Below are 115,343 nucleotides of genomic sequence, written 5' to 3'. Positions count from 1 at the left end.
GTGGGCCGGTCCGAGGAGCTCGGGCGCGTTCGTGGGCTCTTGGCCGGGCGGGGACCGGTGACCCTGACCGGACCGGGCGGTGTGGGCAAGACCCGCCTGGCCCTGGAGGTGGCCCGAGGGCGGGTGGGGGAGCACCGCGACGGCGTGTGGATGGTGGAGCTGGCCGGGTCGCGAGGGACGACGGAACATGATGTCGAGGTCGTGGCGGAGGCGGTGGCCACCGCCGTCGGCGTACGTCCGGGACGGGGAGGCGACCCCGCGCGGACTCTCGCGGCCACCGTCGCGGACAAGGACATGCTGTTGGTCCTGGACAACTGCGAGCACGTGGTCGAGGGCGCGGCGGCGGTGGCGGGAGCCCTCACGCGAGAGGCGCCCGGAGTGCGTGTTCTGGCCACCGGACGCGAGCCGTTGGGACTGCGCGGCGAGACCCTGGTGGCCGTCGCCCCGTTGAAGGCCCCGCCCGTCGAACTCGCGGACGAAGACCCCGACGCCTTGGACCCCTACCCCTCCGTTCGACTCCTCACGGAACGGATCGCGGACTCGACGCCCGGTTTCGTGATGGACTCCACGACCGCCCCGGCCGTGGCGGCGGTGTGCCGGCGGCTCGACGGCCTGCCCCTGGCCCTGGAACTGGCCGCCACACGGGTGCGCGCGTTGGGCGTCCGAGAGGTCGCCGCGCGACTGGACGACCGGTTCGCCCTGCTGACCGGCGGCCACCGGGACGCGCCCTCACGTCAGCGCACCTTGCGCGCGGTCATCGACTGGTCGTGGGAGACGCTGCCGGAGGGCGAACGCGCCGTGCTGAGGCGCCTGGCGGTCTTCGCCGGCGGGTGCGGTCTGGAAGGCGCGGAGGAGGTGTGCTCCGGAGGCGGGGTGGGGCGCGCCGAGGTGGCCGACGCCCTGGGACGTCTGGTGGACCGGTCGTTGGTCACGGTGGTCGACACGGGGACCGGACTCCGCTACCGGCTGCTGGAGTCGGTGGCCGCCTATGGCCTGGAACGGCTCGCCGGCGCCGGAGAGGTGGAGGCGCTGCGCGACGCCCACCTTCGTCACCTCACGGCCCTGGCGGAGCGGATCGAACCGCTTCTTCGCGGCCACGGACAGCGAGGCGCGCTGAGCCGTCTGGACGCCGAGACGGCGAACCTGCGTGCCGCGCTGGACCACGCCGTGGCGGGCGGTGACGCCGGCATGGCGCTGCGGCTCGTGAACGCGCTGGCCTGGTACTGGCACCTGCGAGCCCGGTACACGGAGGGCCGTAGATCGCTGGAGGCCGCCCTCGAATCGGGAGGGGACCCGCGCCTGAGGGCCCGGGCGCAGGGGTGGAGGGTCGGTCTGGCCATCGTGGAGGGACAGGCCACCGGCCGGGGAGCCGAGGCCGCGGAGATCGCCGCCGCCTTCGACGGAACGGACGACCCTCTGGGACGCGCCCGTGCCGAGTGGTACCTGGCGCTCAACATCACCGGTGACGGCGACACCGGGGAGAAACGACGGATGGTGGACCGGGCCCTGGAGGTCTCCCGCTCGCGGAACGACGAGTGGGGTATCGCCGCGGCCTTGGCGGTCCGTGCCCTGTACACGCTGGTCCGCGGTGATCTCGCCGCGGCCGCTCACGACGGCGAGGAGGCCCTGCGTCGGTTCCGGGACCTGGGCGACGCCTGGGGGGAGCTCCAGGCCGGGGACAGTGTCGCGATGCTCGCCGAGATCGGTGGGGACCACGAACGGGCCGGGCGGCTGCACGAGGAGGGGCTGCGCATCGCCGAGGAGTTCGGGCTACAGATCGAGGTGGCCTGGCGGACGGCCCAACTCGGACGGATCGCGCTGTTGACCGGCGACCACGGGCGCGCGGACGAGATGCACGAGCGGGCCCGCCGGCTCGCCGCCCGGCAGGGCTACTCCTGGGTGGAGATGTTCGCCGAGATCGGGTTGGCGCTGGCCGAACGTCGGAGAGGAGAGCTCGACAGCGCCGTCGACCGGCTGGAGTCCTGGCACCATCGACTGTCCGGTGACGATCCGACGACCGCGTTCATCCGGGCCGAACTGGGGTTCATCGCCGAACTGCGCGGGGACGGAGAACGTGCCCACGAAACGCACACCCGCGGGTACGAGGCGGCGCGCGGTGACACCAGGGCCGAGGCCCTCGCCCTGGAAGGGCTGGCCGGCGCGCACGCCCTCCTGGGGCGGGCCACGACGGCGGCCGTGCTGTTGGGAGCGGCGGCGGCCAAGCGCGCCTCGGTCGGAGCACCTCTGCCGGACGCGGAACGGGGCGATGTCGACCGGATCACGGAGAGGGCCAGGTCCGCCCTCGGAGCGGGGGGCTTCGCCGTCGCCTTCGAAGAGGGGCGGTCCGCCGACGCGGAGACGGTCGACGGGTTGGCGACGGCCTCGATGGACGAGGCGTGAGGGCCTCCGTCGAGGCCCTCACGTCGTTCGGGGCGGAGCCTACTCGTCGTCGCCCGTGATCCAGTCGCCGTTGGCGTCGACCACGTAGCCGTTCACCTCGCTGCCGGCGACGGAGACGTCGCCGTTCCTCATCACGGTGAGGTCGACCGTGGCGAAGGTCCTGTTCCCGTCCTCGGTCCGGGCGGGAAAGCGGAAGGGGATCAGGGAGTCCTCGTCGAAGTCGTCCATCGAGTACGACGACCCGAGAGAGAGCCGAGGGGAGACGTTCTCCCGATCGGCTTCCGCCACCTTCTCGTCGTAGAACTCCCGATACCCCGCTCTCACCTCCTGCACGGCCTCTTCGATCGTGGCCGGAGCATCTCTGGGATCTTGCATGTGCTCCGAGTACGCGTACCAGAGACGATCGATCAGCTCTTCCTCGAAATCCGGGTATTCCTCCACCTGCTCGAGGAGGTGTTCTTCGAGCTCGTCGGCCGATCCCACCGGAATGTACAAATCCCGGTTGGCCAGATCGATGATCTCCGAGTCGACGTCCTCCTCCGCGTCCTCCTCGGTGTATCGGGGCGCCGTGAGCGTTTCGAACGCGTCGTCGCCATAGGACACCTCATATTCGGACCGGGTGAAATCGTATACACCGTCCGGGCCGGAGGAACATCCGGTCAGGGCGAGCCCTGCCGCGGAGATCAGGCTTATGGGGGTGAGAATTCTTTTACCGGTCTTCATGCGGGGGCGCGCTCGGGGGAGCTTCCTTTCCGTGCTGAAGCGGGGGTATGCCTCTACAGGTGGCACGGCACGTGTGATTCACCCTGTCGACATGGGGGTGTCCGGTTCCACTGATTCATGAGGGGGAAGGCGGACGGCTCATCATTCGCATTCGACGCCGAAGGCACGGGGAACTCCGTACGGTGACGGCCGATAGTGGTCACCGATTCCGTGGGATGGGCCGGTGAGGGGGCGGAGGTTATTCCCGCATCGGATTTACGAGGAATCCCGCCGGCACCGGGGATGTTCGGTCGGATATGACGACACATGTTCTGTTCGAAGGAGAGCCGGGTGTCATCGTCGACGACGGTGACGTGATCATCGAGGGGGTCGAACTCGCCGACCTGGTGAAGAGGGCGGCGAACGCCGCGCGCGACGCCGACCGCGTCGAGCTCTGCGGTGGTGTCGGAGTCGACGACGCCGCGCGGGTCATCGAGGTGATCGGTGGCGGGGTCGAGGTGAGGGTGAACCGGTACGGATTCGAATCGCTCGAACAGGTGGCCGCCTACAAGGCCTCCTTCGAGACCGGGGAGGCCGGGGGCGCGCTGTTCCTGTACGGGGCGACGGTCTCCACCCCCTTGGCCCGGCACGAGGGGGTCGTGGTCGCCGGGGTCGCCGACCGGGAGGCACTGATCGAACGGGTCCGGGAGGCCCGAGGACACGGTGTGGGGATCGTGGAGCTCTACGGGGGCCTCGGCGCCTCGGCGGCCGCCGACGTTCGCGACGCCGTGGACGGCGCCCTGCCGGTCGGCTTCATCGACTGACCCGCCCGCCCCGAAGCGGTTTCTAGGGGCGGTCCGCTCATCGCGGTCCGCCCCTCTCATCGCAGGGGCCCTCCGTACCGTCAGGCCGCGGGCCCGTACCTCCGGCCGGTGGTCTTCGAAGGGGACACGGACTCGGCGGACTCCATCTCGTCCGCGGGTCCGTCCGGGTCGCGGCGCGGCCACAGTAGGAGGGCTCCGACGGCTCCGGCGGCGGCCAGGACGGCGAGGACGGTCCAGGCGGGGGCGAGCCCGGCCGCGGTTCCGAGCCGGCCGGCGACGGGGTAGGTGACCAGCCAGGCCAGGTGCGACAGCGAGAACTGGGCGGCGAAGACCTCGGGTATCCGGTTCGGCGGGACGGACGCCCGCAGGACCTTGCCGGTCGGGGTGACGACCAGGGCCGTTCCGACGCCGATCACGCCCCAGACGATCGCGGTGCCGGACCACCCGGCCGCGGGCACGGCGACGAGGAGCAGAGCACCGAGTGTTCCGGCCACGAGGACCCCGGCGCCGGTCACCATGACGGTGCGTTCGGCGATCCGGTCGAGGAGACGGGGCAGGACGAGGGCGGCCAGCAGCGTTCCGAGACCGGAGACGGCCAACATCCAGGCGACGTCCGACTGGGAACCGCCGAGCCGGTCACGGACGTGGTTGACGGTGTTGACGACGACGATCGAACCGGCCGCCGCGACCACCATGTTGAGCGCCATGACGCCGCGCAGTCTCGGGGTTCGGACGAAGGTCCCGATCCCCGCGACCAGTTTCTCCCGGACCCCGCTGTGGGCGCTGGGGCGGGCGTTCGGGATACGGGTCGCCAGGACCAGCAGAGCGGAGACGGCGAACCCGACGGAGGTGCCGACGAACAGCAGGTCGAAGCTCATGAACAGCAGGGCGACCGCGGCCAGGACCGGGCTGAGCAGACTCTCCATGGTGTAGGCGACCTGAGAGGCGGACAGGGCCCGCGTGTAGGCGGCCTTGTCGGCGACGATGTCGGGGATGACCGCCTGGAACGTCGGGGTGAACGCCGCCGACGAGGCCTGTAGTAGGGCGATCAGAACGTAGACGTGCCAGATCTCGGTGACGAACGGCAACGCCAGGACCACCCCGGCGCGCAGGAGATCGAGGAGGACCAGGAACCCTCTTCTGGGGAGCCGGTCGGCGTACGCGGCCGCGAAGGGCGCGATGACCACGTACATGACCATCTTGATGGTCAGGGCGGTGCCGAGGACGGCGCCGGCGCGCGGGCCGGCGAGCTCGTAGGCGAGCAGTCCGAGGGCGACCGTCGTCAGCCCGGTGCCGAACAGGGAGATCACCTGGGCGCCGAACAGATAGCGGTAGTCACGGATGGTGAACAGACGCATGACGTTTCCTTCCAGGCCGACGTGGAGGGGCGCGGTCTCGCGGGCGGGGCCGCGCCCCTCGACAGGGGGCCGGAGTACGGCTACACACCGTCGGTGGTGGCCGGGGAGAGGCCGGCGAGCAGGTTGAAGGCGCCGGTGAGGACGTTCAGGGAGACGACGCCGACGACGTCGGCGATCTCCCGGTCGCTGTAGCCGTGCTCCCTCAGCTCGACGATCCGTTCGTCGGTGATGGAGGACGGTTCGCGGTGGACCTGGAGGGCGAGGGCGATGATCGCGGCGATCGCGGGGTCGGCCGAGGTGCCGACCCGGGCGCGCTCGATCTCTTCCTCGTCCAGCCCCAGGGAGCGGGCGGCGTCGATGTGGGCGTCGAGGCAGAGGGCGCAGCCCTGGTGGGTCTGGACGGCGATCGAGATCCGTTCGGAGATCCGGCGGTCGAGCCGGGCCCGTCGTATGGCACGGCCGAGCTGGAGATAGCCGCCGAGAACGGCCGGCGAGTGCGCCATGGTGGAGACCATGTCTCCGACGCGGCCATGACGGGAGACCAGGTCGGCCAGGAGGTCGCGTGAGGCGCCGACCGCCGTCTCGGGTGTGAGTCGGTTCAGGCGGGTCATGATCGTGGCCCTTCGGATGTCGGGACGTCGGATCAGTGGCGCGCGTGGGCGTCGTGGTGCCCCTCGTGGGAGTGCGCGGCGTCCGGTCCGGGAGCGGTCGCGGTGGTCCGGACCGTGAACTCGGCGGTGCGGACCACCCCGTCGTGCAGGAAGTCCAGGTAGAGGCGGTAGACGCCGTCGGACGGGGCGACCGCCATGAAGGTGATCTCCGGGCCCGGCGCGGTGACGCCGTCGCCCGGGGTGCCTTCGGGGTGGACGTGGAGGTGGCCCAGGTCGCCGACGCGCAGCGCCACCAGGTGTCCATAGGCGGCGAGGTAGGGCTGGAGGTCGGTGACGGGTTCGCCGTCGCGGGCGACGGTGAGCGTCAGCTCGCGGGCCTGCCCGGCGACGAGTTCGCCGTCGAGGGTGACGGTGTGGTCGTCGATCCGGGCGATCCGGTCGATCGCGGGGAGCGGGCGGGGCTCGTAGTGTCCGGCGACGGCGACGTCGATCCCCAGGGTCATGGTCCCGTCGTGACCGGCGGGGTGGACGTCGGCGAAGAATCTCCAGTCGCCGGGTTCCAGGGCGACCTCGACGCTCCAGGTGCCCTTCTCGTCCATCACCGGGTGCACGTGCTGGAACCCGGAGGTGTCGCGTCGGACGGCGATGAGGTGCAGTTCCTTCTCGTGCTCGGGGACGTACTCGGTCACCGGTCGCCCGTCGGGGCCGATCACCCGGAAGGTGACCGTCCGGGTTCCGGCGCCGAGGATCGTGGAGTCGAACTCGAGGGTGTGGCCGTTCTCCGAGACGGAGAGGCCGCCGGGGGCGGCGTGGGTCGAGTGGTCGCCGTGACCGGCGTGGTTCGTGTGGGCGGTCATGTCGTGGCCGGTGTGGTTCCGCATGGTGACTCCCGATGCTCTGGTCCTGTCGGTGCCGTCCCGTTCTCGGGGCGATGTCCATGAACATATACCCCCGGGGGGTATATTTGCAAGAGGTGATCCCCACGATCGGGGATCCGGGGTGGCGGTGGCGGGAATGGTCGGAAACGCGCGGGTCGGCGCGGGGGGAGGGTCGCCCTGCGGTGGGGTGGCGCTCGGGGTGCGGGTGTCTCGGCGGGGTTTCCGTCGGATAGGGGTGGGGGGTACCCGTTCCGGTGGATCCGCCGGTCAACCGGGCAAGGCGAGGAGCGGGTTCACTCCTCCTCGTCGAAGCGGGATCGCGCCCGTTCGATGTCCGCCATGTTCTCGTGGGCCCAGTCGAGGAGCGCGTCGATCGGCTCCCGGAGCGTCTTCCCGAGCGGGGTGATGTCGTACTCGACCGCCACCGGCCGTGTGCTCGTCACGGTGCGCTCGACGATCCCGTTGCGCTCCAGGCGGCGCAGGGTCGCGGTCAGGGACTTCTGGGTCACCGCCGGGATCGCGCGGCGCAGCTCGTTGAAGCGCGAGGGGCGTTCGCAGAGCTCGTTCAGTACCTGGAGCGACCATTTGTCGAGGACCTGGTCGAGCAGCTCGCGATGGGGCCTGGCGATCTCGACGTGTTCGGGAGGGGTGGAGGAGGTTTCGCGCACGGTACCTGGTCTCGTTGAAGTGTCCTTCGGATAGCAGGTATCAATCGTATACCTGGACATCGAAGCGAGAAGGAGAAGCACATGGCCGTGGCACTGTTCACCCCCGAGGGCATGATGGGGGAGACGCCCTACCACCACGTCGCCGTCGCGACCGGGACCCGTCACGTGCACGTGGCCGGTCAGGTCGCGCGCGAGGGAGAACGCGAGGACTTCGCCGGGCAGGTCGCCTCGGCCCTGCGGGAGACCGCGACCGGACTGGCGGGCGCGGGCGCCGGCTTCTCCGACGTCGTGCGCCTCACGTTCTACGTCACGAACCGGAACGACGAGAGGGTCGAGGAGCTCATGGCGGGCATCGAACGCGTCGCCGAGGAGATCGGGCTGCCCCGCCCGCTGCCGCCCGCCTCGCTCATCGGGGTCGAGGGCCTGTACCGTCCCGAGATCCTCGTCGAAGTGGAGGCCACCGCCGTCCTGGAGTGACCCGTCGCCCTCCCCTCCGGGCCCGGAACGGCCGGAGGGGGTGGGCCGGGCGAGCACGCTCAGACGTCCGAGGTGACCCGGGGCTCCGGAGCGCGTTCGAGCCGGAGCAGCCCCAGGACGATGAGCGTCTGGGCGGCGATGTAGGTGCTCATCACCAGGAGGTCGCGCTGGGGCAGGTCCAGGCCGGGGGCGAAGGCGTTCAGGGCGATCAGCGAGTCCGAGATCAGGAAGAGGGCCCCGCCGGCGGCCACCCACGGTCCCAGCCCGGTGGACAGGATTGCCATCACGCCCAGGAGCAGTCCGTAGAGCAGCACGGGGACGAGCAGGGGGCCGGTGTTCGGCGCGCAGATCCAGACGAGCGCCGCCACGTAACCCACGTAGGGGACGAGGAGGAGACGCCGTCGGTACAGGACGCTCTCGGTCCGGTACCTCCAGAAGGCCACCACGTACACGACCTGTGCGATGAGGAAGAAACCCACCATCAACAGGAACGCGGTGTCGCCGGAGGCGAGGCCCGGGGCGGTGTCCCCGAGCCAGGAGAAGACCAGGGCGACCACCGTGAGTCCGAGCAGGCGGCCGAGCGGGCGACCGGCGGCGGCGACCAGGACGAGGGCCAGGGCGGGCATGAGGGCGACCTGGGTGGGACGTGACCAGCTCTCGGGGCCGAACACCTGGATCCACAGGTGGACGAGGCAGATGAGGGCGAACAGCGCGAGCAGTGCCCGGGGAAGGGGCCGATCAGGGATCATCCGGACATCATAGACAGTGGTTCCCCGTTCTGGCCTGGGCGTTCGTCCGATCGGACGTGCCATGGAGGCGTGGGGTCGCCCGGGTTCTCCGTATCCCGCCCGGTCGGGTCGAGGGAGGTCGGTGTTCCGGAAGGGCCCTTGGTGACATCCGGACGGTGGTTTTCCGGCCGGTGGGGACAGATCTGGCTCTCCAGAAGGTGACTAATCCCTTTACGGTCTGGTCGGAAATGCACTGAAGCGCACATCACTAGAGCAGGTTCGGTGGTGTATTGCCATGCTCTGACCTTTTTGTGTGCTTCCTTCGGTGGTGCAATGTGGCCTTGGTGGTGAAACACCGACTCGCCCTGGCCACTCCCAACCCTCACAATGCCTCACTATAGGGATGGGGTAGACAAGGCATGGCGGAAGCGTCGGTGACGGCGCGATGATGTACGGGCGCCGGCGAAAGCGCCGGCGCGTCACTATGTGCAGGAGGCGGGGATGGTCAAGACGTCGCGGCGCGACACCGCGGTGCGTGACCGGGCCGACGACGACCACGATCTCGACGCTCCGCGTCCCCGCAGGCCCAAGGCGGGCGCGGGCGGGCGCTGGTGGGTCGGCGTGGGGCGCGTCCTCCTCTGGGCGTTCATCATCGTCGTCATCTTCAACGGCATCTGGTTCCCCATCCGCAACGGTTTCTCCCTCCCCTCCTCCTCGTCCGCCGACACCGAGACGACCGAGGCCCCCGCGTTCCCCGAAGCCCCCGCGGCCGCGTTCGCGCTGCGTTTCGCCGACACCTACCTCGACACCTCCGACCTCGAGGCCCGGCAGTCGGCGCTGGTCTCCTTCGTGCCCGAGGGCGAGGTCGGCTCCCTCAACGTGCCGGCCGACGGTCTCACCGGGGAGAACCTCACCGTCGTCGCCGTCGACGTCCTCGACGACCACAACGCCCTCGTCGTGGTCCGAGCCGACGTCAACGGCGAACCCATGAGCCTCCAGGTGCCCGTCTACAGCGATGGCGACGCCCTGGTGCTCTCCGGTCCTCCCGCGCTGCTCGCCGCCCCGGCGCAGGCGAGCCTGCCGGAGGGCGTCTCCTACGACACCGACTCCCAGGCCGCCGAACAGTTGAGGGACACCCTCTCGGGCTTCTTCGAGGTCTACGCGGAGGAGGCCGGACACCTGGACCGCTACGTGGAACCGGGGGTCTCGATCACCCCACTTCCGGCGAACACCCTGGAATTTCACGAACTGTCCGATATCGCGGTGCCATCCCAGTCCTCGACCGGGGATGATGACGTACGACAGGTGGCCGCCACCGTGCTCTGGTCCCTCCCCTCCGGCGACGCGGCCGGAGACGGCGGGAACGCGGGACAGATGGTGCAGCAGAACTACCTGGTCACGGTCGTCGACTCGGGCAGTGAGTGGTACGTGCGTGACATCCAGGGAGCCCCGCACTCGTTCGGCGGGTGACGAGGCCTGTAGGCAAGGAGACGAGAAGAACCATGCGCACACCAGAAACGACACCGGAGGGAGGCGCCTGACATGCTCCCCCTGTTGTCCTCGACCGCCGACGCCATGACGGCCATCGGCGGCACGGACCTCCTCCACCTGGCGGCCGACGCCACCCCGGGAACGACGGAGAACGCCCCCGACACCGGTGGACTCGCGGACTTCCTGCGAGGCTTCTTCGGGCCGCTCTTCCTCGTCATCGTGTCCATCGTCGCGATCTTCTTCCTGTTCACCAGGGAGATCACACGGTTCGCGCAGTTCCTGATCCTGGCGATCTTCATCGGGATCGTCTTCTACGTCCCCGGCATCATCGAGGTCATCGCGGTGGCGCTCGCCCGAGCGATGGGCGTACCGACGGAATAGGCGAGGGAGGCCGGAGACCGTGGATCTGCCCACGTACACCAACATCTGGCGTATCGAGAAGAGGCTCTACAAGCTCTACGATTTCCGGCTGCCCATGCCGCTCCCGGTCGGCACCTTCGGTGTCGCGCTGGGGGTCTTCGCGCTCTGGGTGGTGCTGCTGAGCATCGTCAACGCCCCCTTCGAGTTCGGCAACGGCTGGCACCTGGTGCTGTGGGTCGTGCCACCGGGGGTGATCACCGTGCTGGCGACCCGGCCGGTGATCGAGGGCAAGCGCCTCACGGAGCTGCTCATCTCGCAGGCGCGTTTCCTCACCGAAGCGCGCGTGTACACCAGGCTCGCCCCGGAGTACGAGCCCTCGGAGGTGCGTGTGGCGGTGCGTGTGTGGCACCGCGACCCCGCCGCCGGGCCGCTTCCCCTGCCCCGGGGCGCACGCCGACAGCAGGAGGTCGCCGAGACGGAGGAGGTCGAGGTCTCCGAAGAGGCCTCCACCGAATCCACCGCCCCGAGCGAGCCCGCACGCGATCCGCGCGCCGCCGGAGAGGCCGCGCCGCCGCTGCTCGGTGTGGCCGCCCCCGAGTCCACCGCGAGGGAGGTCGAGCCGCTCCCCGACCCCGGAGACCGTCTCCCCGAACCGGAGAAGACGGTCGAGGCCCCCGACACGCGGGTTCCGGTCACCGCCGGAGCGCCCGCCAAGGAGGACACTGAGGGTACGCGGGGGACCACGGAGGGCCTCGGGGGCGCCCACGTCGCGATGGCGGCCGTAGAGGCCCCCGAGAGCGACGACGGTGCCCGTCCCGGGGTCGGTCGTCGCGTACTCAACTACTTCGGCTTCGCCCTGAACACCGGTGGCGGTGGAGACGGCGAGGCCCGGGAGAAACCCGAGGACGACACTCGGGACCGTGCCGGTGGGGAGGGCTCGAACATCGAGGGAGATGTCTTCGACGAGCCTGTCCACGCCACCGAGGAGGACGAACGGCGCGACCGCGACGAGTGGCTCGCCCGACTGCGCGCCTCCTCCGGTGAGACACCGATCGGTCTGTCCTCCAAGAGCGCCTACACCGAGTCCGACACCGGCGCCATGAGCACCGATGAACTCGCCTCGGCGGTCCGATCGGCCGCCGAGCGTTCCGAGGATCGGCGTCGCGCCGAAGAGATCATGGCCGCGCCCGAGCCGACCGAGAGCCGTTCGGAGTCGACCGCCGCCCGTCGTCTGCGCGGACGAGCCCAGGGCATCCGGGTCGCCAAGGACCTGGCCGACCGCCGGGAGCGCGAGACCGGTCCGGTCGACGTCACCGACGACACACGGGTGGCCGACACGGTCGAACGGGAACCGGTCCGCGAACGGGTCCGTCCCGCCGAACCCCCGATACGCGCGCGGGGTACGGCCCTGCCCGCCACCGAGGACACCGACCCCGTGGACGGGACCGCCGGGCCGAAGGGGCGGCCGCACGCCGCCCCCTGGTCCCTCGACCCGGACGGCGCCGATCGGGAGGGCGCGTCGAGCGACCCCTCTTCCGAAGCGGGCGGCTACCCCGACCTGTCCGACTACGCCGCGCGCTACGCCGAGGCCACGGGCAGGCCCTCAGCGGCCCGCGACGTCTCCCCGGCTCCATGGCTTCCACCGGCGTCCACCACCCCGGAGCGGGAGGAGCCTACCCCCGCGGAAACCGAACGGATCGGCCGGACCGAGGCCGGACCGCAGGCCTCGCACGCCACCGACGGCCTCGGCGAGGCCCGGACCGAGACCGCCGACAGGAGCGGAACGGGACGGGAACCGGAGGGTGAGGAGCGGACCGGACACGACTCCGAGTGGGACGAGCACATGTCCGTGCTCGATCGCCACCTGATCCAGGCCGACACCCCGGCGCCGCCCCGCCCCAAGTTCGCCGACGTCGTTCCCGCGCACGAGCGGGAGAACGAACCGACCGACGACGCGGAGTGGTTCGACGACGGCAAGCGCCGTCACCCCGACCAGCCGAAGGTCGGAGACCGCGACAACCCCGTCATCCCGGCGGAGGAACTGCGGGAGGAGAGCGGCGAGCGGGAGGCGTCCGCCGACGAGCCTCGGACGGAGGACCCCGAGGAGGAGACCAAGCCCGCGACCCAGCTGGATCACGGTACGGGTGAGCTGGTCAGCTTCGTGGAGGTGCGACGGGAGCCCGAGCCGAAACCCGAGCCCGCCCGGGAACCGGAGACGAGAGAGCGGGGGACCGAAGGGGAGAACGGTCGACCGGAGAGGACGGACGCCCCCGTCCCCGCCCCGAAGCCCGAACCGGCCCCTGAGGCCGTCGCCACCGAGGCGCCCGAACCCGCCCCGGAGCCGGAGACGGTCCTGGAGAAGGACCCCGAACCCCGGACGGACGTGGAACCGCGGACCGCCCCCTCCACCGGGACACCGACGAAGGGGGGCGAGGAGACGGCCAAGCCCGCGACCCAGCTGGATCACGGTACGGGTGAGCTGGTCAGCTTCGTGGAGGTGCGACGGGAGCCCGAACCCCGGGTCCGGGCCGGCGCGACCGGGGCCGTGGACGCAGCCGACTCCACGGAGCGCAGCGCCGCGGTCGAGGGAACGAACCGGGAGCGCGTCGAACGACCCGCCCCCGAGAGGCCTCGGAAGGTCGAAGGTCTCCGTTCGAAGGAGAACGCGGCCGCCGCCCTCCGCCCGACCGAGGACGAACTGGCCGAGGCCGAGGAGGCCGCCCTGCGCGCCCGCCGTCGGGCCGACGGAGCCGCCGAGACGGCCATCGCCTCCGAACCGGGGATCACGAAGGAGACCGTCGAGGAGGACGGCCGGCGCACGGAGCCCTACCCCTCGGACACCCCGGAGGACCGGGAGTCCTTCGGCCCGCACGACCCCCACGACGGGGTCTTCCACAAGGTCGCCCAGAACGCCCGCAGGATCGGCCGACTCTTCGGACAGACCGTGCCCGGAGAGGAGCCCGAGCCGCCCGCGCCCCGCACCGCACAGGAGACGAGGGAGGAGCGCGAGGAGACGGCCGATCGGGAGGAGTCCCCCTCCCAGGAGCTGGAGCTCGACCACGGCACCGGAGAACACGATGGCCTGGGGGACACCCCCGGAGGCGGCACCGCGCGCCGGGTCGACCCCGAACCGGCCGAACCCGTCGCCGAGGCCGCGGGCGACTCCGGGGCCACCCGGGGATGGCGCCGGTTGGCGAGGGTCGTCACCGGCGGCGCGGCGCCGATGCGCTCGGACCTGCCCGAGGGCGACATCGAACGGCTCCGCGCACCCCTCGACCGACCCCGGGCCCTGGTGGTCCTCGGATGCACCGGTGGCGCCGGACAGTCGGTGACCGCGCTGATGCTCGGCCACACCCTCGCGGCGCACCGCGACGACAGGGTGGTCGCGGTCGACGTTAACCCGGGCCCCAACGGACTGTCCCGACGGGTCGGGGCCCAGGCGCCGGAGACGCTCACGGCCCTGCTGGCCAACGCCGACGGGATCGACGAGTACGAGCGGATGCGTTCCTACGCGGGGCGCGCCGTGACCGGGCTGGAGGTCGTCCAGACCCTCGACGATCCCTACGTCCAGACCCTGGACGACCGCGACTACGGTCAGCTCGCCGAACTGCTCGGCGGTTTCTACGGTCTGACGTTGCTGGACCCGGCCGCCACCGGTGTGGCGCGGGCCCTGCCGGTCGCGGACGGCCTGGTGCTGGTCGCGCCGGCCAGCGCCGACGCCGAGCGCGCCGTGTCCATGACCTTCGAGTGGTTGGACGGCAACGGATACTCCGCGCTCCGCGCCAACTCGGTGCTCGTGGTCAACGGGGTGAGCAAGCGCAGCCTGCGGGACGTCGACGCCGCCGAGCGGGTGGCCCGAGGCCGCTGCCGCGCGATCGTGCGCATTCCGTGGGACGACCACCTGGGCTCCTCGTACACGAAGATCGACGTGGGCGCGTTGCGCCCCGCGACCAAGAGGGCCCACGGGGCCCTGGGCGGGGTCCTGGTCAACTCGTTGATCTCGACGCCCCGGCACTGAGGTCGGTACACGGCCCGAGGGCCCGCCCCGGATCGGGGCGGGCCCTCGGTGGTTCTCGGTCGCGGGGCGTGTGGAGCTCTCACACGCCCCGAGGCGTTCGTCTCCGGCCCGTTCGAGGCGTCGAACCCGTGGTGTCCGTGCCGGGGTCGGTCGGCCGCTTCGGTACGCGCGGGACGTCTCTCCCACGTTCGCGCGTCCGGGGCCCTACGAGTGCCTGTGGCCGGATGCTAACGACCGGCCGGAGTGGTGTCGGAGGACGCGAGGAAACCCGGGCGAGCCGAGCTCGCGCTGAAGGGTTTGTCGCAGGCGTTCTCCACGCTGTTGTACACGATGAACACGTTGGATCGCGGGAAGGGCGTGATGTTGCCTCCGGATCCGTGCATGCAGTTGGAGTCGAAGACGGTCACGTCGCCGGCCGAACCGGTGAGGACGTCGATGCCGTGCCGTTCGGCCAGCAGGGCCAGCGACGCCTGGTCCGGGGTGCCCACGTGCTGGCTCTTGAGCGAGGACCGGTAGTGGTCCTCCGGAGTCTCGCCGACGCACGAGACGAACGTCTTGTGCGAGCCCGGCATGATCATCAGAGCGCCGTTGTGGGTGTAGTTGTCGGTCAGGGCCACCGAGAAGCTGACCGCGCGCATACGCGGCATGCCGTCCTCGGCGTGCCAGGTCTCGAAGTCGGAGTGCCAGTAGAACGAGCCTCCGCCGAAACCGGGCTTGTAGTTCACCCGGCTCTGGTGCACGTACACGTCGGATCCGAGGATCTGACGGGCACGGTCGACCAGTCGGGGATCGTTGACGAGGTCGGAGAAGACCTCGCTGATCTTGTGCACCTCGAAGACGGAACGGACCTCGTCGGAGGTGGGTTCCACGACGATCCGCTCGTCCTTGCGGAGCGCGCGGTCGTCACTGAGGCGTTTGAGTTCGGCCCGGTACCGCTCGACCTCCTGAGCGTCGACCATCGACGCGACCTGTGTGTAGCCGCGGCGACCATAGTCGCTCAGTTCCTCGGCGGTGAAGGGGCCCGTCGCGTCACCGCTCCAGACCGTGGGGTCCTGACGGTAGAGCAGCGCGGGCTCCGGGGCCTTACGGGTCGGGTACTCGTCCGCGGTCGGAAGATCCATTTGCAGAGTCATGCCGTTCCCCTCGGTGAGGGTCGCTCCTCTCGAATCGGGTTCTCTCCTACGACAGGTGAACCTAACAAATCCGACGGGAGGGCATATTCGAGGCTCGAACGTCCGTTTGTTTACCGGAAGGTCCTCGGGGTATTACTGACATACTATATGGGCGGAAAACGTAAATCCAAGGACCGTTGTTCTCGGGTTTGCGTGAGGTTGGTGAGGCCGTCCCAGGGCTTACCTGCGTCGAATCGCCCAGGGTGACGAATCCGCTGACCCGGGGTCATCGTCCCAGGTCGTCCGGTTGTCACCGTCGACCCTCTCCCCGAGATGCCCGAGCCCCCGGTTTCCATGTGACCTGTTTCACACGAATCTGGTGTGCTGCATGGTTCAAACCGACGAGCTCCCGTTTTGCGCTCCAGTCCCACCCGCTCCGTGTATTTCACGCGGAATTCTCCTGACGGGGTCTGGTGTCGAGGGCTCGATTACCGCACAGTAGGTGCGTCCACTTTTCCTCGACCCGCTCAAGAGGAGAGATAACGTGTCCACCCTCCCCCGTGCGCTCTCGCGCGGCATCGCCGCGGTCTCGGCCGCCGCGATGGCCGTGGTCATCGGATGGTCCGCCCCCGCCGCCGCCGACCACACCCTGCCCCCGAACATCCCCTCGGAGTCCGAGGCCAGGACCCAGCTGGACTCCCTCACCGTCGCCCCCAAGGGCCCCCAGGACGGTTACGACCGAAGCCTCTTCCCCCACTGGAACGTGGTGGAGAGCCCCTGCACCGCCCGACAGGTGGTGCTCCAGCGTGACGGCCACGACGTGGTCACCGACTCCAGGTGCCAGCCCACCTCCGGAAGCTGGTGGAGCGCCTTCGATGACGAGTGGGTCGAGGACGTTCCCGGCGATATCAGCGTCGACCACCTGGTCCCGTTGAGCGAGGCCTGGAAGACCGGGGCCGCCGACTGGTCCACCTCCGAGCGCGCCGACTTCGCCAACGACGTGGAGTCCTCCCAGCTGTGGCTGGCCACCCCGTCCAGCAACGGCGCCAAGGGGGACAAGGACCCCTCGGAATGGATGCCGACCAACACCTCCGTCCACTGTGACTACGTGAAGTCCTGGATCGACGTGAAGCACCGCTACGACCTCACCATCACCTCCACGGAGAAGTCCTCCCTGAACGGCACCCTCGACACCGCCTGCTGATGAGGGATGGGACGGGTGGGCGCGCGTCCGGATGTCGCGTGCCCACCCGGACCCACCGTGATCGGGTTTCCGGCGTGCCGTAACCCCGTTTGCTTCTGCGCCTCGGGCCGCATGCTCCACTATGGACTGGCACGCTCAGCCGCGACGCGACCAGAAGGGCAAGGCGACACGAGATGACCGGCACCAGGGGGACCCGTGGGGCGACCCGCCTCGCGGTCCGCTACTTCGACGACCGTGTGCTCTTCAGCGACACCGAGGCCTGGGCCTACTTCCGACTGCCCACCGTCTCCTACGAGTTCACCACGCCCGAGGAACGGCAGGCGCTCGCCACCAACATCACGATCGCCCTCGCCGCCATCCGGATGAACGACGCCGAGGTGCACCTGAGGGTCGCCCACCGCACCTATCCGGCCGCCCAGTGGGCCACCGAACTGGACGCCACCGCCGACTCCGGACCCGGCTGGTACGACTACCTCGACGAGATGTACCGGCACGTATGGGCCAAGGACTTCTGGACCAAGGAGGTCTACCTCGGGGTGCGGCTGGGCATGCGCAACGCCGGTGGCGGCCTCGGCCTGTTCTCCCAGATCTTCGGCGCCTACCAGCGCACCGAACAGGTCCTCGGCATCAACGACGACGCGGTCGACGACAAGGAGCTCGCCCGCTGGACCGACCAGTCCGAACGTCTGGGCCGGGCCCTGGCCGCCAGCTCCCTGCACGCCCGCCACGCCACCTCCGACGAGATCGCCTGGCTCGTCCGACACTCCGTCACCGGCACCTCCGAGGAGATCCGCCCCTCGGCCGCCGGCCGCCGCACCTGGGGGCGGGGAGAGATCGAGGCGCTCGTCGACGGGGTGGTCCACAACGGGCGTTCCATGCTCAGACTCGAACAACCCTCCGGCTCCACCCACGTCTCCTTCCTCTCCTTCGCCCGATTCCCCGACCTGATGCCCTTCCCCGACGGGGAACCGTGGCTGCACCACGCCGACGCGCTGCCCTTCCCGGTCGAGCTCTCCCTGCGCATGAAGCTCATCCCGCCCGCGAAGGCCTCCAAGGACGTGGGGCGCAAACTCGCGCACGCGCGGGACATGGACGCCCACATCCGCGAGGCCGGAGTGGAGGCGCCCATCGCCCTCGCCGAGCAGATCGACGCCGCCCGCATGCTGGAACACGGCATCACCAAGGAACGCCTGCCGTTCGTCTACGGCTGGCACCGGCTCATGGTCTCCGCGCCCACCGAACGCCTCCTCGTCCAGCAGGTCGAGGCGGTCATGGAGCACTACCGCGACATCGGCATCGACGTCATCAACTCGACCGGCGACCAGCTCTCCCTGTTCAACGAGTCGCTGCCCGGCGACAAGATCCGGCTCAACGCCTACGCGCAACGTCAGCCGCTGCGCACCATCGCGGGCGGCATGCCCACCGCCACCGTCGAGGTCGGCGACCGCACCGACCGGCAGGGCGGTGGCTGGGTGGGCCCCTACGTCGGTGAGACCGTCGGACGGGCGCGCTCCATCGTCCATTTCGACCCCATGGTGGCCGCCGCCCGCAACCGCCCCACCGCCATCGCCATCACCGGTGAGCCCGGCGGCGGCAAGACGACCCTGGCGCTGCTGATGATCTATCAGCTCGCCCTGCGCGGGGTCACCGTCGCCGCCATCGACCCCAAGGGCGACGCCGAGTCCCTCGTCGAACTGCTCAAGCACCGGGGTCGCAAGGCGCGTGTGATGTCGCTGGGCTCGGCCCAGCCCGGACTACTGGACCCCTTCGCGTTCGGCGACGACCTGGCGGCCAAGAAGACCATGGCCACCGAGACCCTGCGTCTGCTCCTGCCCCGCATGAGCGAGGAGCGCGAGTCCGCGATGATCCAGGCCGTGGCCACCGTCGCCAACCAACCCCGGCCCTCCCTGGCCAAGGTCGTCGACCATCTCACCGCCTCCGACGACGCCGCCTCGCGCAACCTCGGCGCGGTGCTCGGATCGATGGCGGAGATGCGTCTGGCCTCCCTGTGCTTCGACCCCCAGGGCGAGGCGCGTATCGACACCGAGGGGTGGACCACCGTCTTCACCCTCGGCGGGCTCACCCTGCCCGACTCCGGGGTCGACCGCGACGACTACTCCTACGAACAGCGCCTGTCCGTGGCCCTGCTCTACCTGGTCTCCCAGTTCGCCCGTCGCCTCATGAACGGCCTGGACCGCCGCCTGCCCAAGGCGATCTTCCTCGACGAGGCCTGGGCGGTCACCTCCACCCCCGAGGGGGCCAAGCTCGTCCCCGAGGTCTCCCGCATGGGCCGTTCTCGCAACACCGCGCTCATCCTCGTCTCCCAGAACGCGGGCGACATGCTCAACGAGCAGGTCACCAACTGTCTGTCCTCGGTGTTCGCCTTCCGCTCCAGCGAGGCGCACGAGGTGGGCAGCGTGATGGACCTGCTCGGCGTGGAGCCGAACGAGGACCATATGGCGGTCCTGCGCAACCTCGGCAACGGCGAATGTCTCTTCCGGGACCTGGACGGTCGCACGGGCAGGATCGGCGTCGACCTGGTCTCCGAATCGCTGCTGCGCTGGCTGGACACCAACCCCACCCGGGAACGGCCCGCCGAGATGGTGTCCACTAACGGCCGTGGGGAGTAGCGCGCGCCGCTGATGGGGATCTAGAGGGGTATCGACCTTCGTGTCCCGAACGCGCCTCGGCGTTCGGGACACCGTCCGACAGACCCCCACCACTCACAAGGGACCCCCATGAGTGAGGACGTCATCCGGCCGCGTACCGTCGTCGACCCCGCCCTGCCCGAGGACGTCCGTGAGGACCTGCTCCGGGCGGCGGCGATCGCACCGCACCGCTTCCACCGCGGGACCACCGCCGAGGACGACGATCCCGCCCGAACGGTGAAGGTCCACGACCGGCTTCGACGTCTGCGCGAGGCGTGGGACCGCATGTCCTGGCTGGTGGGCATCCTGACCACCGTCCTGGTCGTGGCCGGAGGCCGCCCGGGGATCGTGCTCCTCCTGGCCGCCTACGCCCTCACCCCGATCCTTCACCCCGACCTGACGCGCGGGGCCCGATGGATCTGTGGCCTGGCCGGCCTCGGGGCCCTGGCGATCACACCCCTGTGGCTGTTCGGGTCGGTGGACCCGGAGATCCTGGTCGCGGCCCCCGCGGCGCTCCTCGCGCTCCTGGTCGGGACGGTCTCCGTGGACGCCCTCGTCGGCGAGAAGGAGGGACAGCGCACGAGCGACCTTCGAGGCCGAATCCTGTTCCCCGAGGACATCGACCCGGTCGACCACGACGCGCTGGTCGAGGTCCAGCGGACCCTCGACCGTGTGGCCGACGCCCGGGCGGAGTTCGGCGGAGAGGACCCCCTGGACACCGCCCGCGGCCTGGTGGTCCTGCGCGACGAGGAATGGCGGATCGCCACCCTCCTCGCCCGTCGGAGAGAGTTGCGCCGCGACCACCTTCTGCGATGGCAGAGGGCCACCTCGGACCGGGTCAGAGAGGCGTTGCGCCCTCAACGCGAGCATCTGGACGCCATCGAGGGCCATATCCGGTCACGGGTCGCGCGGATCGTCGCCTATGGACGGCTGGTGGAGGAGGCGGTCGCCGCCCATCTGGAGCGGGAACAGTGCGAGGAGGCCGTCGGGGCGCTCACCGAATACGCGGAGTTGCGGGCGGAGGCGTCGCTGCTCCGCGCCGAACCGCCGGAGGTCGTCGAGCTGGCGGACACGGCCGAAGCGGCCCGACGGATCCGCGACGAGAGCGTGGCCCGGGTCCACGCCGCCGCCACGGGGCTCGACCGGGTCGAGCCCGCCGCGGTGTGACCTTCCACCCGGGCGCGGGCGACGTCGACGGGCTTCCGGGGACGGGGCCGGAGGGTGCGGGCGGGCGGTCGAGGGTCCGGTCCTAGCGCGGCCCCCGCGAGACGAACAGGAGCCCGCAGGCGGCCAGGGCGTGCGCCGTCAAGAGCGCGTGCGCCACCAGGGGACCGGCGCCCTCCCCGGTGAACACGCCCCATCCCAGAGCCGCGCCGCTCAGGAGCAGGGCGAGCAGCCCCACCGGGAACGCGGCCCGGTGGCGAACGGCCGGCCCGATCGCGGCACCGGCCGACGACAGTCCGGCCGAGGCCGCGAGCACGGCACCGGTCCATCCGGTTCCGGCACCGAGCGAGGGACCCAGGACGGCGAGGACCGAGAACGCCACGGCGTTGATCCCCCACATCACCGTGACGGCGAGCGAGGAGGCCGATCTCTCCCCCTTCGACCGACCCTCGGAAGGGGAGACGCTGTAACCGACACCGTCGAGGAACCCCCGGGCGGCCTCCGTCGGCATACTCACGACCTTCGACGCGGGCCCTTCGACAGGAGCACGACCGGGAGAGGCCCCCGGAGGGGAGAGCCGCGGTACGGGGGTCCCCGGCGGGGGAGTGGGACGACGGGGTGCGGGGCCGGCGGCTCCGGAAGGCCGACCGCTTCCACCGGGAACGGGCGTACCTCGGCCGGGTGTCACAGCCCCGGCGGGCGGAGGGGCGGGACGTGGCGGGGACGTCGGTCTCCCGCCCGCGGGGACCCCGCCCGGGGGAGTGCCGGAGACGGGACGGCGCGGCGCGGGGACCCCCTCCACCGGGACGCCTCGAGGCGGCGTGCCAGGAAGCGGGACGTGCCGTGTCGGAACCCCGCCCGCCGGGGGACGCGGTACCGGAACCCCGCGTGGCCCCGTGCCCCGGGCCGTCACGCCACCGTAGGGCGCACCACCCGGCGGCGCGCCCCTACGGATCGGCACGTTCTCCAGGGTCTCCGGACGTACGCGATCCAACAACTCCAGAGCGGCCGACGGGGTGGGTCTGGCCGCCGCGTCCCGGGTCAACAGAGCCTCGATCAGCGCCCGCAGGGCCGCGCTCCGAGGGGAGCCCGCCGCCTCGTTCCGGGACAGACGAGGCGGTACCGGCGACGTCAACACCGCGCTGATCATGCCCGTGATGCTGTCCCGTTTGAACGGGGAGCGCCCCTCCAACAGCGAGTACAGCGTCACGCCCAGGCTCCACAGGTCCGAGGCCGGCAGGGCCCGTTCCCCCTCGAACCGCTCCGGGGCCATGTACTCGGGCGAACCGATGTACACCCCGGTCCGCGTGAGCGCGGCGCTCCCGTCGACGTTGGCGATGCCGAAGTCGGTCAGCACCGTCCGCTCGTCCTCGGTGAGCATGATGTTGGCGGGTTTGACGTCACGGTGCGTCACGCCCGCCGCGTGGGCGGCGTGCAGACCGCCCAACAACGCCCGCGCCGCCTTCTCGACCCGTTCCACCCGCATCGTCCCGTGGGCGTCGATGTGCTGTTGCGAAGAGGAACCGCTGAGCAGCTCCATCACGATCCACGGGCTCGACTCGTGCTCGAGCACGTCGTGGACGGTGACCACCGCGGTATGGCTGATCCGGGCGGTCGCCCGGGCCTCGCGCATGGTGCGGGCGTGCGCCTCGATCCGGTCCTCCTCGCTCATGCCGTCGGGGAGCAGGACCTCCTTGACCGCGACGTCCCGTTGGAGGGCGGGGTCCCAGGCACGCCACACCGTGCCCATTCCGCCTACGCCCAGCCGTTCACGAAGCTCGTAGCGGCCGACCGTCGTGTGTTCGGGCGGGGGCATCCGAACGGCCTCCCTTCTGGCGGTGCGGGCCGGCGCGCGGGACTGCCTTCGCGGGAGTGAACGCGCACCACCACGCGCGGGAGAGGGGACCGCCGTTTCGTGGATCGGTCGGAACCGGAACACCACTGTAAACCGGGGGAGGTCGCCCTGCCTCGGGGCTTTACCGCAGGTGACCGATAGTGGTCAGACCTCCGTACCGGTGTTTCGGGCGCTCGGAGACGGCGTTCACGAGCTCGTGGAACGCCGGTGCCCTCAGGGTGCCGAAGAGATCGCCGAGCGGGTCGGAACCGTCCGGGGTCACCGCGCCGTACGTGCCTGGAGGGCGAGCTCGCGCACCGCCTCGGTGTCCCCCGGGTCGAGGAGACGCAGGTGCCCGACCAGCTCCAGCAGCTCCCCTCCGGTCACGTCGAAACGGGCCGTCCCCTGAAGAAGGCCGTGCCGGCCGTCGATACCCGGATACAGGGCCACGACGCGGTCGGTCCCGGGGAGTTCGACGAACAGGGAGTCGCCTTCCGGAACGAAGCCGGGGAGAACGTCGAAGGCGGCCCGGGCCTCCCGCTCGGAGAGCCCCGGAGCCTCGATCGATCGCTCCTCGACGAACCCCTCCTCGACCGTCTCGAAGGGCATGGTGTGGACCTCCACGACCTCCCGATCGTCGTTCATGTAGGCGATCCGGAGCTCCTCCCGGTCGTCGTGGGAACGCACATGCCACGGCCTCCAGCCGGGGCCGTCCAGGACGACGAGTGGCCGGGTGTGATCACCGATCCCGGCCGCGTCCTCGGCCACTCGGTCGAGGGTGCTCCGCTCGGCGATCCCGGCGGTGACGGCCCCGGTGATCAGGAAGGTCGCCGCCAGCGCCGCCGCGGTGCGAAGGATCACCCGGCGGTCGGTACGCCGTACGTCCTCGTCGGGGACGGACCCGGCGTCGAAGGGGAGCCAGTCACGGGAACGTCGACGGCGCTCGCACAGGAACAGGACCGCGCACAGCACGGCCAGGTGCAGGTAGGCGCCGATGATCCACGGGACACCCTCCGCCTCCGGGCCGATGGCGCCGAGGAACGCCCCCGCTCCGGTATCGGAGAGGAACATCGACAAGGGGAGTTGGATCGCGGGCAGCGCCATCGCCAGGTACAGCAGGCAGACGAGGGCCCGGGGCCGTGGCAGGCCCACCCGTCGCAGGAACCGGTGGAGCGGGAAGGCGAGACCCACCAGGCCGACGCCGGCCAGAACGGTGAAGACCGCGGTCGAGGCGTGGGAGTCGACCTGGAAGACGAACACCCCGACGAAGAGGGAGACGAGGAACAGGGGGATCGCGCCGACCACGACGATCGGTGGGAGAAGGAACGCCAGGATCGCCGTCGCCGCGAACGGCGAGGTATCGAGGAACGAGAGGGAGCGGCTCTTCGCGGCGGGGCCGGGGGATCGGGGAGACGAAGGGGACATGCTCGCGGACACCTCCGAGGGAGAGACGGGGGATCGGTGCTCTCCGTCCGATGACGGCACGGGAGGCTCCGGTTCTCTCGGGTCGTGGTGATCGGGGGGATCAGCCGGAACGCGTGGGCAGCGCGTCCAGGAGGATCCGGGCGCTCTCCCGGGCGTGGAGGGCGGACTCGGGCGTGTCGTGGATCGCCGCCAGCATCGTCGCCCCGGCGACCAGGTTGTGCAGTTGACGGGCCAGCGAACCCGGGTCGGGGGCCGTCGTCTCCGCCGCCAGCGTGTACAGGTGGTCTCTAACGGCGGTCATGTGGTCGCGTACGGCCCGGGCGACCGGCTCGGAGTCACGGCCCAGCTCCCCGAAGGCGTTGCTGAAGGGGCAACCGCGGAACTCGGGCAGGGAGTACCAACCGTGCAGCCAGTCGAAGACCGCCAGGACACGTTCCTCGGGGACGGCGTACCGGTCGGTGTGGGCGCGTAAGGCCTCGCGGGCCCGGACGTCCCGTCTGCGCAGGTAGGCCTCGACCAGTTCGGCCTTGGACGGGAAGACCCTGTAGAGCCGTTTGAGCGGAACCCGGGCGGCGTCCCGAATGCGGTCCATGCCCACCGCCTGGATCCCATGGTCGTAGAACAGGGAGTCGGCGGCGTCCAGCACCTGCGCGCGGTCGTCCGTGACGGTGTCCATATCCGGCATCTTCTCGCCCATCCAGGAGAATGTCCGTTCTTCATCGTAGTCCTCGGTGACCGGGCGGCCGGGTGGCCGGGTTCGCGGTCCGCCCTTCGACTGTCCGAGAGGTACAGAGGGAGCCGGAGTGGACGGCGGGGACCGTGGCGGGTCTTCCGTACCCCACTTGAAAAGCTCCGTGCCCGCGGCATAGTCTCGCGGTGTGAGAACGGGCGTTCTCATGTGTACTCAGGGGCGGTCGACCGGTTCGGAGGGGGAACGCGAACGGACGCGCGTCGTCCGGTTCCTCCAGGACGGCCGGGCCGGGTGGCCGTCCCGGGGCGCATGGAGACGTCGGCGGACCTCGGGACGAGGGCGCGAGGAACCGCACGGGGGCCTTCGCGCCCTCGCCTTCGTATGGGCGGCCCCGATCGTGTTCCCCTCGCCTCGCATCCCTCCCCATCGGCCTCCCGGGCCTTCTCCCGACACCACACGCGACGACGGGCTCCCGACCCCACCGCCGGGTTCGAGCGTCCGGATATCGTGGTGCGTCGAGTCGGCCGGTGGGAAAGGTGGCGTATGTCCGTGGCGGTGGATCCGGAGTCGAACGACCTGATCGAGGTGTTCAAGGCCCTCGGCAATCCGGCGCGTCTGCGGATCATGCGATGGCTGAAGGACCCGGAGGAGCACTTCGGCGAGTACGAGCCGATCGCGGATCGTCTGTCGGTGGGCGTGTGCGTCACGCACATCCAGGAGAAGTCGGGGCTCGCCCAGTCGACCGTCTCCAGCTACATGAGCACCTTGGAGCGCGCCGGTCTCGTGCATCCCACCCGGGTGGGCAAGTGGACGCACTACCGGCGTGACGACGAACGGCTGGCCCAGGTGGCGCGGGCGATCGGAACCGATATCTGATTGACGAATCGAAATATGTCGATATGATTCGAGCATGTCGACCTTCGGCGGCGTCCCCACGGCCCTCATCGTCCACGCCCACCCCGAGCCGCACTCCTTCGGTACCGCTCAGATGACCACCGCGGCGCGAACTTTGCACGGCGCGGGATACCACGTCGACGTGCTCGACCTCTACGCCGAAGGATGGGCGCCGGTCCTCCGGCGTGAACAGTTCACGTCCACCGAGGACCGTTTCAAACCGCAGGCCGAACAGGTGCGCGCGGTCCGGGAGGGCACCCTCGACCGCGAGGTCGAAGCCCACCTCCAACGCCTGCTCGCCGCCGACCTGCTCGTCCTGTCGTTCCCGATGTGGTGGTTCTCGATGCCCGCCGTCCTCAAAGGCTGGGTGGACCGGGTCTTCGTGATGGGCGGGGTGTTCGGCGGCGAACACGGGTTCTTCGAAGACGCCGCCCTCACCGGAAGACGCGCGATGCTGCTGTTCACGACCGAAGGCTCCGCCGAGGCCTTCGAGCCGGGCGGCGCCTTCGGTCCGATGGACGACTTCCTGTTCCACATCCATAGGGGCATGCTCGAGTTCGTCGGCTACGAGGTCCTCGACCCCGTGGTCACCCACAAGCCGGTCCGGATGACCGACGAGGAGCGCGGCGTCGCGCTGAAGAGGGTCGAAAGGGCGATCGCCGATGTCGCCGGGGCCGCTACGGCCCCGATCCGCCCCTGACCCGATGGGGTGCCTCCCCGGGGCGTTCTGCGCGGGGACGTGAACGGAGCGCCCCTCGGGGGTGCGAGGGTCGCCTTCGCCTACGGGGCGGCGTGTTTCGGGCCGGCGGCAATCAGGGCTGCGGCCGTCTCGGAAGCCGTGAAAGGAACCGGGTTCCAGTCCGATTGATGGCCTTGTGTCCACTTTTCACTACGAAAGGTGGTGTGACGCCCCTCATAGTCCCCGTCTGGTCAGCAAATTGTGGCCTCGCGGTTTTTGGGAGTTCCGGATGTCCTTTCAAGGTCTCTACCTGGGGAAACATCATGAAAGGTCGCATTCGTACCTGTGCGTCTGTCCCCCGTGAGGGTACGAATCGGAAATCTCATCGAGTTGAACCCATCCACGAGCCCGGTGATGGAGCACCATAGAGGATGGGGTAAAGACATGCGGGGGCCTTGTGGCCGTGCGGTCGTGCGCCTGGAGGCGTGCCGGCGTGTGCGGCGTGAGGCCTCGTGGTCTGCCATCACCCCGGACGAACACACGACGCAGGAGCTCAGCAGATGACGCATCAGCACGTCCACCGGCGGGGATGGCGACGCCTCCTGATGACGTTCCTGATGCTGAGCGGCTTCATCCTGCTACCGCTGAGCGGGGCCACCGCCAACCCCCTGTGCCCGGGGCAGCCGGCGCCCCTCCCCGAATCCGCGGGAAGCGGCTCCGACGGGCTCCTGGTGCCGCCACAGTCCCAGTCCGCCATCGAGGGCTCGCCCGACGGACTTCCCCCCGACGCCAGCATGTACGGCCAGTACGGCACGGCGGGCACCCAGTGGCACATGATCACCGAATCCTGCGTGGACGGGATGGCCAACGGCGCCCAGGCGACGATCGCCAACTCCGCCTGGGACCTGTCCAAGACCATCAACCAGTCCACCATCACCGTCTACCAGGCCGCCACCTCCGACGGGCTGCTCGCCAGCTTCACCGAGACGGTCGAGAACGTCGTCGTCGCCCTCCGAGAGGGCGTCTGGCGGCCGCTGATCCCCACCATCGTCATCCTGGGCGCCATCTGGCTCGGCTGGTACGGGCTCATCCGCAAGCGGATGACGCTCACCATCGAATCCAGCGTGTGGATGGTCGCGGCCACCGCGCTGGGCATGTGGATCCTCATCAACCCCGCCCAGGTCATGGGGCTGGGAAGCACCCTCGTGAACTCGGGGACCCAGCTGGTGACCAGCGCGGTCGGACAGGTCCCCTACGGAGGAGGGTCGGGGGTCTGCCCGGCCGGGGCCGAACCACCCGAACGCGCGGACTGGGAGTCGGAGGCCGACTTCCAGGTGCGCCGCAACGCGGACATGATGTGGTCGAGCCTGGTCTGCCAACCATGGGTCGCGGGACAGTTCGGTAATGGGGAGCTCGCGGAGAATGCTGCGATGCACCATGCGGAAGATCTGATCGCTGCTCAGGGAATCAGCAGAATAGAGCAGCAGCAGATCGCCGATGGTGAGCTCGATGCGGGAACTCTTATTTCGGACAAGCAGGAAGAATACGAGGAGATCGCCTCAAGTGTGGAGACCTCGTATCCGAGTGTCTACCCTCTTTTCTCGGGAGAGGACTCGGGAAGTCGGATCGGGGTGGCGACGCTTGCTCTCTTCGCGTCCATCTTCGCGGGCGGTCTGATCCTGGCGGGTTCGGTCGCCCTCATCGTCTTGAAGATCGGCTTCATGCTGCTCTTCATGCTCTCCCCGATCTTCCTGCTCATCGGGATCCACCCGGGCTATGGGCGTATGGTCCTGCTGCGTTGGGTGGAGCTGATGGTGGGCTTCCTGCTCAAACAGATCTTCGTGGTGCTGCTGATCGCCCTGCTGGTCATGAGCTACGGCATCGTCATGTCGACACCCATCGGGTGGGGACTGCAGATGATCCTGCTGGCCCTGTTCACCCTGGCGCTCTTCATCTACCGCAAGACCTTCGCCTACCTCTTCTCCTCGGTCAACGCGAACAGCTTCACTTCGCGCATCGTCAGTGACGCCGCCCAGAGCCAGGCCCTGGGCAAGAGTGCGGCGGTCCTCCCGCCGGTCGCCTACCTCAAGGCGCAGAACTGGGGCCGTCGTCGCGGCGGAATGATCGCCGGAGCGGCCGCCGGTGTGCCGGCGAACGGAGCCACCCCGGCCGGAGGGGCGACCACGCCCGAGGAGTCCCAGGGCGAGGTCAATGAACCGGTCCGGGCACGAGGTACCGGCGGGCCCGGAGGCTACGGCCGGGTTCGCGACAACGAGACGGCGCCCCCGCTCAACGTCAACCGTCGCGGAGCCACGACGACCTCCACCGCCTCCGGAGGGCGCCCCAACGGGACCGCCCGCACCACGGATCAGGCGCCCAGCCTCTCGGGCGGCGGCGCCGGGGGCGGTTCGAACGGCGCCATCCCGCCCCGCCCGGCCGGAGGTTACACGGGTACCGGGGACAGCGGCTGGGCCTCGGTGTTCGGGACCACAGGGCGGAGCACGGGTTCCGCCCGGAACGAGAGCGGAGGCTCCTCCGGTGGCGTCCTCGGCGGTGCCGCCGGTAACTCTCGCGCGGCCGGCGCCGATCGCCCCGAGCCCAGTACCGGGCGCGGTATCTTCGGCGGCCGTGAGAACACCCCGCCTCGCGGCAACATCGGTGGTCAGGGTTCTCGGTGGGGCTCTCCCAGAGAGAGGCGAGAGCGCCCCGCCCCGCAGCGCCAGACCCGCCCGACGGCCCCTCCGCCGGGCGGTCGTGGGGACCGTGAGGGCGGCTGGCTGAGCGGTTCGGACAAGCGCCGGGACAACGCCCCCATCACCCCGTTCTGGGGCGAGGGTGGAAACTCGACCCGAGACCGTAAGCGCGACGTCCCGTTCTGGTTGAACGACGACTGAGTGACCGAGTAGACGACGAGGCGACCGAGACCGTCATGCCCAACCCTCTCCCCGAACGCACACAACGAATGGTCGTGATCGGACTGATCGCGGCCCTGGCCGGGTTCGGGATCTACGTCAGCCTCGGCGGCTTCGGTGGAGACGAGGACGACGCCGCGGCCCCTCCCCGGGAGACGGCCCCCCTCGAGGAGACGACCGGGGCACCCTCCGGCCCTCGGGGCCTGGCAACGGTCCCTCCCGAGCCGATCACCACCACCGAGGCCGAGGACATGGACGTCCTCTCCTGGTTCCCGTTCGGCGAAGCGGAGTTCCAGGCCGCAGGAGCGACCGCGCAGGCCTTCGCCGAGGCCTACGGGACCATCGACTACTCCCGACCTCCAGAGGACTACTACTCCTCGATGGAGGAGCTGGCCACGAAGGAGTACGCCGAGGTCCTGTCCGAGTCCGAGAGGGCGGGGGCCTTCTGGGAGGAGATGAGCGGCAAGGAGGCGGTCGCCCGGGGCCTGGCCGAGGTCGAGGAGGTCCGGACCTTCGGGGCCGGGTCGATCACCTTCGTGGTCACGGCCCAGTCCATCACCGAGACCGGAGACGCCGAGTTCGACGAGGACCTGGGCGAGTTCGCCGTCACCGTGATCAAGGACGGCGGTTCCTGGGCGGTCTTCGACTTCCAGCCCGCCGACGTCGGACAGTTCGGGGAGGAGTGACACCTTGATCTGGCAGCGGACACCCCCCGCCGCGGAGACGAGCGGTTCCTGGACCGGCCGGATCGGCTGCCTGCTGGCCGTGGCCATGGCGTTCGTCGTTCTCGTGGCGCTGATCTTCATCCCGGTCATCGGAGACCAGGCCGGTCGACTCGGCGCTCTGATGTCGAGCGGGGTGGTCTGTTCCCCCAACGCCGACGCCGAACAGCCGGGGACGAGCGAGTACGCCATGGACTCCATTCCGGAGAACTACCTGGAGCTCTACCGGGAGGCGGGGGAGGACCGAGGGATCCCCTGGAACATCCTGGCGGGGATCGGCCAGGTCGAATCGCACCACGGGCGTTGGGACGGACCCGGTATCACCGAGGGCCACAACGACTGGGGCGCGGCGGGACCGATGCAGTTCGGCTCGTTGGACGGATCGGCCGCGGGGAACAGCTGGGGCGGTGAGCCGATCCAGGACGTGGAGGACCGTCCCGACCAGGGATACGGCGTGGACGGCAACGGGGACGGGATCGTCAACGTGTACGATCCCGCGGACGCCATTCCGGCGGCGGCCGACTATCTGATCTCCCATGGGATCGAGGACGACGTTCGTCAGGCGATCTTCGGATACAACCACGCCTGGTGGTACGTGGACGATGTCCTGGAATGGGCCGAACGGTACTCGGACGGCGATTTCGACACCACGGACTCCATCAGAACGGCGGTCGTCTGCCAATTGGACGGTGAGGGCGCGCCCATCGGCCGTGCCCCCGACGAATTGACGCAGGCCGTGGTCGACTGGGCCCTCGACCAGCGCGGAAAGCCGTATATCTGGGGCGGGACCGGTCCGGACGGTTATGACTGTTCTGGACTGACCATGAAGGCCTACGAGAGCATCGGGGTGACGGTTCCCCGGGTCTCCCAGGATCAATGGTCCTTCGGGCCGGAGATTCCGATGGGCGAGGAACAACCGGGCGACCTGGTCTTCTTCGACGTGACCCGCGCCGGAGAGCCTCCGGGGCCGGGCCATATGGGGATGGTCGTCGGAGATGGATTGATGGTCGAGGCCTGGTGTACCAACTGCGGACCCATCGCGGTGCGCGAGTACGATGACCCGAACCGGGCGGCCATCGTCGGTTTCACCCGACCGCTCGAACATCCCGAAGTGAAGGCCCAGCTGGAAGCGCAGGCGTGACCGTGTCGGAGACGACGACCAGAGAAGAGACGAAGCGCGAGAAGCCTGCGAAGAGAGGGCTGCACGGCTGGAAGGCCGCATTGGCGGTCTGCGGTTGCGGAACCCTCGCGGCCTTCGGGGTCTTCGGTGTGATCGTGGGACTTCTCAGCACTCTGGTCTCGACGGTTTCCTCAGGTGTTCAAGGGAGTTCTTCCACGCCCCCTCCAATCGCTATGACCGGTGCCCCTCAGGAGTCGATCGAACCAGGAGACCTGGACCTTTGTTCACGCAATCTGCCCGCAGCGGCCCAGGTGTCTCTCCTTCCTGCGGAGGGTGGGGAAGATAACTACGAAGATCGAGTCGTCGATGGAGAAAGGCGGGTGAGTGATAGCTGTGTGTGGGAGTTGAGATCTGAATATGACGCAACCGAGTCCTGGAGTCTCGACTACTCCTATGATGCGGTGATCTCTTCCGAAGGTTCGGATCGGATCGACATTGCGAGTTCGGATTATGATCGTGCTGTCGAGTCGCTTGATTCTGAATTTTTTGGAGTTGAGGGTCAAGGGGATTCTAGATTTGCCGACCGATCCTATTTTGTTCATGGAGAGATCTCTCCTGGTGTCACCGGGTATGTTCTATTGCTACAGACCAGGAGTGCTGTGTATAAGATCAAAATAGAAGGGGCTGGGGAAATCCCGGAGCTCCCAATGGAAAAGGAAGCCGAAAAGCTGGTCAGAGTTTCTGAAATTGAATTCGGTATCTGGATACCCGGCGCGGATGAATGAAGGGAGGAACTTGACGGCCTTCGGTCAGGCGACGCCTGCCATGAAGTGGTGCCTGCACAGGGTCGTGTACGACTCGTTGCCCCCGATGTGCACCTGCTCGCCCTCGTACACCATCACCCCGTCCACCACGCGTGCGTTGTGGGTGGCGCGGTTGCCGCACCAGCAGCGGGCGTAGACCGGTAGGACCTCTATCCTGTCGGCGAGTTCCACCAGGCGCTTGGAGCCGGGGAACAGCTGCCCTTGGAAGTCGGTCAGGATCCCGTAGCAGTAGACGTCGATGCCCATGCCGTCGACGACGCCCGCCAACTGGCCCACCTGTTTGTACGAGAGGAACTGGGCCTCGTCGCAGATGACGTAGGGGGCCTTGCGTTCGGCCACGTCGTCGTACAGGTCGAGCGCGTCGCCGACCTCGACCGCGGGGGACTTGAGCCCCAGGCGGGAGGAGATGATCCCCGAGCCCGCGCGGTCCTGTTTCGTGTACAGCACGCCTTCGCCGCCGCGGGAGTGGTGTTCCTGTAGGGCCATCGTGCTCTTGCCCGAGTTCATCGATCCGGTGAAGTACTTCAGCTCCGCCATGTCTCTTCCTCGGTCGCGGGCGCTGGTCAGGGGGCCACTCGGGAAGCCGCCGAGGCCAGCAGTGAACATATCAGCGGCGAGGGCCTCGTACCGCATCGGCTCCGGTACGCCTTCGGTGAAGGGGTGAGGCCAGGGCCTCGTCTTCCTCAGGCGTCGCGGAGGTCGAGGTTCGGACTTGGTGAGGGCGGTGAATGGTGCCGGGCCGAAATCCCGTGCTCGATGGAGGCCGCTCGGGGTTCGGGGCGCTGTTCACCCTCTTGTGGTCATCGGGTGTCCGGGCGGGCGTACCTTCGTCTGGTGGCGTCACCAGCCGGCATGATGGGTTCTCCCCGTCCGCTGGAGGAGAGGCGCGCCCCGAAGGGGGAGAGGCGCTTCTGTGTGATAACAGGCGCTTCGATATATTTGTACGCTCCTTGTCCTTATTCAAGGTGCCTATGTCGAGGGGAATGTGACGTTGAGGCGTGATCAGATCACTCAAATAGTGGAGAGCCGCTGGTTCTCCAATGTCATGTTCATGGTGATTCTGGTCAATGCCGTGATATTGGGCTGGTCCACCTACGGGGGTTCCGCCCTTCCGTATCTCCTCGGGATCGAGCGGATCACGATCGGTCTGTTCGTGATCGAGATGGCGCTCAAGCTCTACGCCTGGCGAGGCAGGTTCTGGAAGGACTACTGGAACTGGTTCGACTTCATCGTGGTCGTGATCTCGCTGGTCCCGGCCACGGGACCGTTCTCCGTGTTGCGGATCCTGCGCGTCCTGCGGATCTTCCGGGTGGTCACCGCGGTGCCGCAGATGCGGCAGATCATAGGCGCGCTGTTCAAGGCCGTGCCCGGTATGGGCACGGTGATCGGCCTGCTGCTGATCTTCATCTACGCCTCGGCGATCCTCGGACACCAGCTGTTCAGCGAGACGGTTCCGGAGTACTTCGGCAACCTCGGGACCACGCTGTACACGATGTTCCAGCTCATGACGACGGAGGACTGGCCGGACGTCTCGGACGCGGTCCTGGAGCAGCACCCCTACGCGTGGATCTTCTTCGTCCTCTACATCGTGCTCACCGCGTTCGTCCTGCTGAACCTGGTGATCGGTGTGATCGTCACGTCGATGGAGCAGGAGTTCAACGCCGGGCGCTGGGAGGAGGACCAGGAGCTGGAGTTGATCCAGCACAAGGAGGTCCTGAAGCGGATCGCTGAGCTCGGCTCCCAGGTGGAGCGGCTCGAAGGGCTGCTGAGGCAGGAACGGGCGGGAGGCTCCGAGGAACTGGCGACCACGTCCGTCCCGGGCGGCTCCGGTCCGGATGAGTCGAACGGTCCCGATCGTCCGGACGCCCCGGCGGAGACGTAGGCCTCGGAAGGCGGAGGAGTAGGCCCGCCGAAGGCGAGTAGAAAGACTCCGGCGGGCCGTCCCCACCCTCGGTAAGGATTATGTAGGAGCGGTGGCTTCGCTCGCGAGGGATTCGGAGATCATTTCGAGGTTTTTCTTCGCTCCGCTTGCGCGTACGGGGGCGAATGAGACAATTCATCATTCCCTTGTCGGGGATGCGTCCCGTATTCGGGTGATATCGGATCGAAGAGAAAGAGACTACGAGGCACCTTCGGTGCTCTGGGGCCTCTTTCAATCTCTCGGGAGGACGAATACACCTCGACCATGCACGGCACGTACCCCTCCCTTGCTCGGCGAGGTGGTTCGTCGCCTTCACGGTGGTGCCCTTGGAGACCCCGAACTCCTGGCGGAGCTGGTTGCGGGAAGGGATGGCTCTTCCTGGTGGGTAGATCGCAGCATCCATACGTGCGACGAGGATCGCGGCCAGTTGTACCCACACGGGGTCCATAGCCTCGTTGTCGATCTCGGTGTCTCGCCTCCCCCCAGCCGTGCGGCGCGGGCCGTCCACGAACTGAGGCGGGTGGACGGGCTCTTCTCCGAACTCGACCGCCGGATGAGGGCCGGAGCGCCTCCGCCTCGAGCCTGGCGGGTGTTCGGATGTGACCGGGGTGTGCCTCCGGTGTTCCGCAGGGGGATCGCGTACGACTACGCGACCGATTGCTATGAGTCCATGAGTGAAGCGCTCCGCAGGGGGCCTGGCGCGGCACAGGACTGGAAGCCCCTGGCCGAGGTCGAACGGTGCCGGCGCCGTCTGAACGATGCCCTCACCGAACGCTCACCCTTGCCCGAACCCTGGCTCCGCGAATGAGGGAGGCGCCACCGAACAGACGCTGCCGGAAGACGGAGAAGAGGCCGTTCTCGTAGGAGGAACGGAGGCCCCGATCGTCTCCCTGGGCTGTCGTGGACCTCGAGGGCGTGTTCGGTGCCGGAGGCGTCCAGAGCCTCGGCGAGCCTTTCGAGGGCCTTCTCGGTCATGTCGCTCTCGGAGGTACCGGGATGGACGGTGCCGCGGATACTCGGGAACGGTCGCGGGCCGCCTCTCACACGCGTGTGGTGCGGTCGACGGGTGTTCCACCCTCGGAAATTCGTTTCCCCGGGCAGGGGAGCGTCCGTTAACGTGCCCCACGTGAGTCTTCCCGAAGCGTCCAAGCCGGGGCTGTCGGCACACCGCCGGTAGCCCGAGACACCCCTGGATCCCGGCCGAGCGACCGTGGCGAACGAGGCCCGTTCCGTTCGGCGTCTCCCTGGAGCCTCGGCCCCGAGTGGCGAGGCCTTCCTCGGCGATCCCCCGTGTCCGAAGTGCCGGTCGTGTGAGCGCACACCCCGTGACCTTCACGAACTTCGGATGGATGCTCATGCCCGCTCTGCTCTACCTTCTCGCCGTCGCGGTCTTCGCGCAGGGGACCTCGGAATTCGTCCTGGCCGGACTCCTTCTCGGGATCTCCGCGGACTTCGATGTCTCCTCGGCCCGCGCCGGCCTGTTGACCTCGGCCTTCGCGATCGGGATGGTCATCGGCGCGCCGTTGATGGCCGCGCTCGGTCGTGGACTTCCCCCACGCCGGACCCTCGCCGGTTTCCTGGCGCTGTTCGTCCTCGCCCACGTGGTGGGCGCGCTCACCCGCGACTTCGACGTCCTGTTCGCGACCCGTGTCCTGGCGGCCCTGGCCAACGCGGGGTTCCTCGCGGTGACCCTCTCCACCGTGGCCGACCTGGTCCCCGCGGAACGCCGGGCCCGAGCGCTCTCGGTGATCCTGGGCGGGACCACGCTGGCCCTTGTCGCGGGGGTTCCGGTCGGTTCCCTCATCGGTTCCCTGCTCGGTTGGCGGGCCTCCCTCTGGGCCATCGCCGCCGTCTCCCTGATCGCCCTGTGCGGGGTGGCCGTCGCCGCTCCGAAGGGTTCCTCGAGTGCGGAGAGGAAGCCGGTCCCGCTCGGTCGTGAACTACGTGTCCTCGCGCGCCGCCCGCTCCAGGTGAACCTCGCTCTCGGAGTGCTCGTCAACGGAGCCACCTTCTGCGTCTTCACCTATCTCCTGGTGATCGCCTCCGGGCCGGCGGGTGTCGCCGAGAACGTCCTGCCCGCCGTGCCGGCGGTGTTCGGTGCGGGCGCCTTCGTCGGGGTGACGGCTGCGGGCCGTCTGGGGGACGGCTCCTGGTACCGGCTGATCGTGTGGACCGGCCCTCTCCTCGTGCTCGGTTGGGCGCTGATGGCGCTGACACTCGACATGGCGCCGCTGTTCTGGGCGCTGCTCTTCGTTCAAGGGGCGCTGTCCTTCGCCCTGGGCAGCACGTTGATCTCGCGGATCATGGTCACCGCGTACGAGGCGCCGACCATGGGAGGCTCCTTCGCCACGGTGGCCCTCAACCTCGGCGCGGTCCTCGGCCCGATCGTCGGCGGGTTCTCCATCGAAGCACTGGGGGAGAGGGGGCCGCTGTTCGCCGGGGTGCTCTCGGCCACGGCGGCCGTCCTGCTCTGGTGGTGCGCGGCGGCGTCGAGGCGCGGAGCGGGGGCGGGGAGCACGGTCTCTCGTTGAGGGGGGAGCGGAGGGCGGTGCTTTGGCTGTGGGGCGGGCCGGTTAGGGTTCGGCCATGAACGTCGACAGCCATCTCGCCGCCCTGTTCTCCTTGGAAGGCCGGGTCGCCGTGGTGACCGGTGGGAGCTCCGGGATCGGTCGCGCCATCGCCGAGTCCCTCGCCCGGGCGGGGGCGGGCGTGGTGCTCGTGGCGCGCGGCGAGGCGGGGCTGGTCGCAGCGGTCGAGGAGATGACGGCCGAGGGGCTGCGGGCGGCCTGGGTGAGCGCCGATCTGGGCGATCGGGACGGGGTGCGCGCCGCGGCCGAACGGGCGGTGGAGGCCTTCGGTGAACCGGACATCCTCGTCAACAGCGCGGGGATCAACCTGCGGCCGCCGATGGGTGAACTGGGCGAGGACGTCTGGGACGCCACGATGTCGGTGAACCTGGAGGCGCCCTACCTGTTGGGGCGGCGGTTCGGGCCGGGGATGGCCGAGCGGGGGTTCGGTCGGATCGTCCACGTGAGTTCTCAGCAGGCTCACCGGGCGTTCGTGAACAGTGGTGCCTATGGGGTCTCCAAGGGGGCGTTGGAGGCGTTGGCCCGTTCCCAGGCCGAGGCCTGGTCGCCGTACGGGGTCACCTGCAACACGCTGGTGCCCGGCTTCGTGATGACCCCGCTCAACGAGAGGCTCTCCTCCGACCCTGCCAAGGTGCGGGAGTTGGCGGAACGGACCATGGTGGGCCGCAACGGTCTGGCGGAGGACTTCGCCGGGGCCGCGGTGTTCCTGGCGAGCGGGGCCTCCGGCTACGTCACCGGGCAGACGCTCTTCGTCGATGGAGGGTTCTCCGTGCACTGAGGTCGACACGGGTCGGGGAGGGGCGCCAGACCGGTGCGCTCTAGGCTCGTGGCCATGAGATTCACCGGACTCAGCGCCTTTCCGCTCACCCCGTTGGCCGATGACCGGATCGACGAGGACGCCTTCACCGCCGGGGTCCGACGGCTCGCGGCCGCCGGCGTCGACTCGATCACCGCGCTCGGATCGACCGGTTCCTACGCCTACCTGGATCGGGAGGAACGGGCCCGGGCCGCCCGCCTGGCGGTGGAGAACGCCGGGGACGTGCCGGTGGTCGTCGGCGTGGGCGCGCTGCGCACCTCCCATGTGCTCGCGCACGTCGAGGACGCCCAGCGGGCCGGGGCGTCGGGCCTGTTGGTGGCGCCGTTGACCTATCAGGCGTTGACCGACGACGACGTGTACGGGCTCTTCGACGACGTCACGAGGAACAGTTCGGTCCCGGTGATCGTCTACGACAACCCGCGCACCACGCACTTCACCTTCACCACCGAGTTGTACGCGCGGATCGCCGGGTTGCCGGGGATCGCGTCGATCAAGATCCCGGGGGTCCCCACCGGGCCGGCGGAGGCCCGCGCGCACGTCGAGGGGGTCCGGGCCGTGCTCCCCGAGCACGTGACGATCGGTGTCTCGGGCGACGCCTTCGCCGCGGAGGGGCTGATCGCCGGATGCGAGGCCTGGTACTCGGTCGTCGGCGGCACCCTGCCCGAGGTGGCGCTGCGCGTCACCCGTGCCGTGCGCGACGGTGACCCGGAGGCGGCGCGGGCGGAGTCCGAGCGGCTCGCGCCGCTCTGGGGGCTGTTCGCGGAACTGGGCGGAAGCCAACGTGTCATCGCGGCCGTGGCCGAACATCTGGGGTTCGCGCGTCGTTCGAGTCTGCCGAGACCGATCCTGGGGCTCGACGACGCCCAGCGCTCCAGGGTGGCCCGTGTGGTCGACGACCTCGGCCTGGCGGAGGGCCTCTGACGGGGGTCACTTCCGGAAACGGCCGAGGAAGTGGGGGCCGGTGGGCTCGTCGTTGGGGTCGAGCTCGTGGCCGCCTCCGTTGCCTCCGGTCTCGTCTTCGTTCCGGGCGCCGCTGTCGGGGGTGTCCGGGCCCCCGTTCGGGGTCGCCTCGGCCAGGACGCCGATCTCCCGACGCAGCCGGTCCAGCCTGCGGAACGTGGCCAGGGTGTCGGGGTGGCCCGGACCCAGCACCCGACGCCGGTCGCGCGCGACCTCGGCCAGATCGCGTGCGGCGCCCTCGGTGTCCCCGGCGAGGGCGCGACGGCAGGCCAGTTCGTGCCGGCAGGCCAGGGTCGTCGGGTGGTCGACGCCCATCACCTCGGCCCGGACCTCCACGAGACGGTCGAACTCGGTGACCGCGCCTCGTGGGTCTCCGGCCTCTCCTCGCCAGTGCGCGAGGTTGTGCAGGGTGGTGAGCGTGTTCGGGTGGTCCGGGCCCAGGTGGCGTCGCTGGTCGGTGAGCAGGGCCCTGGCCTCCTCGACGGCCGTGGTCGGGTCGCCGGACTCGGCCCGGCACACCGCCAGGTTGCCCCGGGCGCTCAGGGTCTCCGGTCGGTCCGGTCCCAGTCGCCGGTCCAGGTCGATCAGGAGGTCCCGGTAGAGGGGGATCGCCCCGCCCGGGTCTCCGGCCCAGGCCCGCAGGTAGGCGAGGGCGTGCCGGAGTCGCAGGGTCGCGACCCCGTCGGGGCCGGACGCGATCGTGTGGTGCCGGCGGGCCTTCTCCAGGCCTCGACGGATCCGTTCGGGGTCCTCGACACGTTCGGGGAGGTCGCGGGAGAGCGATTCGAGGAACACGTCGCGGTAGGGGAGCGCCCGTTCCTCCCGATCCACCCGTGGGAGGCCGGCGGAACGGAAGAGCAGGGGATGGGGGTCTCCCTCCCATAGCCACGCGCGCCGTTCGGGGCACGCGAGCAGGGCCCGGACGCTCGATCTCACCCGCTGGTCCGACACCGATCCGGGGGCGCCGTCCGAGGACACCGACACCAGGGCGTCGGCGACGGCGCGGGTGCCCTCTCGGTCGGGGCGGGTGAGCGGGTGTTCACGGGCCGCGCGGCGGGAGAGGTGGTGGGTGCCGATCACCAGAGGGGTGCCCCGGTCGATCAGGTGGAGGCGTTCCAGCGAGGCCAGCGCCAAGCGGATCTCTTGCTCGGCCGGTCGACGCGGGGGTGAGACGCGACGCCCCAGGTGTTCGCGGAACGGTCGGGAGACGAGGACCTGTTCGGGTGTGGCGGAGGGGCTCAGCAGACAGAGCAGCCCCAGGAGTGGACGGGCGATCCCGGACGGTCGATGGGCGTCGGCCCGTTCGAGGGCCAACTCCCAGGGGCCCGTGCTTCCGGGGTGTTCCCTCAGCAGTTCCAGGTAGTCGGCGCAGGTGGTGCCCCGGTCGGCCATGTACGCCACGGCCTGGCTCAGGGCGAGGGGCAGGCGGTCGAGTCCGGTCGCGAGGGCGGCGGCCTCGTCGGCGGTGTGCGCGATCCCCGATTCGGTCAGGGCCGTGCGGAGGAACCCGGCGGCCTCGGCCTCGCTGTACACGTCCACCTCCACCGGGCGTCGTCCTCGGGCGGGCAGGAGCCGGGCCGGTAGACGGGTGGTGACGATCGTCCGCCCCTCCTCCCGGCCGGAGGGCGGCCACAGGTCCTCGACCCGGGCGGGGTCGGTCAGGTCGTCCCACACCACCAGCCACCGTCGTCCCGAACCGGAGGAGGGGTCGCGCAGCCGGTCGAGGAAGCGGCCGGCCGCCAGTTCGGGATCCTCGGGGCAGTGGGAGAGGAGCCGTCGGGCGGCGTGGGCGTAGGCGAAGACCACGCCCTCCCGATCGGAGGCGTCGGCCCAGACCAGCAGGTTCCCGCCCCGTTCGCCGAGGAGGGAACGGGCGTGGTGGGCGGCCAGCCGGGTCTTGCCGACGCCGGACGGGCCGGTCAGCACCTGATGGTCGGTGGGGTGACCGAACCCGGAGAGGGCCTCGTCGAGGACGGGGCCGATCTCCCTCTCCTGGAAGTGGGTGGAGCGACGTGGGAGAGGGACGGCGCCGGCCCTGATCGGCCAGTTCGTCGGGTTTCGGTCGGTGGGGAGAACACCGGTGTCATCGTTGTCGTGGGGGCTGGCGTTCAACGGCCACACCCTTCCCGGGGTCCGAGGGAGCCGCGTCCCGTGCAGGCGACGCCTATGAGTCGTATGCCCCGACACCTGGTCGGGAACCCCCACCATGAAGGGGGTTTCGGACGATCCACTTCCCCTTGGGGCGGGGAATCAATCACACGGATCTCGCTGTCCCAGGTCATCGGCGTGTACCGACGGTGAGGGAGGCACGACACAGAGTCCGATTCGTGATGTGAGGGGAGGGGACTATGTGGTGAACGGGGCCAGAGAGCCCTGAGGTGCCTATGGGGGTCGGACGAGGGGCGCTGTCCGCACCCGGCCAGGACGGGGCGCCGATCGAGTGCGACGAGCACGGAACCCCGGAGATCCATCGTCACCCTCGATCCCGTCGGGCCCCGAGGAGGGCTTCGATCGATAGGGTGATCCGTGCGATACGGCGCCCTGCTCCGACCCCCTCGGGAGAGGTATGAACGACGACACCCCCGAACCCCGTCAGGTGCGCAGCACCATCGGCGGTGACGTCGGCGGGACCGCGATCCAGGCCGGTGCCGTCGGCCGCGATGTCAACGTCACCAACGTTCTGCAGGGGGACCATCGACCCCTCCAGGTCGAGCGGCCGCCCCACGACTTCGTGAACCGGCATGACCAGCTGGAGTGGATCAGGTCGACCTTGAGCTCCGATTCCTCGCCACGGGTGGTCCTCTGTGAGGGGCCGCGCGGTATCGGCAAGACCACCTTCATCCGCAAGATCGCCGAGATCCACCAGGACTACTTCAGCGGTGGCCAACTCGGCTTCGAGTACCGCCGTGGCCTCTATGAGGACCCCGACACCGCGATCACCGGATTCCTGAGGGCGCTGGGGATGGAGGAGAAGGCGATCCCGTCCTCCCCTGCCGAGAGGGCCAAGGAGTACCGGAGCCTCACCCGACGTCGCCCGTGCCTGTTGGTGGTGGTCGAGGGTGCGTGGGAACCGGCCCAGGTACGGGCGCTGGTGCCCGAGGGGAACGGGAGCCTGGTCCTGGTCGACGGCGACGTCCCCGACCTCGACGAACTCCTGGGGGACCCGAGGGGAGCCCACCCGCGCAGCCTGGTGCCGCTGGACGCGGAGCATGCGCGAGCCCTCCTGGAGAGTCGAGCCGACCGATCGCTGGAGTCCGAGGACCCCGAGGCGATCGAACGGCTGTTGGAGGTGTGCGCCGGTCTCCCTCTGGCCATCGCCCTCGTCGGTGGCCGGTTGTTCCGTATGGGGCCCGGTTCGGCCGCGGCCCTGGCCGAGGACATGAAACGTGCCCCGTCGGCCCCCGACAGCGCCGAGGAGCTGCGTCGGAGCCTCGGAGTGATCTTCGAGACCTCCTACGGAGCCCTATCGCCGGAGGCGGCGGCCGTGTACCGCACCCTGGGCGACTGGCCGGGTCCACATCTGGACCGGGCGCTGATGCCGCTCCTCGGAGACGAGGGCCGGTGGAAGGAGATCCTCGCCGCCAATCTCGTGGAGATGGACACGCACACGCTGCGTTTTCGGCACGAGCTCATCCGAGGCCACGCCCGTGACCGGGCCGAGGAGGACGGTGCCGGCCCTCGTCGTGCCCGTCTGACCGCCATGCTCGACGCCTACCTGGTCCGGCTCGGGTTCGCGGAGCTCGCGGCCCGGGGCGAGCGGCTCAGAACCCTCGATCTGGGGTCGATCCTGACCGGCGCCGAGGATCCCTTCGACGGTGACACCGGATCGGCCAAGGCCTGGCTCCTGCGTGAACGCCCGACACTGCTCTCGGTGGTACTGGGCAGTGCCGAGCAGGGGCTGCACGTCCACGCCCACCGGTTCGCCGAACTCGCGCCGGCCCTCTACCTGGACCACCGTTTCGTACACGACTGGGCGACCACCGCCGTGGTCGGCGCCGACTCGGCCCGGATGGTGGGGGACACCGCGGCCGAGGCCAGGCTCCTCTCTCTCGGATCGCGCCCTCTGACCGATCTCGGGAGACACGCGGAGGCCGGGGCGCGGCTCGATCGCGCGGCCGAACTCGTCGAGGGGATGGACGACCTCATGCTTCGGGCCTCGGTGTGGGAGTTCCGGGGCCGCTACCTGGCGGAGACCGACCCCGAGGCGGCCATCGCCGCCTATGACCGGTGTATCGAGGCCAACCGGGCCTCCGATCTGCCCGGCTCGGAGCGGGGTGAGGCCCTCGGTCTGCTCTTCCGAGGCCAGGCCGGGGTTCGGGCCGGTCGGGCGGAGGAGGCGATCACGGACATCGAGTCCGCCCTGGCACGGTTCGAGGCGCTCTCGGAGTCCGATGGTCGGATGAGCGCCCGGGGTCGGGTGTGGCTCGGGGAGGCCCATGCCGCGGCCGGACGGCATCGAGAGGCGATCACCGCGTTGAACCTGGCCATCGAGGGCCTCGGGGCCGGGGATCAGCACTACTACCGGGCCGAGGCGTACGTTCTGCTCGCCGATCTCTACGAGGAGATCGGGGCCCCGGGCGAGGCACGCGCCCGGTTGGTCGAGGCCGAGCGGCTCTACCGGGGACTGGAGAGCCCCAGGGCCGTCTCCGTGGCCGAGCGGATCGCCCGATCGGGACCGCCTTCGGGCTGATCTCGTTCGGGGGGCGCCTCCCGGACTACGAGTCGGTTCGGGTGAGCGGCTCCACCGAGCAGGCCCGACGGTGCGGACCCACCCGTACCTTGTGGTGGCCGATCGGCTCACGTCCCGCGCGTAGCAGGGTGTAGGGGACGGCGGCGCTCAGAGTCGGGGCCACATCGGAGTCGAAGCGGACCAGGAGACGGTCGCCGCCGCGGAACAGGACCTCGGTCCCCTCGCCCGTGCCCTGGGCCACGGCGTAGGCGCCCGGATACCGCTCCAGGGCCCGCTCGGGCCAGTGCGCCGGACCGACGTGTTCACCGGGTACACGGCACACGACGGAGGCCGAGTGGACCAGGGCGTGCCGGGGCTCCGTCTCGTAGACGGACAGGTGCCGGACGGCCCCCGCGGGCGGGGAGGGCGTTCGGCGGGTGGCGCTGGGAAAACGTTCCAGGGACAGTTCGGCCCCGTCGAGCAGACCGTGCACGTCGAAGGCGAGGGCGGTGGCCGAGGCCTCGTCGGGAACGGGAGGGGGCAGGGCGCGCCGAGTGCCGTCGTCACCTCTGGAACGGTGAGGTTCCATATCCAGCAGTCGGTACAGGAGCGCCGTGAGTCGCCACCCCCCTTCCCCCGGGTGGGCGAACGCCAGCTCGGTGGCGGCGCTGTTGCGGCCTGGAAGATGCCCCTCGACCACCCGCTCCACCTGTTCTCTCAGGTCGCCCGTCTCCAATCGGGGCGCGGTTTCGAACAGCGCCGACGCGGCCGTTCCCGGAACCGATTCGGAGCCTCGGGCGGCCACCAGGACGGGATGGTCCAACGCGGCTCCATAGAGCGTGACGCTGCCGTGGTCGCCGATCACGCAGTCGGCCGCGACCAGGGCCGCCCCCCAACCACGGTCGGGCGGCATGAGCAGCAGCCCCGCGTCCAGGGCGTCGGCGAGCATGTGCCGGACCTGCCAGGGGCTGTGCGCGAACCAGATGTTCGGATGCAGGATCGCCGCGACCCGATAGTCGTCGTGGGGGAGGGAGCCGACGAGGGCGCCGGGCAGCTCGGGGCGGCTTCCGATGAGCCCCTCCGGCCCCCATGTGGAGGTGAGCACCACCAGCCTCTGGTCCGGTTCCACCTTCAGGTCGGCCCGGTACCGGTCCCGTAGCCGCAGGTCGTCGATGAGGCGGTCGCGAGCCGGGTCCCCGACCACGTGGGCCCGGTCGACGAGGGGGATCCGGGCGGCCCGGAGCTGTTCGAGCTGGGCCGGGTGCGAGAGCACGAGGTGGAGGTTCCCGGCCTCGTGGAACTCCGGTCGTGGCACCCCGGACAGGCGCACTCGACTCGTGCGATGGTCCGGGACGTACTTCTGGAAGCCGATGCCGTGCGGCAGGACCACGATCGGGCACGCGAAGTCCGCCATGTCCGCGTTCTCGGTGGCGGTGAGCACCAGGTGGGGGTGGACCTCCAGACGTCGCTCCCACGGGATCAGGGCCGTCTCCAGGCCCTCCAGGAGTTCCTCGGCGCCGGCGTTGAAGGCCGAGGTGCCGTCGAAGGAGAACACCACCAGCACCCTGAGGTCCCCGCGGAAGACCGCCAGCGCCTCCAGGACCCGGGCCGCCGAGGTGAAGGTCCGGGCCAGGGCCAGGACGACCGGGCCCTTCCAGGTCCGCCAACGCTCGGCGTCGGGTCCCGTGTTGGCGCGCTCGTAGCGAGCGGCGCTACCGGGGGTGTCATAGGTCATGCCTCGTGTCCGGGGACCTCTCGCGTTCGGATCCGTGACGCCTCAGGGTAGTGGCCGCGGGCGGGCCCGCGGGACGACGGGAGCACGAGGGCGAGGGTACGGCGTGCGGTCCCCGGCGCCCCTTTCGCGGGGACGAACGGGATCCGCCGCCGACCGGAACGGAACCGGGCGGCGGCGGAGCGAGCGTGGTGGAGGGGCCTCAGCCGAGCTTGCGGACGTAGGGACGGCGGGCGAGGTCGAACTGGGACCACTTGGGGTCCAGTCGGGTGCGCAGCTGCACCTTGCCCTCCGGCCAGTCCATCAGTGCGGTCTCGAACTCGGGCAGCACTCCGGAGTCCGGGTCCAGGTAGTAGACGTACATCCGCTGCCCGCCCCCGGACTGGCGCATGAACATGGCGCCGTTGTCGCCGAGGATCTCGTTCAGCCGCGCCTCCAGGCCGGCGAGCGCCTCGACGGACCCCTCCTCGGGCAGACGGTCGGAGTCCGCGTTCGTGTAGGGGACCAGCACCTGGACGAACAGCGACAGGGCGGGCAGGTCACGGCGGGTCACCGGGTGCCGGAGCATGATCTCCACCGCGCCCTGGAGCGGGATCCGTCCGTGCAGCGTCACCCAACCGTCGGTGCCGCCGAGCAGGTCGCGCATCTGTTTGGCGACGGAGGGCATGGAGGTGGGCGGAAGCGGGTCCAAGGGGCGCTCGTCCAGCGGGGACACCTTCCCCACCCATCGGACCATCTCGTCCTCGCCCAGCGCCAACAGGGTGACGTGTTCGGCCACGGCCCGGCGGGTCTCCTCGGACAGGAACATGTTGTCCGGGTGGTACACGCCCACGTCGATCCGGCCGCCGGCCTGGTCGACCCGCATGGAGACCGAGGCGTGCGAGAGGTCGAGCTCGTGGTCGTCCCAGCGAACGGTGGAGGTCAGCCGGTCGTGATCGGCCGGGCGGACCGGGCGGAACCGCCACCGGTCGTCGTCGGGGGCGGAACGGGACCAGCGTTCGGACTGGACCCGGGCCTCCTCCGAGGTTCCCGGGCGCAGGGTCATCGCGTAGGAGGGGGCGTCGGTGATCCTGGACGGGTCGTCCAGGGCGGCGAGCTGCTCCAGGAGTTCGGCCGGGTCGATGTCGGGGGACATGTCCAGCTCGTCCAGTCCTCCCTGGGGTTCCGGGGCCCGCCCGATCTCCCAGTCCAGGTCGGGGTGGATCGCCCTGACCAGGGCGGTGACCCGTTCGGCCACCTCGGTGGGCGCGGGGGTGTCCGAGTCCACGGCCTCGGCCAGCGCGGTGCGCACCGACGGCCAGGCGTCCCAGAAGGCGGTCACGGCGGCGGTGGTGGCCGTGACGGCGGAATCGGTGGAGTCGTTGGAGCGGCGACGACGGAACAGAGCCATGTGTCGATTTTCGCAGAACCGGACGAGTACCCTCGCCGCGCGCGCGACGGCGAGTCCTCGAACACGTCCCTCGCACCACCGATCCGTGTCCGGTCCGTCTCCGGGCGCATACCCTGGACTGCACTATGACTTTGCGTGTACTGGCCGCCATGTCCGGCGGGGTCGACTCCGCGGTAGCCGCGGCCCGCGTGGCCGAGGCGGGGTACGACGTCACCGGCGTCCACCTGGCCCTTTCCAAGAACCCACAGTCCTACCGGACCGGCGCCCGAGGCTGCTGTACGGTCGAGGACTCCCACGACGCCCGCCGCGCCGCGGACGTCATCGGCATCCCGTTCTACGTGTGGGACATGTCGGAGGAGTTCGACCGCGAGGTGGTCCAGGACTTCGTCTCCGAGTACGAGGCGGGCAACACCCCCAACCCGTGCCTGCGCTGTAACGAGAAGATCAAGTTCGAGGCGGTGCTGGATCGGGCCGTCGCCCTGGGCTTCGACGCCGTGGCGACCGGACACCACGTCCGCAAGATCGACGGTCGCCTGGTGCGCAGCGTCGACGAGGGCAAGGACCAGTCGTACGTGCTGGGCGTCCTCGACGCCGAGCAGTTGAAGCACGCGATGTTCCCGCTGGGCGACTGCACCAAGGACGAGGTGCGGGCCGAGGCGGAGCGCCGCGGGCTCTCGGTCGCCGACAAGCCGGACAGCCACGACATCTGCTTCATCGCCGACGGCGACACCGCCGGCTTCCTCAACCGTCGGCTGGGGGAGCGTCCCGGTCCGATCCAGGACGAGGACGGCAACGTGGTGGGCACCCACAAGGGATCGCACGCCTTCACCATCGGTCAGCGCAAGGGCCTGGGCCTGGGCGGCGCTCCCGACCCGCGCTACGTGCTCTCCATCGAGCCGGTGAACAACACGGTGACGGTAGGTCCGCGCGCCTCGCTCCGTGTGGACGGGATCGTGGGTCGTCGCCCGGTCTGGAGCGGTGGCGCCCCGTTGACCGAGCCGACCGAGTGTCACGTCCAGTTGAGGGCGCACGGCGAGGTGTACCCGGCCACGGTCTTCCAGCGGGAGACGGAGGAGGGCCCGGAGCTGGTGGTCCGGCTGGCCGAGCCAGCCAAGGGCGTGGCCACAGGGCAGGCCGTGGTGGTCTACGACGGTGACGCGGTCCTAGGGTCGGCGACCATCTCCGCCACCTCTCGAACCGAGGACACGGAGACGCAGGTCCAGTAGCAAAAGGGGCAATGTAGGACAGATAACCCGGGTTTCGGGCTCTCGCCCCTTGCCGAAGTTAGGTAAGGCAATGCAAAGTTGAGAGCGTCGAGCGTGAAGGGGTCGGGTCCATGCCGCAGTTCTCTTTCCTGGAGGGGCAGCCCTTCTGGGTGGTCTACGCGACCCTGCTCGTCGTGATCCTGCTTCGGGCCCCCGCCACCTACTGGATCGGCCGCGGTCTCGGAGCGGGGGTCTCACGCAGTCGGCTCGGCCGGCGGCTCGGCCCCAGACTCGACGCCGCCAAGAGACGGATCGACCGCTACGGCGCGCCCGTGGTCACGCTCGGCTTCTTCACCGTCGGGATGCAGACGGCCATCAACCTCGCCGCGGGCGCGGTGCGCATGCGCTTCCCCATCTACTTCACCGCCGTCTTCATCGGCGGACTGGCCTGGGCCGGCCTGTGGGGCACGGTCATCTCCGGGCTGGTCGGCACCTGGCTGGTGCTCTTCCTGAACTCTCCCTGGACCGCGCTCGGCGTGATCGTCCTCGCCGCGCTGCTGGTCACCGCGCTGGTCCTGCGCTCCCGACTGCGCCGAGGGAAGGACGACGGGGCCCCGTCCGAGGAGAACGAGGACGCCGGCGACCGGATCGAGGCCGCCTGACGGTTACCGTGGGGCCATGCGCATCAGTGTGGACGCGGTCCTGTTCGACATCGACGGCACCCTCGTGGACTCCACCCCCGTGGTGGAACGGACCTGGCGGCTGTGGGCCGAGAGCTACGGAGTGGACCCCGAGGCGATCCTGGAGGTCTCCCACGGGCGCCGTTCCGAGGACACCATCGCCCTGTTCCTGCCCGCCGAGGAGGTCGAGGCGGCCGCGGACGCGTTGGAGGAGCTCGAACTCGGCGACGTGGCCGGAGTGACGGCGCTGCCCGCCACCGTCGACCTCCTCGGCGCGTTGCCCGCCGAACGTTGGGCCGCCGTCACCTCCGGCACCCGACTGCTCATGCGAGAGCGCCTCTCCCACGCGGGCCTGCCCATCCCCGAGGTCCTGGTGGCCGCCGAGGACGTGAGCGTCGGCAAACCGGACCCCCAGGGCTACCTGAAGGCGGCGGAACGGTTGGGCCACGCCCCCGAACGCTGCCTGGTGGTCGAGGACGCGCCCGCCGGTATCCGGGCCGGGGCGGCCTCCGGGGCCACCGTGCTGGCCGTGGCCACCTCCCACGACCGGGCCGAACTCGAGGGCCTGGGCGCCGTCGCCGTCATCGACGACCTCACCTCCTGCGTCCTGGAGAGCACCTCCGACGGGCCGGTGTTCGGCCTCCGCTGAGCGGCCCGGTTGCTCTAACCTTGGGCAACGTGAGTCAACAGCACCCCTATCCCTGGCCCGCGGCGTCCTCCACCGGTGTCGGGTCCTGGCCCGGCGAGGACCCCGACGAGGCCGTGCGCACCGTCCTCGGTGAACTCCCCGACCTGCCGCACCTGCCCGAGCTGCCCGGACGAGGCGCCGGCGCGGACATGATCGGACGTACCGGCGGGCTTCTGGTCGACCTTCCGATCGAGGTCCAGCCCACCGGCTGGCGTGTGGTCGACTCTCCCGGACGCGACCTCGCCCGGGCCGGGAGCTTCCTCTCCTACGACCTGGACGCCCTCACCGAACACGCGCACGCCTACGAGGGGCCGCTCAAGCTCCAGGTGGCCGGGCCGTGGACCATGGCCGCCTCGGTGGAACTGCGCAACGGCCAACGTCTGGTCTCCGACCCCGGCGCCGAGCGCGACCTGGCCGAATCGCACCTGGAGGGGGTCCTCTCCCACATCGCCGACGTGCGCGGGCGCGTTCCGGGGGCCAGACCGATCGTGCAGGTCGACGAACCCTCCCTCCCGGCCGTCCTCATCGGCTCCCTCCCCACCGCCAGCGGCTACGGGGTCCTGCCCGCGGTGGACCGGGTCCGGGTCGAGACGGTGCTGCGGACCCTGTTCTCCGCGATCGTCGAGGCTGGGGCGGTCCCGGTCGCGCACTGCTGCGCCCCCTCGGTCCCGATCGACCTGATCCGCCGCAGTGGGGCCCATGCTCTGGGGCTCGACGCCCATCTGCTGGACCGGTCCCACGACGAGGCGATCGGCACCGCGGTGGAGGCCGGGACCGGTCTCATGCTCGGCGTCGTCCCGTCCGTCGACGGCGCCGGAATGTCGGACCCGGCGACTAACGTCGACCCCGTACGCGAACTCTGGAATCGGCTCGGGGTCGCCCCCGACCTGCTGTCCCGTGCGGTGGTCACCACGCCGACCTGTGGCCTGGCGGGTGCCTCGCCGCGCTACGCCCGAACGGCGCTCAAGGCCGTCCGGGACGGGGCCCGGGTCCTCCGGGACGAGCCTCGGAAATAGTCCCCCTTCGTCTCCCCCTCACTCCCCCCGACCCGGCCCCCACGAGGACGATCAAGAAAGGCTTCTGTGAGCGCGCCCGACAACATCGAGGTCCCCGACGAGGTCCGTGCCCGCCACGCCGAGCTGTGTCGTGACCTGGACGATCACAGCTACCGGTACTACCTGGGCGCCCCGATCATCTCCGACGCCGAGTACGACCGACTCATGCTCGAACTGCGGGAGATCGAGGAACGTCATCCGATCCTCGTGACCCAGGATTCGCCCACCCAGAAGGTCGGGGCGCCCATCAGCGTCGACTTCGCCGAGGTCGAGCACCTCGTGCGGATGGAGAGCCTGGGCAACGCCTTCGACTTCGACGAATTGAACGCGTGGGCCGACCGCGCCTCGGCGGAGGTCCCGGTCGACGGTTACCTGTGCGAGCTCAAGATCGACGGGCTCGCCGTGGACCTGGTCTACGAGCGGGGGCGTCTGATCCGTGCCGCCACGCGTGGCGATGGCCGGGTCGGCGAGGACATCACCCTCAACGTCCGCACGATCGGGGTCATCCCCGAGCGGCTCGACGAGAGCGTGCGCCCGGCCCCCGAACTGCTGGAGGTGCGCGGCGAGGTCTTCCTGCCGGTCGAGGACTTCGAGGAGCTCAACCGGAGGATCGCCGCCGACGGCAGTCACGCGCCGTTCGCCAACCCGCGCAACGCCGCCGCCGGCTCACTGCGGCAGAAGGACCCGAGGGTCACCGCGACCCGTCCGCTGTCGATGATCGTGCACGGGGTCGGCGCCTACACGCCGGCCGCCGAGGACGCCGGCGCCACGGTCTTCACCAGTCAGTCGCAGGCCTACCGGCTGCTGGGGGAGTGGGGGCTGCCGCTGAGCGACCGCTACAAGGTGGTCGCCACCATGGACGAGGTCCGCGACTACGTCTCCCACTACCAGGAGCACCGGCACGATCCCGCCTACGAGATCGACGGCATCGTGATCAAGGTGGACGACATCGCCCTTCAACGGCGCCTGGGCTCCACCAGCCGGGCGCCCCGCTGGGCGATCGCCTACAAGTACCCGCCGGAGGAGGTCACCACCCGGCTGATCGACATCAAGGTGGGTGTGGGGCGGACCGGCCGTGTCACCCCCTACGGGGTGATGGAACCGGTCGTGGTCGCCGGCTCCGAGGTCGAGTTCGCCACCCTGCACAACGCCCAGGAGGTGGCCCGCAAGGGCGTGCTGATCGGCGACGTCGTCGTACTGCGCAAGGCCGGCGACGTCATCCCCGAGATCGTCGGTCCGGTGGTCGAGCGGCGCGACGGGAACGAACGCGAGTTCGTCATGCCCGAGACCTGCCCCGAGTGCGGCACCCCGCTCGGGCAGCAGAAGGAGGGCGACGTCGACCTGCGCTGTCCCAACGCCCGTTCCTGCCCCGGTCAGCTGCGCGAACGCGTCGCCTTCATCGCCGGACGCAAGGCCCTCGACATCGAGGCGCTCGGCTACGTGGCCGCCACCGCGCTCACCCAGCCCCTCGAACCGTCCGAGCCCGCGCTGAGGGACGAGGGCGACCTGTTCGACCTCACCGTCGAACAGCTCCTGCCGATCCGCACCCACGTCCTGGACCCGGACACCACCGAGCCCAAGACCGACCCCAAGACCGGTGAGCCCAAGGTCGTCTCCTTCTTCGCCAACATGAAGGGCGAGCCGAAGAAGACGGTCGAGAAGCTGTTCGAGCAGTTGGAGGAGGCCAAGAGCAAACCGCTGTGGCGGGTGCTGGTCTCCCTGTCCATTCGGCACGTGGGCCCGCGTGCCGCCGAGGACCTGGCGCGGCACTTCCGTTCCATGGACGCCATCCGAGAGGCCACCGAGGAGGAGCTGGCGGCGGTCGACGGGATCGGCCCCACCATCGCCCGTTCGGTCCGTGAGTGGTTCGAGGTGGACTGGCACGCCGAGATCGTCCGCAAGTGGGCGGCGGCCGGGGTGCGCATGGAGGACGAGGGGCACGAACCGGGATCGCGCCTGCTGGAAGGGGTGACGGTGGTGGTCACCGGCTCCCTCGAGGGGTTCACCCGTGACGGGGCCAAGGAGGCCGTCGCCGAGGAGGGCGGCCGGGCGACCGCGTCGGTCTCCAAGAAGACCGCGTTCGTGGTCGTGGGCGACGCCCCGGGATCCAAGTACGACAAGGCCGTGAAGCTGGGTGTTCCGGTCCTGGACGAGGCCGGTTTCCGGGTCCTGCTGGAACAGGGGCCCGAGGCCGCGGAGAAACTGCGGATCAACCCGCCCGAGGAGACCGAGGCGGAGTAGGCCGAGCGACGACACGCCGGAGCGGGCGGGGAAAGGCCCCGCCCGCTTCCGTCTGAGCGTCCCGGCTAACAAAATGATTAACTGATAGTTCATGTAGTGCGACGTTTGGTGACGAAACCCCGTAAGCTGGGCGTCAACACCCGGGTTACGGACATGGATGTATCCCGGATTACGGTCATCAGTCACGAGGACGCGGATGAAGGATCCCATCGGTACCCGGGACATCGGTCCCCGTGTCGGAACCCCGCTCTGGCTCTACATGGCGGGCACCACCTTCGCCGGGGCGCTCCTCTTCGGTGCCTCCACCTTCGAACTCGGGCTCGATCAGCTCTTCCTCCTGGGGCAGGAGCCGCTGATCTGGGTTCTGCTGTGCATGATCGTCCTCGGGGAGCTCACCCCCATCGCCATGCCCGGTCAGGCCCCCGGCAACGGGGTTCCCACCTCCCTGCCCTTCACCTTCGCGCTCGTCATCTTCTACGGGCTGCCCGTCGCCGCCCTCCTCCAATGCGTCGCCACCACCGTCTCGGGGGTGGTCCGACGGCACGCGCCCCATCGCACCGCCTTCAACGCCGCGCAGTACGTCCTGACCCTCGGCGTGGCCGACGCCGTCCTGCGCCTGGTCCTGCCCGAGATCGTCATCGTCCCCGCGGTCCCCGCCGGCGCCGAGCTCATCGCCATCGCCCTGGCCGGCGCCGCGTCCTTCGTGGTCAACCGCACCCTCGTGCTGTGCGCCGTGGCCATGCACGAGCGGGTCCCGCTCCGCCAGGTCATGTTCAAGGGACTGCGTCAGCAGATCTACGTGAACGCCGTCCTGATCAGCCTGTCGCCGCTCATCGTCATCGCGATGACCCACTCGGTGCTGTACGTTCCGCTGTTCGCCTTCCCCCTCGGAGCGCTCTACGCCTGTGTCCTGCTCCTGGTCAAACGCGACCACCAGGCCAACCACGACGAACTCACCGGCCTGGCCAACCGCAAACTCCTCACCGTCCGCGCCCACCGGGAGATCCTCCGGGCCCGCCAACAGGGCTCCCGGGTCGGTCTCCTCCTCCTCGACCTGGACCGGTTCAAGGAGGTCAACGACACCCTCGGCCACCCCACCGGAGACCGGCTCCTGGTGACCCTCGCCCGCCGACTCACCCACAGCGTGCGCCCCAACGACCTCGTGGCCCGCCTCGGCGGCGACGAGTTCGCGATCCTGCTGCCCCAGGTGCGCGACAACGACTCCGCCCGCGAGGTGGCCCTGCGTCTGCGCGGTGCCCTGGCCGAACCCGTCCGCCTCGACGGCATGGACTTCGACCTCCAGGTCAGCACCGGAATCGCCCTCTATCCCGACGACGCCCCCGACTTCCCGCTCCTGATGCAGCGCGCCGACGTCGCCATGTACGTCGCCAAGTCCGGTCGCACCGGGGTGGAGAGCTACGATCCCGGCAAGGACCGGAACTCCACGGCCCGGCTGAGCATGTACAGCGAACTGCGCCGCGGGCTGGCCGACGGGGCCCTGGAGATGCGCTACCAGCCCAAGGTCGCCCTCGCGGACGGACGCCCCATCGGGCTGGAGGCCCTGTCCAGGTGGCGGCATCCCGTCCGCGGCCTGCTCACCCCCGACGAGTTCATGCCGGTGATCGAGCACTCCAACCTCTTCCGGGCCTTCACCGTCCAGGTCCTGGACATCACCCTGGCCCGTCTCTCCCTCTGGCGGGAGGAGGGGCTCACCCTGCCGGTCTCGGTCAACCTGGGGGTGCGCGAACTCCTCGACCCGGACCTGCCCGACACGGTCGCCGCCGCCCTGCGCGAGCACGGGGTGCCCGCCGACCGGCTCGTCCTGGAGATCAGCGAACGGACCCTCATCGCTGACGCCGAGACCGACGCAGCGGCGGAGGCGGCCGCGCGGCTGCGGGCCCTGGGGGTGGGACTGACCCTGGACGACTTCGGCACCGGCCATTTCACCCTGGCCCAACTGGCGGGGCTGCCCTTGGACGAGGTGAAGATCCACGACTCCCTGACCGCGCGCCTGTCCGACGAGGCCTCCGGTGGACGCACCGTCGTACGGGCGGCGATCGCGCTCGTCCGCGAGCTGGGCATGCGCGCCACCGCCGAGGGGGTGCGGAACGCGGAGATGGCCCGTGCCGCCGCCGAGAGCGGCTGTCACGCCGCCCAGGGGCATCACTTCTCCGAACCCCTCGCTCCTCGGGACGTGCCGCCGTGGCTGGCCGCCCACGGCACCGGCGCCCCCGCTCACCCCCGCGCCTGACCGTTTCCGGCCACCGGCCGAGGGGCGATCATGGCGGTCCGGAGAGGTGGAGAAGGCAAGGGTCCCTTGTGTCCTGTGGGTTTCCGGTGGTGGAGGCCGGGACGTATCGAGGGTCGACGGCTCTGGACGGCCACTACGACGGACTGCGAGGGGCGACCGCTGCGGCTCAGGTGGAGACGGGGCGATTCTCGGGCATGCGGAAGTAGATCATGGGGTTGTCGGTGCCGGTGTGCACGGGCTCGTCGAGCCCCGGGTCCCGGCGAAGTTCCAAGAGCGCCCTATCGGGTGCGGGGGCCTTGGCCCGCGAGACGGTGAACGGTTCCGTTCCCACGCGGCCAGGACAGCACGGCGGCCCCCTCGGTGAAGGGCAGCGTCCGTTTGCCGAACGCGTAACGTGTCGGCGTGTTCTCACCCTGGCCCCGAAGGGGGCGGTCGATCGTCGCTCCGAGAGTGATTCTCGGAAATCGCGTCGGCGGGCTCTTCCGGATCTCGTGGCGGGGAAGGGGAAGAGCCCCTCCTCAAGGCGGATGAATACTTCTTTCGGATGTGGAGAAGCGCGCCGAATAAGGTCGTGATATTCGGTTCTCAGGGATGAGGTGCTCGATCGAGAGTTGATTTATGTTCGATCTGGGGCAAGGGCGTGAGAACGCGCCATTCTCTCGAGAACGGGGGCGGCGATGGGCGGCACCGGGCCCGACGCCACGATCTCGTCCGACTCGGAGCGCGTGCTCGCCGGAGCGCTCACCTGACTCGCGGATCACGTCGACGCATCTCTCCTTCGGTGCGGACCCGCATCACTGCCTGGGGCATCGGCCGGCCCGGTCCGAGTTGAGGATCGGCCTCAAAACGCTGTTCGAGGAGTTCCCGGGCCTGAGGCCGGTCGTTCCACCGGAGCGGGTGCGTATGCGTACGACGTCGGCGGTCTACGGGGTCCACGCTCTCCCGTCACCTGGGGAGGGTGAGAAAGGTGAGATCGGGGGTTTTCGGTGAGGTTGAGAAGGGTGGGTTACGTGGTTCTCGCCAGCCCAAGTCTGTTTCATATCATTCGCCCCTTTTTGTTGGTGATCTGATCGGCTCTCGGGGTGAATGATGGGGTGGGTTCTCTGTTTTTCCGTTCCTCTGGTGGGCATGGATGATTTCGATGGAATCAAGGTGGTCCATGGTCGACGGGAATGAATTCCCGCCTGTGGCATGATCCCGGGGAGCCCACCCTGGACTGCGAGGTGTCCGACCGCACGCCGAACGGCTCGCCCCCGACGTCGTCGTGGTCGCCCTGACACGGTGCTCGACCCCGCGGTGATCGGAACCCTCGTGGGCGAGTTCGTCCGTTACGGAGTGGTCCCCCGTGCGGGGGCGGGCGGTCCCGGAACGGGGTGGGACGCGGGCTTCACCGCCCGCGAGCGCGACGTCGTCGAACACGTCACGACCGGCGTCGGCAACGCCGAGATCGCCGGCACGCTCGGGCTTTCGGAGACGACCGTGAAGTCGCACGTGTCCAGCGCCCTCACCGGACTCCGCCTGCGCGACCGGGTCCAGCCGGTGGTCCGGGCCTACCGGAACGGAGCCGTGAGTCCTCCTCCCCCGGGAGAGGGACGGGGGCCGACGTCCTGTCCTGAACCGTCGGGTCGGGGAACGGGACCGCGTCATGGCCGGGGCGCCATAGGATTGTGCTGATCACCCGTCCGCCGAAGAAACGGTTCTCATCTGATGACCGCCATCACCCGTGATGAGGTCGCGCACCTCGCCCGGTTGTCGCGGCTGGCACTCGACGAGAGCGAGCTCGACACGCTCGCCGCCCAGCTCGGTGACATCCTCACCGCCGTGGCCAAGGTGCAGGAGGTCGCCCAGGGCGACATCCCGCCGAGCTCGCACGCCCTGCCGCTGACCAACGTCTACCGCCCCGACGAGGCCAAGCCCGGCCTCACCCCCGAACAAGCCCTGGCCGGCGCCCCCGCGGTGGAGGACCAGCGCTTCCGGGTGCCGCGGATCCTGGGGGAGGAAGAGTAGATGAGCGACGTCATCGGTCTCAGCGCCGCCGAACTCGGCGCGGCCATCAAGGCGGGCGAGGTCTCCTCGGAAGAGGCGACCACCGCCTACCTCGACCGTATCGAGTCGGTCGACGGAGACATCAACGCGTTCCTGCACGTGCGCAGGGAGACCGCCCTGGCCCAGGCCCGCGAGGTCGACGCCCGACGTTCCTCCGGCGCCGAGCTCGGCCCCCTCGCCGGTGTGCCGGTCGCGCACAAGGACGTGTTCACCACCAAGGACATGCCGACCACCGCCGCCTCCAAGATCCTGGAGGGCTGGCGACCGCCCTATGACGCCACCGTCACCGCACGGCTGCGCGAGGCCGGTCTGGTCATCCTCGGCAAGACCAACATGGACGAGTTCGCGATGGGCTCCTCCACGGAGAACTCCGCCTACCAGATCACCCGCAACCCGTGGGACACCGCCCGCATCCCCGGTGGTTCCTCCGGCGGTTCCTCCGCGGCCGTGGCCGCCTTCGAGGCACCGCTGGCCACCGGTACCGACACGGGCGGCTCCATCCGTCAGCCCGCCGCCGTGTGCGGCCTGGTCGGCGGAAAGCCCACCTACGGCGGCTCCTCCCGCTACGGGATGATCGCCTTCGCCTCCTCCCTGGACACCCCCGGCCCGTTCGCGCGCAACGTGCTCGACGCCGCCCTGCTCCACGAGGCCTTCTCCGGCCACGACCCGCGTGACTCCACCTCCATCGACGCCCCCGTGCCGCCGGTGGTCGACGCCGCGCGTATGGGCGACGTCGAGGGGCTGCGCGTCGGCGTCGTCAAGGAGTTGGACAGCGACGGCTTCCAGCCCGGTGTCCGGCAGCGCTTCCGCGAGACGGTGGAGCTGCTGGAGTCCCTGGGCGCCAAGGTCGTCGAGGTGTCCTGCCCCAGCTTCGACGCCGCCCTGTCGGCCTACTACCTCATCGCGCCCAGCGAGTGCTCCTCCAACCTGGCCCGCTTCGACGCCATGCGGTACGGCCTGCGGGTGGGCGACGACGGCACGCGCAGCGCCGAAGAGGTCATGTCCCTGACCCGCGCCCAGGGCTTCGGCCCCGAGGTCAAGCGTCGGATCATGCTCGGCACCTACGCGCTGTCCAGCGGCTACTACGACGCCTACTACGGCAGCGCCCAGCAGGTTCGTACGCTGATCAAGCGCGACTTCGACGCCGCCTTCGAGAACGTGGACGTGCTGGTCTCGCCGACCACGCCGACCACCGCCTTCCCGATCGGTGAGCGCTCCGAGGACCCGATGGCCATGTACCTGGCCGACCTGTGCACGATCCCGTCCAACCTGGCCGGGAACGCCTCGCTGTCGGTGCCGTGCGGCCTGGCCCCGGAGGACGACCTGCCGGTCGGCTTCCAGATCATGGCGCCGCCGCTGGCCGACGACCGCACCTACCGGGTGGCGGCCGCCGTCGAGCGCGCCCTGACCGAACGGGACGGTTCGCTCATCGCCCGCAGCCCCTACGCCGTCTCCTAGAGACCGCGTACGAACGACGCCCCGCCCCGGAACCTCCGGGGCGGGGCGTTCGTCGTTCCGGCGCTCAGAGGCGGTCGAGGAACCCCGTGATCCGCTCGTGCGGCCCCTCGGGGATCGAGATCCCCCAACGGTCCGCGGCCTCCCGTGCGAGTTCGCGACTCCACGTCCAACTCTCGCGCACCGTTCGCCGCACCTCTTCGGGGTCGGTGGTACCGGTGGTCCGGCCGTACCGTTCGACGACGTCGCCGGGCAGGTCGGCCTCCAACGCACGGCTGGGGGTGAGCCAGTGGTCGGTGGAGCCGTGCAGGAGGCGGGCCAGTTTGAGCTGGTGCGGGGCGACCATGACGGCCAGGCCGGCGTGGGCCCGGGCGTACTCGCCCCGGGCCAGGACCTGGCCGGTCATGAGCGTCCAGTTCGCGAGCTCCCCGATGAGCCGTTCCGCGGTGGGCGCGGGGTCCGGAACGACCGGTTCGACCAGTGGACGCACGGCCTCGGTGAGCCGACCGGTACGGTCCAAGAGCACGGCGGTCTCGGGGGAGGGGAGGTGGATCATGCCCTTCCACGAGGCGATCTCGGGGATGGCGGAACCGGCCGCCTCGATGTGGAACTCGCCGCGCATGAGGTCGTCGAAGATCACGGCCAGGATGCCGAACAGGTTGGTGTAGGCCAGTTCGAGCGGGGCCAGTCGGGAGACGAACTCCGTGCCGTCGAAGGATGCGGCGTGTTCGTCGGCGACGTACAGGTAGGCCTCGATGTCGGAGTGCGCGTCCGCCTCCCCCTGGGTCCATGAACCGTAGAGGAGGACGCCCTCCAGTCGGGGTTCGGCCTCGGCGATCTCACGGAGGCGGGCGATACGCCGGTCCAGGGCGATGGCGGGTCGGGGCATGGAGGCGGCTCCGGGGTCGCGATTCGTGGACGAGGGGTCCGCGCCGAGCGGACCGGCCTCAGGTTCCCAGAACCGGTGGGCTCCCGCACGCCTTTTCCCTTGAGCGGACGAACGGCGGCGTACCCGGGAACGAGAAGGGGCCCGCCCCGCCGTGGAACACCACGGTGGGACGGGCCCCGTACTTCTTCCGGAGCCGGTCCTAGACCTCGGTGGCCTTGCGCTTGCGGCTCAGGTAGAGGGCGCCTCCGCCGGCGGCGAGGGCCGCGACGCCCGCTGCGACGAGGCCGGCGAGCGCGCCACCGGTCACGGGGAGGGTGGGCTTGTCGTCCTCGGCGGGCGGGGTGGGCTTGTCGTCACCCGGCTTGGTGGGCTCCTCGCTCGGCGACGGGGTCGGAGCGGGGGTCTCGGTGGGCTCCTCGCTCGGCGACGGGGTCGGGGTCGGGGACGGGGTCTCCTCGCCCTCGCCGTCGTCACCACCGGTCGAGGCCTCCCAGGAGGCCGAGGCGGAGGCGGAGACCGTGACCTCGTCGCTCTTGGCGGTGATCAGGGTCTGGGTGGGGTTGTCCGCGTCCTCGCCCTTGAACAGACGGCCCTGACGGACGGTGGAACCGGTCTCCAGGGAGAAGGAGGCCTCGCCGGCCTCGGCGCCCTCGGGGACGGAGAAGCCGACCGTGTCGCCACCGCTGACGGTGGTGACGGCCTCGCCGGTCTCGACGTCGACCAGTTCGACGCCCTCGGGGGCGGTCAGGTCGATCGGGATCTCGGTGGCCTCGGTGGAGATCTCGAACTCGCCGACGGTCTCACCGGCGCTGCCGGTGGCGCTGCTCGGGTCGATGCTCAGAGCGGCGGCCGGCTCCTGGGGCAGGTCCTCGGCGGCCTCGATGAGGTGGTCGTAGATGGCCTGGACGTTGCCGGGGCCGCGGGTCAGGTTCGCGCCGTTGCTGAAGTGCCAGATGGCGGCCTGGGTGGCGGCCAGGGCCTCGGCCTCGGTCACCCGGGCGGAGTTGGCGTCGGAGGCGTCGGCCAGCTCCTGGGCGCTCTTCTCCGGGTAGCCGTTCTGGAGGAGCCAGTGGATCTTGCCCGGCTCGGCGAACTCGCCCTGACCGTCGTAGTTGTTCCAGGAGCCTTCCCGGTACCAGGCCTGGCTCCGGATGCTCGTCTTGATGTCGATGCAGTAGGCGATGAGCTCGTCGCCACCCTCCAGACGGAGGGTGAACAGGCTGGTGCTGATGGACTGGCCGTCCATCTGCACGGAGGAGCCGGACTGGTGGTTGCTCACGTACTGGGCGCGCACGGAGCCTTCGTAGATCTCGTCGGCCATGGCGGCCGGGGCGGCCATCCCGAACGCCAGCAGAGCGGCGGCGGAGGTGGCCAGGCCCGCGCGGGCGAAGGCGCGGGGGGAGGGGGAGAGCTTCACGTTGTGTCCTGTCGTGAGGTGCTGTGCCACGTGCCCCCGAGGGGCGTTACGACAGCGGGGAGGGAGGCGGGCCCGAGGGGCGGCCGAACAAGGGGATCGGCGCTCGTTGAAGGGCCCGAGGGCACAGCGGATCGTTTGTTCCTGTCCGATATTAGCGATCTGTCGGTCCGCTTCCAAGCCGGCGGGGGCCGATCGCCCTTGACCTGTGGGTTCCATGACGAAGGGCCCGCCCCGCGGTCGATCGCGGGGCGGGCCCTGGGCCGGAACGGGGGTCAGGGAGTGTTCTCTGGATGCTTTCGCCTGGCATCGGCGGAGCCGATCCGTGGCGAGCGGCAGCCGGGCGATCTCTCGCCAGACGACGAGCGAAGGTCAGCCCGGGTTTGGCTGTCCGAGCGACGTCGGCGCCGCGAGAGGAAGCCCGGCCACGCGAGCGCGGAATGATCCAGAGAACACGACCTAGACGTCCGTGCCCTCACCGGTCGGAGCCTTGCGCTTGCGGCTCAGGTAGAGGGCGCCTCCGCCGGCGGCGAGGGCCGCGACGCCCGCTGCGACGAGGCCGGCGAGCGCGCCACCGGTCACGGGGAGGGTGGGCTTGTCGTCCTCGGCGGGCGGGGTGGGCTTGTCGTCACCCGGCGTCGTCGGCTCCTCGGACGGCGAGGGGCTCGGGCTGGGACTGGGGCTCGGAGAGGGGGACGGACTGGGGGAGGGGGTCTCCTCGCCGTCCTCATCGTCCGGCTTGACCTCCCAGGACGCCGAGGCCGACGCGGAGACCGGAACGTCCCCGCCCTCGGCGGTGATCAGCGTCTGGGTGGGCGTGTTCTCGTCCTTGCCCTTGAACAGGCGACCCTGCTCGACGTAGGAGGTGCCCTCCAGGGAGAAGGAGGCCTCGCCGGCCTCGGCGTCCTCGGGGACGGAGAAGCCGACCGTGTCGCCGTCGTCGACCGAGGTGACGACCTCGCCCGTCTCGACGTCGACCAGTTCGACGCCCTCGGGTGCGGTCAGGTTCAGCTCGACCTCGGTGGCGGTCGTCTTCACGAGGAACTCGCCGACGATCTCGCCCGCCGTGCCCTCGGCGGAGCCCGGCTCGATGCTCAGAGCGGGGCCCGGCTCCTGGGGCTGGTCCTCGGCCGCTTCGACCAGGTACTCGTAGACCGCCTCGACGGCCGCGTCGTTACCCGAGCCGAGGTCCATGTCGTTGCTGAAGCGCCAGATGGCGGCCTGGGTGCCGGCCAGGGCGTCGGCGGTGCTCAGACCTTCGACGCCGGCCTTCTCACCGAGCTCCTCGGCCCCGACGGTGGGGTAGGAGTTCTGGAGGATCCAGTGCACCTTGCCGGCCTCGGCGAAGGAGCCGAGACCGGGGTAGTTCGCCCAGTCGTCCTCGACGTACTCGGCGCCGGAGACGATGTTGGTGCGAAAGTCGATGCAGTAGGTGGTGAGCAGGGTGCCGTCGGTCAGCTCCAGGTTGAAGAGGCTGGCCGGGGCCGATCCGCCGGCCATGCGGACGGTGGGGCCGTTCTCGGCGTCACCGACGTACCGGCCCTCGACGGAGCCCTCGTAGGTCTCGACCTCGTCGGCTGCGGCCGGGCCGGCCAGGCCGAAGGCGAGCAGGGCCGCGGCGGAGGCCGCCAGACCCACGCGTCCGGCGCTGCGGGGGAGGGAGAAGTTGCTCAAGTTGTGTCCCGGTGTCTTCTAGGGGTGACCGGATGGATATCCGCCCTTCCCATCTGAAAGCTGTGGGGAGCGGAAGCGGACGACGTCGACGCGAGCCCTGGTGATGAAGGCGTGGAAAAGGGTGTCGTCGAAAAGGCGACATGGGAGGACACCACGATCGGGGACAGGGGGTTGTGGGTTCCACGGGAGGGACGTGCCCTTCACCGAGGGTCTCGAGACGCGGGAGCGGGCCGCGTGCGCCATGGATGGTCGACCGCCCGCCCGATACTAGCGAGCCGCCCCAACGCTTCCAACCGGATTCGCGAAAATGTGATGTGTTCCGGTTCCGAATAAAACAGAACACGGGAAATCCGCATTATGGGTGAGTGTTATGGAACGCCGTTCCCCGTTTCGCCGTCGTTCCGATGGCTCAGTCGCGCCGTTTCCGGCCGAGGACCAGAATGAGCAGCCCGGACACCACCAGAGCGCCGGCGATCACCAGGAGGCCGGACAGCCAGGTTCCGGTGATCGCGAGGCCGCTCTTCTCCTGGTTTCGGTCATCACCGTCCGTGGCGGTCGGTGACGCCTCGGGCGGCTCGGTGGCCGTGTCCTCTTCGGGCGGAGGGATCTCCGACTCGTCCACCACGGGCGGCGCGGCCTCCTCCTCGTCCTCCACCTCGCTCTCGGGGGGCTCCTCGCCGTTCCAGGTGAGGGTGGCGCTGGTGGCGCTGGTCGCCACGCCCGGCTCGGCGGTGATGAGGGGCTGGGTGCGGACACCCTCGCGTCCGGTGAACAGTCGCCCCTCCTCCAAGGGGACGTCGCTGCCGCGCAGGTGCAGGGTGGCCACTCCGGCGGGAACCGACGGGTCCACCGCCAGATAGAGATCCTCGCCGTCCTCGACGGTGGAGATCTCGCGCCCGTCGGCGTCCACCAACCAGGAGGCCGGGGCGCCGCGCAGCGACGCCTGGACCGAACCGCCTCCGGCCACGGAGACCGTCAACGGGCCCAGCGGCTCTTCGGGGGCGACCGCCTCCAGTTGGTTCGGGGTGACCTCCAGGGAGCGGGCGGTCGCCCCGGTCTCCGCCGACCGACTGCCCTCGACCAGGTGGTCGTAGAGGCGCAGGACGGTCTGGGAGTTGCTCTCCTCGTCGAGCTCCGTGCCGTCCAGGACGTTCCAGAGGGCCGCCTGCGTCGCCGCTATCGCGTCCGGCCCCTCCACGAAGGGCAGACCGGAGGCCAGGGCCAGGGAGGGGAGGGGCTCGTTCGGGTAGGAGTTGCGCACGATCCAGTTCGCGCGGTCGGCCGGGTTCGGGGCGGCGGACGTCCCGGTCCAGTGGGGGGTGTCGGTCCACTCGGACTCGACGTAGGCGGTGCGGGGACGCACCTCCTCGTCCAAGAGCATCGGATAGGCGCGCACGGAGTCCTCGTCGGCGACGCGCAGGCTGAACAGCGCCGTCTCCGCCTCCCGGCCGTCCTCGAGCACGACCGGCGAACCCATGACCGGATCACGGTCCACGCGGGAGAAGTCCTCGGCGAGGGCCGGAGCGGTGGTGAGGGCACCGATCAGAGCGGATGCGGAAAGCAGCGCGGCGCACCGACGCAGGATGTCGGACATGCTCAGGCGCTCCTGTACGAAGGCGGTCGAGGTGTCGAGGCCTCGACCGGCGAAATCGTGTTCCTGGACCATCCAGACTAATGGTCCGGCACCCTGGGTGACGGTAGATCTCCTCTACAGCGGCTCAATCGTGCACTGGCCGTGACATCCGTAGGGCCTTCCGTGCTCGGGTGCGGGGACAGTCGACCTCCGAGCGTCGGTAGGCTGACCTGGAAGGTATGTCCTCTACGGAAACGGGTTTGCGGCGATGGCCCACGCGGTAACTCCTAGCCCTGCCACAGACGATGGCGGCACCACCCCGGTGGCCTTTGAGCAGGCGCTGACCAGGTACGAGCCCGTACTCGGTCTGGAGACCCACATCGAACTGGGTACCGCCTCCAAGATGTTCTGCTCCTGCCCCACCGCGTTCGGCGCCGAGCCCAATACGCAGGTGTGTCCGGTCTGTCTCGCCTTCCCCGGCTCTCTGCCGGTGGTGAACGAGAAGGCCGTGGAGAGCGCGATCCGTCTGGGGTTGGCGCTCAACTGCTCCATCGCCCCCTGGGGCCGTTTCGCCCGGAAGAACTACTTCTACCCGGACATGCCGAAGAACTACCAGATCTCGCAGTACGACGAGCCGATCTGTGTGGACGGTCACCTCGACGTCACCGTCGACACCCCGGACGGCCCGCGCGAGTTCCGGATCGAGATCGAGCGCGTGCACATGGAGGAGGACACCGGCAAGTCCTCCCACGTGGGCGGTTCGACCGGCCGGATCCACGGCGCCAGCCACTCCAACGTGGACTACAACCGCGCCGGGATCCCCCTGCTGGAGATCGTGACCAAGCCGATCACCGGGACCGGTGGGCTCGCCCCGCTGGTCGCCCGCGCCTACGCCGCCGAGCTGCGCGACCTCGCGCGCTCCCTGGGCATCTCCGACGTGCGCATGGAGGAGGGCTCCATGCGCTGCGACGTGAACGTGTCCATCAACGAGATCGGCGCCGCCGAGTGGGGCACCCGGAGCGAGACCAAGAACGTCAACTCGCTGCGTTCGGTCGAGCGGGCCGTGCTCTCGGAGATCGAGCGCCAGGCCGGTGTCCTCGACGCGGGCGGTCGCGTCGTCCAGGAGACCCGTCACTTCCAGGAGCACCTCGGTCGCAGCACCTCGGGCCGCTCCAAGGAGGAGGCGCAGGACTACCGTTACTTCCCGGACCCCGACCTGGTCCCGGTCGCGCCCTCCGCCGAGTGGGTGGAGGAGCTGCGCGCCACCCTGCCCGAGCTGCCCGCCGCCAAGCGCGCCCGGGTCAAGTCCGAGTGGAACCTGAGCGACACCGAGCTGCGCGACCTGATCAACGCCGACGCGATCGATCTGGTCGAGGCGACCGTGGTCGCCGGAGCGCCCTCCGCCGAGGCCCGCAAGCTGTGGCTGAACGAGCTGTCCCGGCGCGCCACCGAGCAGGAGACGGAGCTGGGCGCCCTGCCCATCACCCCGGCCCAGGTGGCCCGGATCATCGCCCTGGTGGCCGAGGGGACGCTCACCAATAAGCTGGCACGCCAGGTCGTCGAGGGTGTTCTGGCGGGCGAGGGGGAGCCCGACGCCGTCGTGGAGTCCCGCGGCCTCAAGGTCGTCAGCGACGACGGTGCCCTCGGCGCCGCCGTCGACGAGGCCATCGCCGCCAACCCCGACGTCGCGGAGAAGGTGCGCGGCGGCAAGGTGGCCGCGGCCGGAGCCCTGGTGGGCGCGGTCATGAAGGCCACGCGGGGGCAGGCCGACGCGGGCCGCGCACGTGAGCTGATCCTGGCCAAACTGACGGGGTGAGACCCCGGACGGGGTCGATCCGCCGTTCACACGGATCGTCCCAGAGAGTGGTTCGGCGCCGTGGAGAGCGGTACGTCGTCCTCGGACACGCCCGAGAGGTCGTTCGGGGACACACCCGGAGGGGGCTCCACGGCGCCGTTCCCATATCCGGACACGGCGCGGCGAAACCCGAAAAGGAGATGACCGAGCGTAGTCGCTCCGTCGTCATCTCTCAGCCGGGCCTCAATCGCCGTGTGACCTTGGTTGCGTAGGGTGTCCACGCACGGGAGGTGCGTGCGGTCCCCGGGGCTCTCCCCTCCATCGCTCGCCCCCGTCCCGCCGCATGCCGGGCGCCAGCCCACGGCGTGAGCGAACGCCGCGCCCCGAGTCGAGTGATCACGAGGTGGGTGCTCCATGTCCGAGGAGAGAGCGGAGCGTCGGCCACGGGCCGGCCGCGCCGCGCCGCGCTCACGGGGAGGTCGGTGATGGGCCTCCAGGCACGTCGCCTGTCGTTGTTCGGGCTGGGCGCGCTCTTCCTCCTCTATCTCCTGGGAACGCTGATCCCGGCGGGGGAGTCCACCCTGGCCGCCGAGCTGGGGCAGTGGCCGAACGCGTTGGTGGCCGGAGTCGCCGGCGGCTCTCTGCTGTACGCCTCCAAACGATGGGCCAGGACCGGCGCGGACCGGGAGGCCCATGTGGACGGGGCGGACGGTCCGGCCGCGCTGCGCTTTCTCGGACTGGCCGCGCTGGCCTGGTGCGCGGGTGCTCTTACTCACGCCATCACCCGGACCTTCAGCGCCGGGTCGGTCTTCTCGATCACTCTGGGTGATCTCTTCGCCTTGGCGGCCCTGCCACTCTTCGTGATCGGTTTCACCCGATTCGCCCCATGGCCGGGTGGTCTGCGTACGGCCATGCGCCACATCACCGACAGCTACGTGTGCGCGGCGGCGGTCTTCTCCGTCGTATGGGTCCTGCTGTTCTCGCCCCTGTACAAGGAACTGGGCGAGGGCGCCGGACTGCTCGGCTTCGCCCTGGTGTACCCGGTGGCCGACATCGTGGTGCTGTGCCTGCTCATCCCGCTCGTGTTCATGTCGCCGCACAGCACGCGGCGCGCGGTGCTGGTGGCGATCGGGGCGCTCGTGGTCATCGCCTCCTCCGACCTCATCGGCGCGGTCACCCGACTGACCGGACCGCCCGTGGCGGGCGGCGTCGAACAGCCGGTGCGCTTCCTGGGCTTCGCCCTGCTGGGCGCCCTGCCGTGGCTGGTGGAGCACCGACCGGGCGCCGAACCGCGCCGGATCACCGGGCGGGGGCTCTACCGTTTCGCCCCCGAGATCGCCGCCCTGGGAGCGGTCCTGCTGGCCACGATCGTGCTCACGGTGGGAGGCCTGAGCCTGCCGGGTGTGGCACCGGCGCTGCCGCTGGCGGCGGGCACCGCCGTGCTGGTGCTGGTGGTGCGCGTGCTGGGGATGTTGGAGGAGAACTCCACTCTCACCCGCATGGTCCGTAACCGCGAGGGGCACTTCAACGAGCTGGCCCGCAACAGCGGCGACGTCATCCTGGTCCTGGACCGCGACGGCGGCGTGTTCTACGTCAGTCCGGGGACGGCCGAGGCCTTCGGCTATCGGCTGGACGACGTCCTGGCGGCCCCGGTCACCACACTCATCCATCCCGAGGACCTCTCCCGGATCAAGGCCGTCACCGACCTGTTCGAGGAGCGGTCGAACCAGGGGGTGCACCTGCGCCTGCGCGTGCGGGCCGCCGACGGCACCTGGCGGCACACCGAGTCCACGGTCTCCCTCTACGAACAGCCGGGCGAGCCCGACCGTCTCCTGGTGACCACCCGGGACATCAGCGCCCAGGTGGCGCTCCAGGACCAGGTCGAGCACCTGACCTTCCACGACGGGGTCACCGGTCTGCCCAACCGTGCCTACCTGGAGGAGCGGGCCAGCGACGTGCTGGCGCACCGGGCGATCAACGACGAGAACACCGGCGACATCGCGCTGATCTTCCTGGACCTGGACGGGTTCACCGCCGTCAACGACTCGGCCGGACACGTGCGCGGCGACCACATGCTCGGGCAGGCCGCGCGCCGCCTGCGCGGAGAGCTGGAGTCCAACGCCACCCTGGCCCGCTGGGGCGGCGACGAGTTCGCGGTCCTGGTCGAGGACGTGCCGGAGGCCCAGCGGGTGGTCGATCTGGCCGAGCGCCTGGGGCGTGTGATCGCCTCCGAGCCCTTCCAGGTGGCCGACCGCGACATGGTGCTGACCGCGAGCATCGGGGTGGCCTTCGCCGAGCCGACCACGGACAGCGGAGAGCTGCTGCGCAACGCCGACGTGGCGATGACCAGGGCCAAGGAGCGCGGGACCGGGCACGTGGAGGTCTACGCCGCGCACATGCACGAGATGGTCGTGGCGCGGTTGGAGTTGCAGATCCGGTTGCGCCGGGCGCTCGCGGACGGCGAGTTCTTCCTGGAGTATCAGCCGATCGTGGATCTGGGCACCTCCCAGGTGACGGCTGTGGAGGCCCTGGTCCGCTGGAACCGCGACGGAGAGGTCGTGGGCCCGGACGCCTTCATCGGGGCGGCCGAGGAATCGGGTCTGATCGTGCCGCTGGGGGAGTGGATCCTGCGGGAGGCCTGCGAGAAGGTCGCCGTGTGGCGGGTCTCGGACTGGGACATCGGCCTCTCGGTGAACCTGTCCGTCAAGCAGGTGCTCTCACCCCGCTTCGTCCGGACCGTCGAAGGGGTGCTCGCGGAGACGGGGCTGTCCGCGGAGGTCCTGACCCTGGAGGTGGACGAGGAGGTCCTCTTGGAGGACGAGGGGGACGCGGTCGCCCGCCTGGGCGAGCTGCGGGAACTGGGCGTGCGCCTGGCCATCGACGACTACGGCATGGGGTACGCCTCCCTGGCCCATCTGCGCGAGTTGAGCGTGGACTCGATCAAGATCGACCCGTCCTTCATCGCCGACCTGGGGCGCGACGACACGGTCACGCTGCTCACGCACACGATCATCCAGCTCGGCCGGGATCTGGGGGTCCAGGTGGTGGCCGAGGGCATCGAACGCCCGGAACAGTTGGAGCAGCTTCGGGCGATGGGTTGCGACCACGGCCAGGGCTTCCTGGTGGCCCGCCCGATGCCGGCCGAGGGCGTGGACTCCCTCGCCGGGGGAGAGGCCGGCCCGGACCTGTGAGGGGGCGGCGTCTCTTCGGGCGGTCCGCTCCCGTTTCGGGATGAAGGGGGCGTTGGCCCCCGAAGTTCCTTTATCTGGGCAGTTCGGGAACATCATGTTAAGTGCGCCTAACGAAGGCGCCCTCGAACCCCTGTCGCGTGTTCTCCATTACATGAGACGCCCACCTGATCCTTGTTCATGCAGGTCAGATGGGGTCTGTCGAGTGCGACTCGGATTGAATGCTGATATTTGTGTCTCACTATTTGAGATAATCTGTAGTTCTGGTTGACGTGCGACCGGCACTTCGGCCAATGTTGTGAACGTGCAGAGCAACTCCCTGATTCTCGTACTTGGTCGGCGCGCAGCCCACTGAGCTACTTCTGCTGCGCGCCACCCTCGACCGCCACCCGGCGGTGGGGGTTTTTTTATTGCCGCACCAGGTCGAGAAACCGGAACCACCACCACCAGAGCCCCTGTGCCGCTCTGGGCCTCGCTGAAGGATCTTGAGATGACCGAGCAGATGACCGGCGCCCAATCGCTGATCAGGTCGCTGGAGCACGTCGGCGTTGACACCGTCTTCGGGATTCCCGGCGGCAGCATCCTCCCCGCGTACGACCCCCTCTACGACTCGGCGACGGTGCGCCACATCCTCATGCGCCACGAGCAGGGCGCGGGCCACGCGGCCGAAGGCTACGCCTACGCCACCGGGCGCCCCGGGGTGTGCATGGCCACCAGCGGGCCCGGCGCCACCAACCTCGTCACCCCGCTGGCCGACGCCCACATGGACTCGGTCCCCATGGTCGCCATCACCGGCCAGGTCGCCGCTCCCAAGATCGGCACCGACGCCTTCCAGGAAGCCGACATCTGCGGCATCACGATGCCGATCACCAAGCACAACTTCCTGGTCAAGGACGTTCGTGAGATCCCCCGGACCATCGCCGAGGCCTTCCACATCGCCTCCAGCGGGCGCCCCGGGCCGGTCCTGGTCGACATCTCCAAGGACGCTCTCCAGAACTCCACCGACTTCGTCTGGCCCGAGCGGCTCGAACTGCCCGGATACCGTCCGGTCACCAAGCCCCACGGCAAGCAGGTCCGTGAGGCGGCCCGCATGATCGCCGAGGCCAAGCGCCCGGTCCTCTACGTCGGCGGCGGCGTCCTGCGCGCCCGGGCCTCGGCCGAACTGCGCGTCCTCGCCGAGATCACCGGCGTCCCCGTCGTCACCACCCTGATGGCCCGCGGAGTCTTCCCCGACTCGCACCCGCAGTTCGTGGGCATGCCCGGCATGCACGGCGACGTCTCCGCGGTCGGCGCGCTCCAGCGGGCCGACCTGATCGTCGCCCTCGGCGCCCGCTTCGACGACCGCGTCACCGGCCGCCTCGACAGCTTCGCCCGCGACGCCAAGATCGTCCACGCCGACATCGACCCGGCCGAGATCTCCAAGAACCGTCACGCCGACGTGCCGATCGTCGGCGACTGCCGCGAGGTCCTCGCCGACCTGGTCGTGGCCGTGCGCGCCGACCAGGAGAAGGGCCGTCAGGGCGACTACGAGGCCTGGTGGGACCGGCTGAACAGGCTCCGCACCACCTACCCCAAGGGTTACGACGTCCCCGACGACGGCACCCTGTCCCCGCAGGGCGTCATCCGGCGGCTGGGCGAGATCGTCGGCCCCGAGGCCACCTACGTCGCGGGCGTCGGCCAGCACCAGATGTGGGCCGCCCAGTTCATCGACTACGAACGCCCCGGCTCGTTCGTCAACTCCGGCGGACTCGGCACCATGGGCTTCTCCGTCCCCGCCGCCCTCGGCGCCAAGGTCGGCGACCCCGACCGGGCCGTGTGGTCGGTCGACGGCGACGGCTGCTTCCAGATGACCAACCAGGAGTTGGCCACCTGCGCCGTCGAGGGCATCCCCATCAAGGTCGCGGTCGTCAACAACGGCAACCTGGGCATGGTCCGCCAGTGGCAGACCCTGTACTACGAGGGCCGCTACTCCAACACCGACCTCCAGACCGCCCCCCTGGACGAGCGGATCCGCATCCCGGACTTCGTCCGTCTCGCCGAGGCCTACGGGTGTGTCGGTCTGCGCTGCGAACGCCCCGAGGACATCGACGCCACCATCGAGAAGGCGATGTCGATCAACGACGTCCCCGTGGTCGTCGACTTCAGCGTCAACCACGACGCCATGGTCTGGCCGATGGTCGGCCCCGGCGTCAGCAACGACAACATCCAGTACGCGCGCGACATGGCGCCCGACTGGGAACACCAGGACTAGGAGAAGGCCGAACCACCATGAGCAGTCACACGCTTTCCGTTCTGGTGGAGGACACCCCCGGTATCCTCGCCCGGGCCTCCGCTCTCTTCTCCCGTCGTGGCTTCAACATCGACTCGCTCAGTGTCAGCAGCACCGAGTACACCGGACTGTCCCGGATGACGATCGTGGTCAACTGCGACCTCCACCCTTTGGAGCAGGTGACCAAACAGCTCAACAAGCTGGTCAACGTCGTCAAGATCGTGGAGATGGACACCACCGCGTCGGTGCAGCGCGAGCTGCTCCTGATCAAGGTCAAGGCCGACGCGTCCAGCCGCACACATGTGCTTCAGACGGCCGAGCTCTTCCGCGCGCACGTCGTGGACGTCAGCCCGGACGTCGTCGTCATCGAGGCCACCGGCGACCCCGAGAAGCTCGATGCCCTGGTCAAGAACCTGGAACCCTTCGGGATCCGAGAACTGGTCAAGTCAGGGCTGGTCGCCCTGGGCCGGGGACCGCGTTCGATCACCGACCGTTCACTGCGATCGGTCGAACGCAGCGCCTGAGGTGAGAGGCTGTTCGCGACACCATCGGGCAGCCCCACCCCCGAGCCCCCAAGAACGTAGAAACAAGGAGTAACCCCAAGTGGCAGCACAGATGTACTACGACGACGCCGCGGACCTCGCGCTCATCCAGGGCAAGAAGGTCGCCGTGATCGGTTACGGCAGCCAGGGCCACGCGCACGCGCTGTCGCTGCGGGACTCGGGTGTGGACGTCCGGATCGGTCTGGCCGAGGGCTCCAAGAGCCGCGGCAAGGCCGAGGAGGAGGGCCTGCGGGTCCTCACCCCCGCGGAGGCCACCCGCGAGGCCGACGTCATCATGATCCTGGTCCCGGACCACATCCAGCGCGACCTCTACACCAACGAGATCGCCCCCAACCTGGAGCCCGGGAACGCCCTGTTCTTCGCGCACGGCTTCAGCATCCGCTTCGGCCTCATCCAGGCCCCCGAGGGCGTCGACGTCGCCATGGTCGCCCCCAAGGGCCCCGGTCACCTGGTCCGTCGTCAGTACGAGGCCGGTCGCGGCGTCCCCTGCCTGGTCGCCGTCGAGAAGGACGCCAGCGGACAGGCCTGGGACCTGGCCCTGTCCTGGGCCAAGGGCATCGGCGGCACCAAGGCCGGCGTCATCAAGACCACCTTCACCGAGGAGACCGAGACCGACCTCTTCGGTGAGCAGGCCGTTCTGTGCGGCGGCACCGAGGAGCTGGTCAAGGCCGGTTTCGCGACCCTCGTCGAGGCGGGCTACCAGCCGGAGATCGCCTACTTCGAGTGCCTGCACGAGCTCAAGCTGATCGTCGACCTCATGTACGAGGGCGGCATCTCCAAGATGAACTGGTCCATCTCGGACAACGCCGAGTACGGCGGCTACACCCGCGGTCCGCGCCTGATCACCGAGCAGACCCGCGAGGAGATGCGCAAGATCCTCGGTGAGATCCAGGACGGCAGCTACGCCAAGGAGCTCATGGCCGAGTTCGACGCCGGTCAGCCCACCTTCGGCAAGCGCCGCGAGGCCGAGCAGAACGAGCAGATCGAGAAGGTGGGCGCCGAACTGCGTCCGCTGATGAGCTGGCTCAAGGCCTAGCCCGCCTGTCGGGACGACGGCCGTCGGGGAGGGGCGTGCGCCCCTCCCCGACGGCGTATGGCCGGGGAGGGTGAGACATCTTTCCCTGCGGGGCGCCCCATCCGCCCGACGGGCTTCCCTACCCCGGCGATAGACTTTGGAAAGGCCGTCACACCCGATCCGGGCAGCGCCTCCACCTGCGCGATCGGGTCGTATCCACCCGAAAAGGAACCGTTGTGACCAAACCCGTCGTACTCGTCGCGGAAAAGCTCTCGCCCGCAGGAATCGCGCTCCTCGAAGACGACTTCGAAGTGCGCCACGTTGACGGAGCGGACCGGTCCCAACTGCTTCCGGCCATCGCCGACGTCGACGCCCTGATCGTGCGCAGCGCCACCCAGGTGGACGCCGAGGCCCTCGAGGCCGCCGGCCACCTCCAGGTCGTGGCCCGCGCCGGTGTGGGCCTGGACAACGTCGACGTCGACGCCGCCACCAAGGCGGGCGTGCTCGTGGTCAACGCCCCCACCTCCAACATCATCAGCGCCGCCGAGCAGGCCATCAACCTGCTGCTCGCCAGCGCGCGCAACACCGCCCCCGCCCACAACGCCCTCGTCCACGGTGAGTGGAAGCGTTCGAAGTACACGGGTGTGGAGCTGTACGAGAAGGTCGTCGGCGTGGTCGGCCTCGGCCGGATCGGCGCCCTGGTCGCCCAACGGCTGCTGGCGTTCGGTACCAAGGTCATCGCCTACGACCCGTTCGTGCAGCCCGCCCGCGCCGCGCAGATCGGTGTGGAGATGACCACGCTGGACGACCTGCTCGAGCGCAGCGACTTCATCACCATCCACCTGCCCAAGAACAAGGACACGCTCGGCCTGATCGGCGACGAGGCGCTGTCCAAGGTCAAGCCCTCCGTGCGGATCATCAACGCCGCGCGCGGCGGCATCCTCGACGAGGACGCCCTCTACCGTGCCCTCAAGGAGGAGCGCGTGGCCGGCGCGGGCATCGACGTGTTCGCCAAGGAGCCCAACACCGACAGCCCGCTGTTCGAGTTCGAGAACGTGGTCGTCGCCCCCCACCTGGGCGCCAGCACCACCGAGGCCCAGGAGAAGGCGGGCACGCAGGTCGCCCGTTCGGTCAAGCTCGCCCTGTCCGGCGAGTTCGTGCCGGACGCGGTGAACGTCCAGGGCACCGGTGTGGCCGAGGAGATCAAGCCGGGTCTGCCGCTCACCGAGAAGCTCGGTCGGGTCTTCACCTCCCTGGCCGGCGCGCTCGCCGCCCGTATCGACGTCGAGGTGCGCGGTGAGATCGCCGCCCACGACGTCAAGGTCCTGGAGCTCGCGGCCCTCAAGGGCGTGTTCACCGACGTCGTCGAGGACCCGGTGACCTTCGTGAACGCTCCGCTTCTGGCCAAGGAACGCGGCGTCGAGGTGAACCTCGTCACCAGCGACGACAGCAGCGACTGGCGCAACCTGATCTCGGTGCGCGGCGTGCTGGCCGACGGCACCCGGGTGTCGGTGTCGGGCACGCTCACCGGCCCCCGCCAGGTCGAGAAGCTGGTGGAGATCAACAACTACACGATGGAGATCGGCCTCGACGAGCACATGGTGTTCCTCTCCTACGAGGACCGCCCCGGCATCGTCGGCAAGGTCGGCGCCCTGCTCGGCGACGCCGAGGTCAACATCGCCGGTATGCAGGTCATCCGGGACAAGGAGGGCGGCAAGGCGCTGATCGCGCTGACCGTCGACTCCGCCGTTCCGGACGAGATCCTCACGTCGATCTCCGGTGAGATCGACGCCGAGATCGCCCGTCAGATCGACCTGGAGGACTGAGTCCTCCCATGCTCCGGATCCGTCGTGCGGATCGGTTCGGGCCGTGTCTCCTTCGGGGGCACGGCCCTTCGTACATCCGGGGACGAATCTCCGTGAATGTCCAGTGCTCTCCCGCTTCCTCTCTTCCTTGATAACGCGCTGACCTGCGTGATCCTGAAGGGGATCGATGCGACGGCGCGGCCGTCGTGACGTCTCAGCGTGTGTTGGGGGGAGTCGTGCGTCGTTCACGTTCGCGTCTTCTGGTCGCAGCGGCGGGGGCTTTTTCGCTCGGAGGTTGCGGTGTCGGGTTCCTTGTCCACCGAGGGCTGCTGGGCCTGGTCCCGGCGGTGCAGTTGTCGGCGTGCGCGGCGGTACTCGCCGCGACGCTCCTGGTCGTGTTCCTGCTCCGCCGGACCGATCGTCAGGTCCGACGGTTGCGCTCCGGGCTCGATCGGCAGGTTCGGGACATCTCCGAGATCGCCGGGGAGAATCGGGCCGAACTCATCGGCCGGGCGGACGAGCTGGTCGTTCTCATGGGGCGGGTGGAGGAGCGTCTGAAGCGGGAGGCGACCCCGTGCTCCTGCGGAGCCTCCGCCGGCCGGATGGTGGTCGAGATCGAGACGGAGCGTTCGGGGGACGGCTCCCGGGTGATGTTGTGATCGCGGAGGTGTGGCGAGACGCCCTGCACCGTCGACATCCCGGTCCCCTTCTGGCCTGTCATCTGGGCTCGGGGACGGCAGGGGGGATCGACCGGGTGCGCTTCGGGCGTCGGGACACGGTGGTGGACCTGGGGCGACGGAGCGTCGACGAGGTCTTCGGACCGGACGACCCTCCCCACCCGTTCGAGCAGGTCGTGCTGGTGGTGGGGACGCCCACGGATCTGCGCCGGGCGGTCCCCGTGGTCGCCGGTCCCGTGCGCGCCGCCCGCTTCACCGTCATCGTGCGCAGGGCGGCGGAACACCTACCGCCGCCCTTTCCCATGGTCCCCGGGACCGGGCGGTGGACCGGGCTCTTGGACGCCCGGATCAAGAGGGTCCCCGACGCCGGATGGTCGGTCGAACTCCTCCTCACCCGTCCCGTGTCGTTGGCGGAGGTCGTCACCGCCCTGTCACACGGGCTGGCGGGCGGTCGTCGAGGGACGGCGACGGGACCGCTGGTGGCGGCGAGGGGGCGGGACGCGGGCGTGTGGCGTCCCGGTGACGCCCTCGCGGGCGGGATGGACGAGGTGGACGCGATCCTGGACGTGGGTACGGCCGGGGCCGAACACGATCCGGCGGAGCCCGTGACACCGAGGCTGCGCCGGTGGAGCCTGGAGGATTCGAGGTGGCGGGCCCTGGGCCGTCCCGGCGCGGTTCCGCGGCCTCGGGGCGGGTTCGAGGTCGACGACGTACCGCCTCTGGACGAGACGATGATCAACCCCACGGGGTTCGTCCAGGACACCGAGGGCCGTTCGGGACGTCTGGTCTCCCGGGAGGGCCGATGGGCCCTGGTGGTCAACGGGCGGGTGCGTCGACGCCTGCCCGACGACGGCACCGTCACCGACGCCGACATCGAGGCCGTGCGCGATCTGCGCACGATCCGGGTGGAGTGGGGACGTCACAGCGGCCCCTTGGCCTCGGTGAGGGCCGTCGCCGCGTTCGCGGCGGCGGGTGTCCCCCTGCTGGGCGACCCGGGACCGAGCTGGGCGTCCTGCCTGGGAGAACCCCTTCGTGCGCTGATGTCCTCGGTCTGTCTGAAGGACATGCGGGACCCGCTGCGCCGGGAGGAGCACAGCGTTCGTCTGCGGCGGGCGGCGTTGCGGGCCCACGGCGCCCGGGCCCGTTGGCGGCGGTTGGGAGAGATCACCGGGGTGGATCTGCCGGCGGAGCCGACGGTCTCGGTGGTGTTGTGCACCCGCAGGCCCCACATGGTGCCGTTCGCGTTGGGGCAGGTGGCCCGGCAGCGCGGTGTGGACGTGGAACTGGTCCTGGGCATGCACGGTTTCGACCTCGACGCGCCGGGGGTGGGCGAGGCGGTGGCCGACCATCGGGAACGGGGCGGACGGGTGATCGCCTACGAGGCCGATCCCGCGCTTCCGCTGGGCTCGATCCTGAACCGCGCCGTGCTCAGGGCGGGCGGCGACCTGGTCGCCAAGATGGACGACGACGACTGGTACGGGCCCGACCATCTGGCCGATCTGGTGTTGGCGCGCTCGTATTCGGGGGCCGACGTGGTGGGCAACGCCGCCGAGTTCGTCTACCTGGAGGAGCTCGACATGACGGTGCGGCTGCCCTTGGGCGAGAGCGAACGCGCGTCGCGTCGTCTCGGCGGCGGGACGCTGATGATGGACCGCAGGGTGTGGGAGGAGACCGGGGGGTTCCGCCCCATCCCGACCTCGGAGGACACGCAGTTCCTCGCCGGGGTGGAGCTCATGGGCGGTCGGCTCTATCGCACCCACGGCTGTAACTACGTGCTCCGCCGCAGGTCCGGCGGGCACACCTGGAAGGTCGGCTCGGGGTACTTCCTGAAGGGGACGGTGCGGGCGCAGTGGCCGGGATGGCGCCCCAGCGCCCTCCTGGAACCCAGCGAGCACGAGCTCGTCGGAGGTGGACGGTGACGGTCGACGTCGGCGCGTGGACGGTGCCCCGTCCGCTTCTGAGACTGAACGATCACGGGGCTCTCGAACCCCCGCCGTCGGGGGAATGGACCCCTCGGCTGGACGTGAGCGTGGTGATCCCGGCGCACGGCGGACAGGAACGGCTGGACCTGACCCTGGCGTCGCTGACCGCCCAGACCTATCCGTCGTCGCTGACCCAGGTCGTGGTGGTCGACGACGGCAGCGATCCGCCCCTGCGGTTGCCGGATCTGCGGCCGGAGAACACCGTCCTCGTGCCCTCCGGCCCCGGCGGGTGGGGGCCCGGGCACGCGGTCCGTTCCGGGATCGCGGTGGCGGACGGGACGGTCCTGCTGCGTCTGGACGCCGACATGGTGGCCTTTCGAGACCATGTGGAATCCCAGATGCGGTGGCATCACCTGGCCGACTACGTGGTGGTCATCGGTGGCCTGAGGTTCGTGGAGCACGGACCGGGCGGTCCGGGGCCGGAGGAGGTGGCGGCCGCGGTCCGCGAGGGCACCGCTCAGGGGCTGTTCGGCGACGGCGAGGAGATGGAGTGGCTGGTCGAGTCCTATCGCCGCACCGGGCGCCTGCGTCGGGCGGGGCACACGGCCTACCGGAACTTCATCGGGGCCACGAACTCGATGGGACGGGACCTGTACCGCCGTTCCGGAGGTTCCGACCCCGAGCTGGTGTTGGGGGAGGACACCCACCTGGCGTATCGGCTCGCGCGACAGGGGGCGGTCTTCCTGCCGGACCCCGACAGCGGAAGCCTGCATCTGGGGCTGCCCCAGATGCAGCGGCGGCGTGAGGAGGGCTTCCGGTATCGGGCCCCCTTCGTCGGCAACCGTCTGCCCCTGACGGCGGATCGGGAGAGGATCACCGGTCGCAGCTGGCAGGTGCCGATGGTGGACGTGGTGATGGAGATCGGCGACGTTCCGTCGGCGCTGGTGGCGGACACCGTGGACCGCCTGCTGGGCGGGACGACCACGGATCTGCGCATCACCCTGGTGGCCGATCGGCCGTGGGAGGGGCGCGGGGACGGTCTTCCCGCGTTGCGGGCCTACCTGGAGAGCGATCCGAGGACGAGGTTCCGGACGAGCCCGCCCGAACCCGATCTCGACGTGCCGTTCGTCCTGTGGACGCGCCCGGGGTTCGCGTTCGCCCCGGACGCGGTGGGCGAGATGCTGCGCCAGGCGCGGCTGACCAAGGCGGGTCTGGTCCGTGCCGCGATGCCCCGGGGCGGGCCCGAGGGTCCCAGGCTGGAGCGCCTTTCGAGTTTCGCCCGGGCACGGCATCTGGCGGAGGGGGACGCCGACGTCGACCGGCTGGTCGACGAGGTGGCCGGTGTGCGCTGGATGGACGGCACCTCCCTGCTCGACCCGGAGGAGGACGTGGAGGAGCCCGAGGAGAGGGAGGGGGCGGAGGAATGGCGGACACGCCTGGAGGAGACCGAACGGGAGGCCGCGTCGTGGCGGTCGTGCGCCGACCGGTGGAAACGCCGCCACCGGTGGTTGACCGGGACGGGGACGGGACGGCGTGTGCTCAGGGCGCTCGGTTGACGAGGGGACGGTGACCATGGACGGGGTGACGGTGGTCCCTCCGGTCGGAGGGCGCGTTCCGTACGCGGGGCTGGAGAAGGCGCGGGCGGGGACGGTGTTCGTTCCGGCCCGAGAGGACGGGACGGGACCGGCGGTGACGAGCGCGCTCGCGCCACCTCCCGAGAACACCGTGGTGGTGGGCGGGGCCGACCCCGCCGAGGTCGACGGGGCGGAACGGCCGTGGGAGGCGTGCCCGGGGGCCTCCCTGTCCTTCGCCGGGACGTGGGTCGAGGAGCTCGGGGAGCCGTACGGGGGAGACGAGACGGTCGAGGAGCTCGCCTACCGCCTGTACCAGCGCGGAGCGCGTTTCGTCGCGGGTCCCGGTCGGCGCTCGGTGACGGACGTGGAGACCGGGTTCGCCTCGGTGGACCGGATCCCCTTGGCCCCCTCGCGGAGGGCACGGCCGACCCGGACGTGGCGGGTCCCGTTCGTGGACGTCGTCGTCGACACGGCCGGAGCGTCGGCGGAGCGGGTGATGGAGACGGTCGACGCCCTGCTCATGGGCCGGACCGGCGACCTTCGGATCACCCTGGTGGGCGACTGGCGACGGTTGGGGGAGGGACGGCACACCACGATCGACGACCCGGACCTGGATCCGCGGCTGGTCCGGGAGCACTACCGCTGTGAGGGGAGGGTGCGGTTCCTGGAGGAGATCCCCGAGAGGGACCCGGACGTTCCCTTCCGTCTGTTCCCGCCGGTGGGTGTCCGACCTCGCGAGGACGCGTTGGAGCGGTTGTTCCTGATCTGCTCGGAGCGCGGACACGGACTGGTGGTCGGCGACGGCGGGTGGCGCTGGGAACGCACGGTGGTGTTCGCGCGGGCCCGTCGGGCGGGTGTGGCCGAGAGCGGTATCGACGCCCTGGTGCGGACGTACACGGTGCGGGACGGTGAGCTCTCCGAGGACGTCGATCTTCCGAGGGCGGAGGAGCGCCGGAGGCTGATGGAGGAGGCGTCGAGGAGGGCGGCCGGGGCGCGGGCCGCGGCCGAGCTCTGGGAGCGGAGGCTGTGGGCTCTGACGGGGGGCCGGTGGTCCCGGTTGCTGTTGGGCCGGCGCCCTCTCTGAGCGGCGAAGACGAAGAGGTGTCTCACATATTGAGAACCTCTGGTCATATAGTTGGACATCCGATATTCTGACGTCCTAGGAGATCGGTGGTGTCGGCCTCCGTGTCGCGCATCATGGCTCGCCGTCGCGCCCGCCCCCACCGGGGCCCGCGCGGGCGGTCCCGGCAGACGATCCCGCCGGGTGGGGCCCTGACTCCTTCGTCGTCGTGGACGTCGTCGCCCACGACCCGCGCCCGTCCGTGCCGCCCGGCCTCGACCGCCCGGGAACGGTGGGCGCTCCTCAACGTCGAACGCGAACGGCCGTTCCGTGCCTTTCGGGCCGTCGCTCACCGTACTTGGAGGATCACATGTACGACATGATCGAGTACCCGTCCACGCCCGACACCGACGACGAGATCGCTCGCGCTCTCCAGGACGCGCTCAATCGCCGTTGCTGAGACGCGAGTAGGGGGAAAGGGGCTGTGCCGGTCCGCGGGGCCGGTACAGTTGTCTCACCTACTGTTCATTCGATCTCGCCATGTGAGAAATCGCCGGTGGGGTCGCCTCCGAGTCGAAGGCAGTCCGTATGGCAGCGCGCACCGTGAAACTGGCCGTCATCCCCGGGGACGGAATCGGTCCCGAGGTCGTCGCCGAGGGCCTCAAGGTGCTGGGGGTCGTCGCCGCCCAGCACGACCTGGCCATCGAGACCACCGAGTACGAGCTGGGGGCCAGGCTCTGGCATCGCACCGGTGAGACGCTGCCCGACCCGGTCGCCGCCGAGCTGCGCGAACACGAGGCCGTCTACCTGGGCGCCGTCGGAGACCCCTCGGTCCCCAGCGGTGTCCTGGAGCGGGGGCTGCTGCTGCGCCTGCGCTTCGACTTCGACCACTACGTCAACCTGCGTCCGGTCCGGCTCTTCCCGGGGGTCGACAGCCCCTTGGCCGGTGTCTCGCCCGAGGACATCGACATGCTGGTGGTGCGCGAGGGGACCGAGGGTCCCTACGCCGGCGCCGGTGGCGTCCTGCGCAAGGGCACCCCGCACGAGATCGCCACCCAGGACAGCGTCAACACCCGTTTCGGGGTCGAGCGCGTGGTCCGCTACGCCTTCGCCAAGGCCGCCGAGCGTCCGCGTCGGCAGCTGACCCTGGTGCACAAGGACAACGTCCTGACCTACGCCGGTGAGCTGTGGAAGCGCACGGTCGAGGAGGTCGGCGCCGAATACCCGCAGGTCGCCGTGGACTATTGCCACGTCGACGCCGCCTCGATGTTCTTCGTCGACCGGCCCGGGCGCTTCGACGTGGTCGTCACCGACAACCTCTTCGGCGACATCATCACCGACATCGGCGCGGCCATCACCGGTGGTATCGGTCTGGCGGCCAGCGGTAACATCAACCCGGACAACACCTTCCCCAGCATGTTCGAGCCGGTCCACGGCTCGGCGCCCGACATCGCGGGCCAGGGCAAGGCCGACCCGACCGCCACCGTGCTGTCGGCCGCGCTCATGCTGGACCACCTGGGGGTGCCCGAGGCGGCCCGCCGGATCGAGGCGGCGGTCTCGGCCGACCTGAAGACCCGCGCCCAGAGCGACGAGGTCCGGTCCACCTCCCGTATCGGCGACGACCTCGCCGCGCGAGTAGCCGAGCAGGGCTGAGGCGACCGCTTTCGGCCCTGCCTTCACGACAGGCGCGGCCGTGGCGGGAACACCACTTCACGACCCTTGCGACGGGCGCGTCTGGAACCTCCGGCGCGCCCGTCGCCCTTTTCGCGGCCTTGGCCTGGTCTGGCACCGGGTGCGCTCTTCCGACACACTAGATTCCAGGTCGGCGGCGCTGCCGACCCGTTGCATCCGAGAGGACCACCGACAACATGAACAACAACACCACCACCACTGGGTTGACGTTCGACATCCGGCTCTCCGACCGGCGGAAGACCCCGCGGGAACGTGAGGAACTGCTGGAGAACCCCGGGTTCGGTCAGGTGTTCACCGATCACATGGTGAGCATCCGTTACACAGAGGGCAAGGGCTGGCACGACGCGGCCCTGGAGCCGTACGGGCCGCTCAGCCTGGACCCGGCCACCTCCGCCCTTCACTACGCGCAGGAGATCTTCGAGGGGCTCAAGGCCTACCGCCACCCGGACGGTTCGCTGGCCTCCTTCAGGCCGGAGGCCAACGCGGCGCGCTTCAACCGGAGCGCCGAGCGGATGGCGATGCCGGCCCTCCCCGAAGAGCTCTTCCTCAAGTCCATCGAGCTGCTGCTGGAGCACGACGGGGACTGGGTCCCGTCCAAGGAGTACTTCAGCCTCTACCTCCGTCCGTTCATGATCTCCACGGACGTGGGCCTGGGGGTCAACAACCCCTCCCGTACCTACGTCTACCTGCTCATCGCCTCGCCCGTGGGCTCCTACTTCTCCGGCGGCGTCAAGCCGGTGACGGTCTGGCTGTCCAAGGACTACACGCGTGCCGCCCCCGGCGGCACGGGCGCGGCCAAGTTCGCGGGCAACTACGCCGCGAGCTTCCTGGCCCAGTCCCAGGCGGTCGAGAAGGGCTGCGACCAGGTCGTGTGGCTGGACGCCCGCGAGCACCGTTGGGTCGAGGAGATGGGCGGCATGAACCTGTGGTTCGTGTTCGGCGAGGGCGAGAACGCGCGCCTGCGCACGCCTCCGCTCACCGGGACCCTGCTGCCGGGGATCACCCGCGAATCACTGCTCACCCTCGCCCCCGACCTGGGTATTCCGGCGGAGGAGAAGCCGCTCTCCATCGAGGAGTGGCGTGAGGCGGCCGAGTCCGGCGAGATGACCGAGGTCTTCGCGTGCGGCACCGCCGCGGTGGTCACCCCGGTCGGCCACGTCAAGAGCGACGACGGCGAGTTCACCATCGGCGACGGCACCCCCGGGCCGATCACGATGCGTCTGCGCGAGGAGCTGGTCGGGTTGCAGACCGGTCTGCGCAAGGACGAGCACGGCTGGATCACCCGCTTCTAGGAGGGCGGGGCGTGGGCCGCTCGGGGGATCTCCGGGCGGCCCACGCCGCTTCCCCCGGGTCGTCGGCGGAGGGTTCCGGCCGATGGGCGGCCTCGCGCAGGCCGGTCGGAAGCCGCCCGATACGTCCGAAGTGAGAAATTCTCATCTCGTAGAGTGAGACATCTGCCCCCCGAACAGGACCTCCTCGGTGACCATGTGGCACACTGGCCTCATGCCGTCCCAGGTCGTGATTATTCAGGGGCGCGCCGGCTGACGACTTCCCGCGAACGCGCAGGGAAGGATCCGGACCCTGCCGGCGCGCTGACCTCTCGTGTCCACGAGGGGTCTTTTTTGTTGGCCGGGACCGCCTTAAACCAGACCACTTCGGGAGTTCCACCCATGAGGGACGACAGTTTCCACGTCTTCGACACCACGCTCCGCGACGGGGCCCAGCGCGAGGGGATCAACCTCCGGGTCTCCGACAAGCTGGCCATCGCGAAGCTGCTGGACGACTTCGGAGTGGCCTTCATCGAGGGCGGATGGCCGGGGGCCAACCCCAAGGACACCGAGTTCTTCCGGAGGGCTTCACAAGAGCTCGATCTGGAACACGCGCTGCTCACCGCGTTCGGCGCGACCCGCCGTGCCGGTGTGAGGGCCGCCGACGACCCACAGGTGGCCGCCCTGCGCGACAGCGGCGCGTCGGTCGTCACTCTGGTCGCCAAGAGTGACGACCGACACGTCGAACGTGCCCTGCGCACGACCCTCGACGAGAACCTCGCGATGATCGCCGACACCGTCTCCCACCTTCGCGAACACGGCCAACGCGTGTTCGTGGACTGTGAGCACTTCTTCGACGGCTACCGTCACCACCCCGAGTACGCCCTGTCCGTGGTCCGGACTGCGGCCGAGGCCGGGGCGGACGTGGTCGTCCTGTGCGACACCAACGGCGGCATGCTTCCCGCCGACATCACCCGCGTGGTGACCGAGGTGCGCGAGGCCACCGGGGTCCGTCTGGGCATCCACGCCCAGGACGACACCGGCTGCGCCGTCGCCAACACCCTGGCCGCCGTGGACGCCGGCGCCACGCACGTGCAGTGCACCGCCAACGGCTACGGCGAGCGGGTCGGCAACGCCGACCTGTTCTCGGTGGTGGGCGCCCTCGCCCTCAAGCGCGGCCGGGAGATCCTTCCCGAGGGCTGCCTGGGGGAGATGACCCGGGTGTCGACCGCGATCGCGGAGATCGTCAACCTGGCCCCCGACACCCACCGGCCCTACGTGGGGGTCTCCGCCTTCGCCCACAAGGCCGGGCTGCACGCCTCCGCCATCAAGGTCGACCCGGACCTGTACCAGCACACCGACCCCGAGCTGGTCGGCAACCGTATGCGCATGCTCGTCTCCGACATGGCCGGGCGCGCGTCGGTGGAGCTCAAGGCCCGAGAGCTGGGTCTGGACCTGGGCGACGACCGGGCGCTGTCCGGACGCGTGGTGGAGCGGATCAAGGGGCTGGAGCTGTCCGGGTACAGCTTCGAGGCGGCCGACGCCTCGTTGGAGCTGCTACTGAGGGAGGAGCTCGGGGAGTCGGTCCGCTACTTCGAGACCGAGTCGTGGCGGGTGCTGACCGAGCGCCGTCCGACCGCCGGTTCCAGCCCGTTGGCCGGTGAGGACGAGAGCCTGTCCGAGGCGACCGTCAAGCTCCGGGTCAAGGGCGAGCGGGTCATCGCCACGGCCGAGGGCAACGGTCCGGTCAACGCGTTGGACCGGGCCCTGCGCAGCTCGCTGGAGCACGCCTTCACCGCTCTGGGCGGCCTGGAACTGACCGACTACAAGGTCCGCATCCTGGAGGGCGCCTCGGGCACCGACGCGGTCACCCGCATCCTCGTCACGTTCAGCGACGGGGGCGAGGAGTGGACGACGGTGGGCGTGGGGCCCAACGTCGTGGACGCCTCCTGGGTGGCGTTGGAGCAGGCCATCACCTACGGACTGTTGCGACAGGGCTACCCACGCGACTGATCCCGAGGGGGTTCGGAAAGTGCATCGGGCGGGTGACAGGAGTGTCACGTTCTCTGTCACCCGTCCGTACATCTCCTGTTTCCCGTGCAGGTCAGAGCTTTGAAACTTACTTACGGGTAAGAAAGACCTGTCCGGCAGGTCATAGCCAGTGTGTCTTGAGCCACTCGATACTGCGAACTTTGAGGAAGTTCCATATGTACGAATGGTGATAGATGCCGGATATAACCGTCGCGCGCCTCGCAGTTGGCGCGCTGTTCGCCCTCCCGCGATCCGCAGGTCACCCTTCCCCTGAAGACTGCGGGTCGTGTCCTCACCCGAGATCCGAACCCGGGGTGGAGGTAAAGGCGTGACCACCGGTCCGGTGACCGAGCGTCGCGTCGCGTCACCGCACTCCTCCAGTACCCGGCACAAACGAGCCCGCCGAGGGAAGGACGCCCTGCTCGCCTGGGGCTTCCTGCTTCCCTCCGCGGTGGTCTTCGCGCTCTTCCTGGTCTATCCGTTGGGGCGCACCGTCTACCTGTCGATGCACGGCAACGACATCATCGGTCGGCCCAGCCGCTTCGTCGGCCTGAGCCACTTCGCCGAGATGGCCACGCCCCAGTTCGGCCAGACCCTGATGACCACGGTGCTCTTCACCGTCGGCGTGGTCGTTCCCGGGGTCGCCGGAGCTCTCGTGATCGTTCTCCTCCTGGAGGGCGTCATCAAGGGGCAACGGTTCCTGCGCGGCGCCTTCGCGTTGCCGTTCGCCTTCTCCGTGGCCAGCGCCTCGGTGATCTTCTCCGTGTTCTACAGTCCCGGCAACAGCGTGCTCAACGGCATCCTGTACCGGCTGGGAATGGACCAGGTCCCCTGGCTGACCTCCCAGGAGATGGCCCTGTGGTCCGTCTGCATCACCACGGTGTGGATGAACCTCGGCTACGGGGTGCTGGTGCTCGCCGCCGGCATCGGCTCCATCCCCAAGGAGGTCAACGAGGCGGCCCGCATCGACGGAGCCACCGGGCCGCGCCTGGCCTGGGACGTCACCATCCCGATGCTCGGCCCCCAGCTCTTCTTCCTGATCGTCATCTCCACGATCAACGCCCTACAGAGCTTCGGCCAGATCCACATCCTCACCGCGGGGGGACCGGTCGGATCCACGACCACCCTCGTCTACTCGATCTTCCAGGACGCCTTCGCGTACGGAACCAGCGACTTCGGTCGGGCCAGCGCCCAGGCGCTCGTCCTGCTGCTGGTGGTCCTGGTGTGCACCGTGGTCCAGTTCGGTGTCATCGAACGGAAGGTGCACTACTCATGACGCTCACCGCAGAGGGCAAGGGCACCGTCGAGAAGGTGTCGCGGCCCCGACCCACCCTCGGGCACGTCGCCGGTCGCGTCCTGCTGTACCTGATGCTGGCCCTGCTCTTGGTCCCCGTACTGTTCCCCGTCTACTACGTGTTCGTGGGAACGTTCATGGAGCCCCGGGAACTGGCGACCTTCCCGTCCAGACTGTTGCCCACCGGCTTCGACACCGGCAACATCGAGGGCGCGCTCAAGGCGGTCCCCCTGGCGCGCATGTACTGGAACTCGCTGGTCATGGCGGGCATCATCACCGTCAGCCAGTTGTGCACCTCGGCCCTGGCCGCGTACGCGTTCGTGTTCCTGCGCTTCCGAGGCAGCGCGGTGATCTTCGCGCTCTTCCTGTCCACCCTCATGGTCCCCGCCGAGGCGACCTTCATCCCCAACTACCTCACCATCACCGGATGGGGCCTGGGCAACAGCTACGCCGGACTGGTCATGCCGTTCCTGGCCTACGCCTTCGGCACCTTCCTCCTGCGGCAGAGCTTCAAGCAGTTCCCCCGCGAACTGTACGACGCCGCCCGGATGGACGGCATGGGCCATCTCCGGTTCCTCTGGACCATCCTGCTCCCTCTGAGCAGACCCGCTCTGACCGCGGTCGGCATGTACGTGTTCATCACCAGCTGGAACATGTACTTCTGGCCGCTGATCATCACCCGCAGCACCGAGATGCAGACCCTCCAGATCGGCCTCAACAGCCTCAAGACGGGCGAGGCCGCCAACCCCGGACTCCTTCTGGCAGGGGCCGCGCTGTCGGTCATCCCCACACTCGTCCTCGTGATCTTCGGGCAGCGCTTCATCGTCCGAGGACTCACCGCGGGCGCGGTCAAGTAGGTCTTGGAGTACTTAGTGGAGACGAAAGAGATGACAACCACCTTCCGCCGTAGAGGCATCAAGGCCGCGGCCCTGATCGCGAGCCTGGGCCTGTTCCTCAGCGCCTGTTCGAGCGAGGACGGCGGGGCCGGCGACGCCGATCTCAGCGCGCCCGGTCCCGAGGTCCTGGACGACCTCGACGAAGCGGTGGAGATCGAGTTCTGGCACAGCATGGACGCCACCAACGGCCAGGTGCTGGACGGCCTGATCGAGGACTTCAACTCCCAGAACGAGGGCCGCGTGCACGTCACCGGTTCCTTCCAAGGGGACTACGACGAGGCCCTGGCCGGACACCGCGCCGCCATCCAACAGGGCGACACCGCCGAGCTCATCATGATCTACGACCTGGGCACCCAGTTCATGATCGACTCGGGCCAGACGGTCCCCGCCCAGTCCTTCATCGACGCCGACGACTACGACACCGCCCCCATCGAGGAGGCGCTGCTCAACTACTTCACCGTCGGCGGTGAGCTGCGTTCCTTCCCCTTCAACAACTCCACCCCGTTGATGTACATCAACCGGGACGCCTTCGAGGAGGCCGGCCTCGACCCGGACTCCCCGCCCACGGACCTCGCCGAGATCCGCGAGGCCGCGGAGAAGCTGACCGTCACCGACGACGACGGCACGGTCGTGCAGTACGGCTTCGGCGCCGCCGTGTACGGCTGGTTCGTCGAGCAGTTCATGGCCCGCGCCGCCGCCCCCTACTGCGACAACTCCAACGGCCGTGACGGCCGCGCCACCGAGGTGCTCTTCGACGATCCCAAGATCGTCGAGCTCGTCGAGTGGTGGGACCAGATGATCGAGGACGACCTCGCCGTCCAGATCGGCCGTAACACCGACGACGGCCAGGCCGCCTTCACCTCCGGTCGCGCCGCCATGACCCTGGAGTCCACCGGCTCCCTGGGCGGCTTCATCGAGCAGTCCGACTTCGAGGTCGGCGCCGGCTACTTCCCGCTGATCGAGTCCGGTGACCCGGGCGGCTCCATCATCGGCGGCGCCTCCCTGTGGATCAACGGCGTGGGCCACAGCCCCGAGGAGATCCGCGGCTCCTGGGAGTTCGTGCAGTACCTGCTCACCCCCGAGGCCCAGTCCACCTGGCACGCGGGCACCGGCTACCTCGCGGTCAACACCGAGGGCTACGAGGGCGCCGAGGCGCAGGAGCGCGCCGAGGAGTTCCCGCAGTTCTCCGTGGCCGCGAGCCAGCTCGCCGACTCCGAGATCAACGAGAACACGGCCGGCTGCATGATGGGCGTCATGTCCGAGGCCCGGGTCGCCGCGGAGGAGGGCTGGGAGACCGCCCTGACCAGTGACACCTCCGCCGAGGACGCGATGGCCGCCGCCGCCGACGGCGTGGCGCGCACCATCGAGGAGTACAACGCCTCGGTCGAGTAACACGTGAGGGGCGGGTCCGACCACCGCCCGAACGAAGAGGGCGCACCCCCGCCGGGGGTGCGCCCTCGATGTTCCGAAGGGATCACTCGGCGTCGGGGTCGACCCAGCCGTTCGCCTCGCAACCCTGGAGCCCCAGGGTCTGCTGCTGCATGACCGGGGCGATCTCACCCTCGCCGGGACAGTTCACGTGACCGTGGCCCAGGGTGTGGCCGACCTCGTGGTTGATCAGATAGATCCGGTAGGTCTCCAGGTCATCGTCGAAGTGCTCCACGCCCGAGACCCAGCGGTTCTGGTTGATGATGGCGCGGTTGCCGTTGGCGCACGAGACGAACCCGTTGGTGTTCAAGGGGGCGCACAGACGGTCCACCGTCTCCGGGGCGGCCAGCAGGACGCGGATGTCGGCGTCGTCGCCGTCCACGCGCTGCAACGAGCGCGCGCCGCTCTCACCCCAGCTGCGCGGGTCCCCCAGGATCTCCTCGACCGCGTCGGAGAAGTCGGCCTTCTTACCGGGCAGCCCCTTCTCGAACTCGACGGCGAAGGTGGTCAGCGGGCCCTCGCCCATGACCTCGCTCTCGCCCTTCATCACCGAGAACTCGCCGTCGGCGCTGTCGACCTCCTTCTCGACGGAGCGCAACAGCACCGGAAGGTCCTCGTCCGAGGGGGAGGCGCTCGGGTCGTTCTCGGCGGAGGTGGAGGGGGCGGGGCGGGCGCTCTCGTCCAGGTTCCCGTCGCCGAACGGCCCCTCGGCCGAGGTCTCCTCGGTGTGGTCCGTGCCGGTGTCCGGAGGGGGCACGCTCACCATCAACACGGCGGAGGCCCCCGAGACCAGACACAGGCCGAGAGCCAGACCCATGGGGTACCTGCGACGCCTACGGTGCTTGGCGCGGGGACTGCGAGTGGGCACGGGGCTTGAACCTCTCGATGATGGTCGTGACCGCGGCCTCCGGGTGCTTGCTCCCGGGAGTTTCGGACAACGAAACCCAGCATGCCAGAGTTCCCCGCCCGCGCGGAGCAGACCTGCGGACACGGTGGTGCTCCCGACCCCGTTACGCTTCGAACGGACAGTGAGAGCAGAGGGCTGCTGGGAGGAATCAGGTGCGTATCGCACGTTTCGCGGCCGGCGACGAGGTCGGTTTCGGTCTGGTCGAGACGGACACGGACAGCGGAGAGGACTTCATCGCACGACTGAGCGGTCACCCTCTCCTCGGGGACATCAAACTCACCGGTGAGCGTGCCGCGCTCGCCGACGTGCGGCTGTTGTCGCCGGTGCTGCCGACCAAGGTCGTGTGCATCGGCAAGAACTACGCGGAACACGTCGCGGAGATGAAGGAGATCACAGGGGAGAGCACCGAGGAGCCGGTGGTCTTCCTCAAGCCCTCCACGGCGGTCTCCGGACCGAACGACCCCATCTTCCACCCGTCGATCTCCGAGAGGGTCGACTTCGAGGGCGAGATGGCCATCGTCATCTCCCGGCCCTGCCGGGAGGTGCCGCGCGAGCGGGTCAAGGACGTGATCTTCGGATACACGGTGGCCAACGACGTCACCGCGCGCGACCTTCAGAAGAAGGACAAGCAGTGGACCCGGGCCAAGGGCTTCGACTCCTTCTGCCCGATCGGCCCGTGGATCACCACGGGGTTGAGCATCGAGGAGGCGCAGGACCTGGAGGTCACCACCACGGTGGACGGCGAGACGCGCCAGAACGGGCGTACGTCACAGTTCATCCACGACATTCCGGGCATCATCTCCTACGTCAGCTCGTTCATGACGCTCCTCCCGGGTGATGTGGTCCTGACCGGCACCCCCGCCGGGGTCGGACCCGTCTCCATCGGCCAGGAGGTGTCCGTCACCGTCCAGGGGCTGGGCACCATCAGCAACCGGGTGGTCGCCCGGGACTGACCCCGAACACGCCGTGCGCGGGCCTCGTGCCCGCGTACGGCCCACCTCTCGGGGCCGCACTCCGGTCCCGACCGAACGGAAGGTCGAGACTTGGCCACCGGACGTCGCCGTATCCGCCCCCTGGTCCTGACCGGGGCCCTCACCCTGGTCCTGGCCGTGGTGGGGGCCGGTCTCTGGCTGATCAATCGCCCCTCGTCCCTCTCGGAGGAGGACACCGAGGCCGCGCCCTGGGAGGGGAGGGGCCAGGTGCGGTTGATGCTCGCCGGGGACTCGATGACCCACGGGGCCGACGGCGACCGGACCTGGCGCTACCACCTGTGGAACCACCTGGAACCGCATGTGGAGGGGCTGGACTTCGTGGGTCCCTTCAGCGCCCCCGCCACCCCCGAACAGATCGTTCCGCCGGAGCTGTTCGGGAACGAGCCGACCCCGGGGGCCCCGGAGGGCGACCCCGAGGGCGTGGAGTACCTGGACCCCGACTTCGACCAGGACCACAACGCCCGTTGGGGGCGCACCCTGGCCGACGCGTCCACCACGATCACCCGGGACGTCGCCGTGTACCGACCGGACGTGTTGTGCGTCATGATCGGCATCAACGACCTGTTGCACCCCATCACCGCCGAGGAGATGGAGGGGCGCCTGCGCGCCTACGTGGCCGGTGCCCGGTCGGCCTCCCCGAAGATCAGGATCCTCTTCGCCGAGGCCCCGCCCACCGTCATCGCCGACCAGGACCAGGGGTTCGCCCTGCGTCTGTACGTCTACAACGAACTGGTGCGCGAACTCTCGGCCGAACTGTCCACCCCCGAGTCCCCGGTGGTCTCCTTCGACCTGGCCGGCGCCGAGAAGTGGGACGTGGAGACCGACACCTACGACGGGACCCACCCCGACGACTCCGGGGAGATCAAGATCGCGGCGGGGTTCGCCGACGCCCTGTCCCGTGAGTTCGGCCTGGGCCCGGGGTACCCGCGCCCCCTGCCGATCGCTCCGGCGGAGGCCGGTGGTGAGGGCACGGCCGCACCCTGAGGAGGCGACGACTTCCCACAGGTCATCTCGGGCCACCGATACCCTGGGGACCGTGACTGAGACTCCGATTCGTACCCGCTTCGCCCCGTCCCCCACGGGCATGTTCCACGTCGGTGGCGCCCGCTCCGCGCTCTTCAACTGGGCTCTGGCCCAGCAGCGGCCCGACGGCCGCATGGTGCTGCGCATCGAGGACACCGACGCCGCACGCAACCGCCCCGAGTGGACCGAGGGCATCATCCGCGCGATGTCCTGGATCGGCATCGACGAGAACGACCCGCACTTCGAGGGCCCCTATTTCCAGTCGGCCTACGCCGAGAAACACCGTGAGACCGCGCAGGAGTTGTACCGCTCCGGTCGCGCCTACTACTGCGACTGCACCCGTGAGCAGGTGCAGGAGCGGCGGGACAACCCCAACCTGGGCTACGACGGTTTCTGCCGTGACCGCGGCCTGGAGCCGGGCCCGGGCCGGGCGCTGCGCTTCCGGGTGCCCGAGGGCGGCCCGACGGTGGTCGACGACCAGATCCGCGGACGCGTGGAGTTCGACCACTCCGCGATCGAGGACTTCGTGATCGCGCGGGCCGACGGCTCCCCGCTCTTCGTCCTGGCCAACGTGGTCGACGACGTCGAGATGCGTATCACGCACGTCATCCGCGGCGAGGAGCACCTGTCCAACACCCCCAAGCAGCAGCTGCTGTGGGAGGCGCTGGACCTGACCCCGCCGGTGTGGGCGCACCTGCCCGTCATCGTCAACGAGCAGCGCAAGAAGCTGTCCAAGCGTCGGGACAAGGTCGCCCTGGAGTCCTACCAGGAGGAGGGCTACCTGGCCGAGGCGATGGTCAACTACCTGATGCTGCTGGGCTGGGCCCCCGGGGACGACCGCGAGATCATGCCGTGGTCGGAGATGATGCCGCTGTTCCGCATCCAGGACGTCAACAGCTCCAGCGCCTTCTTCGACGAGAAGAAGCTCCGTTCCTTCAACGGCGAGTACATCCGTGAGCTCTCCGTCGAGGACTTCATCGAGCGCTGCGCCCCGTGGCTCACCGGTGAGAACACCCCCTGGGCCCCCGAGGACTACGACCCGGAGGTCTTCGCCGCCGTCGCCCCCCTCGCGCAGAGCCGGGTGGCCGTTCTCAGCGAGATCGTCCCCAACGTGGACTTCCTGTTCCTGTCGGAGCCGGTCGAGGACGAGAAGAGCTGGAAGAAGGCGATGAAGCCGGGCGTGGGCAAGGAGATGGTCGAGGCCTCCCTGGCACGCTTCGCCGACCCCGACCTGTCCTGGACCGCCGAGGCCCTCAAGACCGCCACCGAGGAGACCGGCGCCTCCCTCGGCCTGAAGCTGGGCAAGGCCCAGGCTCCGGTGCGGGTGGCCGTGACCGGGCGGACCGTGGGCCTTCCGTTGTTCGAATCCCTGGAGCTTCTGGGCCGCGAGCGCGTCCAGGCGCGGCTGGAGGCCGCCCTGGAGAGGCTGCGGGCCGAGGAGAAGGACGCCCAGGAGGGTTGACCGGTGCGGGGTGGTCGGGCCCACAGCCCGACCGCCCCGATTCCGGTTCGCGAGCACTCCGAATGTCCGCTAGAGTTGAACACGTCGCCGAGGGGGACAGGGAAGCGAAAGCGACCGGGTCCCTCGAGAGCACTGGCCTATGGTGTAATCGGCAGCACGACTGATTCTGGTTCAGTTAGTCTAGGTTCGAGTCCTGGTAGGCCAGCGCGTGATCACGGTTCTCCGTGGTCGGCACGGGTCTCGCGACCCGATGTGCGCCCCCGTCGTCTAGTGGCCTAGGACGCCGCCCTCTCAAGGCGGTAACGGCGGTTCGAATCCGCTCGGGGGTACTGGAGAGAGCGGCTCTCACATGGTGAGAGCCTTCTTTCTGACCGATGCTCGCCATCGGTGTCCGGTTCGAGTGGGTATGACCATCCACGAGAACCACGTCCGGCCCCCGTCGTCTAGTGGCCTAGGACGCCGCCCTCTCAAGGCGGTAACGGCGGTTCGAATCCGCTCGGGGGTACCAACAGGCTCCATCCACCAGGGTGGGGCCTTCGGTGTTTCCAAGGGCGCGCGGAACCCCGGAAGACCCCGGCCCGGCCGGACGGCCCGGTCGTCCGGCCGAGCGCCGATCAGGCGTTCGGAGCCTCGATCTCCAGGGAACGGATCACCGTCCCCGCCTTCAGATCACGGGCGTGCACGGTCACCGCTCCGTCGGCGGCCACCTCGATCCGCAGCCCCTGGGCGGCGGAACCGTCGATCGCCCGCTCGCCTCCCCTGCCGTCCGGCCCGAACAGGGTCTGGACGAAGCCCGTGTTGACCACGGTGAAACCGCGCGGATCCCCGCCGGAGACCACCTTGCGCGTGGCCCAGTCGTCGCGCTCCAACGACCAGTGCGTGTGACCGGACAGGAACACCACTCCCGAGCGCGAGCCGAGGACCTCCAACAGTTCCGTCTCGTCGACGAAGTCCCGGTCGTAGAAGCGGGCCGAGTCGTCTCCGGTCGTGCCCGAGACGCTGTCCGGGAGCACGTGGTGGCTGAACACGAACACCGGCCGTCCGTTCCGCGCGTGCTCGGACAGGCGGCCGTCCAACCAGGAGAGCTGCTCCGCGCCGAGGGTGACGAACGGGCCGCTCGTTCCGGCGATCGGTTCGGTGGTGCCGATGGTGAGCAGGGGGACGTCGCCGACCAGGGTCTCGGTGTACACGTCGGCCATGCCCGTGTACCCCAGGAAACGGTCGACCTGAGCGTCGAAGGGGGCGTCGTTGTACTGCTCGTGGTTGCCGATCGTGCTGATCACCCGCTCGGGGTGGGGGTGGGAGTCGAGCACCTCCCGGTAGGCCTCGTACTCCGACACGTGGCCGTTGGCGACCAGATCGCCGTTGACCACCAGGGCGTCGGCGGTGCCCAGGGAGTCCAGATGGTTCAGGACGTGGGAGAAGTCGGCCAGGTCCCCTTGGACGTCGGAGAGCACGTCCAGTGTGGTGACCCCTTCCCCGGCCGAGGCGGTGCCGGCCGGCAGGAAGGCGAGCCCGGCGGCGGCCGCCGCGCTCCCGGTGAGGGTCGTGAGGAAGCCGCGTCGGTCGAAGGAGGCGGGAGGTCCGGACATGGGAGGGCCCTTCTGTGAGGGGGCGGACGAACCGCCACCGTAGAAGGGCCCGGTGGCCTCGGGGTGTACCTCACGTGACCACTCGGCTCACGTGGGCGACGAGCCGGTCCAGCTCCTCTCGGGGGCCTCCGGAGGCGGCCACCACCGCCACCAACTGGTCCAGCAGCCAGTCGGCCAGCTCGTCCCGTGTCATGTCGTGCGTGCGCAGCCAGAGCATGACGGCGGTCTCCACCATCGACACCCAACAGCGCAGCCCGAGGAGCAGCCGGGGTGAGGGCGCATCGATCCCCGCCCGATCCAGGATGAGCTCGCGCACCCCTCGACGGACCCGGTCGATCTCGGCCTCCGTCTCCTCGGTCGCCACCGTGGAGCCGCCGTTCAGCAGGGCGGTGTAGGAGGGGGCGTAGGCGGCGGCGAAGTCGATGAAGGAACGCAGCGCCGTTCGGACCTGCTCCAGCGGAGGCGCCCCCTCCGGAGGCCGCAACTCCTCCAGCAGCTCCGTCATCGCCCGCTCCAGTGCCGCCCGCCGCAGCTCCGCCATGTTGGGGAAGTAGCGGTAGACCAGCGCTCGGGAGACGTCGGCCTCCTCGGCGATCTCCTCCGGGGTGACCTCGGCCGGAGGGCGCCGCGCGAACACGAGCAGCGCCGTCCGGATCAGATCGTCGCGACGTTGATGTGGCGCCATGCGGCGTGGCCGCCGTCCGGGCCCCGGTCTGCCGACCGGGGCCGCCGAACCCGTCACCCGCGCCTGGTGACGGTCGGTTCCTGGGGACACCACCGTCGGTCGCCACCTCCCGAGAAAGCCGATTCGATGGTCCGAAACTACCCTCCTCGCGGCCTCACAGATCCAGGACGATCCGCTCGCCCTCCCCGGCCCGGGAGACGCACGGGGTGAACCCCCCGTCCCGCGGAGCGCCTCCGGTCGGCCGATCCCGGTGCTCGGGTTCTCCTTCGACGAGCCCCACCCGGCAGGTGCCGCAGAACCCCTGTCGACAGGAGTAGGGGGTGCCCGGGCGGACCCGGAGCAGCACGTCCAGGGCGGTCTCGTGCGCCTCGACCGGCAGCACCGGGCCGGAGCGTCCCAGCCGGATCTCGAAGGGGCGGCCGTCCACGACCGGGGGCGGCGAGAAACGCTCGGAGTAGAACGGTGTCCCCGTGGGCACCAGGGCACCCACGGCGGCGATGAGCGGGGCCGGGCCGCAGACGTACACCGGGGTCCCCGGTTCGAGTCCTCGTGTCAGGTCGGCGGCCTTCGGAGGCCCGTACTCGTCGTCGGGGCGCACGAACACGTCGGGGCCCTCGGGCAGTTCGTCCAGGAAGGGCATGCCGCTTCGTGACCGGCCCGTGTAGACCAGGCGGTAGGGGAGGCCCGCGGCGTGGGCCGCCACGACCATCGGCAGGATCGGGGTGATGCCGATGCCGCCGGCCACGAACAGGTACCGCTCGGCCCTGGCGAAGGGGAAGGCGTTGCGCGGTCCGCGCAGCCCGAGGACGTCTCCCTCGCGCAGCCCGTGCGCCAGCCCCGAACCGAGTCCGCCTTCGATACGACGTACCGCGATCCGGTAACGGGACCGGTCGGAGGGGTCGCCGTTGAGCGAGTACTGACGCACCACGCCGCCGTCCAGCACCACGTCCACGTGATGTCCGGGCTGCCAGGCGGGCAGTGTGGTCTCGGGGGCGACGGGGGCCAGGGTGAGGACGGCGACGTCCGGGGAAGGACGTTCCGTCCTCACCACACGAACCGGCAGATCCCCGGTCGGCTTCGGCGGAGGATGCCCGGGACGGAGTCGGGCGGTGAGGGGTTCGAGCCGGGCGGCCAGCCGCGCCAGACCCAGCATGAAGCGGTCGGGGCGCCCGGACCGGAACAGGTCGGTCGGCGGTCGCGGGTCCGCGTGGTGCCCGACGCGTCGTTCACGGTCGTCGCTCATCGGGCCGCTTCCCGTTCCGCGGCCTCGGCGGCCCTGGCGGCCGGAGAGACCGCCAGGTAGGCGACGGCCTGCGCGGTGGAGCCGTGGTGCGAGGGGTGGTATCGGCGACGCAGGTACTCGGGTATCGCCCGGGCCAGACGGCCCAGATGCGGGATGAGGCCCCGGCGGCCGTCGCGCAGCGCCCACGACGCCTTGGGCCGCACCCCGTCGATCCGCCCCCGGAGATAGGGGTCGTTGACGACGAGGAAGCGCACACCGCGCACCCACAGGGAGGCCAGGGCGAAGGCGGCCACCCCCATGGCCAGGGCACGACGGGCGTATCCGCCGTCCACGTGCATGTACAGGTCGTAGGCGACCGAGCGGTGCTCGACCTCCTCGGCCCCGTGCCAGCGCAGCAGATCCAGCATGGTCGGGTCGGTGCCGACCTCGTCGAGTCTCTTCGCGTCCAGTACCCACTGGCCCAGCACGGCGGTGTAGTGCTCGATCCCCGCGATGACCGCCAGCCGGGTGCGCAGCCAGGCGAACTCCCGTGCTCCGGACAGGTCGCGGTCGCCGAGCACCACCCGGAACAGCCAGGCGATCTGTTCCACGTAGGGGCGGGGGTCGAGACCGTGGGCGTCCATGTGGTCGAGGACACCGGCGTGGGCCTCGGCGTGCACGGCCTCCTGCCCGATGAAGCCGAGCACCTGTTCGCGCAGTTCGTGGTCGGTGATGTGGGGGACCGCCTGTTTGAAGACCTCCACGAACCACCGCTCTCCCTCGGGGAGCAGTAGGTGCAGCACGTTGATGACGTGGGTGGCGAAGGGTTCGTCGGGGATCCAGTGCAGGTCCAGCGCGCTCCAGTCGAAGTGGACGTCGCGGGCGCGCAGGACGAGCCGGTCGGGTTCGTCGGTCGTGACGGGGGCGGGATCGGTGTTCATGGAGGTCCTTCGAGTGGTGCCGGAGAGGGGGAGGAGACCTAGACCGGGGGAGCCAGGCGGGCGTAGGCGCGCAGGGCGGCGGGGGACAGGCGCGACAGGGCCAGCCCGACGTGGGCCTCGGCGGTGACCGGGACGAGCTCCGGGTCGGAGTCGAGGGCTCCGGCGATACGAGCGGCGGCCTTCTCCGGCGTGTAACCGCGTAGGCGGTACAGCCGGTTGAGCCGTTCCTTGGCACGGCCGATCTCGCCCATGCCGGAGAGACGCGCGTTGGAGATGATCCCGGTGTCGATCAGACCGGGGCAGACCGCGGTGACGGTGATCCCGCGACCCGCCAGCTCTCCGCGCAGGGAACGGCTGAGCGCCAGGACGGCCGCCTTGGTGGCCGAATAGGCGCCGTACAGGCGCGAGGGCAGGTAGGAGGCGGCGGAGGCGGTGTTGACGATGCGGCCGCCGCCTCCGGCCTCGATCATCATCGGAGCGAAGGCCCGACAGCCGTTGATCACGCCCCACAGGTTGACGTCGACCACGCGTTCGATGTCCTCGGTGGCGGCCTCCAGGAACGGCCCGGCCACACCGATGCCGGCGTTGTTGACCACCAGGTCGGGGGCCCCGTACTCGTCGTCGACCCAGGCCGCGAGCCCGCGCACGGCGTCGGCGTCGGTGACGTCCACACGACGGGCCGCGGCGCCCGGTGTGATCATCGCGCACAGTTCGGCGGTGCGTTCGGCCGAGGGGCCGTCGATGTCGACCGCCACGATCCGCGCTCCGCGTTCGGCCAGTTCGAAGGAGAGGCAGCGGCCGATACCGCTGCCGGCGCCGGTGATCACGGCCACCTGTCCGGCGAACGCCCCACCATGCCGTCGGGTCCGTCGAAGGGCGGGTTCGGTTTTCGGGCGGGAGGTCCCGGACTCGATCTCCTCCACGAAGGCGCGCACCCTTCGGGCCACGGGCGCGGGGTTCGAACGCAGCGACCAGTGTCCGCCCTGGAAACGGTGGAAACGGAAGTCCTCCACCCAGCGACCGGCGTTGGACTGCACCTGCTCGACCATGAACGCGTCGTGGGTGGGGGCCAGCGCCTGCACGGGCACGGTGGTGCGGCGTTCCACGGGGCGGGCGAAACGGCGCGGCATGTTGACCCGGTACAGGGCCAGTCCGTTGAGGTGGTCGCGGGTGGAGCGTCGGGCGGGCACGCGAGGTCCGCCGCCGACGCGTTCCAGACCGGCCAGGGCCAGCCCGCCGATCCCGCTGAGCCAGGCGGCCTCGGGCAGCCCCGGGAGGGAGAAGAAACCGATGTAGCCGGAGCGGACCATCTGGCGCAGGACGTTGCGGACGCCGTCGGGGGCCTTGCGGAGCCAGTGCCCGGCGTGGTCGAGGTCGGGCCCCGAGATCGAGGTGAAGGAGGCGAACCGGTGGGCGTGCTCCGGTTCGGTGACGGCGTGCCAGGTCTGGATGGAGCCCCAGTCGTGGGCGACCAGGTGGACGGGGCGGTCGGGGCTGACGGCGTCGACCACGGCGCGCAGGTCGTCGGCGAGCCGGTCCACCAGATAGCCGGACCGGTCGTCGGGGGCGGTGGAACGGCCCGCGCCGCGGACGTCGTAGGCGACGACGTGGAAGTCGGGGAGCAGCGCGTCGATCAGCGCGTCCCAGACGGTGGAGTTGTCCGGATAGCCGTGGACCAGCACCAGGGTGGGGCGATCGGGGGAACCGTGGGTGTGGACGGCCAGATGTTGGCCGTCGCTCGTGGAGACGTAGCGGTGGGGGCGGGTGCTCATGCGGTCGTGTTCTCCTCGCTCGCGTCCGCGATGGTCGGGTGCGCGTGGTCGGGCAGGACGGTGAGGGGTCAGGCGGACAGGGGGACGGCCGCGGGGGTCCGGTGACGTACGTGCGGCAGGTCGTCGTCGAGCCAGAAGGCGTCGTCCTCGGTGACGACGAGGATCTCCTCGAACTTGGCGCCCATGTCGCGGAAGCCGATGTGCGGTTCGACCGCCCACAGACCGGGGGTGGCCGGGTGGGCCGAGATGTCGCCGTCGGCCCACAGCGGTGAGCGGTGGTGGAGACGTTCGACGAGCAGGTCGCCGAACAGGGTCTGGAGGGAGCGGACGCCGAACCCGGCGACGATCACCCGGGGCAGGCGTGAGCGCACCCGGCCGACCTGGTGGGCGATGACCCGTCCCGGGTAGACCCGGTGCCGGTTGTCGTAGCCCTGGGCGCGGATGAGGTCGTCCACGGCCCGGTACACGTCCTGGAGGGTGTCGCCCGCGCGGACCCGCTCCACGATCAGGTCCCGGTGCGCGCCCAGGTCGTCCACGAGGCGGTCGTGCAGGGGGCTTCGGCCGAGTACGCCGGAGTAGCCGATGTCGGCGACGTATCCGTCCCGGACGGGGGCGCAGTCGAGGATGAAGGGCATGCCCTTCTCCAGCCTCCGCCGGGTCGGGAAGAACTGGAGCGGTACGCGGAGGTTCCGGAAGGCGGTCCGGTCGCCGAACCAGGCGAAGGGGGTGTGGAACCAGTCCCGGACACCGTGGGACTCCAGGTGCTCACGGATCCGTCGGGCGGCCTCCCGCTCGGTGACCCCGGGTTCGAGGCTCGCGGCCACGTCTTCGGCCGCGCGGTAGGCGAGTCGTTGAAGCTCACGGAAGGCGTCGAGTTCGGCCGGAGTCGTTGTGTCTCCGGTCACGTTCTTGTGAGACATTCCGTCATGTTAGACAGACTGTCAATAACTGTCCATGGGCGGGGAGGCTCTTCCGCGGGCGCGACACACGTCGAGGGCGGCACCCGATCGGGTGCCGCCCTCGACGTCAGGGGTGGGGTGGGGCGGGGGTCAGTGCCCTCCCTCGTAGGTGTGCAGGGACTCGCTGATCTTCTCGGCGGCCGAGATCACCGCCTGGGAGTGGACGCGTCCGGGGGAGCGGGTCAGTCGCTCTATCGGGCCGGAGACCGAGACGGCGGCGATCACCCGTCCGCCGGGGCCGGCCACGGGGGCGGAGACCGAGGCCACGCCCTGTTCGCGCTCGGCCACGCTCTGGGCCCAGCGGCGTCGGCGGACCTGGGCCAGCCCCGCGGCGGTGAAGCGGGCGCCCACCAGCGAACGGCGGATGCGGTCGGAGTCCTCCCAGGCGAGGAGGACCTGGGCCGCCGAGCCCGCGTTCATGGGGAGTTCGCTGCCGACGGGCACCGTGTCGCGCAGGCCGCTGCTGCGTTCGGAGGCGGCCACGCACACGCGCAGGTCGCCCTGGCGACGGTAGAGCTGGGCGCTCTCGCCGGTCAGGTCGCGCAGCTGGACCAGGACCGGGGCGGCCACGGCCAGGAGGCGGTCCTCGCCGGTGGCGATCGACAGCTCACCCAGACGAGGGCCGAGAACGAAGCGTCCCTGGCTGTCCCTGGTCACCATGCGGTGGCGTTCCAGGGCGACGGCGAGACGGTGGGCGGTGGGGCGGGCCAGACCGGTGATCTGGACCAACTGGGCCAGCGAGGCCGGTCCCGACTCCAGGGCGTCGAGGACGGACATCGTCTTGTCCAGGACACCGACACCGCTGGATGAGCTAGAGTTGTCCATGGCTTGATATTGCCGTCTCGAAATATGGAATGCAAGTCGGCCCGTACATCCGCGCGATGGTCCCGGGCCCGCACGAGGCCAGAACCGAGACGGGCCCGAGACCCTACAGACACGAGAGAGGCGATCGCCCATGGCACGCACGATGGCCGAGAAGGTGTGGGAGGAGCACGTCGTCCGACGTGCCGAAGGCGAGCCGGACCTGCTCTACATCGACCTCCACCTCGTCCACGAGGTGACCAGCCCCCAGGCCTTCGAGGGGCTGCGACTGGCCGGTCGTTCCGTGCGTCGCCCGGACCTGACCATCGCCACCGAGGACCACAACGTCCCCACGATGGACCTCCTCGCCCCGATCGCGGACCCGGTCTCCCGCAAGCAGGTCGAGACGCTGCGCAAGAACTGCTCCGACTTCGGCGTGCACCTGTACCCCATGGGCGACATCGAGCAGGGCGTCGTCCACGTGGTCGGCCCCCAGCTGGGTCTGACCCAGCCCGGCATGACCGTCGTCTGCGGTGACAGCCACACCAGCACCCACGGCGCGTTCGGCGCGCTGGCCTTCGGTATCGGCACCAGCCAGGTCGAGCACGTCCTGGCCACCCAGACCCTGCCGATGCAGCCCTTCAAGACCATGGCCGTCACGGTCAACGGTCGCCTGAAGCCCGGTGTCTCCGCCAAGGACATCATCCTCGCCGTGATCGCGAAGATCGGCACCGGCGGCGGCCAGGGCTACGTCATCGAGTACCGGGGCGAGGCCATCGAGGCCCTGTCCATGGAGGCCCGCATGACGGTGTGCAACATGTCCATCGAGGCGGGCGCCCGCGCCGGGATGATCGCCCCGGACCAGACCACCTTCGACTACGTCCAGGGCCGCCCGCACGCGCCCCAGGGCGCCGACTTCGACGCCGCCGTGGAGCACTGGAAGAGCCTGCGGACCGACGAGGGCGCCGAGTTCGACGCCGAGGTCGTGCTGGACGCCGACGAGCTCAGCCCGTTCGTCACCTGGGGCACCAACCCGGGCCAGGGTGTTCCGCTGGACGCCTCGGTCCCCGACCCCGCCTCCTACGAGGACCCCTCGGCGCGCGCCGCCGCCGAGAAGGCCTTGGCCTACATGGACCTGAAGGCCGGAACGCCGATGCGCGAGGTCGAGGTGGACACGGTCTTCCTGGGCTCCTGCACCAACGGCCGGATCGAGGACCTGCGGGCCGCCGCCGAGATCATCCGCGGCCGCAAGGTCGCCGACGGTGTGCGCATGCTGGTGGTCCCCGGCTCCATGCGGGTCAAGGAACAGGCCAACGAGGAGGGTCTGGGTCGGGTGTTCGAGGAGGCCGGCGCCGAGTGGCGCGAGGCGGGCTGCTCCATGTGCCTGGGCATGAACCCCGACCAGCTCAAGCCGGGCGAGCGCAGCGCCTCCACCTCCAACCGCAACTTCGAGGGCCGTCAGGGCCGGGGCGGGCGTACCCACCTGGTCTCGCCGCAGGTCGCCGCCGCCACCGCGGTACGCGGCACGCTGTCCTCCCCGTCCGACCTGGCCGCCCTGTAGCGTCCCCGACCTCGTCAGGAGAGTCCTCTCATGGAGAAGTTCGACGTCCACACCGGTCGGGCCGTGCCGCTGCGCGCGAGCAACGTCGACACCGACCAGATCATCCCCGCCGTCTACCTCAAGCGCGTGAGCCGCACCGGCTTCGAGGACGGCCTGTTCGCCGAGTGGCGTAAGTCCGACCCGGACTTCGTGCTCAACCGCCCCGAGTACGAGGGCGCGTCCGTACTGGTGGCCGGGCCCGACTTCGGCACCGGTTCCTCGCGCGAGCACGCCGTGTGGGCGCTACAGGACTACGGTTTCAAGGCCGTGCTGTCGTCCCGCTTCGCCGACATCTTCCGCGGTAACTCCCTCAAGGGCGGACTGCTGACCGTCCTGTTGGAGCAGGAGGTCATCGACCGGATCTGGGCGGCCGTGGAGGCCGACCCGACGATCGAGGTGACCGTGGACCTGGTGGAGCGCGAGGTGCGCGTTCCGGCGGCGGACGTGAAGGAGTCGTTCGATTTGGACGACTACACCCGATGGCGGCTTCTGGAAGGTCTGGACGACATCGCGCTGACGCTCCGTCACACGGACGACATCTCCGCTTTCGAGACCACCCGAGAGAGCTGGAAGCCGGTCACGATCCTCTCGTGAGGGTGGTCGTAAGGCCCTTCGGGAACGGGATCGGGGGTGGATGTGACGCAGCACACCTCCGGTCCCGAATAATTTTACCTTTACTTGACGTGAGCATTCGCTTACCGTCTTTGTGTCCTTAAGGCGGGCAGCTCGGGCGCCCGGAATCCGGTTATACGTAGGCTTTTGAGGCTCGCACAAGGGGGCAAAAAGGACTCGCCCCGCGGGCTCGTCCCCTCTGTCCCATCCGTTGCGGAGCGTGACATCGCAGGTCGGGAGGGACTCGACACGCCTTCCCTACGGGCGTTTGTATTTGTGTAAGGGCCGCTGCTTCCCCTAATTTCGTGCGAGCAAGGGGGAACCGGAGGAACCTTATGAACAAGCGTGACCTGATCGACGCGATCTCCGACCGTCTCGGAGACAAGAAGACCGCGACCGAAGCGGTCAACGCTGTGCTTGAGACCATTCAGGCCACCGTGGCGTCGGGCGACAAGGTCGCCATCACGGGCTTCGGCGTTTTCGAGAAGTCCGAGCGCGCGGCTCGCACCGCTCGCAACCCCGCCACCGGCGCCACCATCAACGTCCCCGCGAGCTTCGTTCCGAAGTTCCGCGCCGGCGCTGACTTCAAGGCCCTGGTCAACGGCGACAAGAAGTAGTCCTCTCGCCCATGTGAGCGGACAGCACTCCGCCCGGACCCCTCTGGGGTCCGGGCGGAGTGCTGTCCGGGGGTCATCGGGGGAGGGCGCCCAAGAGGCGCTCAGAGCGACGCAGCGGGACGTGAGGGCTCGGAAGGCTCAATGAGCCTCTTCCGTCTCATGGGGCGCCATGCGTGCCCAGAGCGGGCGTGTACGGGGCCCCAGACCGAGCGCGGCGGCTTCGGTCAGATCCTCGGGGGTGTCCACGTCCCGGCGTACGGACTCCACCCCGACCGGTGACAGTTCGCGGGCGCCGCCCTCACGGTGCCGGCTCCGGGACCCGCCCTCGAAGGACGGAGCGAGCCGATGACCGGGGGTCGCCGCCAACAGGGTGGTCCCCACACCGGGGGAGTCCGCCAGGAAGGATCGCCCGTGCTCGGAGGCGGCCGCCAGGACCAGCCCCAACTCGTCGGGACGCAGCGCCGGCAGGTCGGCGGACATCGCGCACACCCCCGTTCGCGGGTCCCGTGCGCGCGCCGCGGCCTCCCCGTGCTCCAGGGCCGGGTTCATGCCGCCCCCGGGCTCTCCGGACACCACCACGGCCCCCAGCGACGACAGCTCCGCGTCGGCCAGGGGGTCGTCGGTCACCACGAACAACGTGTCCACGGTCGGACACGACAGCGCGGCGGAGACCGTGTCACAGGCGATCGCGAGGGCCAGCCCCTCGCGCATCGTCCCCGCCGCCCGGGCCAGCCGGCTCTTGGCCAGGCCGAGGTGCTTGACTGGGACGATCAGGGACCAGCGCACCCCGAGACACGAAGCCCCGCTCCGCTCTCCAAAGCCGGTCACGGTTCCCCCGGGACGTTGATGGGCGACGACAGTGATGAGGGTAGGTGCTCGGGATCCGGCGCGGCGCGGGCGCCCTGGGTGTGTCGAATCGAGCGTCCGAGCGGTACACCTCGGCATGGTGCGACACGTCCTAGACTGAATCGGTTGTGCTTCCGGGGCGGCGAACCCCCAGGAAGCGAGAAGTGAGGAGTCCCGTGGCCAAGCAACGAGAATCGCGATGGGTCAAGTGGGTCGTGTCCCGCATCGTGCGATTCGTCCTGTGGTTCGTGACCAAGCCCGAATGGAAGGGCACGGAGAACGTTCCGGAGCGGGGCGGGGTGATCATCGCCGCCAACCACCTGTCGGTGACCGACCCCCTGACGGTCGCCCACTTCCTCTACATCGGGGCCCGGCGCTGGCCGACCTTCACCATGAAGGACGGGGTCATGAAGATCCCCGTGGTCCGCTCGGTGGCCAGGAGCACCGGCCAGATCCCGATCAAGCGCGGCAGCGCGGACGCGGTCAAGGCGCTGGGAGCGGCCGAGAAGGCGCTCACCGAGGACGGCTCGTCGGTGATCTTCTACCCCGAGGGCACCTGTACCCGCGACCCCGACCTGTGGCCCATGACCGCCAAGAACGGTGTGGCCCGCCTGGCCCTGACCACCGGGGTCCCGGTCGTTCCGGTCGCGCACTGGGGCGAGCAGGAGATCCTCCCCTACGGTGAGAAGAGGCCCCGGCTGTTCCCGCGCAAGCGCGTGCAGTTCAAGGCGGGGCCGCCCGTGGACCTGTCGCCCTACCTGGACCGGCCCATCACGGCCACCCTGTTGGACGACGCGACCCGGGCGATCATGGCCGACATCACCGCCCTCCAGGCCGAGATCCGCGGCGAGGAGCCGCCCGCCGAACCCTTCGACTTCAAGAAGGCCCGTCAGAAGGAGGCGGAGGCCCGACGCGCCTCGGCCGAGACGGAGACGGACGAGCGACCCGAGGTCGGGGCGACCGAACCGGTCGAGGGCGATAACGGGAAGAACAACGCGGGGACATGACCGAACAGATGAGCGACCACAAGGGTGACGACGGCGCCGACCTTCGGGTCACGGTCCTGGGCAGCGGCTCCTGGGGAACGACCTTCGCCAACATCGTCGCGGACGCGGCGGACCTGGCCCGGAGGTCCGGTGAGGGGCCCGTGGCCGAGGTGGTCCTGTGGGGACGCCGCTCCTCGGTCGTCGAGGCGATCGACACGACCTCGGAGAACCCGGACTACCTTCCGGGGATCGGGCTCAACCCGCGACTGCGGGCCACCACCGACGCGGCCGAGGCCCTCGCCGGCAGCCGGGTCGTGGTGCTGGCGGTGCCCTCCCAGTCACTGCGGGCCAACCTCGCCGACTGGAAGCGGCACATCCCCGAGGACGCGGTGGTCGTCAGTCTCATGAAGGGCGTCGAACTCGGCACCCTCATGCGGATGAGTCAGGTGGTCGGCGAGGTCCTCGACTTCCCCGAAGAGCGCATCGCCGTGGTCTCCGGCCCCAACCTGGCCCGGGAGATCGCCGAACGCCAGCCGGCCACCGCCGTGGTGGCCTGCCCCCACGAACCCACGGCACGGCTCCTCCAGTCGCTCTTCAAGTCCTCCTACTTCCGCCCCTACACCAGCACCGACCTGGTCGGGGTGGAGATCGGCGGCGCGATGAAGAACGTCATCGGTCTGGCCGTGGGCGTGGCCGAGGGCATGGGCTTCGGAGACAACACCAAGGCCTCGCTCATCACCCGGGGCCTGGCCGAGACCACCCGCCTGGCGGTGACCCTGGGAGCCGACGAGCACACCCTGTCCGGACTGGCGGGGATGGGTGATCTGGTCGCGACATGCTCCTCTCCGCTGTCGCGGAACCGGACCTTCGGTGAGAAACTGGGCGCCGGTAAGACCCTCGAACAGGTCGTCGCGGAGACCAGACAGACGGCAGAGGGGGTCAAGTCCTCCGAGTCGATCCTCGAACTCGGTTGGACCCACGGTGTCGACATGCCGATCACCGAGTCCGTCGTCAAGATGATGCACCACGACCTGAGCCCCGCCGAGGCGCTCGCGGCGTTCATGTCGCGCAGCACCAAGCCGGAGCGCTACGGGGTCTGAGAGCGAGCACGATGTCACACACACCCGGCTCCGGGGTCGAGGGCGAGAACACCAGGGCGGTCTCCCCGCCCACGCCCCCCGTCCCCCGGGAACGTCCGATGCGGATGCCCGTCCACCGGGCGACCACCTACGCGTTCGACACCTCACAGGGGTTCGCCGACGTGCTGGCGGGGTCGCGGAACGGCTACTCCTACGCGCGCATCGACAGCCCCACCGTGGACGCCTTCGCGGACGCGGTCGCCGCGCTGGAGGGCGCGGGACTCCCGGACCGGGTGCGTGGCCAGGCCTTCGCCTCGGGCATGGCGGCGCTCAGCACCGTGCTGCTCTCCTTCACCGAGTCCGGTTCGCACGTGGTGGCCGCCCGCTCCATCTACGGCAACACCCATTCGCTGCTGGACCGGCTGATGCGCCGATTCGGAGTGCGGACCGACTTCGTGGACATCACCGATCTCGACGCCGTGCGCGCCGCGGTGACCTCCGAGACGAGCGTGGTGTTCACCGAGACGCTGTCCAACCCGACGATGACCGTCTCCGACCTTCCCGGTCTGGCGGAGATCTCGCGTGAGGCGGGCGCCGTCCTGGTGGTGGACTCCACGTTCGCCTCTCCGGCGGTCTGTCGTCCGTTGGAGTACGGCGCCGACGTGGTCGTGCACTCGGCCACCAAGTACCTGGGCGGCCACAGCGACACCACCGGTGGGGTGGCCGTGGCCTCACCCGCCCTGATCGACCGGATCCGGGCGGCCCGGATCGACCTGGGTCCCTGCCTGGCCCCGGACGAGGCCTACCTGCTGCACCGGGGGCTGGAGACCCTGCCGTTGCGGGTCGCGCGACAGTGCGAGACCGCCGCGGCCTTCGCCTCCGCCCTGGAGGGGCATCCCGCGGTGGAGAGGGTCGATCACCCCTCGCTGGCCTCGCACCCCCAGCACGGGCTGGCGGACGCGCTGTTCGACACCGGACGTCACGGCGCGGTGGTCACCGTGCACCCGCGCGGCGGGCGCTGGGAGGACGGTATGGCCTTCGCCGACCGGTTGAAGGTGGCGACCATCGCGGCCTCCCTGGGAGGCACCCACACCCTGGTCGGCCATGTGGCCTCGACCTCGCATCGGAACATGAGCGACGCCGAGTTGGCGGACGCCGGCATCACTCCGGGCGCCGTCCGGTTCTCCATCGGTCTGGAGGACCCACGAGACCTCATCGACGACGCCCTGGCGGCGCTCGACGAGGGACATTGACATCCGGGACATCTCATCCCGTACCGGTTCACTATTAGGCGAGATAAGGTCAGGCAGCATGTCGTCCGAGCAGCGCAAGATTCGGATCGCCGTCGTCTTCGGCGGACGTAGTTCCGAACACGAGATCTCCTGCGTCACCGCGGGCAGCGTCCTGTCCGTCATCGACCCCGACCGCTATGAGGTCGTCCCGGTCGGGATCACCCGTACCGGCAACTGGGTGCTCGCGTCGGGCGACCCCGAGAGCCTGCGCATCGACCCGGCCACCAAGGCGCTGCCGAGCGTCTCCGAGGACGGCCTCGAGTTGGCGCTGCCCTTCGACACCGCCGGACAGCTCATGACCGTGAGCCCGAGCCGGGGCACCGAGCGCCTGGCCGAGGTGGACGTGGTCCTGCCGCTGCTGCACGGGCCCTTCGGCGAGGACGGCACCATCCAGGGGCTGTTCGAGATGATGGGCGTGCGCTACGCGGGCGCCGGGGTGTTCTCCAGCGCCGCCGCCATGGACAAGGTGTTCATGAAGGCCATGCTGGTCGGCAACGGCATCCCCACCAGCCCCTACGTCGCCATCACCGCCCGCGCCTGGGAGACCGAGCGCAAGAAGGTGCTGGACGACATCGCGGAGCTGGGCACGACGGTGTTCGTCAAGCCCGCCCGGGCGGGCAGCAGCGTGGGTATCAGCAAGGTGCGCGACTCCGGTGACGCCGACGCGGTCGTCGCCGCCGTCGAGGCCGCCCGCGAGCACGACCCGAAGGTCCTGGTCGAGGCGCAGGTCGTCGGCCGTGAGATCGAATGCGGAGTCCTGGAGTCCGAGGACGGAGGGACCCCCGACGTCTCCTTCCCGGCCGAGGTGCACGTGGCCGAGGGCTTCGACTTCTACGACTTCGAGGCCAAGTACCTGTCCACGAGCGGTCTGACCATCCCCGCCGAGATTCCGGAGGAGGCCACCGCCCGCCTGCGCGCGATGGCCGCCGACGTCTTCGAGGCGATGGGTTGCGAGGGCCTGGCCCGGGTCGACTTCTTCTACACCGAGGACGGCGAGGTCCTCGTCAACGAGCTCAACACGATGCCCGGCTTCACGCCGTCGTCGGCCTTCCCGCAGATGTGGGAGGCCACCGGCGTGGACTACGCGACCCTGGTCGAGCGGATGATCACCACCGCGCTGCGTCGCTCTCCCGGGCTGCGCTGAACGCGACCGCGAACGTCGAAGGGGCGGATCCGACCATGTCGGACCCGCCCCTCACGTGTGTCTAGGGTGCCGGTGGGGGCGGACCGGAGGTGAGCCCGGTGTTCCTCGGCGGTTCGGCGGGCAGGAGCTCGCGGGCGAGGATGGTGCCGCCGGCGGTCGCCGCGGGGAAGACCACCACGGCCACGAACGGGATCGCCAGCAGGAAGTACGTGGGGATGGCGAAGCCCAGGACGCGCATCCGCCGGAGCCCCATGAAACGACGACGGTCACGGACCAGGAGCAGCCCTCGACGGTCGAAGGCGCTCGCGGTGAGCTCGATCCCCAACAGCCAGCCGCCCATCACCGCGGTCAGGACCGGGCCGATCAGCCACCCCACCAGAGGGACCAGCCCGATGAGGAAGGCGCACACCGTCACCGTCAGGGAGACCAGCACCATGCCGATCGACTGGCGGATCGCCCGCGCCACCGAGGCGGCAAGGGATTCCTCGGGGGCCTCGGGCGCACCGCCGAGGTCCTCCTCCACCATCTCGGCGATCTTGTCGTAGATCGGCGCGCCGAGGGTCAGGGTCACGGTGGTGAAGGCCACCACCATGATCAGGACCGCCCCGGCCAGGAGTGCCAGGGACAGGGCGCCGCGTACCAGCCCCTGCCAGGGGGTGTCCCAACCGTCGGCGAACGGGGTGGCCCAGGTGATCAGGCCGCCCAGGTTGGCGATCAGTGTGATCAGCGCCGCGAGGAACAGCAGTGAGGTGATGAGCGCGGGAAGGGCCCCGAGCAGGAACAGGCGTGGTCTGCGCAGAAGGAGGCCGAAGCCGCGCAGCAGTGTGCCGAGACCGGCGAGGAGCTCGTGTACGGAGTTCACCGGAAGAACCCTACCCACACGAACCCCGTCATGAGGATCTCCGGCACGGTGCCCTCAACGGACTCCTACGGATCTGTACCATCCTTGGGCGGCGAGGAGCTCCTCGTGGGTACCGGCCTGGACCACACGTCCATCGCGGATCACGTAGATCCGGTCCACCCGGTCCAGGCCGGTGAGGTCATGGGTGATGAGCAGCGTCGAGAAGCCCCGGGCGGCCGACAACAGATCCTCCACCACCGCGTCACGGGTGTCCGGGTCCAGATGCGCGGTCGGCTCGTCCAACACCAGTACCCGGGGCGCCGCCAGGACGGCACGGGCCAGGGCCAGACGCTGACGCATCCCCCCGCTCAACCCCAGGCCGTGCGACCCCACCCGGGTGTCCAGCCCCCGGGGCATCGCCTCGACGTCGTGGGCCAGCCGGGCCCGGCGCAGGGCCTCCCACAGCTCCTCGTCGTCGGCCCCCGGACGGGCCAGACGCAGGTTCTCCCGGAGGGTGGAGGCGAACACGTGCGGATCCTGGGGCACGCCGGAGACGACCCCGCGCACCTCGTCGGCGGGACGATCGGTGATGTCGGTTCCGCCGACCTCCACCCGGCCGCCGTCCGGGTCCCGGAAACGCAGCAGGATCGAGGCGAGCGTGCTCTTGCCCGCCCCGCTCGGTCCGATCACGGCCACGGTCGCCCCGGCGGGGATCTCCAGATCGATCCCGTCCAGGGCCCAGGGCTCGTCGGGGCCGTAGCGGACCCGCAGTCCCTCGACCCGGACCGAGGCCTCGGTGTCGGGGTCGATGACCGGCGTTCCGCCGTCCCGTTCGCGTTCCTCGTCGACGGTGATGGCGGGAGGGGTGTCCAGGACACCGAAGAGCCGTGCGCCGCTCTCCCGGATCGCCCCCAGCCTGGCCGCGACGGCGGGCAGCGGGGCGACGATCTCGAAGGCGGCGAGCGTGGTCAGCACCAGCACGGCCAGAGCGGTGGCGTCGATGCTCCCGTCCTCGACCGCGAGCACCCCCAGGAACAGGGCGCCCCACACCGTCAGACCGGTGATCAGGGCATGGGCCCCGGCGCTCAGCCCGAGCGTCGCGGCGTCGCGCCGGGCCACCCGGGTGAGTTCGGCGTCGGCCTCCTCGACCTTGGCGACCTGGCGGTCCATGGCGCCGTAGGCGATCAGGTCCGGAGCGCCCTGGAGGGTGTCCACCAGGGTGGTGGACAGTGTCCCCCGGGCCCGCGCCTCCCGCCGCCCCGGCCCCCGGCTCAGGGCCGCCGCCATCAGCGGGACCGCGAGCCCGGCGAGCAGCAGGCCCCCGGCCAGCAGCATCCCGCCGGGCACGTACACGACGGTCAGGAAGAGCACGGTGGCCCCACCGGTGACCACCGACACCAGCGGCGGGGTGAGCCCGCGCACCAGTAGGTCCAGGGTGGACTCGGTGTCGTTGACCAGGCGGGAGACCAGGTCGCCCGACCGGAAACGGCCGAACGGTTCGGTGCGGGCCAGGCGCTCGTACACCCTGACCCGTACCTCGGCCAGAGTGCGGAAGGCGGCGTCGTGGGTGACCAGCCGCTCCATGTAGCGGCTCACCCCCTTGGAGACACCGAGGGCCCGGGTGGCGACGACGGCCACGCTCAGAGCGGTGATCGAGGGGTGGTCGGCGGCGGTGGCCAACATCCACGCGGCCACTCCCAGCAGGGCCACCCCGGAGCCGGTGGCGGCGGCGCCGAGCAGGACCCCCAGCGCGAAACGGGCGCTCCGCGGGCGGGCCAGGGCGATCATCCGTCGTAGGGGGTCCCGGCGTCGTTCGCGTTCGTCGACGAACAGCGGGTCGGTGGGGGTGGACGGGCCGGTCATCGGACGATCCCCTCGGTCGGCAGCGGCAGGTGGGCGGTGCGCAGATGCGCTCCGGACACGGACTCGGCCCACCCCGTGTCGTGGGCGACGATCACCGCGGTGCGCCCCTCCAGCAGGCGGGCCACGGCCGTGCGCACGGCGGCGGCGTTCTCGGGGTCCAGATGCGCGGTGGGCTCGTCCAGAAGTACCAAGGGGGCGTCGCGGCACAGGGCGCGGGCCAAAGCGATCCTCTGCCGTTGTCCGGCGGACAGACGCGCACCGCGTTCGCCGAGCAGGGTGTCGTAGCCCTGGGGCAGCGCGGAGACGAAGTCGTGGGCCTCGGCCATCCGGGCGGCCCGGCGTACCCGTTCCATGTCGGCGTCGGGAGCGCCCAAACGGATGTTGTCGGCCACCGACACGTCGAAGAGGTAGGGGTGCTGGGGCACCCAGGCGATGCCCAGGCGCCAGTCGTCGGCGGCCACGGAGTCCAAAGCCACCGGTTCGCCGTTCGGAGGGCGGACGGTGATCCGTCCCTCCGTGGGTTCGGCGAGCCGGAGCAGCAGGGACAACAGGGAGGTCTTGCCCGAACCACTGGGGCCGGTGAGCAACAGATGTTCCCCCGCGCGCAGGGTCAGGTCCACCCCGGACAGGGCGGGCACGTCCCGTCCCGGGTAGCGCAGCCCCACCCCCTCGAAGCGGATGTCGCCGGAGGCGGCGGGCGAGGGGCGTCCGGTCGGGGCCGGTCGGGGGCGGTCACCGCCGCCGTCACGTCGGCGCTCCAATTCGGTGAAGACCTGGTCGGCGGCGGCGACGCCCTCCATGCTCGCGTGGAACCGGGCTCCGACCTCGCGCAGCGGAAGGTAGGCCTCGGGGGCCAGGATCAGCACGAGCAGGGCGGTCTGGTAGTCCATGTGGCCGCCCAACAGGCGCAGGCCCACCTCGACCGCGACCAGCGCCACCGCGAGAGTGGCGAGCAGTTCCAGGGCGAAGGAGGACAGGAAGGCGATCCGCAGGGTTCCCATGGTGGCCTTGCGGTGGTCCTCGCCCACCTGCCGGATGATGGCGGCCTGCGCCTTGGCCCGCCGGAACACGGCCAGGGTGGGCAGCCCCTCCACGACGTCGAGGAAGTGCCCGCCCAACCGGCTCAACAGCCTCCACTGACGTTCGGTGCGCTGCTGGGTGTGCATCCCGATCAGGGCCATGAAGATCGGGATGAGCGGCAGGGTCACCAGGATGACGATCCCGGAGATCCAGTCCGCCCAGAACACCACGGCCAGCACCGCCACGGGCACGATCGCGGACAGGACCAGCTGGGGCAGGTACCGGGAGAAGTACTCGTCGAGGGCGTCCAGGCCCCGGGTGGCGAGGGTGGCGAGCTCCCCGGCCTGGGGAGAGCCGCCATCACCGTCGTCGTCCTCGGCCGCCCACACCCGGCCGGGACCGGTCACGTGGGCGACGAGCTCGCGGCGCAGCTGCGACTTGGTGCGGGCCGCGCTGTGCAGGGCCGAGGTCTCGGAGAGGTAGGACAGCAGGGCGCGCGCCACGGCGACACCGGCGACCGCGGCGATCATCCAGCCGACGACGTCCATCCCTTCCCCGGCCCAGACCCCGGTGATGACACGGGACAGCAGCCAGGCCTGGGCGAGGATCAGCCCGGTGATCAGTACACCGCTGACGACGGTGACGGCCAGATGGGAGCGGACCGCGCTCGCGGTGCGGACCAGACGCGGATCGAGCGGTTTCATGCGCGGAGGACCTCATATGGTCGTCGGGGCCGGTCTCTCGGGGGAGGCGGCTCGGTCGGGCACGGGGTACGCCGCACCCAGTATCCCCTTCGGGGCGCGGAACGCCGTGCCCTCCGCCCCCCGGGGCGATACGGGGGAGCGGAGGGCACGGCGTTCCGGTCACGGCGGTGGTCAGGCGACCTTCTCGGGTTCCGGCTCGGCCCCTCCGTCCACGGTGGCGCCGGTGATCTGCTCGCCGGTGACCCGCTTGCGGAACACCCAGTAGCTCCAGGCCTGGTAGCCCAGGATCACGGGGAGGGCCACCAGCGTCAGCCAGGTCATGACGGTGAGGGTGTAGTCGGCCGAGGCGGCGTTCTCGATGGTGAGCGAGTACGCCGGGTCCGTGGTCGATGGCAGCACGTTCGGATACAGCGCGCCGAACACCGTCACGGTCAGGGTGAGCACGGCCACCGCCATGGCCGTGAACGACCATCCCTCGCGTCCCTGCCAGGTCAAGAGGACCCCGAGGACCAGCGCGGCCACCGCGGCCACCGCGGTGACGGCGGTCCAGCCCTGGCCGTGGGCGCTCTGGGTCCACCCCAGGAACGCGGCGCTCGCGGGCAGCGCCACCACGGCGCTGCCCAGCGCGGCCTTACGGGAGCGCACCCGGACCGGACCGTCGGTCTTCAGCGCCAGGAAGACGGCGCCGTGCAGGGTGAACAGGGCCAGGGTCGTGAGCCCGCCCAACAGCGCGTAGGGCGAGAACAGGTCGAGCGGGCCGGCGGTGACGATGTGGTCGGCGTCCATGGCCACGCCCTGGACGAGGTTGGCGAAGAGCACCCCCCACAGGAAGGAGGGCACCACGCTGCCGAGGAAGATCGCCCGGTCCCAGACGTCGCGCCAGCGGTCGCTGTCGTGGCTGCTGCGGTACTTGAAGGCCACGCCGCGGGCGATGAGCGCGATGAGGATCGCCAGGACCGGGAGGTAGAACCCGCTGAGCATCGACGCGTACCAGGGCGGGAACGCCGCGAAGGTCGCGCCGACCGCGGTGAGCAGCCACACCTCGTTCGCGCTCCAGACGGGACCGATGGAGTTGATGGCGACCCTGCGTTCGATGGAGTTCCGCCGGCCGGTGAAGGGCAGGAGCACCCCGACCCCGAAGTCGAACCCCTCCAGGAAGAAGTAGCCGGTCCACAGGACCGCGATGGCCACGAACCAGATCAGTGCGAGATCCATCCGATGCTCCTAGTAGCTGAAGTGGGGGAGGGCGGATTCGTCCTTGTCGTCCTTCAGATCGGGGACGAGGTGGGTGGGGCCCTTCTTGACGTACTTCCAGAGCAGTCCGACCTCCACCACGAAGAGCACCCCGTACACGGCGGTGAAGACGGCCAGGCTCGTGGCCACGGTGGCGAGGTCGACGCCGGGGGAGACGCTCTCCGCGGTGAGGAGTTCACCGTGCACGGTCCAGGGCTGGCGGCCCATCTCGGTGAGGACCCAGCCGAAGATGTTGGCCAGCAGCGCCGCGGGGAGGGCGGCCATCGCCGCGTAGTAGAACCACCGGTGACGGGGCAGCCGCTCGCGGCCGCGCATGAGCAGGAGGCCGACGGCGGCGACGGCGACACCGAACATGCCCAGCCCCATCATGAGGCGGAAGGACCAGTAGACGACGAACACGTTCGGGATGTAGTTCCCGGGGCCGTAGTACTCCTCGTAGGCCTCCTGGAGGTCGTTCATGCCGTGCACCTCGCCGTCGAAGTGCCCGGTGGCCAGGAAGCTGAGGACGTTGGGGATCGTGACGTCGATGGGGTTGTGGCGGGCCTCGGTGTCCCCGACCGCGAACGTGGAGAAGGGCGCGCCCTCCTCGGTGTCCCACAGGGCCTCGGCGGCGGCGAGCTTCATGGGTTCGAACTCGGCGGCGAGCTTGGCCTGGTTGTCTCCGGAGAGGACGGTGAACGCGCCGGCGACGAGGACGACGACGAGGCCGACCTTCATGGCGCCGCGGAACAGGGCGCGTTCGCTCGTGGAGGGGGCCACCCCGGTCTCACCGGTGTCACCGTGCTCGATGTCGCGCCAGAGCTTGAAGGCGCAGACCGCGACGACGAAGAGTCCGGCGGTGATGAAGGCGGCGCCGACGGTGTGGATGTAGGTGGACCAGGCCTGGTCGTTGGTGAGCACGGCCCAGATGTCGTTGAGCTCGGCGCGGCCGGTCTCCTCGTTGATCTCGTAGCCGACCGGGTTCCGCATCCAGGCGTTGGCGGCCAGGATGAAGTAGGCCGACAGGTTGGTTCCGATCGCGACCAGCCAGATGCAGGCCAGGTGAACGCCTCGGGGGAGACGGTGCCAGCCGAAGATCCACAGGCCGATGAAGGTGGACTCCAGGAAGAAGGCGAGCAGGGCCTCCATGGCCAGGGGTGCTCCGAAGACGTCGCCGACGAAGCGGGAGTACTCGCTCCAGTTCATGCCGAACTGGAACTCCTGCACGATGCCGGTGACCACGCCCATGGCGAAGTTGATCAGGAACAACTTGCCGAAGAACTGGGTGGCCTGAAGGTACTCGTGGCGTCCCGTGCGGTACCAGAAGGTCTGGAGGATGGCCACGATGAACGACAGTCCGATGGTCAGGGGCACGAACAGGAAGTGGTAGATCGTGGTGACCCCGAACTGCCATCGCGCCAGGTCTAGAGCTTCCATGTACGCCTCTCAAGTACCGACTGCCGGTAGTACTACAAACTGTAGTGCTACGAGTTGTCGTAATCGAGGGACCCCCCTGTGAAACAGGGCTCACCCGGCTCCGCGTCGGTGTCGAGGGCACGAGAACGGCGGCGCGCGCCCCCGGGGCCGGGGGGGCCCCCCCGGGGGGAGGCCCTGGGGGGGGGGGGGGGGGGCCCGGGGGGGGGGGGGGGGGGGGGGGGGCGGCGGGGGCCCGGGGCGACCG

The 115,343-nt window shown here is 69.9% G+C and carries 89 protein-coding genes and 3 tRNA genes (1 of these 92 running past the window's edge); 59 read left to right on the top strand and 33 right to left on the bottom strand.

The features are described from left to right. On the top strand, positions 1-2,400 hold the 3' portion of the coding sequence (locus tag U9J66_RS21955; protein ID WP_326338552.1) for a BTAD domain-containing putative transcriptional regulator. It extends 834 nt beyond the left edge of the window; only the last 2,400 of its 3,234 coding nucleotides appear in the window; the start codon falls outside the window, past its left edge; it ends in the stop codon at positions 2,398-2,400. A 39-nt stretch (positions 2,401-2,439) separates the two neighbouring features. On the opposite strand, the gene U9J66_RS21950 is transcribed toward U9J66_RS21955, so the two are convergent. Next, on the bottom strand, positions 2,440-3,189 hold the full coding sequence (locus U9J66_RS21950; protein ID WP_326338551.1) for a hypothetical protein: 750 nt from the start codon (positions 3,187-3,189) through the stop codon (positions 2,440-2,442). Between the two features lie 230 nt (positions 3,190-3,419). Here U9J66_RS21950 and U9J66_RS21945 point away from each other — a divergent pair, with 230 nt between their 5' ends. Beyond that, on the top strand, positions 3,420-3,926 hold the full coding sequence (locus U9J66_RS21945; RefSeq protein WP_161111273.1) for a DUF6506 family protein: 507 nt from the start codon (positions 3,420-3,422) through the stop codon (positions 3,924-3,926). 80 nt (positions 3,927-4,006) lie between these two features. Here the strand turns inward: U9J66_RS21945 and U9J66_RS21940 are convergent, their stop codons facing one another. From U9J66_RS21940 to U9J66_RS21925, 4 genes are all read right to left on the bottom strand, one after another. Beyond that, complete coding sequence (locus U9J66_RS21940) at positions 4,007-5,284, bottom strand: MFS transporter (RefSeq protein WP_326338550.1); 1,278 nt, start codon at positions 5,282-5,284, stop codon at positions 4,007-4,009. A gap of 80 nt (positions 5,285-5,364) precedes the next feature. Continuing rightward, positions 5,365-5,895, bottom strand: a complete 531-nt coding sequence (locus U9J66_RS21935; protein ID WP_326338549.1) for a carboxymuconolactone decarboxylase family protein — start codon at positions 5,893-5,895, stop codon at positions 5,365-5,367. Positions 5,896-5,927: 32 nt separating this feature from the next. Next, positions 5,928-6,776: a hypothetical protein gene (locus U9J66_RS21930; RefSeq protein ID WP_326338547.1), complete on the bottom strand. Its 849-nt coding sequence runs from the start codon at positions 6,774-6,776 to the stop codon at positions 5,928-5,930. Positions 6,777-7,066: 290 nt separating this feature from the next. Continuing rightward, on the bottom strand, positions 7,067-7,441 hold the full coding sequence (locus tag U9J66_RS21925) for a winged helix-turn-helix transcriptional regulator (RefSeq protein ID WP_326338545.1): 375 nt from the start codon (positions 7,439-7,441) through the stop codon (positions 7,067-7,069). 81 nt (positions 7,442-7,522) lie between these two features. On the opposite strand from U9J66_RS21925, the gene U9J66_RS21920 reads away from it, so the two are divergent. Beyond that, positions 7,523-7,918: a RidA family protein gene (locus U9J66_RS21920; RefSeq protein WP_014911631.1), complete on the top strand. Its 396-nt coding sequence runs from the start codon at positions 7,523-7,525 to the stop codon at positions 7,916-7,918. A gap of 59 nt (positions 7,919-7,977) precedes the next feature. Here U9J66_RS21920 and U9J66_RS21915 read toward each other — a convergent pair whose 3' ends face one another. Next, complete coding sequence (locus tag U9J66_RS21915; protein ID WP_326338543.1) at positions 7,978-8,667, bottom strand: lysoplasmalogenase; 690 nt, start codon at positions 8,665-8,667, stop codon at positions 7,978-7,980. Positions 8,668-9,147: 480 nt separating this feature from the next. Here U9J66_RS21915 and U9J66_RS21910 point away from each other — a divergent pair, with 480 nt between their 5' ends. From U9J66_RS21910 to U9J66_RS21900, 3 genes are all read left to right on the top strand, one after another. After that, positions 9,148-10,116, top strand: a complete 969-nt coding sequence (locus U9J66_RS21910) for a conjugal transfer protein (RefSeq protein WP_042282869.1) — start codon at positions 9,148-9,150, stop codon at positions 10,114-10,116. Positions 10,117-10,188: 72 nt separating this feature from the next. Then, positions 10,189-10,518 carry a hypothetical protein gene (locus U9J66_RS21905; protein ID WP_014910103.1) on the top strand — a complete coding sequence of 110 codons (330 nt, stop codon included), beginning with the start codon at positions 10,189-10,191 and terminating at the stop codon, positions 10,516-10,518. Between the two features lie 19 nt (positions 10,519-10,537). After that, a complete protein-coding gene (locus U9J66_RS21900; protein WP_326338542.1) occupies positions 10,538-14,515 on the top strand; it encodes a TcpE family conjugal transfer membrane protein in 3,978 nt (1,325 codons plus the stop codon). A gap of 227 nt (positions 14,516-14,742) precedes the next feature. On the opposite strand, the gene thpD is transcribed toward U9J66_RS21900, so the two are convergent. After that, positions 14,743-15,648 (bottom strand): ectoine hydroxylase, encoded by a 906-nt coding sequence (thpD, locus tag U9J66_RS21895; RefSeq protein ID WP_237449971.1) that lies wholly within the window; start codon positions 15,646-15,648, stop codon positions 14,743-14,745. A gap of 523 nt (positions 15,649-16,171) precedes the next feature. Here thpD and U9J66_RS21890 point away from each other — a divergent pair. From U9J66_RS21890 to U9J66_RS21880, 3 genes are all read left to right on the top strand, one after another. Continuing rightward, a complete protein-coding gene (locus U9J66_RS21890; RefSeq protein WP_014912833.1) occupies positions 16,172-16,831 on the top strand; it encodes an HNH endonuclease family protein in 660 nt (219 codons plus the stop codon). A gap of 173 nt (positions 16,832-17,004) precedes the next feature. Next, positions 17,005-19,461, top strand: a complete 2,457-nt coding sequence (locus tag U9J66_RS21885; protein WP_014909395.1) for an ATP-binding protein — start codon at positions 17,005-17,007, stop codon at positions 19,459-19,461. A gap of 108 nt (positions 19,462-19,569) precedes the next feature. Then, on the top strand, positions 19,570-20,646 hold the full coding sequence (locus U9J66_RS21880) for a hypothetical protein (protein ID WP_326338538.1): 1,077 nt from the start codon (positions 19,570-19,572) through the stop codon (positions 20,644-20,646). 82 nt (positions 20,647-20,728) lie between these two features. Here the strand turns inward: U9J66_RS21880 and U9J66_RS21875 are convergent, their stop codons facing one another. The 3 genes from U9J66_RS21875 to U9J66_RS21865 all read right to left on the bottom strand — a co-directional run bounded on the left by U9J66_RS21875 (position 20,729) and on the right by U9J66_RS21865 (position 24,578). Continuing rightward, a complete protein-coding gene (locus U9J66_RS21875; protein WP_326338537.1) occupies positions 20,729-22,459 on the bottom strand; it encodes a serine/threonine-protein kinase in 1,731 nt (576 codons plus the stop codon). A 297-nt stretch (positions 22,460-22,756) separates the two neighbouring features. Beyond that, entirely contained in the window at positions 22,757-23,902 is a 1,146-nt protein-coding gene (locus U9J66_RS21870) for a hypothetical protein (protein WP_326338536.1), read from the bottom strand. Positions 23,903-24,002: 100 nt separating this feature from the next. Continuing rightward, positions 24,003-24,578: a TetR/AcrR family transcriptional regulator gene (locus tag U9J66_RS21865; protein WP_326338535.1), complete on the bottom strand. Its 576-nt coding sequence runs from the start codon at positions 24,576-24,578 to the stop codon at positions 24,003-24,005. A gap of 558 nt (positions 24,579-25,136) precedes the next feature. On the opposite strand from U9J66_RS21865, the gene U9J66_RS21860 reads away from it, so the two are divergent. The 6 genes from U9J66_RS21860 to U9J66_RS21835 all read left to right on the top strand — a co-directional run bounded on the left by U9J66_RS21860 (position 25,137) and on the right by U9J66_RS21835 (position 31,705). After that, the gene (locus tag U9J66_RS21860) at positions 25,137-25,469 is read left to right on the top strand and encodes an ArsR/SmtB family transcription factor (RefSeq protein WP_017535804.1); all 333 of its coding nucleotides are present in this window, start codon (positions 25,137-25,139) and stop codon (positions 25,467-25,469) included. A gap of 34 nt (positions 25,470-25,503) precedes the next feature. Continuing rightward, positions 25,504-26,187: an NAD(P)H-dependent oxidoreductase gene (locus tag U9J66_RS21855; RefSeq protein WP_326338534.1), complete on the top strand. Its 684-nt coding sequence runs from the start codon at positions 25,504-25,506 to the stop codon at positions 26,185-26,187. Between the two features lie 539 nt (positions 26,188-26,726). Continuing rightward, on the top strand, positions 26,727-29,060 hold the full coding sequence (locus U9J66_RS21850; RefSeq protein ID WP_326338533.1) for a type IV secretion system protein: 2,334 nt from the start codon (positions 26,727-26,729) through the stop codon (positions 29,058-29,060). 35 nt (positions 29,061-29,095) lie between these two features. Then, on the top strand, positions 29,096-29,764 hold the full coding sequence (locus U9J66_RS21845) for a hypothetical protein (protein WP_326338532.1): 669 nt from the start codon (positions 29,096-29,098) through the stop codon (positions 29,762-29,764). 4 nt (positions 29,765-29,768) lie between these two features. Continuing rightward, entirely contained in the window at positions 29,769-30,941 is a 1,173-nt protein-coding gene (locus tag U9J66_RS21840) for a C40 family peptidase (protein ID WP_014909201.1), read from the top strand. A 2-nt stretch (positions 30,942-30,943) separates the two neighbouring features. Next, positions 30,944-31,705: a hypothetical protein gene (locus U9J66_RS21835; RefSeq protein ID WP_326338531.1), complete on the top strand. Its 762-nt coding sequence runs from the start codon at positions 30,944-30,946 to the stop codon at positions 31,703-31,705. Positions 31,706-31,729: 24 nt separating this feature from the next. Here U9J66_RS21835 and U9J66_RS21830 read toward each other — a convergent pair whose 3' ends face one another. Next, positions 31,730-32,281 carry a thymidine kinase gene (locus U9J66_RS21830; protein ID WP_014910724.1) on the bottom strand — a complete coding sequence of 184 codons (552 nt, stop codon included), beginning with the start codon at positions 32,279-32,281 and terminating at the stop codon, positions 31,730-31,732. A 514-nt stretch (positions 32,282-32,795) separates the two neighbouring features. On the opposite strand from U9J66_RS21830, the gene U9J66_RS21825 reads away from it, so the two are divergent. The 5 genes from U9J66_RS21825 to U9J66_RS21800 all read left to right on the top strand — a co-directional run bounded on the left by U9J66_RS21825 (position 32,796) and on the right by U9J66_RS21800 (position 37,991). After that, entirely contained in the window at positions 32,796-33,626 is an 831-nt protein-coding gene (locus tag U9J66_RS21825) for an ion transporter (protein ID WP_378762933.1), read from the top strand. A 709-nt stretch (positions 33,627-34,335) separates the two neighbouring features. Continuing rightward, positions 34,336-34,473, top strand: coding sequence for a hypothetical protein (locus tag U9J66_RS21815; protein ID WP_326338530.1), 138 nt, complete (start codon positions 34,336-34,338; stop codon positions 34,471-34,473). A 547-nt stretch (positions 34,474-35,020) separates the two neighbouring features. Beyond that, positions 35,021-36,196: a Cmx/CmrA family chloramphenicol efflux MFS transporter gene (locus tag U9J66_RS21810; RefSeq protein WP_442789866.1), complete on the top strand. Its 1,176-nt coding sequence runs from the start codon at positions 35,021-35,023 to the stop codon at positions 36,194-36,196. Between the two features lie 55 nt (positions 36,197-36,251). Beyond that, entirely contained in the window at positions 36,252-37,031 is a 780-nt protein-coding gene (locus U9J66_RS21805; protein WP_161111288.1) for an SDR family NAD(P)-dependent oxidoreductase, read from the top strand. Positions 37,032-37,085: 54 nt separating this feature from the next. After that, positions 37,086-37,991, top strand: coding sequence for a dihydrodipicolinate synthase family protein (locus tag U9J66_RS21800; protein ID WP_326338528.1), 906 nt, complete (start codon positions 37,086-37,088; stop codon positions 37,989-37,991). 6 nt (positions 37,992-37,997) lie between these two features. On the opposite strand, the gene U9J66_RS21795 is transcribed toward U9J66_RS21800, so the two are convergent. Further along, the gene (locus tag U9J66_RS21795) at positions 37,998-40,151 is read right to left on the bottom strand and encodes a tetratricopeptide repeat protein (protein ID WP_326338527.1); all 2,154 of its coding nucleotides are present in this window, start codon (positions 40,149-40,151) and stop codon (positions 37,998-38,000) included. A gap of 445 nt (positions 40,152-40,596) precedes the next feature. Here U9J66_RS21795 and U9J66_RS21790 point away from each other — a divergent pair, with 445 nt between their 5' ends. Then, positions 40,597-42,720 carry an ATP-binding protein gene (locus U9J66_RS21790; protein ID WP_326338526.1) on the top strand — a complete coding sequence of 708 codons (2,124 nt, stop codon included), beginning with the start codon at positions 40,597-40,599 and terminating at the stop codon, positions 42,718-42,720. A 25-nt stretch (positions 42,721-42,745) separates the two neighbouring features. Here the strand turns inward: U9J66_RS21790 and U9J66_RS21785 are convergent, their stop codons facing one another. Both U9J66_RS21785 and U9J66_RS21780 read right to left on the bottom strand, forming a co-directional pair. Further along, positions 42,746-44,434: a hypothetical protein gene (locus U9J66_RS21785; protein ID WP_326338525.1), complete on the bottom strand. Its 1,689-nt coding sequence runs from the start codon at positions 44,432-44,434 to the stop codon at positions 42,746-42,748. Positions 44,435-44,633: 199 nt separating this feature from the next. Continuing rightward, positions 44,634-45,821: a DUF695 domain-containing protein gene (locus U9J66_RS21780; RefSeq protein ID WP_017535784.1), complete on the bottom strand. Its 1,188-nt coding sequence runs from the start codon at positions 45,819-45,821 to the stop codon at positions 44,634-44,636. A gap of 125 nt (positions 45,822-45,946) precedes the next feature. On the opposite strand from U9J66_RS21780, the gene mnmA reads away from it, so the two are divergent. The 6 genes from mnmA (at position 45,947) to U9J66_RS21750 (ending at position 53,941) form a co-directional block, all read left to right on the top strand. Beyond that, positions 45,947-47,047: a tRNA 2-thiouridine(34) synthase MnmA gene (gene mnmA, locus U9J66_RS21775; protein WP_234305807.1), complete on the top strand. Its 1,101-nt coding sequence runs from the start codon at positions 45,947-45,949 to the stop codon at positions 47,045-47,047. Positions 47,048-47,157: 110 nt separating this feature from the next. Next, positions 47,158-47,688, top strand: coding sequence for a DedA family protein (locus tag U9J66_RS21770; RefSeq protein ID WP_017535783.1), 531 nt, complete (start codon positions 47,158-47,160; stop codon positions 47,686-47,688). Positions 47,689-47,704: 16 nt separating this feature from the next. Next, positions 47,705-48,355, top strand: coding sequence for an HAD-IA family hydrolase (locus tag U9J66_RS21765; RefSeq protein ID WP_326338523.1), 651 nt, complete (start codon positions 47,705-47,707; stop codon positions 48,353-48,355). 20 nt (positions 48,356-48,375) lie between these two features. Continuing rightward, entirely contained in the window at positions 48,376-49,410 is a 1,035-nt protein-coding gene (locus U9J66_RS21760; protein ID WP_017535781.1) for a methionine synthase, read from the top strand. Positions 49,411-49,476: 66 nt separating this feature from the next. Next, a complete protein-coding gene (gene ligA, locus U9J66_RS21755; RefSeq protein ID WP_017535780.1) occupies positions 49,477-51,690 on the top strand; it encodes an NAD-dependent DNA ligase LigA in 2,214 nt (737 codons plus the stop codon). Between the two features lie 196 nt (positions 51,691-51,886). Then, a complete protein-coding gene (locus U9J66_RS21750) occupies positions 51,887-53,941 on the top strand; it encodes a putative bifunctional diguanylate cyclase/phosphodiesterase (RefSeq protein WP_326338520.1) in 2,055 nt (684 codons plus the stop codon). Between the two features lie 166 nt (positions 53,942-54,107). Here the strand turns inward: U9J66_RS21750 and U9J66_RS21745 are convergent, their stop codons facing one another. Further along, the gene (locus tag U9J66_RS21745; protein WP_326338519.1) at positions 54,108-54,272 is read right to left on the bottom strand and encodes a hypothetical protein; all 165 of its coding nucleotides are present in this window, start codon (positions 54,270-54,272) and stop codon (positions 54,108-54,110) included. Positions 54,273-55,222: 950 nt separating this feature from the next. On the opposite strand from U9J66_RS21745, the gene U9J66_RS21740 reads away from it, so the two are divergent. The 3 genes from U9J66_RS21740 to gatA are packed head-to-tail and all read left to right on the top strand — an operon-like array spanning position 55,223 to position 57,445. Beyond that, entirely contained in the window at positions 55,223-55,615 is a 393-nt protein-coding gene (locus tag U9J66_RS21740; protein WP_326338518.1) for a response regulator transcription factor, read from the top strand. A gap of 33 nt (positions 55,616-55,648) precedes the next feature. Then, complete coding sequence (gene gatC, locus U9J66_RS21735) at positions 55,649-55,948, top strand: Asp-tRNA(Asn)/Glu-tRNA(Gln) amidotransferase subunit GatC (protein ID WP_014911146.1); 300 nt, start codon at positions 55,649-55,651, stop codon at positions 55,946-55,948. After that, entirely contained in the window at positions 55,949-57,445 is a 1,497-nt protein-coding gene (gatA, locus tag U9J66_RS21730) for an Asp-tRNA(Asn)/Glu-tRNA(Gln) amidotransferase subunit GatA (RefSeq protein WP_326338516.1), read from the top strand. It begins immediately after the preceding gene. A gap of 64 nt (positions 57,446-57,509) precedes the next feature. On the opposite strand, the gene U9J66_RS21725 is transcribed toward gatA, so the two are convergent. The 4 genes from U9J66_RS21725 to U9J66_RS21710 form a co-directional block, all read right to left on the bottom strand. Beyond that, the gene (locus tag U9J66_RS21725) at positions 57,510-58,331 is read right to left on the bottom strand and encodes a DNA polymerase subunit beta (RefSeq protein ID WP_017535775.1); all 822 of its coding nucleotides are present in this window, start codon (positions 58,329-58,331) and stop codon (positions 57,510-57,512) included. A gap of 199 nt (positions 58,332-58,530) precedes the next feature. Next, the gene (locus U9J66_RS21720; protein ID WP_326338515.1) at positions 58,531-59,748 is read right to left on the bottom strand and encodes a thioester domain-containing protein; all 1,218 of its coding nucleotides are present in this window, start codon (positions 59,746-59,748) and stop codon (positions 58,531-58,533) included. A gap of 456 nt (positions 59,749-60,204) precedes the next feature. Next, the gene (locus U9J66_RS21715) at positions 60,205-61,419 is read right to left on the bottom strand and encodes a thioester domain-containing protein (protein ID WP_042282821.1); all 1,215 of its coding nucleotides are present in this window, start codon (positions 61,417-61,419) and stop codon (positions 60,205-60,207) included. Between the two features lie 409 nt (positions 61,420-61,828). Then, complete coding sequence (locus U9J66_RS21710; RefSeq protein ID WP_202423148.1) at positions 61,829-63,013, bottom strand: thioester domain-containing protein; 1,185 nt, start codon at positions 63,011-63,013, stop codon at positions 61,829-61,831. A 301-nt stretch (positions 63,014-63,314) separates the two neighbouring features. Here U9J66_RS21710 and gatB point away from each other — a divergent pair, with 301 nt between their 5' ends. From gatB to U9J66_RS21630, 16 genes are all read left to right on the top strand, one after another. Continuing rightward, positions 63,315-64,808 carry an Asp-tRNA(Asn)/Glu-tRNA(Gln) amidotransferase subunit GatB gene (gatB, locus tag U9J66_RS21705; protein WP_017535459.1) on the top strand — a complete coding sequence of 498 codons (1,494 nt, stop codon included), beginning with the start codon at positions 63,315-63,317 and terminating at the stop codon, positions 64,806-64,808. A 464-nt stretch (positions 64,809-65,272) separates the two neighbouring features. Beyond that, positions 65,273-67,978 carry a GGDEF domain-containing phosphodiesterase gene (locus tag U9J66_RS21700; RefSeq protein ID WP_014912931.1) on the top strand — a complete coding sequence of 902 codons (2,706 nt, stop codon included), beginning with the start codon at positions 65,273-65,275 and terminating at the stop codon, positions 67,976-67,978. Between the two features lie 472 nt (positions 67,979-68,450). Beyond that, complete coding sequence (locus U9J66_RS21695; protein ID WP_326338609.1) at positions 68,451-70,226, top strand: acetolactate synthase large subunit; 1,776 nt, start codon at positions 68,451-68,453, stop codon at positions 70,224-70,226. A 17-nt stretch (positions 70,227-70,243) separates the two neighbouring features. After that, on the top strand, positions 70,244-70,768 hold the full coding sequence (gene ilvN / locus U9J66_RS21690) for an acetolactate synthase small subunit (protein WP_014910534.1): 525 nt from the start codon (positions 70,244-70,246) through the stop codon (positions 70,766-70,768). Positions 70,769-70,847: 79 nt separating this feature from the next. Next, a complete protein-coding gene (gene ilvC / locus U9J66_RS21685; RefSeq protein WP_014913623.1) occupies positions 70,848-71,843 on the top strand; it encodes a ketol-acid reductoisomerase in 996 nt (331 codons plus the stop codon). Positions 71,844-72,058: 215 nt separating this feature from the next. Beyond that, entirely contained in the window at positions 72,059-73,648 is a 1,590-nt protein-coding gene (gene serA, locus U9J66_RS21680; RefSeq protein ID WP_014910056.1) for a phosphoglycerate dehydrogenase, read from the top strand. Positions 73,649-73,863: 215 nt separating this feature from the next. Then, positions 73,864-74,286 (top strand): hypothetical protein, encoded by a 423-nt coding sequence (locus tag U9J66_RS21675; protein ID WP_326338513.1) that lies wholly within the window; start codon positions 73,864-73,866, stop codon positions 74,284-74,286. Continuing rightward, positions 74,283-76,223, top strand: a complete 1,941-nt coding sequence (locus tag U9J66_RS21670; protein WP_161111298.1) for a glycosyltransferase family 2 protein — start codon at positions 74,283-74,285, stop codon at positions 76,221-76,223. Before U9J66_RS21675 ends, U9J66_RS21670 begins: the two co-directional genes overlap by 4 nt. Beyond that, the gene (locus U9J66_RS21665; protein WP_042282813.1) at positions 76,220-77,782 is read left to right on the top strand and encodes a glycosyltransferase family A protein; all 1,563 of its coding nucleotides are present in this window, start codon (positions 76,220-76,222) and stop codon (positions 77,780-77,782) included. Before U9J66_RS21670 ends, U9J66_RS21665 begins: the two co-directional genes overlap by 4 nt. 16 nt (positions 77,783-77,798) lie before the next feature. After that, a complete protein-coding gene (locus tag U9J66_RS21660; protein WP_326338511.1) occupies positions 77,799-78,884 on the top strand; it encodes a hypothetical protein in 1,086 nt (361 codons plus the stop codon). Between the two features lie 564 nt (positions 78,885-79,448). Then, positions 79,449-80,513, top strand: a complete 1,065-nt coding sequence (locus U9J66_RS21655) for a 3-isopropylmalate dehydrogenase (RefSeq protein ID WP_017535465.1) — start codon at positions 79,449-79,451, stop codon at positions 80,511-80,513. Positions 80,514-80,728: 215 nt separating this feature from the next. Further along, complete coding sequence (locus U9J66_RS21650) at positions 80,729-81,844, top strand: branched-chain amino acid aminotransferase (protein WP_017535466.1); 1,116 nt, start codon at positions 80,729-80,731, stop codon at positions 81,842-81,844. 378 nt (positions 81,845-82,222) lie between these two features. After that, positions 82,223-83,833: a citramalate synthase gene (cimA, locus tag U9J66_RS21645; protein ID WP_017535467.1), complete on the top strand. Its 1,611-nt coding sequence runs from the start codon at positions 82,223-82,225 to the stop codon at positions 83,831-83,833. Between the two features lie 346 nt (positions 83,834-84,179). After that, positions 84,180-85,127, top strand: a complete 948-nt coding sequence (locus U9J66_RS21640) for a carbohydrate ABC transporter permease (RefSeq protein WP_014909139.1) — start codon at positions 84,180-84,182, stop codon at positions 85,125-85,127. Beyond that, complete coding sequence (locus U9J66_RS21635) at positions 85,124-86,002, top strand: carbohydrate ABC transporter permease (protein WP_014912483.1); 879 nt, start codon at positions 85,124-85,126, stop codon at positions 86,000-86,002. Before U9J66_RS21640 ends, U9J66_RS21635 begins: the two co-directional genes overlap by 4 nt. Positions 86,003-86,032: 30 nt before the next feature. Beyond that, on the top strand, positions 86,033-87,433 hold the full coding sequence (locus U9J66_RS21630) for an ABC transporter substrate-binding protein (RefSeq protein ID WP_041561861.1): 1,401 nt from the start codon (positions 86,033-86,035) through the stop codon (positions 87,431-87,433). 82 nt (positions 87,434-87,515) lie between these two features. Here the strand turns inward: U9J66_RS21630 and U9J66_RS21625 are convergent, their stop codons facing one another. Beyond that, the gene (locus U9J66_RS21625; RefSeq protein WP_014910727.1) at positions 87,516-88,286 is read right to left on the bottom strand and encodes a DUF3152 domain-containing protein; all 771 of its coding nucleotides are present in this window, start codon (positions 88,284-88,286) and stop codon (positions 87,516-87,518) included. Positions 88,287-88,528: 242 nt separating this feature from the next. Between U9J66_RS21625 and U9J66_RS21620 the strand changes: the two genes are divergently transcribed. From U9J66_RS21620 to U9J66_RS21595, 6 genes are all read left to right on the top strand, one after another. Further along, a complete protein-coding gene (locus U9J66_RS21620) occupies positions 88,529-89,329 on the top strand; it encodes a fumarylacetoacetate hydrolase family protein (RefSeq protein WP_042282806.1) in 801 nt (266 codons plus the stop codon). 90 nt (positions 89,330-89,419) lie between these two features. Further along, complete coding sequence (locus U9J66_RS21615) at positions 89,420-90,352, top strand: GDSL-type esterase/lipase family protein (RefSeq protein WP_014910205.1); 933 nt, start codon at positions 89,420-89,422, stop codon at positions 90,350-90,352. A 52-nt stretch (positions 90,353-90,404) separates the two neighbouring features. Beyond that, the gene (gene gltX, locus U9J66_RS21610; protein ID WP_081536516.1) at positions 90,405-91,853 is read left to right on the top strand and encodes a glutamate--tRNA ligase; all 1,449 of its coding nucleotides are present in this window, start codon (positions 90,405-90,407) and stop codon (positions 91,851-91,853) included. A 133-nt stretch (positions 91,854-91,986) separates the two neighbouring features. Further along, positions 91,987-92,058 (top strand) — tRNA-Gln (locus U9J66_RS21605). Positions 92,059-92,109: 51 nt separating this feature from the next. Further along, positions 92,110-92,182, top strand: a tRNA-Glu gene (locus U9J66_RS21600). Between the two features lie 103 nt (positions 92,183-92,285). Continuing rightward, positions 92,286-92,361: transfer RNA gene (locus tag U9J66_RS21595), tRNA-Glu, on the top strand. A gap of 106 nt (positions 92,362-92,467) precedes the next feature. On the opposite strand, the gene U9J66_RS21590 is transcribed toward U9J66_RS21595, so the two are convergent. The 7 genes from U9J66_RS21590 to U9J66_RS21560 form a co-directional block, all read right to left on the bottom strand. Beyond that, positions 92,468-93,445: a DUF4073 domain-containing protein gene (locus U9J66_RS21590; RefSeq protein ID WP_014911573.1), complete on the bottom strand. Its 978-nt coding sequence runs from the start codon at positions 93,443-93,445 to the stop codon at positions 92,468-92,470. A gap of 70 nt (positions 93,446-93,515) precedes the next feature. After that, positions 93,516-94,130 carry a TetR/AcrR family transcriptional regulator gene (locus tag U9J66_RS21585; protein WP_041561862.1) on the bottom strand — a complete coding sequence of 205 codons (615 nt, stop codon included), beginning with the start codon at positions 94,128-94,130 and terminating at the stop codon, positions 93,516-93,518. A gap of 154 nt (positions 94,131-94,284) precedes the next feature. Beyond that, complete coding sequence (locus U9J66_RS21580) at positions 94,285-95,373, bottom strand: PDR/VanB family oxidoreductase (protein WP_017535473.1); 1,089 nt, start codon at positions 95,371-95,373, stop codon at positions 94,285-94,287. Continuing rightward, entirely contained in the window at positions 95,370-96,293 is a 924-nt protein-coding gene (locus U9J66_RS21575; protein ID WP_017535474.1) for a metal-dependent hydrolase, read from the bottom strand. The genes U9J66_RS21580 and U9J66_RS21575 overlap by 4 nt, the downstream gene beginning before the upstream one ends. A 38-nt stretch (positions 96,294-96,331) precedes the next feature. Next, on the bottom strand, positions 96,332-98,065 hold the full coding sequence (locus U9J66_RS21570; RefSeq protein WP_326338508.1) for an SDR family oxidoreductase: 1,734 nt from the start codon (positions 98,063-98,065) through the stop codon (positions 96,332-96,334). A gap of 68 nt (positions 98,066-98,133) precedes the next feature. After that, the gene (locus U9J66_RS21565) at positions 98,134-98,985 is read right to left on the bottom strand and encodes a M24 family metallopeptidase (RefSeq protein ID WP_161111303.1); all 852 of its coding nucleotides are present in this window, start codon (positions 98,983-98,985) and stop codon (positions 98,134-98,136) included. Positions 98,986-99,114: 129 nt separating this feature from the next. Further along, positions 99,115-99,801 carry an IclR family transcriptional regulator gene (locus tag U9J66_RS21560; RefSeq protein WP_014909127.1) on the bottom strand — a complete coding sequence of 229 codons (687 nt, stop codon included), beginning with the start codon at positions 99,799-99,801 and terminating at the stop codon, positions 99,115-99,117. A 178-nt stretch (positions 99,802-99,979) separates the two neighbouring features. Between U9J66_RS21560 and leuC the strand changes: the two genes are divergently transcribed. The 3 genes from leuC (at position 99,980) to U9J66_RS21545 (ending at position 102,654) form a co-directional block, all read left to right on the top strand. Beyond that, positions 99,980-101,386, top strand: a complete 1,407-nt coding sequence (leuC, locus tag U9J66_RS21555; RefSeq protein WP_014909429.1) for a 3-isopropylmalate dehydratase large subunit — start codon at positions 99,980-99,982, stop codon at positions 101,384-101,386. Between the two features lie 30 nt (positions 101,387-101,416). After that, positions 101,417-102,019 carry a 3-isopropylmalate dehydratase small subunit gene (gene leuD, locus U9J66_RS21550; protein ID WP_017535477.1) on the top strand — a complete coding sequence of 201 codons (603 nt, stop codon included), beginning with the start codon at positions 101,417-101,419 and terminating at the stop codon, positions 102,017-102,019. 353 nt (positions 102,020-102,372) lie between these two features. Further along, positions 102,373-102,654 (top strand): HU family DNA-binding protein, encoded by a 282-nt coding sequence (locus U9J66_RS21545; RefSeq protein WP_014910144.1) that lies wholly within the window; start codon positions 102,373-102,375, stop codon positions 102,652-102,654. A 138-nt stretch (positions 102,655-102,792) separates the two neighbouring features. Here U9J66_RS21545 and cofC read toward each other — a convergent pair whose 3' ends face one another. Then, positions 102,793-103,440, bottom strand: coding sequence for a 2-phospho-L-lactate guanylyltransferase (gene cofC, locus U9J66_RS21540; protein WP_161111305.1), 648 nt, complete (start codon positions 103,438-103,440; stop codon positions 102,793-102,795). A gap of 236 nt (positions 103,441-103,676) precedes the next feature. Between cofC and U9J66_RS21535 the strand changes: the two genes are divergently transcribed. The 4 genes from U9J66_RS21535 to U9J66_RS21520 are packed head-to-tail and all read left to right on the top strand — an operon-like array spanning position 103,677 to position 108,001. Continuing rightward, positions 103,677-104,507: a lysophospholipid acyltransferase family protein gene (locus tag U9J66_RS21535; protein ID WP_161111306.1), complete on the top strand. Its 831-nt coding sequence runs from the start codon at positions 103,677-103,679 to the stop codon at positions 104,505-104,507. Further along, positions 104,504-105,586: an NAD(P)H-dependent glycerol-3-phosphate dehydrogenase gene (locus U9J66_RS21530; protein ID WP_202421568.1), complete on the top strand. Its 1,083-nt coding sequence runs from the start codon at positions 104,504-104,506 to the stop codon at positions 105,584-105,586. Before U9J66_RS21535 ends, U9J66_RS21530 begins: the two co-directional genes overlap by 4 nt. Before the next feature lie 11 nt (positions 105,587-105,597). Then, positions 105,598-106,818: a trans-sulfuration enzyme family protein gene (locus tag U9J66_RS21525; RefSeq protein WP_326338505.1), complete on the top strand. Its 1,221-nt coding sequence runs from the start codon at positions 105,598-105,600 to the stop codon at positions 106,816-106,818. A gap of 58 nt (positions 106,819-106,876) precedes the next feature. Further along, on the top strand, positions 106,877-108,001 hold the full coding sequence (locus U9J66_RS21520) for a D-alanine--D-alanine ligase family protein (RefSeq protein WP_017535482.1): 1,125 nt from the start codon (positions 106,877-106,879) through the stop codon (positions 107,999-108,001). A 61-nt stretch (positions 108,002-108,062) separates the two neighbouring features. Here the strand turns inward: U9J66_RS21520 and U9J66_RS21515 are convergent, their stop codons facing one another. The 5 genes from U9J66_RS21515 to U9J66_RS21495 form a co-directional block, all read right to left on the bottom strand. Then, positions 108,063-108,863, bottom strand: a complete 801-nt coding sequence (locus U9J66_RS21515) for an EI24 domain-containing protein (RefSeq protein ID WP_014910471.1) — start codon at positions 108,861-108,863, stop codon at positions 108,063-108,065. A 54-nt stretch (positions 108,864-108,917) separates the two neighbouring features. Further along, positions 108,918-110,705 (bottom strand): thiol reductant ABC exporter subunit CydC, encoded by a 1,788-nt coding sequence (gene cydC / locus U9J66_RS21510; RefSeq protein WP_326338504.1) that lies wholly within the window; start codon positions 110,703-110,705, stop codon positions 108,918-108,920. Further along, positions 110,702-112,429, bottom strand: coding sequence for a thiol reductant ABC exporter subunit CydD (gene cydD, locus U9J66_RS21505; protein WP_326338502.1), 1,728 nt, complete (start codon positions 112,427-112,429; stop codon positions 110,702-110,704). Before cydD ends, cydC begins: the two co-directional genes overlap by 4 nt. Positions 112,430-112,600: 171 nt before the next feature. Further along, positions 112,601-113,644, bottom strand: a complete 1,044-nt coding sequence (gene cydB / locus U9J66_RS21500) for a cytochrome d ubiquinol oxidase subunit II (protein ID WP_017535486.1) — start codon at positions 113,642-113,644, stop codon at positions 112,601-112,603. A gap of 9 nt (positions 113,645-113,653) precedes the next feature. After that, positions 113,654-115,099, bottom strand: coding sequence for a cytochrome ubiquinol oxidase subunit I (locus U9J66_RS21495; RefSeq protein WP_161111312.1), 1,446 nt, complete (start codon positions 115,097-115,099; stop codon positions 113,654-113,656). Positions 115,100-115,343: the final 244 nt, after the last annotated feature.

Source organism: Nocardiopsis sp. LDBS1602, from assembly GCF_035818715.1.
GTDB classification, from domain to species: Bacteria; Actinomycetota; Actinomycetes; order Streptosporangiales; family Streptosporangiaceae; genus Nocardiopsis; species Nocardiopsis alba.
This window is presented reverse-complemented; position numbering and strand designations above follow the sequence as displayed.

Bases quoted from the DNA above. Each gene is read 5' to 3' on its own strand.
- U9J66_RS21945 (WP_161111273.1), top strand. From the start codon at position 3,420: ATGACGACACATGTTCTGTTCGAAGGAGAGCCGGGTGTCATCGTCGAC.
- U9J66_RS21940 (WP_326338550.1), bottom strand. From the start codon at position 5,284: ATGCGTCTGTTCACCATCCGTGACTACCGCTATCTGTTCGGCGCCCAG.
- U9J66_RS21935 (WP_326338549.1), bottom strand. From the start codon at position 5,895: ATGACCCGCCTGAACCGACTCACACCCGAGACGGCGGTCGGCGCCTCA.
- U9J66_RS21930 (WP_326338547.1), bottom strand. From the start codon at position 6,776: ATGCGGAACCACACCGGCCACGACATGACCGCCCACACGAACCACGCC.
- U9J66_RS21920 (WP_014911631.1), top strand. From the start codon at position 7,523: ATGGCCGTGGCACTGTTCACCCCCGAGGGCATGATGGGGGAGACGCCC.
- U9J66_RS21915 (WP_326338543.1), bottom strand. From the start codon at position 8,667: ATGATCCCTGATCGGCCCCTTCCCCGGGCACTGCTCGCGCTGTTCGCC.
- U9J66_RS21910 (WP_042282869.1), top strand. From the start codon at position 9,148: ATGGTCAAGACGTCGCGGCGCGACACCGCGGTGCGTGACCGGGCCGAC.
- U9J66_RS21905 (WP_014910103.1), top strand. From the start codon at position 10,189: ATGCTCCCCCTGTTGTCCTCGACCGCCGACGCCATGACGGCCATCGGC.
- thpD (WP_237449971.1), bottom strand. From the start codon at position 15,648: ATGACTCTGCAAATGGATCTTCCGACCGCGGACGAGTACCCGACCCGT.
- U9J66_RS21885 (WP_014909395.1), top strand. From the start codon at position 17,005: ATGACCGGCACCAGGGGGACCCGTGGGGCGACCCGCCTCGCGGTCCGC.
- U9J66_RS21880 (WP_326338538.1), top strand. From the start codon at position 19,570: ATGAGTGAGGACGTCATCCGGCCGCGTACCGTCGTCGACCCCGCCCTG.
- U9J66_RS21875 (WP_326338537.1), bottom strand. From the start codon at position 22,459: ATGCCCCCGCCCGAACACACGACGGTCGGCCGCTACGAGCTTCGTGAA.
- U9J66_RS21870 (WP_326338536.1), bottom strand. From the start codon at position 23,902: ATGTCCCCTTCGTCTCCCCGATCCCCCGGCCCCGCCGCGAAGAGCCGC.
- U9J66_RS21865 (WP_326338535.1), bottom strand. From the start codon at position 24,578: ATGGACACCGTCACGGACGACCGCGCGCAGGTGCTGGACGCCGCCGAC.
- U9J66_RS21860 (WP_017535804.1), top strand. From the start codon at position 25,137: ATGTCCGTGGCGGTGGATCCGGAGTCGAACGACCTGATCGAGGTGTTC.
- U9J66_RS21855 (WP_326338534.1), top strand. From the start codon at position 25,504: ATGTCGACCTTCGGCGGCGTCCCCACGGCCCTCATCGTCCACGCCCAC.
- U9J66_RS21850 (WP_326338533.1), top strand. From the start codon at position 26,727: ATGACGCATCAGCACGTCCACCGGCGGGGATGGCGACGCCTCCTGATG.
- U9J66_RS21845 (WP_326338532.1), top strand. From the start codon at position 29,096: ATGCCCAACCCTCTCCCCGAACGCACACAACGAATGGTCGTGATCGGA.
- U9J66_RS21830 (WP_014910724.1), bottom strand. From the start codon at position 32,281: ATGGCGGAGCTGAAGTACTTCACCGGATCGATGAACTCGGGCAAGAGC.
- U9J66_RS21825 (WP_378762933.1), top strand. From the start codon at position 32,796: ATGGTGATTCTGGTCAATGCCGTGATATTGGGCTGGTCCACCTACGGG.
- U9J66_RS21815 (WP_326338530.1), top strand. From the start codon at position 34,336: ATGAGTGAAGCGCTCCGCAGGGGGCCTGGCGCGGCACAGGACTGGAAG.
- U9J66_RS21810 (WP_442789866.1), top strand. From the start codon at position 35,021: ATGCCCGCTCTGCTCTACCTTCTCGCCGTCGCGGTCTTCGCGCAGGGG.
- U9J66_RS21805 (WP_161111288.1), top strand. From the start codon at position 36,252: ATGAACGTCGACAGCCATCTCGCCGCCCTGTTCTCCTTGGAAGGCCGG.
- U9J66_RS21800 (WP_326338528.1), top strand. From the start codon at position 37,086: ATGAGATTCACCGGACTCAGCGCCTTTCCGCTCACCCCGTTGGCCGAT.
- U9J66_RS21790 (WP_326338526.1), top strand. From the start codon at position 40,597: ATGAACGACGACACCCCCGAACCCCGTCAGGTGCGCAGCACCATCGGC.
- U9J66_RS21785 (WP_326338525.1), bottom strand. From the start codon at position 44,434: ATGACCTATGACACCCCCGGTAGCGCCGCTCGCTACGAGCGCGCCAAC.
- U9J66_RS21780 (WP_017535784.1), bottom strand. From the start codon at position 45,821: ATGGCTCTGTTCCGTCGTCGCCGCTCCAACGACTCCACCGATTCCGCC.
- mnmA (WP_234305807.1), top strand. From the start codon at position 45,947: ATGACTTTGCGTGTACTGGCCGCCATGTCCGGCGGGGTCGACTCCGCG.
- U9J66_RS21770 (WP_017535783.1), top strand. From the start codon at position 47,158: ATGCCGCAGTTCTCTTTCCTGGAGGGGCAGCCCTTCTGGGTGGTCTAC.
- U9J66_RS21765 (WP_326338523.1), top strand. From the start codon at position 47,705: ATGCGCATCAGTGTGGACGCGGTCCTGTTCGACATCGACGGCACCCTC.
- U9J66_RS21750 (WP_326338520.1), top strand. From the start codon at position 51,887: ATGAAGGATCCCATCGGTACCCGGGACATCGGTCCCCGTGTCGGAACC.
- gatC (WP_014911146.1), top strand. From the start codon at position 55,649: ATGACCGCCATCACCCGTGATGAGGTCGCGCACCTCGCCCGGTTGTCG.
- gatA (WP_326338516.1), top strand. From the start codon at position 55,949: ATGAGCGACGTCATCGGTCTCAGCGCCGCCGAACTCGGCGCGGCCATC.
- U9J66_RS21725 (WP_017535775.1), bottom strand. From the start codon at position 58,331: ATGCCCCGACCCGCCATCGCCCTGGACCGGCGTATCGCCCGCCTCCGT.
- U9J66_RS21710 (WP_202423148.1), bottom strand. From the start codon at position 63,013: ATGTCCGACATCCTGCGTCGGTGCGCCGCGCTGCTTTCCGCATCCGCT.
- U9J66_RS21700 (WP_014912931.1), top strand. From the start codon at position 65,273: ATGGGCCTCCAGGCACGTCGCCTGTCGTTGTTCGGGCTGGGCGCGCTC.
- ilvN (WP_014910534.1), top strand. From the start codon at position 70,244: ATGAGCAGTCACACGCTTTCCGTTCTGGTGGAGGACACCCCCGGTATC.
- U9J66_RS21660 (WP_326338511.1), top strand. From the start codon at position 77,799: ATGGACGGGGTGACGGTGGTCCCTCCGGTCGGAGGGCGCGTTCCGTAC.
- U9J66_RS21655 (WP_017535465.1), top strand. From the start codon at position 79,449: ATGGCAGCGCGCACCGTGAAACTGGCCGTCATCCCCGGGGACGGAATC.
- U9J66_RS21650 (WP_017535466.1), top strand. From the start codon at position 80,729: ATGAACAACAACACCACCACCACTGGGTTGACGTTCGACATCCGGCTC.
- cimA (WP_017535467.1), top strand. From the start codon at position 82,223: ATGAGGGACGACAGTTTCCACGTCTTCGACACCACGCTCCGCGACGGG.
- U9J66_RS21635 (WP_014912483.1), top strand. From the start codon at position 85,124: ATGACGCTCACCGCAGAGGGCAAGGGCACCGTCGAGAAGGTGTCGCGG.
- U9J66_RS21630 (WP_041561861.1), top strand. From the start codon at position 86,033: ATGACAACCACCTTCCGCCGTAGAGGCATCAAGGCCGCGGCCCTGATC.
- U9J66_RS21625 (WP_014910727.1), bottom strand. From the start codon at position 88,286: ATGGGTCTGGCTCTCGGCCTGTGTCTGGTCTCGGGGGCCTCCGCCGTG.
- U9J66_RS21590 (WP_014911573.1), bottom strand. From the start codon at position 93,445: ATGTCCGGACCTCCCGCCTCCTTCGACCGACGCGGCTTCCTCACGACC.
- U9J66_RS21585 (WP_041561862.1), bottom strand. From the start codon at position 94,130: ATGGCGCCACATCAACGTCGCGACGATCTGATCCGGACGGCGCTGCTC.
- U9J66_RS21580 (WP_017535473.1), bottom strand. From the start codon at position 95,373: ATGAGCGACGACCGTGAACGACGCGTCGGGCACCACGCGGACCCGCGA.
- U9J66_RS21575 (WP_017535474.1), bottom strand. From the start codon at position 96,293: ATGAACACCGATCCCGCCCCCGTCACGACCGACGAACCCGACCGGCTC.
- U9J66_RS21570 (WP_326338508.1), bottom strand. From the start codon at position 98,065: ATGAGCACCCGCCCCCACCGCTACGTCTCCACGAGCGACGGCCAACAT.
- U9J66_RS21565 (WP_161111303.1), bottom strand. From the start codon at position 98,985: ATGTCTCACAAGAACGTGACCGGAGACACAACGACTCCGGCCGAACTC.
- U9J66_RS21560 (WP_014909127.1), bottom strand. From the start codon at position 99,801: ATGTCCGTCCTCGACGCCCTGGAGTCGGGACCGGCCTCGCTGGCCCAG.
- leuC (WP_014909429.1), top strand. From the start codon at position 99,980: ATGGCACGCACGATGGCCGAGAAGGTGTGGGAGGAGCACGTCGTCCGA.
- leuD (WP_017535477.1), top strand. From the start codon at position 101,417: ATGGAGAAGTTCGACGTCCACACCGGTCGGGCCGTGCCGCTGCGCGCG.
- U9J66_RS21545 (WP_014910144.1), top strand. From the start codon at position 102,373: ATGAACAAGCGTGACCTGATCGACGCGATCTCCGACCGTCTCGGAGAC.
- U9J66_RS21530 (WP_202421568.1), top strand. From the start codon at position 104,504: ATGACCGAACAGATGAGCGACCACAAGGGTGACGACGGCGCCGACCTT.
- U9J66_RS21525 (WP_326338505.1), top strand. From the start codon at position 105,598: ATGTCACACACACCCGGCTCCGGGGTCGAGGGCGAGAACACCAGGGCG.
- U9J66_RS21520 (WP_017535482.1), top strand. From the start codon at position 106,877: ATGTCGTCCGAGCAGCGCAAGATTCGGATCGCCGTCGTCTTCGGCGGA.
- cydC (WP_326338504.1), bottom strand. From the start codon at position 110,705: ATGACCGGCCCGTCCACCCCCACCGACCCGCTGTTCGTCGACGAACGC.
- cydD (WP_326338502.1), bottom strand. From the start codon at position 112,429: ATGAAACCGCTCGATCCGCGTCTGGTCCGCACCGCGAGCGCGGTCCGC.
- cydB (WP_017535486.1), bottom strand. From the start codon at position 113,644: ATGGATCTCGCACTGATCTGGTTCGTGGCCATCGCGGTCCTGTGGACC.
- U9J66_RS21495 (WP_161111312.1), bottom strand. From the start codon at position 115,099: ATGGAAGCTCTAGACCTGGCGCGATGGCAGTTCGGGGTCACCACGATC.